The organism is Stieleria varia (assembly GCF_038443385.1).
In the GTDB taxonomy this organism is placed as follows: Bacteria; Planctomycetota; Planctomycetia; order Pirellulales; family Pirellulaceae; genus Stieleria; species Stieleria varia.
Map to the genome: position 1 here is coordinate 6,631,912 of NZ_CP151726.1, position 115,343 is coordinate 6,747,254.

39 protein-coding genes and 1 tRNA gene (2 of these 40 only partly in view) are annotated in these 115,343 nt (G+C 55.1%); 34 read left to right on the plus strand and 6 right to left on the minus strand.

The genetic code is table 11. The features are described 5' to 3' along the window. The 27 genes from Pla52nx_RS22360 to Pla52nx_RS22490 form a co-directional block, all read left to right on the plus strand. Positions 1–868 carry the end of a serine/threonine-protein kinase gene (locus Pla52nx_RS22360; protein WP_146522752.1) on the plus strand. It extends 1,715 nt beyond the left edge of the window, so 868 of the gene's 2,583 nt are visible here — the last part of the coding sequence; its start codon lies beyond the left edge, outside the window; it ends in the stop codon at positions 866–868. A 142-nt stretch (positions 869–1,010) separates the two neighbouring features. Next, on the plus strand, positions 1,011–27,809 hold the full coding sequence (locus tag Pla52nx_RS22365) for a LamG-like jellyroll fold domain-containing protein (protein ID WP_342190215.1): 26,799 nt from the start codon (positions 1,011–1,013) through the stop codon (positions 27,807–27,809). A 412-nt stretch (positions 27,810–28,221) separates the two neighbouring features. After that, entirely contained in the window at positions 28,222–58,644 is a 30,423-nt protein-coding gene (locus Pla52nx_RS22370) for a LamG-like jellyroll fold domain-containing protein (protein WP_342190216.1), read from the plus strand. Between the two features lie 90 nt (positions 58,645–58,734). After that, on the plus strand, positions 58,735–59,394 hold the full coding sequence (locus Pla52nx_RS22375; protein ID WP_146523387.1) for a PEP-CTERM sorting domain-containing protein: 660 nt from the start codon (positions 58,735–58,737) through the stop codon (positions 59,392–59,394). 230 nt (positions 59,395–59,624) lie between these two features. Continuing rightward, positions 59,625–59,698 (plus strand) — tRNA-Pro (locus Pla52nx_RS22380). Between the two features lie 993 nt (positions 59,699–60,691). Then, on the plus strand, positions 60,692–61,354 hold the full coding sequence (locus Pla52nx_RS22385) for a DUF4255 domain-containing protein (protein WP_146523388.1): 663 nt from the start codon (positions 60,692–60,694) through the stop codon (positions 61,352–61,354). Then, entirely contained in the window at positions 61,351–62,247 is an 897-nt protein-coding gene (locus Pla52nx_RS22390; RefSeq protein WP_146523389.1) for a hypothetical protein, read from the plus strand. The genes Pla52nx_RS22385 and Pla52nx_RS22390 overlap by 4 nt, the downstream gene beginning before the upstream one ends. A gap of 12 nt (positions 62,248–62,259) precedes the next feature. After that, positions 62,260–64,602: a phage tail sheath subtilisin-like domain-containing protein gene (locus tag Pla52nx_RS22395; RefSeq protein WP_146523390.1), complete on the plus strand. Its 2,343-nt coding sequence runs from the start codon at positions 62,260–62,262 to the stop codon at positions 64,600–64,602. A gap of 155 nt (positions 64,603–64,757) precedes the next feature. After that, entirely contained in the window at positions 64,758–65,228 is a 471-nt protein-coding gene (locus Pla52nx_RS22400) for a phage tail protein (RefSeq protein WP_146523391.1), read from the plus strand. Beyond that, positions 65,225–66,937 carry a phage tail sheath family protein gene (locus tag Pla52nx_RS22405; RefSeq protein ID WP_146523392.1) on the plus strand — a complete coding sequence of 571 codons (1,713 nt, stop codon included), beginning with the start codon at positions 65,225–65,227 and terminating at the stop codon, positions 66,935–66,937. The genes Pla52nx_RS22400 and Pla52nx_RS22405 overlap by 4 nt, the downstream gene beginning before the upstream one ends. After that, positions 66,934–67,419 carry a phage tail protein gene (locus Pla52nx_RS22410; protein WP_146523393.1) on the plus strand — a complete coding sequence of 162 codons (486 nt, stop codon included), beginning with the start codon at positions 66,934–66,936 and terminating at the stop codon, positions 67,417–67,419. Before Pla52nx_RS22405 ends, Pla52nx_RS22410 begins: the two co-directional genes overlap by 4 nt. A gap of 5 nt (positions 67,420–67,424) precedes the next feature. Next, on the plus strand, positions 67,425–67,610 hold the full coding sequence (locus Pla52nx_RS22415) for a putative phage tail protein (protein ID WP_146523394.1): 186 nt from the start codon (positions 67,425–67,427) through the stop codon (positions 67,608–67,610). After that, positions 67,610–68,275, plus strand: coding sequence for a CIS tube protein (locus Pla52nx_RS22420; protein WP_197455096.1), 666 nt, complete (start codon positions 67,610–67,612; stop codon positions 68,273–68,275). The genes Pla52nx_RS22415 and Pla52nx_RS22420 overlap by 1 nt, the downstream gene beginning before the upstream one ends. A 26-nt stretch (positions 68,276–68,301) precedes the next feature. Beyond that, positions 68,302–69,453 carry a phage late control D family protein gene (locus tag Pla52nx_RS22425; protein WP_146523396.1) on the plus strand — a complete coding sequence of 384 codons (1,152 nt, stop codon included), beginning with the start codon at positions 68,302–68,304 and terminating at the stop codon, positions 69,451–69,453. Continuing rightward, complete coding sequence (locus Pla52nx_RS22430; RefSeq protein ID WP_146523397.1) at positions 69,454–70,062, plus strand: phage baseplate assembly protein V; 609 nt, start codon at positions 69,454–69,456, stop codon at positions 70,060–70,062. It abuts the gene before it with no gap. 17 nt (positions 70,063–70,079) lie between these two features. Continuing rightward, complete coding sequence (locus Pla52nx_RS22435) at positions 70,080–70,481, plus strand: PAAR domain-containing protein (RefSeq protein ID WP_146523398.1); 402 nt, start codon at positions 70,080–70,082, stop codon at positions 70,479–70,481. Position 70,482: 1 nt separating this feature from the next. After that, positions 70,483–70,884 (plus strand): GPW/gp25 family protein, encoded by a 402-nt coding sequence (locus Pla52nx_RS22440; protein ID WP_146523399.1) that lies wholly within the window; start codon positions 70,483–70,485, stop codon positions 70,882–70,884. Then, a complete protein-coding gene (locus tag Pla52nx_RS22445; protein ID WP_146523400.1) occupies positions 70,884–73,190 on the plus strand; it encodes a baseplate J/gp47 family protein in 2,307 nt (768 codons plus the stop codon). The genes Pla52nx_RS22440 and Pla52nx_RS22445 overlap by 1 nt, the downstream gene beginning before the upstream one ends. Further along, a complete protein-coding gene (locus tag Pla52nx_RS22450; RefSeq protein WP_146523401.1) occupies positions 73,187–75,244 on the plus strand; it encodes a putative baseplate assembly protein in 2,058 nt (685 codons plus the stop codon). The genes Pla52nx_RS22445 and Pla52nx_RS22450 overlap by 4 nt, the downstream gene beginning before the upstream one ends. Then, entirely contained in the window at positions 75,241–77,442 is a 2,202-nt protein-coding gene (locus Pla52nx_RS22455) for a phage tail protein (protein WP_146523402.1), read from the plus strand. The genes Pla52nx_RS22450 and Pla52nx_RS22455 overlap by 4 nt, the downstream gene beginning before the upstream one ends. Before the next feature lie 4 nt (positions 77,443–77,446). Beyond that, positions 77,447–78,799, plus strand: coding sequence for a hypothetical protein (locus Pla52nx_RS22460; protein ID WP_146523403.1), 1,353 nt, complete (start codon positions 77,447–77,449; stop codon positions 78,797–78,799). Between the two features lie 37 nt (positions 78,800–78,836). Continuing rightward, on the plus strand, positions 78,837–81,716 hold the full coding sequence (locus Pla52nx_RS22465; RefSeq protein ID WP_146523404.1) for a hypothetical protein: 2,880 nt from the start codon (positions 78,837–78,839) through the stop codon (positions 81,714–81,716). Positions 81,717–81,739: 23 nt separating this feature from the next. Continuing rightward, positions 81,740–82,897 carry a hypothetical protein gene (locus Pla52nx_RS22470; protein WP_146523405.1) on the plus strand — a complete coding sequence of 386 codons (1,158 nt, stop codon included), beginning with the start codon at positions 81,740–81,742 and terminating at the stop codon, positions 82,895–82,897. Then, positions 82,894–83,553, plus strand: coding sequence for a hypothetical protein (locus tag Pla52nx_RS22475; RefSeq protein ID WP_146523406.1), 660 nt, complete (start codon positions 82,894–82,896; stop codon positions 83,551–83,553). Before Pla52nx_RS22470 ends, Pla52nx_RS22475 begins: the two co-directional genes overlap by 4 nt. Next, positions 83,541–85,607, plus strand: a complete 2,067-nt coding sequence (locus Pla52nx_RS22480) for a hypothetical protein (RefSeq protein ID WP_146523407.1) — start codon at positions 83,541–83,543, stop codon at positions 85,605–85,607. Before Pla52nx_RS22475 ends, Pla52nx_RS22480 begins: the two co-directional genes overlap by 13 nt. A 5-nt stretch (positions 85,608–85,612) precedes the next feature. Continuing rightward, on the plus strand, positions 85,613–87,760 hold the full coding sequence (locus Pla52nx_RS22485) for an ATP-binding protein (protein ID WP_146523408.1): 2,148 nt from the start codon (positions 85,613–85,615) through the stop codon (positions 87,758–87,760). Beyond that, positions 87,757–91,464 carry a hypothetical protein gene (locus Pla52nx_RS22490; protein ID WP_146523409.1) on the plus strand — a complete coding sequence of 1,236 codons (3,708 nt, stop codon included), beginning with the start codon at positions 87,757–87,759 and terminating at the stop codon, positions 91,462–91,464. Before Pla52nx_RS22485 ends, Pla52nx_RS22490 begins: the two co-directional genes overlap by 4 nt. Before the next feature lie 69 nt (positions 91,465–91,533). Here the strand turns inward: Pla52nx_RS22490 and Pla52nx_RS22495 are convergent, their stop codons facing one another. Further along, positions 91,534–92,697 carry a sigma 54-interacting transcriptional regulator gene (locus tag Pla52nx_RS22495; protein WP_146523410.1) on the minus strand — a complete coding sequence of 388 codons (1,164 nt, stop codon included), beginning with the start codon at positions 92,695–92,697 and terminating at the stop codon, positions 91,534–91,536. 389 nt (positions 92,698–93,086) lie between these two features. On the opposite strand from Pla52nx_RS22495, the gene Pla52nx_RS22500 reads away from it, so the two are divergent. After that, positions 93,087–93,218: a hypothetical protein gene (locus Pla52nx_RS22500; protein ID WP_261344283.1), complete on the plus strand. Its 132-nt coding sequence runs from the start codon at positions 93,087–93,089 to the stop codon at positions 93,216–93,218. Continuing rightward, positions 93,215–93,412, plus strand: coding sequence for a hypothetical protein (locus Pla52nx_RS22505; RefSeq protein ID WP_146523411.1), 198 nt, complete (start codon positions 93,215–93,217; stop codon positions 93,410–93,412). The genes Pla52nx_RS22500 and Pla52nx_RS22505 overlap by 4 nt, the downstream gene beginning before the upstream one ends. Positions 93,413–93,594: 182 nt before the next feature. On the opposite strand, the gene Pla52nx_RS22510 is transcribed toward Pla52nx_RS22505, so the two are convergent. The 3 genes from Pla52nx_RS22510 to Pla52nx_RS22520 form a co-directional block, all read right to left on the minus strand. Beyond that, the gene (locus tag Pla52nx_RS22510; RefSeq protein WP_261344284.1) at positions 93,595–93,720 is read right to left on the minus strand and encodes a hypothetical protein; all 126 of its coding nucleotides are present in this window, start codon (positions 93,718–93,720) and stop codon (positions 93,595–93,597) included. Positions 93,721–94,064: 344 nt separating this feature from the next. Beyond that, positions 94,065–94,547, minus strand: a complete 483-nt coding sequence (locus Pla52nx_RS22515) for an SMI1/KNR4 family protein (protein ID WP_146523412.1) — start codon at positions 94,545–94,547, stop codon at positions 94,065–94,067. Positions 94,548–94,806: 259 nt separating this feature from the next. Further along, positions 94,807–95,478, minus strand: coding sequence for a HEAT repeat domain-containing protein (locus Pla52nx_RS22520; protein ID WP_146523413.1), 672 nt, complete (start codon positions 95,476–95,478; stop codon positions 94,807–94,809). Positions 95,479–95,962: 484 nt separating this feature from the next. Here Pla52nx_RS22520 and Pla52nx_RS22525 point away from each other — a divergent pair, with 484 nt between their 5' ends. Further along, a complete protein-coding gene (locus tag Pla52nx_RS22525; protein WP_197455099.1) occupies positions 95,963–98,392 on the plus strand; it encodes a M66 family metalloprotease in 2,430 nt (809 codons plus the stop codon). A gap of 176 nt (positions 98,393–98,568) precedes the next feature. Here the strand turns inward: Pla52nx_RS22525 and Pla52nx_RS22530 are convergent, their stop codons facing one another. Continuing rightward, entirely contained in the window at positions 98,569–105,651 is a 7,083-nt protein-coding gene (locus tag Pla52nx_RS22530; RefSeq protein ID WP_146523415.1) for a CARDB domain-containing protein, read from the minus strand. Positions 105,652–106,017: 366 nt separating this feature from the next. Between Pla52nx_RS22530 and Pla52nx_RS22535 the strand changes: the two genes are divergently transcribed. The 4 genes from Pla52nx_RS22535 to Pla52nx_RS22550 all read left to right on the plus strand — a co-directional run bounded on the left by Pla52nx_RS22535 (position 106,018) and on the right by Pla52nx_RS22550 (position 114,011). Beyond that, positions 106,018–109,200 (plus strand): PSD1 and planctomycete cytochrome C domain-containing protein, encoded by a 3,183-nt coding sequence (locus Pla52nx_RS22535; RefSeq protein ID WP_146523416.1) that lies wholly within the window; start codon positions 106,018–106,020, stop codon positions 109,198–109,200. A 64-nt stretch (positions 109,201–109,264) separates the two neighbouring features. Then, on the plus strand, positions 109,265–110,716 hold the full coding sequence (locus Pla52nx_RS22540; protein WP_146523426.1) for a DUF1501 domain-containing protein: 1,452 nt from the start codon (positions 109,265–109,267) through the stop codon (positions 110,714–110,716). A 303-nt stretch (positions 110,717–111,019) separates the two neighbouring features. Beyond that, positions 111,020–112,615 carry a N,N-dimethylformamidase beta subunit family domain-containing protein gene (locus Pla52nx_RS22545; protein WP_197455100.1) on the plus strand — a complete coding sequence of 532 codons (1,596 nt, stop codon included), beginning with the start codon at positions 111,020–111,022 and terminating at the stop codon, positions 112,613–112,615. A 187-nt stretch (positions 112,616–112,802) separates the two neighbouring features. Further along, on the plus strand, positions 112,803–114,011 hold the full coding sequence (locus tag Pla52nx_RS22550; RefSeq protein ID WP_231742775.1) for a lactonase family protein: 1,209 nt from the start codon (positions 112,803–112,805) through the stop codon (positions 114,009–114,011). Positions 114,012–114,014: 3 nt separating this feature from the next. Here Pla52nx_RS22550 and Pla52nx_RS22555 read toward each other — a convergent pair whose 3' ends face one another. Beyond that, positions 114,015–115,343: the 3' portion of an exo-alpha-sialidase gene (locus tag Pla52nx_RS22555; RefSeq protein WP_146523418.1), read on the minus strand. The gene runs 855 nt beyond the window's last position; only the last 1,329 of its 2,184 coding nucleotides appear in the window; the start codon falls outside the window, past its right edge; the stop codon is at positions 114,015–114,017.

Consider the following 115,343-nt stretch of genomic DNA (forward strand, 5'->3'; position numbering starts at 1 on the left):
CAACAAGGACGAAGTGCCTCAAGACGACTTTCAGATTTTCTGCGTCAATTTTGGAAAACCAGTCGAGTTGACAACTGGAGACTGGGATCAGTTGAGGCAGCTCAAAGAATTGAACCATCTCGAGTTCTCTGACTTGGAGCTGACGGACGAATTGGTCACAGAGTTCAATCAGTTTCCGATGCTGAGTTTCTTGGCATTGCGCTATGACCAAAAGGAACCGTCTGGGCTAGAGAAGCTTCAACAACTCCCACGCCTTACGACGTTGAACATTGGAGGCCAACTCGTAGCTGACAGTCACGTCGCACTTCTCAAACCCCTGACAGGTATCGGTCGTCTGACCGTGTCAGGTCGCCAAGTCACCGATGCCGGCTTGGTCCACTTGAGCGAAATGAGACAGTTGCAGTTCGTCTCATTGATCTTCACCAAGGTCAATGGAACTGGATTGGAGCACCTGCAAAGTTTGCCCAAGCTTGATTCATTGCATTTGCCCTACACACAGGTCGACGACCGCGGCGCGGAGTTCTTTGCTGGAATGTCTGAGTTGCAATGGCTCAATCTCAGCTTTACCAGCGTTGGAGACAGAACGGTGGAACAACTATCACAGCTCCAGAAGCTTGAGAACTTAGAACTGGCTCAAACGAAAATCACATCTCACTCGCTGACGCTACTCGCAAAAATCGCCAGTTTGAGAAGCTTGGATTTGCAAGAGACTTTCATCAGCGACCGAGATGTGGAGCAGCTTGCGATGTTCACTCAGTTGACCACGCTGAAAGTGGGCAGTCTGCTCTCGGCGGAAGCGGTTCACGCTCTCCAAGAACGGCTTCCCAATTGCCAAATCGTTTCATCCATTCCGCTCGCTCAAAGTTGATTTGCCAATCAACCTACATCGCTCGATCCGTTCCACCGTCGCATCGCGTTTACACCCATCGCATTTGCGCAAGACATCCTAAAGAGCGACCTGCTCTCATCCAACCAAAACACCTCCAGCAGACAGTTCATCGAGATTCATCATGTCGCTCCATTCATGGCTTGCCTCCCGCCCGACGTCGACAAAACAAAGTCGCCGAAATCGCAACCGTTCGGCTGCCAAACGCAAGGCGTTGTTCGAGGAACTGGAAGACCGGCGGCTGTTGGCGGTGACACCGCTCAGCGCCCCCGAAGTGGCCGCGCTGCGGGATACGGTGTCAGCGATTGGTGGCTTCGGCGAGCGATTGGAAAGCTTCCAGCAGTTCGGTCAGGATTTCCCTTTGCTGGAAACTGGAATCGGCAATCTGGCTGACTTCGGCGGCATTTTCCAGCAATCGTTTGTCACCTCGATGAGCAGCTATCTGATCGGCACTAACCCGACCATCGAAGGGCTGGAAGGTTCGGTGAGTGGTGCCGTGCAGAATCTGGGTGCCGGAGAAAGCCTTACCGTTTCATCCAGCGCAGACGCAAATGCGCTCAGTTACACCGTCGATGGGACCATCAAGAAGAACGTAGGCGTTACGTTTGATCTTTCCGAGATCGTTCCTGCGACCGAGGCGCGAGTTCAGGACAAGCTGGAGGCTCGGATCGAATTCACATTGAACTTTGAAGTGACGTTTGGTATTGATCGGACCGCTCCGTCTGCGTCCGCCGGCGCATTTGTTCAGTTCGCAAACGGGCAAAACTCTGTATCGGCAACGATCAGCTACCCGAATGGTCCCGCCCCGTTGACCGGCAGCATCGGCATCCTGGGCATCACGTTGGAACCAACGGCGAATTCGCCGCTCAGCCTGTCGGCTTTGTTCGATACGACCGTCGATTCGATCAGCATCGCTCAGCTTTCTCAACCCATCCTGCCTGCCAGCGTTGTCCCAGCATCCGGCCCTCAGAATCAGTTTGATTTGGTCTTGAACGTGCAAACGGATTTGACTGGTGTGGATGATTCCGGCGCGAACGTTCGGATCTTTGACAACAACGTGTTCGATAGCACTGCGGCGGTGTCAACCGTTTCGGCTGCTGGGCTGACCCCGTTTCGGTCCATGTCTCCGATCAGTCTGTTGTCTTCTTTGGAACAAGTCGGGAATGTGCTTGGAGGTTTGGATGCGTTCGATACGGACGTTCCCTTTACCGATGGGTTGCAATTGAGCGATGTGATCAATGTCGGCGACGCGATTGGTGCAGAAGTCATCTCGGCTGCGACAGACCCTGACAATCCGGGCGAGCCTGCTTTCACCACGATCCAACAGTTGATCGAACTGGTCGGAGTCGAGGGTAGTGAAGAGTATGACCCGGTCAAGAATACTCTCGAGTTTGACGTCAAACTGGAACACCAGTTTGAGAGTTCAACTCATAAAGTGGACTTTGGAACAGGCCTTGGCGACCTGCATAGTTTTGACGTGGACCCCGACGGAAGTGAATTGACCGTTGAGGGTGTTGTCAATGCAGAGTTCACGCTTGGAATGAAACTGGTGCAGCCGGGCGCGAGCTTCGCGCTGTCCGATGCAACACCACTGAAAAGTCTGTTTGGAGGCAAAGGAGTTCCAACGGTTTCGGGAGATGACCTCCAAGTCACACTGAGAGACGGAACGCAACAAATCGTCGACTTGGATGCCTCGTCAACGATTGGCGATTTGAGGACACGTTTGGCGATTCCTGGAAAACTGAATGTCACGATCGACGTTGAGTCCGGTGGACTGAATCTCGTCGATTTGACGAATGGAACGGCAAACGACAGCCTAAAGATCGAGCCACTCAACGATTCGCTTGCGGCCATCTCCTTGAGTCTTAGCGGAGTGGGACGTTCCGGAATTTTCTTTCGTGCCGACGGCAGCTTGGACGAAGTCACGCATGGGATCAGGACGGGGCAGTTGCACGGCGAGAGTGTCACGGACAATGTGTATGTCGTGCCGCTGCAGGATGCAGCGATGTTCACAGCGACCGCGACGCTTGAAGCCGACTTTCGGGGATTGGCTAAGCTTGGGTTTATCGAGATCGATATTTCGGAAGCGACGGCGGTTGGCCAGCTCACCGCATCCTTCACGCCTCCCGATCCAGATGATTCAGACGGAGTGATCACGGGCAGCGAAATCATCGAGCTCGGCGGATCGACGTCGGGATCCGTCACGGCGCCGGCACCGATCTCGCTTGATCAATCCTACAACGGAGATCTCACCGTCGAGATCGGAAAATCAGACGGCAGTGTCGCAACCTTGTCGATCCCGGTCTCGGTCGCCGGGAACGCATCCACACCGGAAGCGATTCGCGCTGTCGTCAATCGATTGAACGGAGAACTTGCGACGCTGGCGGGCGGCACGCCGGAGGCAGGTTGGGTGCGTGTGGGCAGCGTTCTGAACAAACTGACCTTCACGCTGACGGATGATTCCGAAGCAACATCGTTGAAAGTATTGAAGGGAGCCGATGGTACCGCTTCGGCAAAGCTTGGCATGACCGACGATGCGGCAACCTTTATCCTCGGGCCCACGGTCTCTGGGTCCGCTCACTTTGACATGACCTTTGTGCCGATCACCAATCTTGGTGACCCCGCACTGCCGCCTGGCGAAGAGGAGCTTTCCTTTGACATAGCGGATTTGACACAGCCGGATTTCAGCTCTCCCGACGCGTGGACGATCGACACTTCGCAATTGGCTGACCTTGCCAACTTTGGAAATCTCAATCTCGCCTCCATTGTGGACGCACTCAAGGAAGCACAGGACTTCCTCGCTCGACTAGAAGATTTCGGTGATGCACCGTTCCTCAACGAACCCTTGCCGTTGTTGGGCGTGGATCTGAAGTCGATCCTGAACATGGCGACGGTATTCGGTGACATCTTGTTGCAACTGCAGGAAAGCCCTGCGGATGGTCTTGGCGAAATCGACGAGATCCTGGAGGACTTGTTCGGAATCCCTGAGAATTCCGCCGGTCAGGAAGGGTTACCTGATTTCCCCGTCTCCGCCTTTCCCGCGTTGAACCCGTCCGAACCGTTCGAGTTTGATGACAACGGCACGCCGCGTCTGGTCAACCTTTCGGATCCAGGCAGCTACGACGCAGAATGGTTCAGTGGAGACTATGAGGATTTGAATGAATTCCTGAGGTCCGAGCTGGTTCAAGGAGACGATCTGACGTCGGTGGAACTGACGTTGGACGAAGATTCGTTTGACAATACTGCGCTTCGCATCGATTTGATTCTCGGCGTCGGTGATACCAATGGGGACGAGCCGGGAATCGGTAATGGGATCGGGTTCAATGTCGATCCGCTTTCGGTGGAGGTCCCGATCAGCATCGATCTAGAAGACCTTGGGGTTGCGGGCCTGACAAGCTTTGTAGATACGGCCGCCGAAGCGACCGTCACGGCCGCCGGGCAAGGACGCATTCACTTGGCACTGGGCATCGACCTGCCGGAGGATGGAACGCCGAGACCTTTCTTGTACAGCGGTGCGACCAACGGAACGAGTCTGGATCTATTGGTCAAAGCGGCGTTGGAAGATTTTAATTTTGATGTCGCCATCGGACCGCTCGGTGCCGCCATCAATGACGGCACGATGGCGTTTGGTACCACGGAATTCACCGGTGAGTTTGATGCCCAAGTGAAAGTGGATCCCGATGCGGACCAAATCACCATCGAAGGGCATGAGTTTTCCGATGGTGACTTGGTGAGTTACAGGGTGCCCGATGGTGGCGAAGCCATTGGGGGTCTGACCAACGGACACTCCTATTTCGTGTCTGTTGTCGATGACGACACGATTCAACTGGCGACCAGCGCGGCCAATGCGTCCGAAGGCGTGGCGATCAACTTGGAACGTGGCAATGGCAGTGAAACGCATTCGCTGACATCATCGGGATTCGCGAGATTCAGTGTCGCCTTGGCTGACAACGACAACGACGGTCGTCACTTCTTTAGCGAATTCGTTCCGGGACAGGGTAAGGGAATCTCAAAGAGTGACTTTGAGTTTTCGGCTGTCGGGGGTGCCAGCTTCGACGGCGTACTTGATTTCCCAGGGCTTGATCTGCCCTCAGGTCTGGCAGACTTTCAGATCGGTGGCGTGCCACTGGCGCTGCCATTGGCATTCGGCTTTTCCCTCCCTGACGTCAACACTTTGACCGATGGGGTTTCCGCGGACGATTTCGAGGTATTCGTCGGAGACACGGACGGAGACGGAGAAGCCGATGCGGATGCGAAGGAAGTGCTCGAGGAAGTCAAGAAAATCCTCGCCGGCGATTTCAATCTGCTGTCGCTCGTCGGCGGTTGGGATGGCGTGTTCGATCTGTTGATCGACGCGATGGAAGGGGAAGTCTTTGGTTTGGAGTTGCCGTTCATCGGTGACAAGCTGAAAGATCAAGCGAATTTCCTCCGCAACATCAAAGACAGCGTATCGGGCAACTTGGAGGACAATGATGAGAACGAAGAGGACGGTACGTACGTCAATCCGTTTGATGATATTCGGCAGGACATCCTCGACGCCCTCGGCCCTAACGGGATCAACTTGCTCAAGGATCTCAGTGGCGACAATGCGGTCAGCATCGATGATGTCGTCATCGAACAGCTCAATCCTGGAATCGGATTCGAAATTCTGCTGGGCAGCACGCTGGCGGAGTTGGAGTTGCCGATAGATTTTGACATCGGAATTCCCGGATTAGGTTTGGACATTGATGCTGCGGTAACCGGTGCGCTCGGGTTTGAGTTCGGTCTGAAAATGGGCGTCGATCTGGACAACGGTTTCTATGTCGACACGAATGACACGTTCTTGGAAGTGTTTGTCGACGTGGGAGTTCCTGGGTTGTCGGCATCCGGGGAACTCGGCTTTTTGAGACTCGATGCAGCGGAGATCCTTTCACCGGCGGTCGCCGCAGTGGGACGTGACGCAGAAATCGCCTCCCAGCTCGAGATCAGTAGTGTTGCAACAGGCAGCGCGGCCAATTTTGACGTTCGATTCCGCCAGGACGATGAGGTTTCGCAAGGCTCTGAGTCGGGAACCTTTGATTTGGCGAGCCGCACGTTGACCCTGACGATCAACAGTGCGTTCACGACGGCGTTGGACGTCGTCGACTTGATCAACAACGACACGTTTCTGAGCACACATTTTTCGGCAACAGCGGGACCCGAGTTCGATCCTCGCGGCGATGACGTTCTCGATACGACGGACAACTCCATTGTGATCGACGGATTTGAGGACTACGAGTTTGTCAATGGAACCGAAGTCCGATACACGTCCAGTGGCGGGACGGAAATTGGCGGACTGGACGACGAAGAAACCTACTTCGTCATCGTCGTCGACGAAGCAGAAGGGATCATCCAACTGGCTGCGACGCTTGAGGACGCGACAGCAGAGACTCCCGTACCGATTGATTTGCTGCATCCCGGGACGGGTTCCTCTCATCGTCTGGATCTGGGAACCGGATTGGTCACGGCCAACCAACGCGCCGTCGGAGTGACCAACAGCTTTGCCGGTCGCTTCAACATCGACATTTTGGATCCGGATCAAGAAAATCCGGATGGACTGCTGACGTTGGGTGAAATCTTTAAGGTCAAGAGTTTCAAGGACGTTATCAGCATTGATGCGACCGCGATCGCCAACCTGAATCTGAGTTTGGCCGCGACCTTTGGTGAGGCGGCGGCATTCCCAAGCCTGTACACCGACTTGATCGTGGACTGGGATTTCAAACTTGGTGAGGATTTGCAGAAACCGAGCATCGAGCTGGCCAACATCGAATTGGGGCTGGGCGAGTTTTTTGGCGGTTTTGCCAACGATATCTTTGGCGAAGTCAACAAGGCGTTGGAACCCGTTCGTCCGATCATCAAATTCTTGAACGATCCCGTTCCGGTTGTTTCCGAGCTACGTGGCAGCGACGTCACGATGCTGGACTTGCTGCGTTTGCAGGGAGGGCCCGTGGAGCGAGCGGTCGTGTTCATCGAAGCGGTCACCAAACTCGATAATATCATCTCGAATCTGCCGGATCTGGGTGATGCGAGATTGCCACTCGGCGGCGCCGTCTTTGATCTCGAAACAGGAGAATTCACGACCAACGGCACGTTGGATGACATTCGTGCGGCGTTTTCATCGGCGGTCAGCGATGCGACGGAAGATGACGAAGACGCCATCGATCCAAGCGAGTTTTTGATGTCACCGCAGGACTTGGACGAGATGGGGGAAGACAAGATGAAACTTGGATTCCCGCTGCTCGATCCGTCCAACGTGATGAAGATTCTCAGTGGGGAAGTCGTCGATCTGTTCACCCTCGAACTGCCGACTCTGGAACTCGACGCCAGTATCAAAAAGTTTTTTCCACTGCCGCCAATGCCTGCGGTGGGTATCGAGCTCGGTGGTGCGGTACGCGCCTACGCCGATTTTGCGTTTGGTTTTGATACATCGGGAATCGAACAGTTCAAGCAAACAGGCAATTTCGCGAACATCTTGAACGGGTTCTTCATCTTCGATCACGAGTTCGCCGATGGCACGGGCGAGGACATCGACGAAGTCGTCTTGTCGGCGGAAATCACAGCCGCTGCGGCTCTCAATGCAGGAATCATCAAAGCCTCGGTTGGCGGAGGCTTGTACGCCACCATCAATTTCAATTTGCACGATAACAACGATGACGGAAAAGTCCGTCTCGTCGAACTGCTAGACAACACTCTGCTGGGTGCGTCGGACGGATTTGGTCCGATTCATATTTTCGATGTCAGCGGAAAACTCGACGCCAAGCTCTTCGCGGATATCACGGTCAATTTTGGCTTCGTCGATATCGACAAGAGTTTCACGCTGGTGGAAAAGACTCTGTTCGATTTCGCGTTTCCTAGACCAGCGGGGGAAGGTGTTCAGTTGGCCCAGTGCGGGACCACCAAGACAAACGACTGCGATGCGTCGACCGGAACCACGTTGGTGCTGAACATCGGAGATCTAGCGCCGCAGCGGAATTTCATTTACACGACTGACGTGGCGGAAGACTACCGGATCTACGCCGGCGCTGAGCCCGGCATGGTGATTGTAGAAGCGTTTGGACGATCGCAGATCTATACCGGCGTCAAACGAATCACGGGAAATGCGGGAATGGGAGACGACAAGATCTTTATCAGTGAAGATCTGATGATTCCAGTCCATATCACCGGAGGTCCCGGAAACGACACGCTAATCGGCGGCAGCGGCGATGATTTTCTTGATGGCGGTGAAGGCAACGACAAGGTGACGGGCGGTGCCGGCGATGACCGATTGTTCGGAGGCGACGGCATCGACATTCTGACAGGTGGCGTTGGTGATGACGAGTTGTCAGGCGGCAATGGCAACGATGACCTCAGTGGCGACGATGGAGACGACATCCTTCGTGGCGGCGCAGGTGAGGACAAGATCGAAGCCGGAGCAGGCGATGATGTTGCATTCGGCGATGCCGGATCGGACCTCATCTTTGGCGGTGGTGGCAGCGACGAACTGCACGGAGACGATGGCCAAGGTGGCGTCGACGACGCTGACAAGATCCAGGGTGGGGAAGGCGCGGACTCGATTTTCGGCGGTGGTGGTAACGACGAACTCATTGGCAATGACGGGAACGATGTGATTCGTGGCGGCACCGGCGACGACCTCATCCTCGGTGGTGTCGGCAATGACACGATCTTTGGAGACGACGGAAACGACCGACTCTTTGGTGAAAATAGTCGCGACATCATCTACGGCGGCGCCGGGGACGACTTGCTCGAAGGCGGCTTGGCCTCGGACGATTTGTATGGCGGATTGGGTGATGACCGGCTGTTTTACAATGTCTCTGATACCACCCAATCAGAAGAGGCAGGGCACTTGCTGGTCGGCGGTGGGGGAAATGACCTGATCTGGGCGTCACCGCTGGCGTTCGACAACACCATCTACGGAGACGGCGTCAACGATGAGACCGGCGTCGTGGTGCCCAATGCACCGACCGACGGCGACGACACGATTTACGGCGGTGCTCTTCGCGACACGGTTTATGCCGGTGGCGGGAACGACACGGTTTACACGTACGCGGGCGATGACTTCATTGATGCGGGGCGAGGAACCGACCGCGTCTACGCCGGTGACGACGACGATTTTCTTATCGGTGGATTCGGCAACGACCAACTGTTCGGAGAATCAGGCAACGATGTCGTTTGGGGCGGTTTGGCCGTTGAGACCGACCTTTCCAAGTACGTCCTCAACACGGAGCTTCCACCAGAGACGCAGCCAAACTTTGTGCTCCCGCCTCGATTTGCTGAGACAGAACTGAAATACCCCACGGGCTATGTTCCGCCGGTATTGGTGACTCCGGCATTTGTTGCCGGATTATCCATCGATGGAACCGCAGGTGACGGTCGCGATGTGATCGAAGGCGGTGACGGCATTGACATTCTGTTCGGAGGGGCTGATGCCGATGTGATCTTCGGCGGCGCCGGTTCTGATTACATCGATGCGGGGGCGGGACACGACATCAACATCGATGGTGGAGACGGCGACGACGTTGTGCGAGGAGGCGGCAATGACGACCTTCTGCACGGCGGTACGGGGATCGATCACGTCATGGGCGACGGCGGCGACGACAAACTGTTCGGCGACGCGGGCAATGGAATGAACAACGAAAATCAAGTCGGCCAGCGACTGTTTGGTGGCGACGGCGGCGACGAACTGTTTGCTTATGCCCCCAGCGCGACAGGGCAAGAGACTCTGATCGGGGATCAATTGTTTGGGGATGCCGATGGAGACACCTTGAACGGCAATCTGCGACAAGAGTTGTTCGTTGGCGGCGGCGGCGATGACCTGTTGCGTGGCGATTACTTGAAATTCATCAACGGTAACGGCTACGCGGTGAACACGTCTGCTGACACAACGGGCGGTGCCGATACGATGTACGGCGATGGCGGCCAAGACGCGATCTTCGGCGGTGGCGGGGACGATGAAATGTGGGGCGGCCCCGACGGCGACTATTTCGACGGCCAGAAGGGAGTCGACACCCAATATGGAGGTGGCGGGAACGATCGGTTCGTCGTTTCGGCGATGAAGCTGTCCCAAGATGGCAACGACATCATTGACGGACACTTCGGAAATTACGAGGAAGGCGACTCAGTTGACGATTCGACCGATGTGCTGATCATCAACGGATCCAATCTGAATGACACCATCGGCCTGAGTCAGTCCATCGTTGCGACGGGCCAACCGCGGTTGCGGATTGATTTTGAAGAGGGCTCCGCAGACAGCCGACCGATTTTCGTCGATTGGCTCGATGAAGATGGCAATCCACTCGTCGAACAATTCCAAGTCGCGGGACTTGGCGGCGATGACGTGATCGGATTTGCCGGTGTCCATCCGACCTTATTGCCGCTGTTTGCACCCGCGGAGTCCAAGCGATTGGATCTGTCCAAGCTCACTGCCCGCAGCAACGACTGGGCATCGACGTTGGAAGGCAACAGTGGCGACGACACACTTATCGGATCGATCGGTCGCGACCGGGCCGATGGGGGCGCCGGCAGCGACACCATCTTCGGTTTTGCAGGCGATGATCGGTTATTGGGTGATGGAGGCGACGGATTCAGCAACGACCAGGATCAAATCTATGCCGGACAAGGCAACGACGACCTGATCGGCGGCCAGGGACAAAACTCCCTGTATGCGTGGTCTCTCAATCCCGAGACGAGTGAGTTTGGCATCTTTGTGGATGCCAACGGAAACCTTGTCGACAACTCCGCTGGCGAGACACTGCGGAAAGAGAACACCGGTTTGAATCGAATGCTCGGCAACATTCGCGCCGACAGTTTGTACGGCGGAACAGTTCTGGACTTCATGTACGGTCGCGGCGGATCGGACACGCTGTACAGAGCTGATGGAACAACTTTTGAATCGCTCGGTGACGCGATCCGACGTGAAGAATGGAAAGAGTACGCCAAGGACACCGGACAGGTTTGGTACGTCGGCGGAACGAACGCAGACGATGAGATCTCGGTCAACTTTGTCACCGAACCGGGATTGCTTTCCGATCATCACTTGATCACTCGACTGACCGAAAACGACGGCAACTTCAGTTTCGATGCACAAGTGCGATTGGATTTCGCCGCAACCGATCGGGATGGGAATCCGATCTGGAGCCCTGACGATTTGCTGTTCGATTACAAGGCACTTCGCCAAGCACAGACCGACGCGGAGATTTCTGGTGTTGTGTCGGACGATACCAAAACTTACGAATCCAATTTGATCAACAACTTGTTGCCACCCGAAGGCGACTTCTTGGCAATCATCATCGATGCACTCGACGGCAACGACACCATCACCGTCGGCCCCACCGTGCAGAAATCGGTTTGGATCGACGCCGGCGATGGTGACGATGAAGTCACGATTCGTGGCGGCAGTTCAATCTTGGTCGATAGGGCCGAGACCGGAAAAACCAATGGGCGACTCGGTCGCAACGATGACGCGGTTCGTGCCTTTCCGCTGAACGTTTCCCCAACTGGAACACAATTCACTGGATTGACGATTGACAGTCCAAAGGACGTTGATTGGTTCTCGTTGAAGCTGCCCGCTGGCCAGGGAACAATTCAGATCCACACGGAATCGTCTGTCGACGAGGTGACTCTGCAGGTCTTTGGAGCAGATAAACGAGTCAATGCGGATTCGCCACTGTTGATCCAGAGCAGTGGTACTCAAACAGCAAAGGTTGATTTCTCCGCGATCGATGCTTCCGGCTTGTATTCAGGCGCAATTCTGGCAGACCAGCCTGTGGCTTACTATCGCTTTGAGGAAACTTCGGGCAGTGTCGCAGTAGATGCCAGCGGCAACGGCAACAATGGCACCTACGGGGGCGACATCCCCGTAGCCTTGGGGCAAACAAGTGCGTTCGCAACCATGGGCAAAGGGATTGCGTTAGAACAAGGCGGCGGATTTGCGGGAAATCAAGGGACGTTCGTCGATCTTCCGGCTCTGGGAACTTTTGATGCCGTCACATTTGAAACGTGGCTCAATACAACGGCTGATGTTGTCAATGCATACGCCAAGTCATTGTATGCCACCGACACGATTCAAACGGGAAATTTTCACTGGAGACTATTCAATGACGGCGCTCTGGAGCAAGCGGTTTACGGGGGAGCACCGCAGGAACTGCGATCTCCGATCGGGACTGTTTCGCAGAACCAATGGTATCACTTGGTGACGACCTACGATGCCGAGAGCGGCTTGGCGCAGATGTACGTTAACGGTGAGTTATTAGGAAGCGTTGCTCGCAATTCGTCTCCAGAAATCATTTTGGGTGCGGGCCGGATAGGTAGCTGGAACGACAGTGGGTTTTTCACTGGCAAACTCGATGAGTTCGCGATCTATGACCGAGTGCTAACTCCAGACTCAATCGCCGAGCACTTTGACGCCGCCACTAATGTGACTTACAGCATCGAAGTAAAGACGGACCAAACGCCCACGATCTATGGTCTTGAAGCAGATCTCGCCGGAGAATCGACCCGGGTCGATCTGGGATTACGCAGCGACGCGGTTCGTCGCGACATCATCTTGGGTGGCGATGGCAACGATAAATTGATGGGCGGTGCCGGAGAAGATTGGATTCTTGGCGGTCGCGGTGCCGACGTGATCAGCGGCGGCTTGGATCGTTTGGCCAGTGATATTTTGATCGGTGGTGAGGGCGACGACACCTTCCAAATCATCCCTGACTTTTTGCCGGTCGTGGGAAATCAACCGTCTACGGTCTTTGATCCGCTCGCGAAATCGTTTCGCCCGGCCGCCAGTGACGAGATCGACGGCGGCGCCGGCAACGACCGCATGCTGTACGTCGGTGGCGACTTGGATCGCCGAGGATTTGCGGTCCCTGACTTCGCCGCGATCCGATACGACATCTTCGCGCATCGTTACGAGTTCACCAGTCTGGTTTGGGACATCGGTCAGCAGGAGTTCATGGAAGATCCGGACAGCCCTGATCAGTACTTGCGTCAGTACCTGTTCTATCAAACGAACAACGTGGAACAAACGCAAATTGAGTTGCAGCGAGGCAATGACTCGTTCCATGCCGATCCAAGTTATCAGTTCCCCGGCAGCGTCGGCCCTGAGGAATGGGGAATCAAACTGGGCAACTTCCAACAGCGGGCCATCGAAGCAGGGCTGATCATCAATGGCGCTGATGGAGACGACGAACTTTTTGGTGGCGTCCTCGACGACACGATCAGTGGCGGTCCCGGAAATGACCTGATTCTTGGCTACCAGGGGAATGATGAACTGCTCGGTGGCGGCGGAGCGGATCGGATTTTTGGACTCAAAGATACGGCGATCGTGCCACTGACACCGCGTCTGCCAGACGGCGTCGTTGCGCAGCCGTCGTTCGGATTCTCAGAACAATACGAGTACACCCTCGTCGCACCCTTCTTTTCGTCACCGGAATCTCCCTCTCGGACTGGCATTGACCTTTACCAACCTGCGGTTGGTTCCTCCATCACGCAGGACGCATACGCATTGGCGGGCGACGCGACAGGAACATTGTCTGACTTGCGGCGAATCGGCGATTTCAATGGTGATGGCCTTGATGATTTCGTGGCTGTTGGCAGTGATTTCAGCTACGTTCTTTTCGGCCCAGTGGAAATAGATGATTTCGCCGCCGTTACAGACGAAGCAAGTATCATCGTGGACCATGCCGCACTCGGCGTACCCGGAAATACGTTCGGCGACGTCAATGGAGACGGCATTGCGGATCTCTGGTTTTGGCGTGTGGAGGATCAATCCACAACAGTGACTGTCGTCTTTGGCGGCACCCCAAGTCTGCCACGTGCGTGGGATGCCAGCTTCGTTGCGGGAACCCCCAATCCGAAAGATCCCACGGCGGCTGTTCTCAATGGCGCCAACAGCCGGACATTCAAAATCAGCGATGTTCATTTGATCAACGGCGTCGACGAGAATGATCGACTGACGTTGGATGTCCTTGACTACGACGGAGACGAATTCAGCGACTTGCTGATTGGATCAACTCAACCCAACCAGTCGGGTGAAATAGCAACCGACCCAACTCTTGCTTCGATTGCACTGCAGCAAGACAGCGTTGTGCACTTTGATCTTAGCGGAGTGTTCAATGGTGATGTGATTGCAAATGTGTCAACCAATCCATTGATCGGGATTGACTATAGCCAAGACGCCTTAGGAAACGGTTTCAGTCATTACTACTTGACGACGGTGTCACGCGCCAATGCAGGCATCAACATGCCCGATGACGGGTACTTCCCAGCCACCAATCAGCGTCCTGGAATCCAACTCGGATACAACAACGAAGACAATGGGAACAATGCCGTCTTGATGCGAGGAAACGCGGGAGCGGATCAATCTGTTACCTTCTCGGCGGAGGGCAGATTCAAAGAAGTCCATGTGCTGGCTACCTCTTCGAATGTTCCAACCGCAACGAGCGTGCTTGATGTGAAGCTCAACTATTCTAACGGGACATCGGTTCCTTTGTCCGCTGATGTACCCAACTGGTGGGGATCGAACATCATGCCTGACTCAGATCGCTATTACTTATACAGCGGCATGGACTATTTCTCTGGTGGCACATTTAACGACACCAATCAAATGGCGATTTATGGGCTTAGGTTTCCTGTAGATGCCACCTTGGAATTGCAATCGATCACCTTAACAAAACCGAGCAATGACCCTCAAGATTTGACGATCTTTGGTGCGACGGGCGTGTCACCTTTTGCTTCCTCACTGACGCATCTCACCACCGTTTCCAACGATGCGTTCTTTGTCCTCGACCCATCAGCAGGCAAGATTTGGAAAACGGACGGACGCGAAACTCCTATCGAATGGGCAGATTTGAACGCGATCGCGGACAACTATCTCGTGACGCCGATCACCTACAACTCCAGCGATGCTCAAATCGTCAGCAATAACAACAATCTATACGTTGCTTCGGGAAATGATTTGTTTGTCATTCCTGCGGACACTTCCACACCTCCGAGTCTGAGCCAATCCAATGCCTATAACCTGAGGGCCGATTTCATTCCAGCCAATGATCCAGAAGCGCATGTTGTCGAAGATGCTTGGTTTGTTCATGAACGATCGCTCTTTGTTTCTGATGGCGACGTCTATGTCAGCGTCCTCGCGAAGGATTCAAGCTTATCCGTCAATCGCATCAGCAAGACGTACCGATTTGATGAAAGCAATCCCTCGGTCGTCGGGGATACTGGTACGAATGCTGATCCTACCGCGAACGTTGACCCGATTGCCTTCACGTCATCGGACGGTACTTCGTATGTCTTCACCAATGCGTATGGCGAAGACGTGTACTCCGTTTCAGGAGCGGGAAATGCAACTTTCCTTCAGTACAAAGCACCCAATACACCCTTCACAAAGGTTCGATTGCCGGATCCCTGCCCAGAAGGGTTCATTTGCACCGCTGTTGAAAAGAAGTACACCGTGCCACGGGGGATCGGCAATGTCGCGCAAGTGGGCGACGATGTTTACTTCCAAGCACTTGTGCTGGGTGAATCAGGGCATTCACTATGGAAAGTCCGCTTAGGTGAAAGGGATGCGGTCCGAATCGCTAATCCTATACCTACCGAGTCAGGAATGAGCAATCTGGTCGGTTTCAACGGCAAACTCTATTTTTCTGCTACCAGCGGCTTAACCAAAAACGAGATGTGGCAATACGATCCGCTTGTTGCGGAAACGGCTCCGATCAATCAAAGGTTTAAACATATCGAGATCAATCCGTTTGAGAATTCATCCCCTGAGGACTTTATTGTCAACGGAGAACACCTCTACTTTACGGCAATTGGCGACAACACCGGAATTCGCCGACTAATGCGGTTTGACGGCACCCGGATTCAGTTGATGGACGACTCCGCGGTTTCGGCAGCCACTCGGGGCATCGTCGGCTACCAGAACGACTTGTTCTACGTCAACGCCACAGGCGAGCTCGTTCGGTTCAACTCACTGGGTTACTACGGTCACGTCATCGACGGATCTCAAGTGGCGAGCAATACGGTCCCGACCAGATCCGACGGCACGTTCGATGTGCGTCAGTCACTCGCTTCGCTCGCAATTGACGGTGTCTTGGATTCGGTGGCGACTCGCTATCTGAGGACCACAGCGCAAAGCGCAGGCGATGTTAACGGTGACGGTCTCGACGAAATCCTCGTGCCTCAATTAGCTTCTTCAGTCATTGTTCCGAACTCTCCGTCGGGATCTCGCAGTCTCAGTGTCAGTGAAACGAGCTCAGCTGAAATCTTCTCATTTGGGTCAATTTGGAAATACCTAGACGACGGTAGCGACCAGGGAACGTCATGGACTGCGAATGCATTCGACGATAGCGGTTGGGCCAGCGGGCTAGCGCAATTGGGCTACGGAGATGGGGACGAGACAACGGTGGTCGGCTACGGGCCAAATGCCAGCAGCAAGCATCCAACGACCTACTTTCGGTCCAGCTTCGATGTGTCAGATGCGTCGTCGGTGACAAAGCTTGAATTGTCTGTGATTCGAGATGATGGCGTGGCGGTCTATTTGAACGGTGTTGAGATCATGCGGGATGGTCTGGTACCAAGTTCTGTCTTTGATGACTACGCGACACAAACGACCGCTCTACTCGATGAATCAACTCCCATCACAAGGACGATTTTTCTCAACTCGCTGCCGGCCGGCACACTTCTTTCAGGGACGAATGTTCTTGCGGTCGAGATGCACCAGGCAGCTCCGAATGGTTCGGACCTTAGCTTTGACCTTCAACTCGTCGCAGGGATTCAGAATTCGGGTGCGGAGCTGGGGGATCTCAATAATGATGGCTACGACGACGTCGCAGTCCGAGTCGGGGACACGGTTAGCGTCTACTACGGTTCGCAGAATGGACTTTCTGCAACTCCCTCAGCGAGCTATCAATCGGCGGGCATCGACGCGCATTCGACGGTCACTGCCGGGGACTTTTATGGCGACGGAAAACCTGACCTGGTGATCAGTGTTGGCGGGGCTACATCTGGCGTGCTTCTTTTCAACGATGTTGCTGCTCAGGGTCCCACGTTGTCGCCTTCACTGGAGCTAAGAAGCAATGTAGGGGACACGACAGCACTAAACCTGGGCGTGACTCCCGCATATGATCTCAATCTCGACCGTATCGACGACCTCGTCATCGCCGCCCCGCAAGCCGAAGGCGCCACGTCTCTCAGCAGCGGGCGAATATACACAATTGATGGCACTCTTCGTCGCCTTGATTCGTTGCCAGAAAACGGGATCATCGGACTCGAGAATTACCCTGTTCCAGGAAGCGGATCGTTCACCGTGGATTTGGCTACCGGTCGGCCTTTCCAGTTCAGTGACGCTGGTGACCCCTATACGGTTTCCGCCGGCAGCGAGCAGTGGTTCCGTTTCAGCACTGTTGGGGATGGGCAGGCTGGCGATTTCATTCGGCTAGTCGATGAAAACGCTACGAATTCCTCCGTTCAGGAGGTCGCTGTCAACGCACCCAGAGCGATGGCTCAAGATTTAGACACCGCTACTTGGTTGCTAGAGTTTGATGCAGCGATTGAAAGCTCGACCTTCTTTCCGCATGTCAGCATTGAGGGGACGGGGGACGGGACCGTTGACTATTACCGTTTCACTGCAACAGCGGGCAGTCGGGCGTTATTTGATATTGATGGAAACAATTTTGATACCGAGTTGTTCCTATTTGATTCCAACGGCAACCTGCTCGCCGAGAACGACGACCGCAATTCGCCTCGCGAAGACACGGGTGATGGTGCAGGCAGCTACCGACTCGATCTTGATTCGTTCATCGAGTACAGGTTTCAAGAGACAGGTACCTTTTTCATTGGCGTTGCGGAATTCAATTCGAGCGTTTCAGGTGGCGAGATCACTGGGACAGACGCTCCTCTTGAATCCAATGATCAATACGTCCTGCACGTTTCTGTTCAGAATCATCCCACGGGTCCCGTTGGTGACCTGATTGATGCGCGTGGCGGGATCATCAAAAGAAATCAATCGCTGGTCGACTTGCGGAACTTGAGTGCGGGCGACTACTTCCTGCGCGTTCACACCAATCAAACGGTAGCAAGACCCTACACCATCGAATTCGATGCCCCCGTCGCTGGGAACTTTCATGGGTCGACATCGCTACCGGACCGCGACACGATTCGTGGCGGTGACGGCGATGACACACTGGTCGGAAACAACGATCTTGACCGCATCTTTGGCGGCAGTGGTTTCGACACGATCACGGGAGAAAGGATCGAGCTCCGTGACCTGAGCCTTGGCGATACACGCTCAGAAGCTGCCACCACTGAGTTGCATTCCATTGCCCGGCCAGTCCTCGATCCGATCATTGATTTCCCAAGGGCACAGCTTCCGCCAGCGACGGTATTCTCAGAAGACTTTGCGAGTGGGGCATGGAACCCTGCGAAATGGTCGAGTCAGACCGCGACGATCAACCTCGGTAGTGCGGAATTGAGGACGATCCCCAGCTTCACCTCTGATTTCTCACCTGTCCCTACCGAGGTTTCGCTGTTCGGAGATGCAGCCTTCAACGACACGTCAACCGGTGCACTCTATGAGTTGTTGCTCACCAATGGGAGTCCGTCGAAGCACGGTACCGCCATCCTGAACCTGAGCGACGCGGATGCCAGCCAAGGATTTAGCGCGAGCTTTGACATGGTGATTGGCGGCGGATCCGGCGGGGATGGGTTTTCGTTTGTCTATGGCGATGTCAGTCATTCAAACGTCGCTGAATCGTTTTCCGGGAACGGATTCAGTTTCTCGGCCCAAACTTACCAAAACCGATTTATTCTCAGAAACCAAGCTGGAGGGGGAACGGATGAGTTCATCGTCCCCTTCTCAAACTTTCCTGGACTCGCGGTCAGGGGAGTGACATTGCCGGTCAATATAGAAGTCTCTGGCGATGGCCATGCGATTGTCGTGTGGAATGGAACGCAAATATTCGATCAAGATTTGCCCAACTGGGACCCACAATCGAATCATCAATTTGCGGTCAGCGCAAGGTCGGGAGATGCAACCGACATTCATGCGGTTCGTGAGCTGACGATCGCGGCATCTGGGGGCATTCAAGACACCGTGGTTTCGGCCCCAATTGACCTATCGGGTTTCGATGGGGGCGAGCTTTCCTATCAGTTTCGGCGTGGAGGTGCTGCAGACCCGCCGGAGAGCAACGACCAACTGATCCTTGAATACCGAACCTTTCTTGGCGATTGGAAACCGTTGGACTCGGTCTCTGGTACCGACGTGGCGAGCAGTGACTTTGTCTCCAGATCGATGATGTTGCCAGAGGATGCCGTGGTCAGCAGTTTCCAACTTCGTTTTCGCACGGAGAGCCAGGCTGAAACTCCCGTCAAACTCTCAGCCGACCATTGGTCCGTCGACAATATCCTGGTCATCGGTCAACAGGATTCCATTTCGCCGCTCGCGTTCAGCATCGCCACCGCACTTGATCAGCCCGTCACCTCGGGAACACGCGGATCTCAAGTCTTACACGAACCATTCCATGCGAGCGATCTTGCCTCCATCACATCCTTGGATGCAAGTGGACGCGGCCTGACGTCACTGGACGGATTCGAGCATCTAAAACAACTCCGAGCCGTAGACCTGTCCAACAATCAGTTTGGCCAGACGGTTCAGGTTGATTTTTCGTCGATCGTCGAAGTCGACGTCATTCGGAACCGAGTCGGGACACTCAATGACCTGACCCAATACAGGTTGGACGATTCAACGACGCAATCAAACCTGATGACGGATACTTACGCCACCAATGCGCCTGGCAGCGTTACACCAAAAGCGCTCCCCGACGACGGGTTCTTTCCAGCAAATGCCCATCATCCCGATGTTCAAATCGTGATGAACAATGCCGATAACGGAAACAACGCTCGCTTGCTGGAGCAAAGTCCATCCAACCAAACGGTCAGTATTCCTGTCCCGTCTGGCGTCTACGATTCGATTCACGTTTTCGCGTTTTCGGTTTTCAATTCGACAACCATGCACGCAACGCTTCACTATGCGGATGGGTCGACTGAGTCGTTGTCCACGACCGTACCGGACTGGTTCAACGGGTCTCAAATCCAAGTACAGGGTGAGCAAAGTGGGGACGCGAAGCGTTATACATTGATCGGCGGGATGGACCGCTTCACAGCAACGGGGTACCACAATGCGGATCAGGCAAGCATTTTCGGATTCGAGTTTGCTGTCAGTGTCGATAAGGTCTTGGAGAGCATCACGATCACGAAGCCAGGCGGCGAAGCCAATTCGAATCTGGCTTTGTTCGGCGCGACAGGTGTATTGGATGTGAGTTTTAGTCCCTTGTCGACGAAGATAGAGACTCTGGATCTTCGGAATAATGCGGGCTTTCATGATGTTGATGTCTTGGCTGGTTTGGATTCTCTCAAACACTTGTTCCTTGAGGGAACGGCGGTGAACGCAGATCCTGCGGTCAATGCTTCGCTGGCGTCTTTACAGGGGCTTGAAACACTGACCTTGCCGGTGTCGGGACTCATTGCTGGGCAGAATCTTGTGACACCGGAGAATCAGGAAATCACGTTGCTTACCGCTACACCTGGAACGTGGTCGGTGACCGGTGGTGCCACGCCGGCCAGCGGCAGCGGTCCGATCGTGTTCACGCCAACCGGTACGGGAATGATGACGGTGACATTGGGAAGCGGCGTTTCGTTCCCCGTTTTTGTCCAAAACCTAGCACCCGAGATCACGGGCTTGCGAGAGACGATCAATCTTCAGGAGGGCCAAACGCAAACGACAATTGAGTTGTTGGCAGGCATCAATGATCTCCGTCCCGACGAAAGTCGGCAAATCACGATCACGGATCCCTTCGGTGTCGTTACTGACTTTACGACGGGCTCGCTTGTGATGGATGACGATGTTGTCACTTTAGATCCCACAGTCCTAGACGGAGCTTCGGATATCACGGTCGGTTTCTGGTTAAAGACAGATAGCGTTGCAGCTTTGCAGACGATCTTGACGGCGAGAGAAGACGCGGCGGCATTTTTCAGCGAATTGGAAATAGAGGTTTCACCCAGTTCCGTTCGAATCAAGACTCCGGCAATCTATGATTTGCCTGCTGGGGGCACAATCAATGACGGCGGCTGGCATCACTTTGCCATCGTGCGAAGTGCTCTCCAGAATCAAGTCTTGCTCTATGTTGATGGCGAACATCGAGCAACGGTGGACACGATCCCGCTGTCGCCACTTGCTGTGGGAGATTTGGTTGTGGGGCGACATCCGAGTGCTTTTCAGACGATCGATGCAGAGTTGGATGATTTTGCAATTTGGCGAAGAGCTCTGACGGCTGACCAGATCGCCGGAATCGCTGACATGCACAAAACTCTCGATGGCAATGATGCCGATTTAGCGGCCTATTTTCCGCTGAACGAGTTGGGAGGCGATATCGCATACGACCGTAGTGCCTATCGTCGTGACGCAGTGATAAGCTCAGTTGATTCGACGCCGATTGCATGGTCATCCGGTAGCGGGGTTACGCTCGTTGATACATTCACACCGGTCGATGAGGGCGACTACCGGTTGGTCGTCACCACTCGGGATTCATCGGGCCAATTTGACCGCGCCGAGTCCACGATTCACGTCGCCAATGTGGCACCGACGCCATACATTGATGTGGCGACGCCACTGGTTAACGCGAATCAAACCGTCACCGTCACCGCCAATTCTCTGGACCCCGGGCAAAATGACGTCATCACCCATGATTGGGAAGTGACCTCGAACACCGGGCAAACGTTTGCCGGGACCAGCGGCGGCACGTTTGAGTTTCGTCCTACCATCGCCGGACTCTACACGTTCACACTCACCGCGACCGATAATGACGGAGGCTCGTCCAGCGGAACCTTGGATGTTGAAGTTTTCCCGGCGGCGCCCGCGTTTGAAACAATCACCGGCGTGGAGGGAACCGCGATCACGGTGGACGCCAGCAGTGCTTCGCCACTGGCCCCGGGAGCGACGCGTGCGTACGCCTGGCAATTGAAAGAGGGGGCAAACGTGATTGATACCGGAACGCAGGAATCATTTTCCTTTGTTCCGCCCAACGACGGTTCCTATACCGTGTCACTGACCATGACCGACACGGTCGGGGGCATCGAGTATTCGGTGAGCGAAGAGACCACGTTCCAAATCAGCAACGCCGATCCGGTGATCGACTTTGGGGCCGCCACGTTTGCGACCGAAGGATCATTGGTCTCGCTCTCCGCAACGGTGACCGATCCGGGTACCGATGACACACTCGCATACGCCTGGGCCATCATTGACGGAAACGACGCACCGATCACGCCACAGGCACCCGCAGACAGTTCGACGATCAGTTTCATGACGGGCGACGACGGAGTCTACACGATCTCACTGACCGTGACCGATGGCGATGGCGGTGAGACAACGGCGATGACGACGGTAGTGGTCTCCAACGCGACTCCAAGTGTCAACGCTGGTATCAACCAGATGATTAATGAAGGAGTCGGCGACAACCTTGTCACATTTGCCGGTAGCTTCACCGATCCGGTCAACAGTTCCGACGGACCTTTCGCCTATGTCTGGGATTTTGGCGATGGGACGACGCAAGGAGGTACCTCGACCTCTAACGGAAACCTACCTCCGATCAACCATCAGTATGCAGACAGCGGAGAGTACACCGTCACCCTGACGGTGACCGACAAGGATGGCGGTGTCGGCGTCGACACGATGGTGGTGACCATCAACAACCTTGCTCCTCAAGCATTGGTGCTCAATCCACCGGCCACCGGTCTGGTGGCATTGCAGGACAAAGTCGTTACGTTCACGGGCACCGTCAAAGACTTGGACGTCGCCAACAACGGCGAGAAACTTCGCGGTCGCATCGACTTCGGCGACGGCGTGATTTTACCCGTGATTCTTGGAACACCCACGGTCGTCAATGGGATGGCCGAGTACACGTTCACTTCGCGGCATGTCTTTGCGAATCCCGGCATGCACGACGTCCAAATCGAAGTACGTGACGATGATGGCGGGGTCACACAGTCGTCCGTCGTGACGGTTTCGATCGAGGCCCCGCTGACGATCACGGCGAATGTTTCGCCGAATCCACGCAATACCGCCGTGGACAGCATCCTACTGACTGTCGGGGAACCGATTTCCAATTTTGAGATCGCAGACCTGACGCTCACCCGTAACGACGGGGCGAATCTGTTATCGGGCGGTCAAACACTGACCGACAACGGCAATGGCACTTGGACGCTCGGCGGGCTGACCGGTTTGACGAACGATGAGGGCAACTACAAGTTGCGACTCGATGCCGCCACATCGGGAATTGTCGATGCACAAGGACAGCCCTTGTCGAAAGACCTAGTGGTCCAGTGGACATTGGACAAGACGACGCCGACAGTTGCTGTGAACCCGCTGACGACGAGCGTGACGAGACCACAACTGACGGGAACGGTCGACGATCCGTCGGCGACGATCTCGGTCACCGTCAACGGAACGACGTATCCGGCGGCCAACGTTGGTGATGGCACCTGGAGTCTGGAGACGAACACGATCACGACGCTCGCGGAAGCCACCTACGAAGTTGCAGTCACGGCGACTGACGCTGCCGGCAATCAAGGTGTTGACGCAACCGCGAATGAACTGATCGTGACCTCGTCCCCGGTGACCGTGTCAATTGACGGTGGTGACAACCTCTTGATTCAATCGATTGCCGGTCTGAATGCCGATGATTCGCTGACCGTTCGTGTGGACGGGGCGAACGTTCGCGTCAGCGATTCCGATGCCACCCTGTTCGCCGGCAATGGAACGATTCAGGACGGACGAGATGTCCTGGCTCCACTGGCTAGCATCATTGGAACCAGCGGCATTGTGGTTAACACTTTGTCGGGCGCAGATTCCTTAACGGTTGATTTCGGCGGTGGAGCCTTCGGCAAATCGATCCAATTCACCGGTGGCGGTCCAACACAAGCAGTTGGCGATTCACTGATTCTGACCGGTGGCGTTTTTGACATTGCCAGGGTAAGTCACGCCAACAACACGATTGTGCTGGATCCCAGCGCAATCACCATCAATGATGAAACGACAATTGGATTTTCCGAAGTCGAAGTCGTTGATTTGCGAGTCACCGCAACTGATGTCGAACTGCTTTACGGAAACAGCGATGAGAACATCTACGTGGGTTCCGTCGGGGGCTCGCGAACGAGCGTGGATCACAACGTTTCTGGCCCGGTCGTGTCAACGAAATTCGAGAACCCCACGGGGACACTTTCTATCAACTCAGGGGCCGGCGACGATGTGATCGCCGTCAGCGACTTGACGGCAATGTTTCCTGGAAACGTCAGCATCGTCGGAGTGGGCGATAACAAGCAGGTAACGGTATCGTCAAAGGTTCATCTGGCATCCGATAAGAACATGTCAATGGATGTCACTGGAGAGATCCGTTTGAGCGGTGGCGCTTCGATTCGGACTTTGGGTTCCGGAAGCGTGAACTTGACGACGACGCGCAATATTTTCCTCGGTGATGGCAGCAGTGTGACGACGGTCAACGGCGACATCACGTTGTTTGCCCATCATGGCGGCGCCGCGACAGAGAATTTTGATGGCATCGTGGCTCGTGGCACGCATATTCGATCCATGGGCACCGGTGACATTTCGCTCACGGGCACAGCGGGCAACGTCGCCGTCGCAAACCATGATGGAATCCGAATGGACGGCAACTCGATTGTCGAAGCCAGTACGGGGACACTGACTTTGTTCGGCACGGGCAGCGGAACAGGAGCCGGTGTCAGATTGTCGGGATTAGTATCGGGGACGGCACAAGGTGGCGGCACCGGCACGATCCGGCTTGCCAACGATGAGACTCTTGTTGACGACGAACTCAACGGCAAAGTCCTGAGCATCGTCGGTGGGACGGGTGCTGGTCAGTCCAGGATCATCAGCGACTACGTTGACGCGACGGACACCGCCACCGTTTCGGTTCCTTGGACCATCGTTCCAGACAGCACGTCGATCTACGAGTTTGAACTTGGAGCCCAAGTCACCAGTTTTGCCAACGCGGCAATTGAAGTGTCATCGGTCGGACCCTTTGTCGTCGGAGCAGACAGTGTGATCGGTGGCGTGTCAGCGATCGGCCCGATCACTTTGTCGACTGATGCGATCCAATGGAGCGGCAACGTGAATGTTCAATCGAACGGTCCGCTTTCGATCTTGCCTAGGACACCGGGAACAAGCATCGGGATCGGCGGCGGCGTGGGAGCGTTCAACCTGGACGATGCGGAAATTGGTTTCCTGCACGATGGGTTCAGTGGCATCACCATCGGCAGTACCACTTCGGGTATTGTCGTGATCGACTCGGCAGTTTTCCGTGACCCTGTTCGGATTTCCGGTTCGGTGATCAACGACGGGGGTGGGCTGGACATTATCAACGTGGATGCGACGATCCCAACGACCACTTTGTCGGGGAATATTTCTCCAGGGCTGTCACCCGGTGTTCTGGGTGTCGGCGGCAATCTCGTCTTTGCAGATGACAGCACCGTCGCCCTCGAGATCGGCGGGACATCTCCGGGAATCGCGAATGACCAACATGATCAAGTGGATGTCGGCAGCGGTCACGTCACGATTGGAAACAACGTCACTCTCAATCCGGTTTCGTTCAATGGGTACACGCCTACGTTGGGCGACAGCCTGACGATCGTCAAACGGACTGGCGGAGTCGGACAGTTTACGGGCTTGCCTGAAGGCGCTGCGATCACCAACTTCCTTGGCAGCGGTCTATTCGCTGTCATCACCTATCAGGGCGGCGGCGGTCACGATGTGGTGCTCAGCGTCACGCAACCTGTTGCCGAAACATTCATCAGCATCGACGGCAGCGGGAATTTGGTCATCAGCGATATTGCGACTGACAATGCCGATCGACTGAAGATCCGACGAGACGGCACCAATCTGGTCATCACGGACGAGTCTGCCTCACCACTAATATTGGGAACCAACATCGTCGGTGCGACGGGAGACGGCACAAGCCTCATCTCGGTGCCGATGAGCTTGATCACTGGCGGCATCCACATCAATGTGGGAGCGACCAACCACAATTTGGCCGACCAAGTGGTCATCGATTATGCGTCGGGTGGGTTCTTTGTCGTTCCCGACGGAATCGACGTGGTGGGTGGCCCTGGCGTCGGTGACACGCTGAGGGTCACCGGCACGGGGAACACACAAGCGGTCTATTCGATGGCAATCACCCCCGTCGGACAAACACAACTGACGGTGACCGACGCTGAGGGTACCAACACCATCCGCTACAGCGGTTACGAAGACCTGACGTTTGATGCAATGCAAACGTTCGCGGCACAAGATGCCTTGATCATCGGTGGCGATTCCCTGACGATCGGGTCGACCAGCCCGGTGAACCTCTCCGCGTTGACATTGATAGACGGGGGCACGTTGACGGCTGGGCTGATCGCATTGGATTCTGGCGAAACGATTCGCGGCTCAGGCACCATCGCAGCTCGATTTGTTGGTGAAGCCGGATCGTTGATCGACGCAACTGGGACGCTGTCGATCGGCAACTCTGCGGCGGCGGATGGATTCATCACCCGCGGTGTATTGGATGTCAATGACAATGTCGTGACTCTCCTCGACGCCAATCAAGCCGTATTGGGCTCTCTGACAAGTCTCGGGGATGGGGGATTGGCCGGCACACTGTTGTCCAACAACGGATTCTTGATTGATGCGGGTAACAACCTGACCGGATTCGGAACCCTCGACTCACCTAACGACATCGCGTTGCAATCGATGATCAATGGTGACATCACGGGTGACAGCATGGCCAACCCGATCACGTTGCCAGGTTACTACAAAGGGATTGGAAATCTGGACAACTACCATTTGACGGGAACCTACAGTCCCGGCTTTAGTCCCGCGCAAGTCATCAATGGCAGCGCGGCATATGCGGCAACGGTCGACTTGATCTTTGAGTTAGGCGGAACCACTGCGGGCAGCAGCGGGTACGATCAAGTACGTCATACGGGATCGGTGTCGTTGGATGGAAATCTGGATATCGACTTGATCAACGGGTTCACGCCGACGGCGGGAGACCAATTCACGCTGATGACGGCCGATGCGGGCGTGACGGGAGCGTTTGACAACGTGGACTTCCCCCCGGCTCCTACGGGTACCGAGTGGCAACTCGTGATCGCCTCCAACGAAGTCCGATTGGAACTCAATGCTCTGGAAGCCGCGCCCCGTATCACCGAAGTGCGGATCGGATCGACTCTCTGGAATCAGAATTTCCGAAACGCCATCGATCCGCAGGGACAAGGATTCCTGGTGTCGACCGGAGCGGGGCAGTTGTCCGACGTGCCCTTCACCAACGCCAATCGGATCTTCATCGAGTTTGACCAACCGGTATTCAACTCGACCGGCGGGGATCTTCAGCCGAGCGATTTTCAGTTGATCGGCTCACCGACGTTGGGAATCAACTACCAGATCAACACGGTGGATTTTGATGAGACGACCAACACCGCGATCCTGACGCTTAATGATTTCCTGACGAGCGATAAGCTGTTGTTGCACATTGCCAATGGCGCGATCACCAACGAGGCCGGAGTCGCACTGGATGGCGAATGGACGACAGGAAACACCGGGGCGTCCGGCGATGGCGGTGTCAACGGTCGATTCGACTTCCGGTTCGACGTCTTGCCGGGCAACGTCAACGACGACCTGCTGACCAACACCACGGACCTTTCTGCGGTACGAAGTCTGGGGACTCAACTGGCCGGGATCACGCCTCAATTCAACCCGAGAGCGAACGTCAACGGTGACCTGTTGGTCAACACCACCGACCTGTCAGCCATCCGGGCGTTGGGGACTCGCTTCCTATTCAATCTGGCGGACCCGAACCTGCCGCCGGAGTGAGAGGAGGCACCGATGAAGACCTCTTCATTTCCATGAAGCGAAGTGATTAATCGATCAATTCGTTGTGAAGTCGGCAAGGTACACGCTACTTGGCTTGCCGGACAGCCCGAGGCGACATTCCCAAGTCTTCCTCAATCGCTTGTGCGGATTGGCTCTTAACTGCCATGCGTCAGAATGCAAGTGATTCCCCACAACCACGGGCTAAAAATTTTTTTGCGAACATGTTATGCGAATCGTTCAAGAATGTTGGTGATCGGCCGAAATTCCGTCCTTTTGAGGAGAAATTTTTTTGAGTGGCGCATGTGTGAATAGCTAATCGGAAGGAACCGTGCGCAATGCCAGGATGGTGAATACGCGACGCTGCCGAGGCAATCCTGGCGGTGAAACGATTTCCCACGCTCATGGATTCATCATGCGGTTGCTGCCCCGTCGTACCAAGAACCATTCTCATTCGACCAATCGAAAACAAGCTCTTCGCAAGAAATTAACACGGACGCTCGAACATCTTGAGCAGCGTCAGATGCTGGCCGCTGACCCTGGGATTAATCCGGTGGTCTTTGTCCCCGGATTTGCCGGTTCGTTTGCCGATGTGCTCGATGTAAACAACAACTTGATTTCTGAGCCTGAACTCACCAATCGGTTGAATGAGTGGTACGAAAACAGGGGTCTTCCTCCTAATAAGCTGGCCCTTGAGCCCAACGGACAGGTTTATCAGAGCATTGTAAAAACGCTCGAGAACGTTGGATATGTGAAAGATCAGACGCTATTTGTTGCCAACTGGGATTGGCGTCTGCCTGTGGCACAGGTCGATTCGACGCCAGACGGCACGGTCACGGTCTCTGCGACGGACCTGCTTGACGCAAAATATGAGACGGGACTGGACTATCTGGCTGACGCGATCAAGAAAGCGAAGGCGGCGAATTCGTCGGCGACTCACGTCGACATTGTGTCTCACAGCACGGGAGGCTTGGTCACACGAGCCTATTTGCAAAGCACGGCTTACGATGAAAACCACGCCGAGTTGCTTCCCGTCGCCAATTTTGTGATGGCGGGAGTGCCCAACCAAGGCGTCTCAGACCCTTGGAATCTGTCATTGGACGACTGGAGTTCGTCACCGGCATCGCGTGCCGCCGCGTTCTTGGTTGATCACGGTTGGGAATACATCCAAGCCAATCCCACCAACAAGATCAACGGTCCTGACTCTGGTTCCAGTGTGGACGACATCACTGCGGCCAGCGTGACCGACAAAGCCGACTTTGTTCAGCAGTACGTCGGCGCGCTTCGACATCTGTTGCCGACTTATCCGTCGATCGATCTGGATGGAGATGGAAAGCTCGATGTGATCGACGCCAACAATACGCCGGTGACCGGGCTGTTCAACGATTTGCTATTGGATCTCAACGGTGGAGTGGACCCAAATCAGTTCTTGATGAAAGCGGGCACAACATCAATCGTTTACAGCACAGAAGTGGACACCCGTGACCTGATCACCGAGCGGACGGGGCCGACTCACTTCCTGGAGGACGAAGTGCTGTCGTTCACCCAATTCATCGGTCGCAGCCCGACGACGGGTCAGACTTGGTACCAAGACAGCGAATCCGGTCATGCTGGTGACGGCACGGTCTCGACCTTCTCATCGGTCGACCCCTTTTTGAACGATCCGCGAACTGGTGCGAAGCTGAAATTGATCCCGATCACGGCTGCGGCCGCGGGCCAAACCGATCCAATCAACCACCCTGGACTGGTGAACAATGAGTACTCGCAATCGCTGATATTGGATCAAATCGGCGTGACGGGATACGACGGGCTGATCGAATCGAATTTGGCGATCAGCAAACTCGTCACTGCCCAGCGTGCTCTGGCCATGGGGATTTTCAATCCCGTTGACGCCTTTACCGAGGTTTCAGAAAGATTCAAGGAATTGCTCACCGAGGCGAAAGGCCGCGGATCCCTGGCATCCAACGTCGCTTATGCGGGACAGAAACTCGGCGACTACCTGCAAGTCGAACAGCTATGGCAAACCAAGGTGGTTGATCCGCTGACCAATTCGGTCAACAAGACTTTCAACGATGCGCTGACTGCCTTGGGTGCGAATGCGACGGACGTGTCGAGCGGTGATGAGAAAGCGATCAAGTTGTCGTTCACAGCGGCGGACCTTGCCGGTGGTGCGCCGACGACTTCGCACACGCTGAGTTTGGATGGCTACACGTTCACCGGAAATGCAGACTTCGATTTCACGGGTAATTTGACGTTCGACGTCACACTGGGTTACGACCAAGCACAGGGGTTCAATGTCGCCGAGGGATTGTTCATCAAAGATCTGAATCTGGTGTTCGGCGGCTCGGCAAACGCACCCGACTTGGATCTGGGGCTGACGATTGGCAGTTTGACCGCTTCAGTCGCAAACGGCTCATTCGCACTCGATGCCCAAGCGACGCTGTCTCTTCATGGCGCAGACGAAAACGGTAAAGTCACGTTTCGTGAAATTCAAAACGGACTTGCCAATGGCTTCGCCGGATTTGGCGACTTGGTATCGATCACGCCGGGTGGAAGCGTGGACCTGCAGCTGCCGTTGAACCTGACCAACAGCACGACGGATTTTGACCTAGCGCAATATGGAGCGCCGACCGTTTCGGTCGTTTCGGAGAACCTGTTCGAAGGAGCTCCTGATGTGTTGGTCGACATTGAATTGGGCGATGGCCTGCAAGATCAGATTCTATCGCTGCTTTCGTCGCTCGATTCTGCGGCATCGGAGATCGGCGACAATGACGCACTCAACCAGGAAATTCCGGGCATCGGCAAAAGCCTCAATGGGTTGTTCGACACCTCCGATGGCGCCGGCGACGGCAACGTCGGCGACTTGCTGAATCTCGAAGAAGCCGCGGCAAACTATTTTGCGACTTTTGATCAAACCAGTTTGAGTTACGCCGAGGAAAATGTTGGCAAGTTGCCGACCGTGATGGGCCTGCGGATTGCAATGGGCGAGTTTTTGCGCAGCGGTGGCAGCACCCAATTGGTCGGTCGCGGTGGCGATTCGCCGGTCCGAATCAGAGGCGGCGTGGACTTGGCGAACAACGAATTGTCATTCGACGTGAAGATTGCAGCGACGAACACAACTCCGATTGAGCTTGGCTTTGATGCATTGGGAGATGATTGGGCTAATATCGGACTTCAGTTGGATGCTGATGCGACCGTCGAGCTTGAAACTCAAGCGGACCTCGACGTGACGTTCGCCATCGGACTCTCTGACTCCGGCGTCAGCGGTTCTTTTACGTTGAACCAGTTTCGTCTCGGCACCAAGTTTGAGACGCCGAGTGCTGACTTTGGATTCTCACTGGGACCGATCTCCGGGACCATGACGGCCACGGGCGCATCAGCGAGCAATCCGTTGAAAGTCGAAGCGGGGGTCGATGTCGCAATCGCCGAGGGCGCCGCGCCGTTGAGCGAACGGATGACGATCACGCCGAGTGGATCGGTCGACATTGGGTTCGGGACAACGGTGCAGCAATTCGGAATCGCATTGCCTCGCATTGAAATCACAGACGCCAACCTGTTTGCATCACCCGCACCCGACATCAACGTCGACGTCAGCGAATTCGTCACCAATCTATCCGCCGAGAACATCATCAATGGCCTTTTCGAATTGGCCAGTTGGCTGGACGACGCGGTTCTAGATGGAGACTTGGGGTCGACCACAATTCCTTTGCTCAACAAGTCCGTCGGTGAATTGCTCTCCACGCCCGCAGAGCCACGTGAATTTGCCAAGCATGCAATCTTGAGCGTCAGCGCCGTCGAGACGCACCCCGAGAACAGCGAGTTGAAACGATTCACCGCAACACTCAATACGTTGGGCGTGGGCGCCGCTGCAATGGGGATTCAAATCGGCAGCACGATGCAATACCGCAGCAAGACCGGCGAAGACTTTAACGCAACGGTCGAAAGCCTTGATAGCGAACGTGTCACCATGCGTTACACATCGTCACGCAGCGACGGCATGGACGAACCCGATTTGGCGAATCCGTCACTCACGTTCACCACCGGCGGTTCGATCGGAGATCAGCTCAAGGCAGCTTTGGTGAACTTCAACGACGCGGAGGCCGCTGCGCCATCGATTGGGGTACTGCTCAATGCATTGAGCGGTCCACTTGGCATCGATTTGTCCAATGTGGCATACGACTCGGGTACGGAAACGTTAACGTTCACACCTAGCTTTTCACCAAAGCCGCTTGCCTACGAAGCGATGTTGGATTTCGGAGACGGCTTTGCGGGTTTGGAATTGGAAGCGTCTGGCAAGTTCATGGTCAGCGCGGCGCCAACGATTCGATTGCCACTGGGCATCCGATTTGGCAGCGGCGTGGCGGCGGGTGATCGCGTCTACGTCATAGACGATACCGATCCAGAGATTAGTGTGGCTCTGAGCGCAGACTTAGATAACCCTCGCGCCAGGGCAGCGTTCGGATTCTTAGGTGTGTCCGTGGAGGAAGACGCAACGATCACTAACAACAACGGCATCCAACTGTCGACCAATCTGACATTGAACATCGATGATCCAGGTGTAGGCCCCAATGCCGATGGCAAAGCAACCATCAGTGAGATCACTGGCGACCTATCCAACTCGTTCACTGCCGGATTCAGCGGCTCGGTGACGATCGATGGCTTGGTCGTTCAGCCAGATGTTGCCGGTGTTTCCATTCCCGGTGAGATATCCATCTACACCACCACGGATGGGACCACTCGAGGCGCCAATCAGTTCACCAACTTTGCGCAGTTGGCGGAAATGTTCCAGACAAGCGGTCGTGCCGCTGGCGGCACGGGGACATTCATATTCGATAATACGATTGGCAAGTTCGATGCGTTGACACCAGAAGACATCGTGACGATGTTCCTGGAACTGGGTGCGAACCTCAACACGATCGCCGACACGCTGGACATTCCCGATGGAATTCCGTTTGTCGATGAAGCCCTTTCGGGAATCGCTGACTTTGCCGCTGTCACTTCGGACTTTGCTCGACAGCTGTACTTTCATCCCAAAGTCATCGCTGCCGATTCGATTTCGGTTTTCAATGGCATTCTGAGTAGTGATGCGAGTTTTATCGTCAACATCGAAGGCAAAGATGCTGTGCTGGTCAGCGTGCCTGCATCGAACACCTTAGACAACTCATCAATCGACGACCTGATCGATGACATCAATGCAGCCATCAACGAGACGGAACTGGCTGGAGAACTCATCGTCCAGCGGCAAGCGCCGTTGCATGGGGCAGCGATCGTGAACGTCACACCAGAATCGCTCGCGGGAGACATCACCGAATACACGTTCCATCTTGATGCCGCGATGGATTTGTTTGATCTGGGTATCAAACCCGGTCATCAGCTTGAATATTTAGACATCGACGGATTCTATCGTGCGGCGATCGTCACGGAGATGACTGCCGACACGCTGGCCTTTGAGGTTCCCGACGCGGATGTCCCACCAGCGATCGGCGCTGACCGCAGCATCGCGTTGTTTGATCGCGACAATGCGAACAAACTGGGGCTGCGGACGACAGGCAGCGTTCAAGGCATCTCCCTGGGTGTCAGTACGGTTCAAGTCACGGCGGCGAACGACTTGCCATCGAAGTTGACAGAAGATCTGTCGCTGACGATCACGCTGAAAGAAGGCGTCGACCCGATTACGGTTGTGTTGACCGCCGCAGAGACGGCGTCAAGTTTACAACCCTCAGATCTGGTTGATTTGATCAATGCAAGATTCGCTGAAACGAATTTTGGAAGCGAAGGAACTCTCGACACATTCGTCAATGCAGTCTTGGTGGATTCGCAGTTACGAATGTCGGTCGTCAATTTTGGCGTTCAAGAAATCACTGTCAGTGGCGGCGAGGCACTCGGATTCTCAGCGGACCAGATTGCCGACGAAAATTCCGCGCGGACGGAGTTGGGACTAGCCGGTGGCCAGTTTGCGACGGCAGAGTTTCGTGCCAACACGATTCAAGATCTGATTCATGTGCTCGACGACCTGTTGAAACAAGCGATCAATGGAACGCCGATCGATGCGGCTTTGAGGTACGACAACAACGACACCTCAGCGGATACGAGCGATGACGCGATCACGTTCAAAATCTCGTTGGGAAAAGCATTCAGTGAAGAAATCAACCTCGATTTCAGCCAAGGCATGGATGTCGGATTTGCGGAATTAAACATCGCCGGCGCTGCCAATGCGACATTCTCTGCGGATGTGGGAATCGAACTGGCTGTCGGAATCGACCTGTCGGCCCCAGGCAGCGATCTGGACATCACTGGCAGTGAAAAGCTGAGTGAGCTGGACGGTGGCCGTGGAACGGTCCTGAAAGTCGGCGTAGTGGGGACTCCGATCGCTTCAAGTGGCAAGGTTGGTTCGGTAGAGTTGAATTTTCAGATCGAGCAGTTTGACAGTGGCGTCGCAAGCCCCCCCGTCGAAGTTTCGCTATCGCAAGCCGAAGGCGACGACAACACCAGTCTGATGGATCTGGCGACGGATTTGAATGAAAAGCTAAAGACCTTCTTTACCAATACACCGGGACTCAACTTGCCAGTTGACAACGGGATCTCTCCGGTCGAAGTTCAGGTGGACGATGGCAAGTTGGTTTTGATTGCCAATGACGTTTCGATCAACGGCCTCAAGATTTTGACCGGAACCAGCACTGCAATTGGGTTCACTGAGGACCAAGAGAGTGATCTGCCGGATCTGGTGATCCAGTTGCGCGATGGAACGAAGTTTGACGTCATTCTGGATCGGAGCAACACGATCAATGACGTGAAGACTGCGATCGAATCGGCTGCAGATTTGGCAACGGCTCAGGAGGATCAGTTGGTTGTCGACTATGTCGAGGGCGGTCAAATTCGACTGACAGACAACACGGGTGGGATAGCCAACGAACTATCCGTGAAAGCCTACAGCGACACGTTTGGCCCAAGCAGTGCCGGCTCGACACTCGGTATCTTGGCAATGGTTCCCGTTCGCGAGGATGACCCGGCAACATCCGTGGATGAATCGGCCGACAACAACAAACTGGTCGGCCAACCGCTGTTCGCCGGCAGCAAACTTGATCAGTTTTTCATCGACACAAGCGAAACCAAGATCTATGCAAACGCGGATATCGTTTCTAACGATATCGACTTGGTCGCTTCCTTCAGCCTGCTGGATTTGGGCATCAGGGGTGGAACAGCAAACTTCAATGTAGATGCGTCATTTCAATTGGAGGACGTCGGTACGGATAACAAGTTGCGATTCAGCGATTTTGCCTCGGATGCGTTCAGTGTTCCTACGCCCATGCTGGGCTATGGCGGCAATGTTATCTTGCCGATCGACGGTAGCTTGCTAGGTTTCCTACCTGACGAATTCAAACCGGGCCCAAATGGCGAGGCACCTGAAGAGCCACTTGAGATTCAAATTGGCGTCAGTGAGCAACCAGGATCTCGGAAACCAAAACTTGACTTCACGGTCACGAATCTAAAGAAAGCCCTGAGCGGATTCAAGAACCTGTCACTCGAAGACATGGCTAGGATCGTTCAACAAGTCGTCGAGATGCTGCGAAACAGCGACATCGATGGTTTGAATTCGCCGATCCCGGTGATCGACAAATCGCCCAATGACGTATTGAATATCGTCGATGGTTTGGCGGCGGCTGCCGAAGACATACTGGCGGGACCGGATGTCGAGACGCTGAAAACGCAGATTGCTGAATTGGAATTGCTGCTTGATCGGCTTGCCGGTACGCCCTCGCAAAACGCAGCGGTTGCCGATCTGGTTGCTGCCCTCAAAGCCAACGTGACATCGGATCATGTGCTGACGCTCAGCTACGACGCTGACGGAATCGGACCAACTGCTCCCGTCGTTAGTGCCGAGATTGCTCAGCAGTCCTCGGCGATGGAATTGAAAGACGCGTTGGTCGACGCGTACGGCGCCGGGGTGATCGAGAACGTCACGGGAAAACGTGGCGGGCCTTTCATCGTCACGTTCACCAGCACGGGGGAAGTCCAAGAGCTGGTCGGCCGTAGTCGTACTGGATTGAGCATCAATACGCGTACGTTGGAAAAAGAGAATACGGGTGACAAAACACAACAGGAACTGACATTCGTCACCACGGGCAAATTGGTCGCTTCGATCGTCGGATTGCGAAACGCCGTTAGAGCGATCGACGAGACGACCGGCGGCGAGCCGACCCCCGGTCGCGCCGATGCGTTGGCAAAGGTCAATGAGATCGATCAAAGCATTGCTTCGGCTGGCAACTTGGGCAACATCATCGGCGACGCGATCAAGAATCAGCTTGGCCTGACCGACGATGCGTTCACCTTGACGCTTGACTTCGTCGACGCCGATACGACAACGGACGGTTTTCAAGCCGCCGCCCGAGTGCGCATCAACATCGAAAAGTCGGTCACCGAAACGTTCAGCTTTGATTTTGATCTGCCTGATCTCGGTCCAGTCACCGTTGAAACCGGTGGCGATATCGAGTTCGAGGTCGGTGGCGAATTGAATCTCGATTTTGCGTTCCGCTTTGACACCTTCACTCCCTATTTGCTCGACACGACGTCATTTGATCTCAGTGCCAGCATCGACTCCAACGTCAATGCAACAGCAGGCATCGGAGGCATCCAAGGAGTCTTGTCGGGAAACCTGCAATTACGCGAATCCACGACGGAATCTCTGACGATATCGGGCGGATCGGTGTCTCTGACGGGAACCCCTTTGGACAACCTCGTGGTGGTCTATCACCCTGGCATGATAAAAGTGCTCAAACGCGGCAACGATGTCAGCGACCCCGGTGTGGATTACTCGATGACCACCGGAGCGACGCCGACGATTACGTTTCGGGCTGGCATCACCGGCGATGTCGAAGTTCAGTACGCGACTTCGTCAGCGAACGGCGGGGCCGGAATTGGCGTGGGTGTCAAGCCGTCCGCTGTGTCGTCAGGCAACACGATCGGGGGTGTGAAATTCACGGAACTGTCACCGAAAAACGACTTTGACTTTGCTCTCAACGGAATCGCATTTGCGTCACTAGACGCCAGTCTTGCTGGACAAACGATCGAGAATGCGATCACGGTTGTGGCGAGCGTCAATCATCCAGGTGCACCCGAGATTCGGTTTGACGGCATCCGCAACTATCTCAACGGTTTAACCGATCTGAGCCAACTGAGTCTGACGCAGATCATTTCCGGGGCGCGGTTGTTGTTGGGCACGCTCGAGTCGGGTCTGAAATCGGACTTGCTCGAACAAATGCCGTTGATCGGTGATTTGGACTCGTTGGACGGCAGTTTTGTGACGAAACTGCGTTCGATGATCGATTCGCTGGAATCGGTAATCAGTGGGCCGACAGACGAAATTGAGACACTCAAGAATAGCGTACAGCAAAGTATTTTCAGTTCACTCGGTCCCGATGGCGCGGGGATCATGTCGGCGCTGACCGACATCACGATCACCACACCGAGTTTGAACGGACCTGCCAGCGAACTGGAATTCCGAGTCGATCTGTCGATCGACGGCAGTGATTCGATCGACGTGCCGTTTGACTTTGGGCTCGATGCACTCGCGTTTGACTTCGCCGCCAACGGTGGATTGGAACTGGGACTTGATTACGCCTTCAATTTTGGATTCGGTGTCAATCTTGAGAAAGGATTCTTTTTCACGCTCAACGACAATGTCGTTTACGACGCGGGGACCGGAACGCGGCAATCGGGTGGATTGCCTGAGATCAACGTCACCGCCACGTTGGACCTGAAACCTGGCACCGAGTTAGAGGCTCGGTTGTTTTTCCTGGACATGATCGCAACAAACAATACCGCAGGGACAGTGGTAGGCAGCGACAACCGGACGGCAACGGGAACGGGATTCTCGGGCACTCTATTCTTGGACATCGTGGACCCCAACAACGACAATCAACTGACATTCAGTGAATTGCGAGCGACGTCGCCGAAGGATCTGCTGGTCGCGGGAATCTCGGTCGACGCCAATGCGGACCTGCACCTCAAGGCGAAAACAACGATTGGCGGGCTGCCGGAGATCGATGCCGACCTGACCATGAATTGGACGTTGGCTTACAGCACCTACGATCCCGATGGGTCCACGGGGCCGATGGAGCGTGTCGGTTTTGTGAACTCGACACCCGAAGTCGCCATTCGCGACGTCACGTTGGACGTCGGCAGCTTTCTGAACAGCGCGATTGCGCCGATGATCGAAGCCTTCGACGAATACGTCGGACCGATCGAGCCGCTGATCGATTTCTTGGCCGAGCCCATTCCGGGCTTGAACGATTTGTCCGAAGCCCTGGATGGACCCCAGATCACGTTCTTGACGCTTGGGATGTTGGGGGCCAGCAAAAGTCCGAAAACGATCAAGGCGGCACAAGCGGCTCAGAAAGTGGTCGGCCTGTTGCAAAACGTGTTCCAGTTGCGTGACACCATTCGCGCGGCATCGTCCGACGGCAACGGTATCAAGATCAACTTCGGAACGTATTGGATCGCCGGCGGTCAGAATGGTCCGGACATCGATCTGACAAATCCCCAAGCCGACGTGCGGGTCCCAGCCAACCTGCCACCGATTGACGCGGAGGCTCAAATTGCAGCGTCACCCAAACCCGGTGCCTCGAAAACAAAGTCACTGCTGAAAACGCTCAAGGGAGCGTCAAACAGCAAGGGGCTCGGCGGTTTGGGCATCAACATCCCCTTGCTTTCCAGCCCATCGAACATTTTCAAATTGTTCACCGGAGAGCAAACGACAATCATCGAATGGGACATTCCCAAATTGGACCTGAATGTTCCGTTCCAAATGAAGTTCGGACCCATTCCATTCCCACCTGTTCCGTTGTACGCGACGTTCGGCGCAAAGCTGAATGCGTTCGCGGATTTCTCTCTCGGATTTGACACACGTGGGATCGCGACGACCGGAAATTTCTTTGACGGATTCTATTTCGGAGATTTGGAAAACGTCAGCAGCGGCTTCGATATCGCCGAGTTCGGACTTGGTCTCGAGGCAACCGTCGGCGCGTCGCTCGACCTTGGATTCGCCGAAGCAGGAATACGTGGCGGGGTCGGAGCCAATCTAGACTTCAACTGGAACGACCTTGACGACGACGGCAAGATCTACTTGGACGAGTTGGTCGACCTCGTGTTGCTGCAACCATCGCCGGCACCGGCGGTGCCCGTCCCCGGCGCCTGTGTGTTCGACACCAGTGGCCGAATCAACGCGTTCGTCGAAGCCTACTATGACGTCCTGTTCTTTGGTTCGGGAACGGAGCGATTTGTCGACATCACCCTGTTTGAGTTCAATCACTCGTGTGCAGCACCGGGTGTGGCGGAACAATCCGCCGATGGCACGCTAACGTTGTTTGCCGGTGATCGTGCGAGTGACCGCAGCAGCATCTACGGTACGGACATCAACGAGCGATTCGAAGTCGACATGGTGGATGATCCGAACGCTCCAGGTGAGATGGTCACTCAAGTCACATTCCATTACACCAACAACAGTGGCCAACCAGACTCGACGATTCGAACGTACAAAGGCGTGACAAGTTTCGTGTTCTCCGGCGGATCCGGCGATGACTCATTGACACTCACCGAATCAGTCACGGCACCGGTGCGATTCATGGGCGGTGTCGGCAACGATAATTTTGTGGGCGGCAGCGGCGCCGATTTGATCGAGGGCGGTGCGGGCAATGACATCTTGTCCGGGGGCGGCGGCGGTGACAGGTACACGTTCGCGGACAGTTGGGGTGCCGACACGATCACCGACAACGGAGCCTCAGCAGGGGATGTGTTTGATTTTAGCGCCGTGACCGCAGCGATCAACGTGCAGTATGGCAGTGTCGTCTCCAGCGGATTGAACAAAGTCACCGGTGAAGGCGGTGTACCAGTTGCGGGCATCGAAGAAGTCCTTGCCGGTAGCAACAGGGAAGACAAGTTGACGGTTGCCCAAGTCGTTGGCGGCGCCGAAGAAAACATTTGGACACTCACTGGACAAAATAAAGGACGCGTCAATTCCTTCAAGTTCTCTGGGTTCGAACAATTAACGGGTGGTGATCAACGCGATCTGTTTGTGCTCCATCCGGGAACCGGCGTGACCGGAACCATCGATGGGGCGGGTGGCTCCGACACACTGGATTATTCGAACTACGGAAGCGACGTCACGGTCAATCGCCAAGCCCGTACCGCCAACGGCATCGCAAGCTTTAACAACATTGATGTGGTGATTGGAAACGGAGGCAACGACCTCCTGGTTGGTCGCAACATCGAATCCAATTGGACCCTCAGCGGCGTTGATCAAGGAACGATCGACGACAATGGAGATGGCGCTGCTGATTTTACATTCAGCCAATTTCCAAGTTTGACCGGCGGAACGGCAAGTGATCACTTCCGTGTCAGTGCGGGCGGGGAGCTGACTGGAAAACTATTGGGGACCAGCGTGCCCGGTGCCGTCGATTCGGATCACATCGATTTGTCTTCATTGAACGTGCCACTTGTCGCCCGGATTACCGGGGCGAACATCGGAACCGTTGAATCGTCCAGCGTCCTGGTGGACTTCTCGTCCATCGAAAGCGTCACAACAGGGTCAGACAATGACGTCTTTCTGATATCTCCTGGTTCGAGTTTGACTGGCGAAATCGATGGCCACGCGGGTGAGCGTGATCACTTGGATTACTCGGCATGGAGCACGGCGATTACTGTTTCTCTCGGCGAAACCAATCCAGCTGGTCTCAGCAATGGATTCGTCTACGGAATTGAGGACGTCACAGGCGGCAGCGCAGCCGACACGATCACCGGAAACAGCAGAGACAACCGTCTGATCGGACTCGGTGGCGCTGACACGCTACGAGGGATGGACGGTGACAATGTTTTGATTGGTGACCATGCAATCGTCACTCAGCAGAACCACGTCATTCAATCGATCCGGACCAACACCACGTATCGTGATAATGACAGCTTGTTCTCAGGCAACGGCAACAGCATCCTGTTGCCCGGCAGCGGAAACGATTCGGTCACGATCGCGGGTAGCGGAAACAATGTCGTGGCGGGTGATCAAGTGTTGGTCACACTTTCCGGCGGTCGCGTGGTTGCAATGCAGAGCATTCAGCCCGCCGATGGTGGGGACGACACATTCAATCTCGGTACTGGCAACGATATTCTGATCGCCGGCAATGGAGCGGATATCGTCACAGATGCGGGTGGACGGAATGTCATCATTGGTGACCGTGGAGTCGTCCAAATCGAAATTGTGCAAACGACCGACGGTGCGATTGGGCTGCCGACGATCGCGACGAGCGAATTCTCGGTTCGCAGCGGAATCGACAACATCACCACCGGCAGCGGCATAGATGCAATCATCGGCGGTGGCGAGAGCGACATCATCAATGCGGGTGACGGCAACAATCGCGTGCTTGGCGACGAGGGAACCATCAGCTTTACAAGCGGCGCCCCTGTGTCGTCGCTGCTTGCTCCATCAGTGATGGATGGAAACGATACGATCCGCACTGGTAGCGGACGCGACTTCGTGTTCGCGGGGAACGGAGACAACTACGTCGAGGCTGGCAAGGGCAACGACGACGTCATGGGCGGTAGCGGGATCGACAGAATCTTTGGTGACATCGATCCGCTCGGTCCGAATGCAGGCGCCGCCGGAATCGACGGGAACGATTGGTTGGTCGGAATGCTCGGCAACGATGCAATCGAAGGCGGCGGCGGCAACGACGTGATGTTCGGCGGCGTGGTTCCGCTCCTTTGGTCCCGAGCCAACTTTGACGACGAAACCGATTTTACGAACTTGCAAATCGTCGTTCAAGCCGAATTGGACTTCCCGACCGGATACACACCCATCCGGATCACCCCCGTCATTGTCAATGAGTTGTCCCTAGACGGAACCGCCGCAGACGGGCGTGACAAGCTGGGTGGTGGCGATGGAAACGACTGGATTTTTGGCGGTGCCGATGCGGATGAACTCCGCGGCGGTCCAGGGATGGATTATCTCGATGCGGGAGCCGGATTGGACTTGGTCGTCGAAGGCAACGAGGGCGACGACGTGATCCGCGGAGGCGAAGGCGGCGACGTGCTCAAAGGCGGCTCCGGGATTGACATCGTGCTTGGTGACGGTGGCGATGATGAACTGCGAGGCGAAGCCGGCGATGGCGATAATCAAGCCGGTCAGCGGTTGTTCGGTGGAGCAGGTCGTGACTCGCTGTACGCGTTCGCGCCCTCCACCGCCAGCACGGAATACACCAAAGTGGGAGATCAGATTTTTGGCGGCTCCGGCGGCGACTACATCTATGGCAACGCCCGCAAAGAACTGCTGAGTGGTGAAAGCGGCAATGAATACATTGTCGGCCTCGAAGGTGACGACATTCTGTTGGGCGGCAGCGGTGAAGATCAACTCTTTGGCGGTTACGGCAACGATGAAATTTGGGGCGGAGCCGGTACCGACTATATTGACGGACAAGCCGGAGCGGACAAGCAATACGGCGGCAGCGGTATCGACTTGTTCGTGCTGCCAACCACCATCATTGGAATGGATACGGATACGATCGACGGTCACTACGGCAACCAAGCCGCAGGTGACGTGGCGGATGATAACGCGACCGACATTTTGACGATCGACGGGACAACCGGTAACGACGTGATCTTGATTGGCGAACAGGGGGGGCAAGCATCCGTTTTATACAACGGCTTCTCGATTCCCATCACCATGCTGGATCCCCAAACCGGGAACTTGCTGGTCGAACAGTTCCGCATCGCCGGTCTGGCGGGCAACGACACCATCGGTTTTTATACCGAATTGGCGGTGAAGTCCGGTGCGATCTCCAAAGTTGACGGACTGAACACGATTGACCTGTCGTCGCTCTCTGATCGATCCAACGATTTCGTTGGTGTCTTTGACGGCAACAGCGGGCACGACATTCTGATTGGCTCCGACGGACGCGATCGACTTGATGGCGGCATCGGCAGCGACACCGTGTTCGGATTTGGCGGCAGCGACCGCTTGTGGGGCGACGGCGGCGGCGGACTGTCGACGGATGTCGACACGCTTTATGCCGGCCAAGGCGATGACGATCTGATCGGCGGCCAGGGCAAGAACAATTTGTATGCTTGGAGCTTCGATCCGACGCGAGCATTGACCCAGCTAGGATTCAACCGTGATCAAACCGCCGTCGCCGGCCAAACCATGACGGCGACGACGCAGATACCAAACGATGGCAAATTGCTGCTGGACGTCCTGTTTGATCTCTCCGTCGGTACGGGAACCCCCGTCCGCGTCTTCGTTCCGAGCCAATTCACATTGAACAACTGGACTCGAGCCGATTTGGTGAGTGATTTGCAAGCCGCGATCAATGCGGCCGGCATCAGCGGGGTCACGGTGGGTGTCGTAACGGGCGGCGTCGATGACGGAAAACTGACGCTGAGGCACGCCACGAACAGCTTGCGGATTGATCACAGCAGCTTTGGGGTCTACGTCGATGCGATGGGCAACCTGACCGTCGATGATTTTGACCTCAACGACAACGACCTTCTCGATCAAGACGAATCGTCACCCATCGGTCCCTATCGTCAAGCCTACATCCAAGAAGTCACCGGTCTGAACCGGATCCTCGGCAGTAATAACGACGACAACCTGTACGGCGGCACGACGATCGATTTCATGTACGGCAACGGCGGCAACGACACGCTGTACCGTGCCAACGGCACGACGTTTGAATCCGCAGATGGCGGGCAAACCGAAGGCGATGCCTGGAAAGAATACGCCAAAGAATCGGATCAAGTTTGGTATGTCGGCGGCAGCAACGCGGCCGACCAAATCAATATCGACTTTGTCACCGAGCCGGGCTTGCTGGCCGATCACCACTTGATCACCCGGCTGACCGAGAACAACGGCAACTTCAGTTTCAGCGCACAGGTCAAACTGGACTTTGGCGCCACCGACGGCCAAGGCAACGCGGTTTGGAGTGCCAACGATTTACAGTTCAGCCTGAATGAATTGAATGCCGCTGATGACGAATCACGCGGTGAAGAACTGGCCGCGATCGCAGCGTCACAGATCGTCGAATCCGATCTACTGGCAAGCATCCTGCCGCCCGAAGCCGACTTCCTGGTGATCTTGGTCGATGCCCTGGGCGGCAATGACCGAATCACGGTGGGCCCGACGGTGCAAAAAACCGTTTGGATCGACGCCGGTGCCGGCGACGATATCGTCGAAATCCTCAGCGGCAATGCGATCTTGGTCGATCGTGCCGAAAGTTCAACAGGAGCCACGGGTCTCGCCAGCCGCAATGACATTCCAAGACAAGCCTTCAACCTGTTCTCACCCAATGCGGCTGATGTCGACACAACCTTCAATGGCAAGACGATCGACAACGGATTGGTGACCTTCACGGGACTTTCGATCGATAGTCCCACCGACGAAGATTGGTACTCGTTCCGTTTGTCTGCTGATCCCGCAGCAACGAGTGCCATCGAACTATCGAGTGGTTCGCCGATCGACGGTTTGCTGATCGAAGTCTTCAACATTACCGACGTAGACCCTGCCACGGGGGTCCTGATCGATCTAGCCACCGCACTGCTGACCAGCACGACGACCGGCGACGCGTCGATCATCACGAACCTCAGTTCGCTTGCTGCGGACACTGAGTACTACGTCAAGGTCAGCAGTCCAAACGTCGTTCCCACGATTTACGACCTGCGATTCAATTTCGCTGGCACCGACCTGAGTAGTTTGACGCCGGAACAACTGGCCGAAAACGATGAATCGGTCAGCATGTCGCTGCGAGAAGACACTGATCGTCGCGACGTGATTTTGGGCGGCACCGGCAACGACATCCTTCGCGGTGGTGCGGGTGAAGACTGGATCTTTGGCGGGGCGGGCAACGACGTGTTGACCGGTGGCCAGGACCGCAACGCCAGCGATTTGTTGTTTGGTGGCCCCGGCGACGACACCTTCCAAATCATCCCAGACGCCTTGCCGCTGCTTGGTAATCAACCGGGAACCAACTTCGATCCGGCCACTCAGACTTTCATTCCAACCTACAGCGACCAGCTCATCGGTGGCGAGGGCAACGACCGCGTGTTGTACCTCGGCGGTGATGTCGATCGCCGCGGATTGGACGTGCCCGATTATGTTTCAATGCGGTACAACACCGGTCTGCATCGCTACGAATTCACCAGTTTTGTATGGGACATTGGTCTGCAAGCCTATCGCTTCGACGATGCCAACGAGAATGGCGAGCAAGATGCGGGCGAGAACTTCGAGCAGGAGTTCATGTTCTTCCAAACCCGCGACGTCGAATCGTTCACGATCGATACCCGGGCGGGCAACGACGTCGTGCGTCTGGATTCTGAATTTCAATTCTTGCCGTTGACCGGAGCCACTGGCAACCTGACCGCCGATGCCAGCAACGCTGGTTTGTACGAAGAATGGGGCATGGATCGCGGTGATGCGGAACAGGGAGCCGATCTACCAATCACAATCCTGGGCGGTACCGGCAATGACTTCCTGTTCGGTTCACCATCCAACGACACAATCATCGGCGGCCTGGGTGACGACCTGATCGTCGGCGGCTTGGGGGATGACACTCTCGATGGCGAAGGCGGTGAGGACACGATCTTCGGCAATCAGTTGGATGTGGGTGTGGCTTCCAATCCGTATCCGAATTTTCCACCGCAAGCTTCTCAACTTTTTGATCCTGAACTGCATCCCACCGTCTTGGCAACACCGCTTGCCAGTCAAGCCGTTGTCACCCGTACGGGCGTTGACCTGAATGCGGGTTCCGCAGTAGGCAACGTCAACGAGATCGCGTTCGGCCTGGAAGGATCGGCGAATGATAAGATTCAAGATCTCCGGTCTTATGGTGACGTCAACGGCGACGGTTTCGAAGACTTCATCGCCAGCGGGACAACGAAGAGTTACGTTTTACTGGGGCCAATTGAACTAAACGAGCAGGAAGACCTTGAGGCATACGCAGAGGTTGTAATCTACCACGAAACGCTTGGACGACCGTCCTCCAGCATTGGTGACATCAACGCCGATGGGCATCTGGACTTTGCCTTTTTAACCACCGATGCGGAAAACCTGATTGTACGTACGATTCTCGGCGACAGCATGCTTTCGGCACGCGACTGGGATGAGACTTTTTGGTCCACGACCAGCGGCTCCCGGAAACGCACCATCGAAATTCCACATGTATATCTGGGTACGGAAGACGGATTCAATCATATTGGATTGGACGTGTTGCCATTCTTTGGCGATTCTGAATCATCCGGAACACGCGAATACTCTGACATTCTGTTGCACGCAAATTCGACAGAAAAGGTTTTCGCGAATCTTGATGGAAGCTATATGACCGGTTTGTTCTATAGCGGTGAGTTGCTTTCCCAAAATACGACGGAAGCGATGGGCATCTACGATCGCAGCGGTGAAATCATTTACGAAGTGGCCGGCGAGACGTCGATTGCTGTCGTCAAGGACTTGGTTGAAGTGGGCACCACGACAGTCATGGTGAACGGATCCACGGTCGAGATCACTGCTGATGCGGATTCGGCGTTAGTTCAGTCAACGTCAGCGGCTCAAGGGGCATTGCGAATCGACGACCGTTTAAGTGTAAACGACTCCTTACGAGGCCTCGACACATTCATCGAGATTAACAATCGTCTCTTTCGCGTCATACCTGATCCAGAAATAACGGACGATGTTGCGAGGCTAGATGACGTCGTCGATCAGTTGAGGACGCAGATTCAAAACGACGCCGTGCTTGCGAACCGCATCCGCGTCGAGCGCGACCCCACCTCAACCAAACGTCTTCGCTTCGAGACTCTCACGCGTGGGACAGAGGACTTGACAGTTGAGGAAGTTGTCAGAGAAACGCCGCTAGGACTTACTTCCAGTGCTCAAGTGGGCAGCTTTGGCAATAACTCTAGTGCGTTCATAGTTGGCGTCAATCGTGTGGCTAAAGTACTTGATGGCACGCTTGACCTAAGATACATATTCTGCGTTACCACTCTACCTGGTTCGGAGCAACAATTCTGCAGTGGTGCCACAGCCCAAGAAATTAATCTTACACTTGGGAACTCGAGCCCCGAGGACGTCAAGAACCAGCTTGTAAGTATCTTCGACGCCATCGGTGGGGACTATAGCAACTCGGAGCTACACACCTTCCTAACCAGTGATAATCGGTTGGTGATTCAGCACGACAGCAAGTCCGTTCTAATCTCCCCTGGCCCCAGAGCGGTCCAAAACGCACCACTCCTGGGTGTTAGTTCCCAAACTGCGCAACCCGGTGAATCGGGTTTAGACACAGGAAACAATTTCCTCAAACCGAAACCACGTCCTTCGTCTGGGTCGGTTGTGTATCGCGTTGCGGCGCCGACTGCGAGCTCAGTCAATACGGATACACTCAATGTCCTCGGCGACCTTGGTACTGATGGTCTAGCTGATATCGGGTTCGTGAACACAAGTAGCGATCTGGAGATCTTCTACGGGTCATCAACAATTGACAGCGTCTTTCCCACGACAGCCAATTTAACGATCACTTCGCCGGGCGACATCGTTGGTGCAACGGCTGGCGACTATGACGGAGACGGTAATGCGGATCTGGTTGTGCAATATCAACCGATCCCGAATGGCCCGATTGAAGTTGCGATCTTCAATCACATTAGCTCGTTCACGGGATCGACGTTGGATATCCAGCAGGCGAGCGTTGTTCTGTCCAGTACAAACACGGCGGAAGAGTTCGGACGTCAATCCGCAACCCTCGATCTGAACGCGGATGGACTTGACGATCTGATCATCGGTGCTTCATTGGCTGATACTATCGTCGCTGGAGAACTCGTTCCCAATGGCGGTCGGCTCGATGTGATCTACGGAGCGACGTCCTTTGGCACCGTTGATCTTCCCGAAACCTTCGACATACTCGAAAACTTCAATGTCTCGGGAAGCGGTTCGTTTGTTGTCGATCGGGGAACGGGACTCCAAGAGGTCTTTGATAACGGCGGTGAGCCGTTCGTGTTCGGTTCCAACAGCGAGCGTTGGTTTCGCTTCACAACACTGGGCGACGGACGCCCGGGTGATTTGATTCGCTTGAACGGAAACGTCCAAGCTGATCTGGTGGATGAAACTGGAAGAGTTTTGAGGCAGAGACAGTCCGTTGTCGACCTGCGAACCTCCCAAGCCGGCACCTATTACTTACGCGTCTATGGTCAATCTGGCAGTCCGTTTCCCGCACTGATTGATTTCGATGCAGCGAACGCTGATGATGCGACACCGCTCATTTGGGAGAGTGGTCAGCCCGGATTTGAGTCGTCATTGTCGGGTGCGGAACTTATCACGGTCAGTGGGCAAGATAGTACTACGAAGGCGTACCGATTTAACGGTGTGGGCGGTGGCAGCTTCTCATCTCTGGATTCCCTCTCGCCGGATCCGGGCTTGAACAGCGCAACATGGGAAGTTCGATTTCGGCCAAGCGATTTGATCGGAAATGAAACCATTTTTGAGACCGGCGGCTCTGGTGTTGGATTGTCATTCAACATCGAGGAAGTCAGTGGCGGATTTCGTGTACTATTTGCTGTAAAACACCCGAGCAGTCGCGTTGAACTCCGTTCGCCCACAATCACATCGATTGATGACTTCATTCATGCAGTAGCTGTTTTCGACAATGACTTCAATACACTCCAGTTGTACGTTGATGGCCAACTGGTTGATCAGGTTGGCAATGCGTCGGGTTTGAGCGATTGGTCAGGAGGAGATGCTTCGGGAATTGCCAAGATTGGCGGGAGCACCCTGGGGGGGCTCGCGTCCGGATCGGGTTTTGGCCCTTTTGCCGGTGACATCGCGGCGATACGGACATACGACTTCGCTGATCGATCCATCGCGAATCCACCCTTCACGATCGAATTCGACGCCCCGATTCGTGGTCAGCAACAGATCATCGAGACCGACGCCAGTCCCGATCGTGACGTGATTCGCGGTGGTGACGGTGATGACATCTTGGTCGGTAATCATGGACTCGATCGCATCTTCGGTGGCAGTGGTGCCGACGTGTACACAGCCGAAGCGTTTGAAGTCCGCGATCGCGATTTGGCCGATGGAGCTAACTTGACCGTGCCTGGTCTGTCCGAATTGATCCATGGCAACACATTACCGCAGCTTGATCCGGTTGTAATCGATGCGGACGCGATTTTGCCGTTTGGCACCGTGGCGATGCAAGCGGCGTTGGCGAAGGCACTTGGGCAACCCGTGACAACCTCGACCTCGGGCTTGCCGCTGGTTCATCGTGACATCCACGCTAGTGAGCTGGCGCAGTTGACGCAACTGGATGCGGCAGCCGATGCAAACACGGCACCCGTTGTTCAATTTCGTCAATACAACAACGCCTCTGCTTTTCTGGACATTTCAACATCCGGCACGGCGCTTGGGCTTGGCGACGACGGTGAGGCAACTATCACGACAACCATCGGCAATTGGCTCTTCCCAGCCGGTCAGACAACCATTGGTAACAATGGCGTGATCACATCGGGATCGGAGGATATTAACCGAACCACCTCACCACTTCCGAACAGTGGGTGGAACAGCGCTTTAGCTGTGTTTTGGGACGACATCGATTCCGATACGGGAAACGTTTATTGGAAAGAACGATTGGTCGGGGGAATCAACACGCTGATCGTTCAATGGGATAATCGCCCACACTACGACAACATTGGCGCCGCTACATTCCAGCTTCAATTGTTTGAATCAGGACCTGTCGCCGCTAGATTCGTATACCAAGACGTCGATTTTGGCAATCAGAGTTTTGACTTTGGTGCAAGTGCGACCGTTGGCGTACAGATCGACTCTAAGTCCGCAGAAACAGTTTCGCGAGACACGGCTTCCATTGCCAACGGGGACGTGATCGACTTCGTCTACATTTCAAAAATCCATAATCTCAACCTCCTTGAGTTGACGCCAAACTTAAAGACACTCGATCTAAGTGGAAACCCAGTCGGTGACGATCAGTTGGTTCACATCGCTGGTTTAGAGGACTTACGTTACCTGGACTTGCGCGGTACGAACATCGATCCAACGTCTCAAGCGACGCGAGATTCGATCAGCGCTCTGCCCAACTTGAAAACGTTGTACATGCCTATCTCGGGAGGACTTTCTGACACAAATCTAGTAGTAGTTGAAGGCCAATCGATTGTCGTCAACGGAGTAACATTCAGCGCTGTTGACGATGGCTATCAATTGCTGGACGTCGCTGGGATCGAAGTTCCACTGTTTGTACAAAATGTCGATCCGGAGATCTCGGCTCCTGTAATCACGGGAGTTACCGAGGGACAATCAATATCAGTCGGCCCCAACACCGGCGGTGTGGTTAATCACACTCGCGAGATCCTGGTCAATGGCACCAGCATCGGCGACATCGTCGTGACCGATGCCGGAACCTTGGACGTTCCTGATCTGGTCACCGAAGTCACGATCACCGATCCGACTGGCAAGACCACCAGTCTGATTCATAACGCAATTGAGTTTAATGACCATGCGTTGGAACTATCTAATACGGTTCTGAATCAGGCGGCAGACATCACAACGACGTTCTGGTTGAAGACGACTAAGACCGGCGAACAATCGATTCTGTCTGGCGCAAATTCTGGTCCCAATCGTTCAGACGCTAACGAAATTATCGTTGTCTTGGCGAATGACACCACGTTGGAACTGTGGGTTTCGAACGGACGAAACGCTCATTGGACACTTCCCGAAAGTATTGCAGACGGTACATTCCGCCACTTTGCGCTCACCAGAAACACTGCTACGAAAGAGGCCGAACTGTTTCTCGATGGAAGCTCGTTGGGCAAGAAAACGATTCAGAATGTGTCGCGATTGACGATTCCGCCTGGAGGGTTGTTTATCGGCCAGGAACAGGATGTGCTTGGAGGCGGATTTGAATCGAGCCAAGCATTCGTTGGGACTCTTGACGATTTCACGATTTGGAATCGGGCCCTCGATGAAAGCGAAATCAGGGCAATTCGTGATGGCGAAATCAATACATCGGACAGCAACCTGCGACTCTATCTGCCGTTTGATGAAGGCGCCGGTGACGTGGCGGCCGATCGTGGCCCACTTGGGCTCGACGCCAGCCTTCTAAGCCCTTACCACTCGGACTTGGTTGCAGATTTGGGGCCGACCTCTTTCTTCGCTATGGACGCGATGCCAACAACAGGCCTTGCCTTAGGCGATCCTGCGCCAGGAACGCAACCGGGAAGCAAATCCACGGAGTTCTCGACTGGTTCTATTATCGAAGATCGAACGATCGGTGCTGGCGACTTCTCGATCGCAATGTGGGTCAACACCAACCAAGCTGCATCGTCCGCTAGCGAGAACTGGTACCAAGGTTTTGGTTTGGTTGATGGGGAGGTGTCAGGGATCGCGAACGATTTTGGCACCTCCGTGCTGGACGGAAGATTCGCGTTCGGTGTTGGCAATGCGGATACCACGACGCTTTCCTCCACGCAAATCAACGATGGTCAATGGCATTACGTCGTCGCGACTCGCGATTCCGGTTCCGGTTTGATGCGGATCTACGTCGACGGTGCGTTTGAGGGTTCAAACATCGGACGAACGGGCCCCCTAACCGCTCCACCAAGTCTGCGGATTGGTAAGCTTCAAACGAACGTCAATCAGTTTGAGGGTCGAATGGATGAAGTCGCGTTATTCGATCGCGCTTTGACCAGCGACGAGATCTCAAGGACATACCGCAACAGCATTCTGCCGCAACCGGTGCCGATTACTTGGACAAACGCAACACCGGAACTGTTTGATACATCGATCCCTGCTAATCGCTACTCCCTTAAGGACGACGGCACCTACACGCTGACCGTGACGGCGCGGGATGACGACGGTGGGTTAACAACCAGCGTCACGACGATCGATGTCGCTAACGTCGCACCGGTGATCACCGACTTGAATGCCAGCACCGGCCCGCTCGCAATCGGTGCCCCGATTCGCTTGGATGCTCGCGATGTCACCGATGCGGGAGAACTGGACAAACTTTTCTACTTGTGGGAAGTCACCAGCAACAACGGCGAGAGAATCCTGTCTGGCAGCAGAATCGAGTTTGATTTCACGCCAAGTTACGCAGGCGAGTACACCGTTTCATTGACGGTGACCGACAGCGACGGAGAATCTTCAATACCCGTTACGCAGACGTTCCAAATCGCGCCGATGGCGAAGATTTCGTCACCCTCGGGGATGATTGAAGGAAACGACCCGATCTGGCCTTGGAAAGCGGTCGCTGGTGATGTGGTGACTTTTTCGTCAGACCAATCCAGCCCGCTGGCTCCGGCAGGACTTTCGCGTGACGGGACAGCACCGACCCGATCGTACCGTTGGGAAATCAAACTTGGGGCAACCATGATTGCCGCTGGAGCCGGAGCGGATATCCAGTTCGTGCCTCTCCAGGTAGGCAACTACACGGCAACGCTTACCATTGACGATGAGTTCGCGGTCGGTGATGTTCCATCAAATAGCGAGACGATCCATTTTACCGTCGATCCGGCCACTGAAATCGAAATTGTTGGTCCCACCTCAGCAGCGGAAGGCGATGTGCTGACATTCAGCATCGCGAACTTGCTGTCGAGTCGAGATTCGCTTGGACGCGATGTGATCTGGTCTGCATCACCATCGTCCTACGAGATTGTGCCGACGGATAACCCTGAGGAGTTCAGCATTCGTGTGACTGCGGATGGTACCTACACGGTTTCGGTGAGCGTGTCTGATTCGCTACCTCTCCCTAGTGGGAATGTCAGCGACGGTCTCATTGCCCCCGTCCCAGTCGCATACTACTCGTTCAACGATGGAACCGCGAACGACAGTAGCGGAAACGCTGCACATGGAGCGTTGACCAACGGAGCAATTGTCGTCAACCATCCGCCACGCAACACCAACGTGTTGCAACTCGATGGAATTGACGACTGGGTTGATTTGCCCGACGGTGTGCTGAACGTGGATGAAGGAACGATCGCCGTTCGATTTCAAATGTTGGAAGTTCAACAGGGGGAAGTCGACATCATCGTGGGAAGTGAGCTTGCCGATCGATTCTTGATTGGTCGCGAGCTAGGCAAGGTCGTCGCCATCTTGGACGATGGGACGGGCGCAGTCGAAATCAAAGGCCCTCGGATCGAAATCGGCCGATGGTATCACGCTGCGGTTGTGTGGAACACGAATAATGAGGCGGAATTGTTTGTCGATGGCGTGAGCTACGGTACGGTCATCGCTGATCTTGGCGCTACGATCGGTGCTGGACTGAATCTTGGGAGCTTGTCCGAAGGCGACGGTCTGTTTGTCAATGAACTTATTGACGACGTCGTTCTGTACGATCGACCACTCTCGGCGGAGGAGATTCGCCAACTGTATGTGGCTCCCTACGTACGAAATGCGACTAACATCATGGTGACGGTCGAAAATGTGCGACCAACGATCGTGGTCGATAGCGTCGCGGGAACAGAAAATTCGCCTATTACACTTTCGGCAACTATCTCCGATCCAGGGCTTGATGACACGCACACGTTCACGGTGGACTGGTTCGAAACGCACGAGTACGCCTTGCAGTCATCATTGGATGACCGCTACGGCGGCCCGAGCCTGATTGGGGCCGGCGGCATTGTAGGTGCCAACGGCTATGCTTTCACTGCGGATCAGGGGCCAAGCCTCAGTGGAACGCTTGACAGCGAGACTTACACGCTCGAAATGGTGTTTGAGATTGATGATACGGCTGGTTATCGAAAACTGGTGGACTTCAAGGACAGGTTGACTCTCAACGGACTATACAACGTCAACGGGCAACTTGAGTTTTTCGGGACAGCGGGCAATCCAAATACGGGCGCAGTGGTCATCGTTCCCAATCAACGGCATACGTTGAGGGTCGAGCGCGACGGAAGCTCAAGTCAATTCGATGTCTATGTCGATGGGAACCTGCAAATTTCGTTTATCGACACGAACTTTACGACGCTCGATGGACCAAACGGTGTCGTTCATTTCCTCCGAGACGATCTGCCGACCGGCGAATCCGAGAATCACAGCGGCACACTCTTTCACGTCAGAACGGAGTCGTTTGTACGCGATTCCGGGATGGTGACTGTGCAACCTGCCGCCAGCGTCGTATTCGACGCGGCCAACGCTAATGACAGCACGCCAAACGTATGGGAGGGCGGACCGATCAATGCGACTCTCACTGGGGCGACGTTGGACACCAACGTGATCAGCAGTCGAGGGATCACCAGCGCGTACGTGTTCGACGGAACGGGCGGTGGCTCGACCGCAACGTTGCAGTCGCTTTCCGGGGATCCCAGTGATGATAGCGGAACTTGGGAGATTTGGTTCCGACCGAGTGATCTGGTTGGAAAAGAGACGCTTTTTGAAACGGGTGGAAATATCCGCGGCATGTCGATCAACATCGAGCAGGATGCAGGCGGATATCGTGTCCTGCTCGCGATTCAAGACGGCAGCTCAAATCATTTTGAGCTTCGGTCAGGCGTCATCACGACGACCACCGAGTTTGTCCAAGCCGTCGTCGTTTTTGATGACGAGGCCAAGACGCTGCAACTGTACGTCGATGGTCTTGCTGCGGGTTCGCCGGTCAATGTCGCGGGATTAGCTGACTGGGACGGTGGAGATCCAGCAGGGATCGGTCGAATTCAAGCAACCATGGGTGGTGGCACGGGGCTTTCTGGATTTGGGGCTTTTCAAGGTGAGATCGCATCGATTCGATTCTACGAGTCGAGCGAAATCAAATACGGTTTCACCTCGCAGCACACTTACCCACAAGACGGAAATTACAAGGCCAGAGTGACGGTGGTCGATGGTGACGGGGCGAGACGCATTACGGACGTCGATGTGCTTGTTGCAAACACGGCACCGGTAGGAAACGACGATAACGTCACTGAGAACGACCCTCTCTTCCAAGGCGACGAAGACTCGCAGTTGATGATGGATGTCAGTGATCTGCTGGCCAACGACACAGATCAGGGACTCGCGGATGTGTTGTCGCTGACGAGCTTCGATGTAGTCTCGGCCAGCGGTGCTTCGATATCCCTCGTTAACGGAATATTGAAGTACGATCCGACGGAAACGGTCAACATTCAGGTGTACTCTGGCGGCGAGGTAAAAACGGATACGTTCAGCTATGTCGTAACCGACGAGTTTGGCGATTCGAATACCGCAGTGGTGACCATCACGGTGACGGGAGTGAACGACGCTCCGATTGCCAAAGCGGACGTGAATGAAATCGGCGCAGACGCGGTGAATCCGGTGACTGGAAATGTGCTCGATGGCGACATGGACGTGGACCACGATGTGACGTTGCTCTCAGTGTCCACCCTCGATTCCGGTTCCGCTCAATACGGAACGCTGATGTGGAACTCGGACGGCAGCTACACGTACACATTGGACAACACGAACACGGACGTGCAGCGACTGGCAGCAGGTGACACTCTCGTCGAAACGTTCACCTACACGGTGACCGATCAAGATCTCACGGACACGTCGACGCTGACGATCACAATCAACGGTGTGGGTGACGCTCCTGTTCTGGCCGGAGATGTGAACCGTGTGTTGGCGTCGGAAATCCTGACGGTTGCTTCGAATGCGTATGACGATGCTGTGCTGGCTGATTCGCCGGTGGCCTACTGGCGATTGAATGAAACGACCGGGACAGTGGCAGCGAACGTGCTGTCGCCAAGTTCGCCAGATGGAACTTATGTCCGTGATGTCGATTTGGCACACGCGGGTTTGGTGCCTCTCGACTCTGGCACTTCTGTCGAATTCGAACAGTTTTCCAACCTCCGAATCATCGATGGAACAAACGTCAATTCGCCAGCAGGTGGAATCGCGGAAAACACGGTTGAGTTCTTGTTCAGCGCGCCCGACGTGAACTCGTTCGGATCCGTGCTCAGTCAATCGGGCGATATGAACGGTTTCTGGACCTACTTGTCCGGTGGAAACCTCCATTTCGTGACGATCATCAATGGCGTCGATTCGACCGTGTCGACTCCTGTAAGAAATGACACGACCTATCATGTGGTCGAGGTATTTGACAACGGAGCGATGACGCTCTATCTCAACGGCCAGGTCCAGGGAACTGCAACCGCGTCCGCGACCATCGTGCCGAATGAAACAGGCGATATCACAGCAGGAGGGTTCTCAAAGGTCCAGGTAGACGAGATTGCGATCTACAGCACGGCACTCTCGCAGGTCAAAGTAACGAGGCACTTCCTGGCAACTGGATTGCTCGGCAATGACCGTGATGTCGATGCCGGCGATACGCGCCATGTCGTGTCGGTGACCGTTGGTGAAACCACGGTTCCGGTTGGCACGGAAATTCAGACTGCCAAAGGCGCTTTGGTCACCGTCAATGCCGATGGTAGCTATCGATTCAATCCCAACGGCGCGTTCGATTACTTGGCGGCCGGCGAATCGGAAACGGATTCCTTTGAGTATACGGTCGTTGACTCGGACGGATTGATCGACGACGCGACGGTGGAGGTCACCGTTGAAGGCGAAAACAACAATCCCACCGACATCACGTTCAGCAGCGCGAGTGTCTTGGACAATGCAGCGGTGGGAACGCTGGTCGGCCGTTTTGGAACGGTGGATATTGACGCGACCGACTCGCACGTCTTGACGCTGACCGGTGATGCGGGCGGACTGTTCACGCTCGATGGAAACGCCTTGCGAGTCAATGGATCGATCATCGATACGACGTCGCACTCGGTGACGGTCCAAAGCGACGACCAGAACGGCGGCGTGATTTCGGAAACCTTTGCGATCAATGTCGTCGACTTTGACGCGGTCGCCAACGTACAGATCGATCTGAGTCAGCCGACCTTTTCGACCTACGACTACATCACCATTCGACGGGATGGCGCATTTGTCAAAATTGATGGACGAGTGACGGAGCAGGGATTACCGACGGAGTTACTTTCTCAACAAGCGGATCAGACTCAGTCGATCATGATCTTTGGCCGCGACGATGTCGATGAAACCGTTGTACTGGACTACGCCTCGGGTGGATTCCTTGCCGTGCCGGGCGGTATCGAATTCCGATCCGGTGCGAACGGAACCGACCGGTTTGCTGTGTTGGGCAACGCACAGGAAACCGAAGCGACTTACTTGTCTAGCAATTCGGCACTTGGCGATGCGTCGGTGAGAATGGTGAACGGATTTGAGCGGTCCAGCATTCGCTTTTCTGGCGTCGAGACACTGGAGCTGTCCGACTTTGAGCAAATCGGATTCAACGGGCCGCTGAACGTGGGTAACGACACGCTGATCGTTTCGAGCCCCAACCCAATCAACCTGCCAACGCTCACTGAAATCGCCGGCGGTTTGATTGATGCCGACGGAGTTCTGGCGATCGGCAATGCCGAATTCCTCAACGGTCACGGAACTGTGAACGGCAGGATTTTGGCCGAGTCGGGTTCCAGCATCACCGCGGACGGCAACCTAGTGCTAGGCGACCTCAATTCAACCGGCGGGTTCAACTCGGCGGGTGAAATCCATGTGGGCGATCACATGATCACTCTCTTGGATGCCGACCGAGCAGTGCTTGGATCATTGACCGAGCTTGGCCATGGTGTGAATCCGGGAACTCTGTTTGCAAATAACGGATTCCTAATTCCCTCCGGTAGCAGCGTGGAAGGATACGGAACGCTTGGGTCACCTAACGACATTGCGATGCTGTCACTGCTGAGAGGAAACGTCACGGGGCGAAGCATGGTTGAACAGATCACATTGCCCGGCTACATCGGCGGGAATGGTGGCACCAACAATGTTCAGTTCACAGGGACTCACAGCCCTGGACTTAGTCCCGCCATCGCTGTCAACGGCAGTGTGTCCTACGGTGACAACGTCGACTTGATCATGGAACTCGGTGGAACCACGCCGGGCAGCAGCGGACACGATCAATTGATCTTCACGGGATCGGTCGTGCTGGACGGAGACTTGGAGATTGATTTGATCAGCGGCTTTGAGCCAGCGATTGGCGATTCGTTCTTGCTGATGACGGCCGATGCGGGCGTGACGGGAGCGTTTGACAACGTGGACTACCCCTCGGCTCCTACGGGTACCGAGTGGCAACTCGTGATCGCCTCCAACGAAGTCCGATTGGAACTCAATGCTCTGGAAGCCGCGCCCCGTATCACAGAAGTGCGGATCGGATCGACTCTCTGGAATCAGAATTTCCGAAACGCCATCGATCCGCAGGGACAAGGATTCCTGGTGTCGACCGGAGCGGGGCAGTTGTCCGACGTGCCCTTCACCAACGCCAATCGGATCTTCATCGAGTTTGACCAACCGGTATTCAACTCGACCGGCGGGGATCTTCAGCCGAGCGATTTTCAGTTGATCGGCTCACCGACGTTGGGAATCAACTACCAGATCAACACGGTGGATTTTGATGAGACGACCAACACCGCGATCCTGACGCTTAATGATTTCCTGACGAGCGATAAGCTGTTGTTGCACATTGCCAATGGCGCGATCACCAACGAGGCCGGAGTCGCACTGGATGGCGAATGGACGACAGGAAACACCGGGGCGTCCGGCGATGGCGGTGTCAACGGTCGATTCGACTTCCGGTTCGACGTCTTGCCGGGCAACGTCAACGACGACCTGCTGACCAACACCACGGACCTTTCTGCGGTACGAAGTCTGGGGACTCAACTGGCCGGGATCACGCCTCAATTCAACCCGAGAGCGAACGTCAACGGTGACCTGTTGGTCAACACCACCGACCTGTCAGCCATCCGGGCGTTGGGGACTCGCTTCCTATTCAATCTGGCGGACCCGAACCTGCCGCCGGAGTGAGAATACGATCAAAATCGGTTGTATTGGCTGTCATGAATCGATTCATTTAACTATGCTACTGACGCAACTCCAAAGACTGGACTCCACACCATGTACAAATACCCACTAGCACTGATTGCAGTGCCGCTGCTGGCATTCTTGTCTGCATCTCAAGCGAACGCGGCCATCACGTTTCGATTCAGTGAATCGACACCGGGTAGCGATACCGTTGTCGCTGGTATCGGGGGGCGGGTCACGATCGGTCTCTATGCGACCAGCGATGAGCTTGATGTCCAGTCGATTGATTCGTTCGATTTGTATATCGACATGCTGGGTGACGGGAACGTCGCGGATCCCGTGGTGACGGGGTTTGTGTTCGCAAATCCTGCGGTGACGGCTGGGGCAATTTTTAGCAACTCCACAGTGAATCCCGCAAATGCCTTCACGATTCCAGTCGCCAATGCGGATTTGCAGGTGAGTGCGGACCGGGAGTTGTTTAATTTTACTGCGACGCCGACGAAGCTGTTTGACTTGAATATTGATGTGGCGTCAACAGTCGCCGCAGGCAACTATTCGATCGCTTTCCGTGACGACAGTGGTGCTTTGGCGGCGGTGAACAACACAGGCAACAATCTGTTGTTCACGCAACCTGCCCAGATTCAGTTTCTTGGCGGCACGATCAGCGTTGTCTCGGCTGTACCAGAGCCGACCAGTTTCTCGCTGCTGGCATTGACCGGAGTCGTCTGCTTGATTCGACGACGAAGAAAGTGAAGTGAAAAGAAAGGCAAAGAGCCATACCCTCAAAGCACGGTCAAAGCGATGCGTGCTGATAGCAGACAGCCCATAGTTGGGGGATGGACTGATCTTTCTCGGGAGGCGGTTTTGATGGGGGGGGAAGGAGACTGGCATCTTTTCAAATGGATTCAGGCCGCTTAAACTGCGTTTTGGCGTCAAAGCGAAAGCCCCTGCGGTGCTTTCGCAGATGACCAAACACCCAAAATCGGGGCGTGGCTCAGCCTGGTAGAGCGCTACGTTCGGGACGTAGAGGTCGCACGTTCAAATCGTGTCGCCCCGATTTGCAAGTCCTTTCTTGATAAGGACTTGCGGGATTTCTGTGTGATACGATTTCGTGATCGAATTCGGTGAAACGCGCCGAGATACAACGCGAGATACAACGCGAGATACAAAGGGTATTGCTGGTCGAAATTCTTCGCTAAGTTCAGTCAGCATCTTGTTAGCCTCGTCAGCACTGATCGCTTTGCCACTCTTACCTTCGCCGACTCCGTCCCGGCTGTGATCCTCTACTTGCGAGCGGTTGGCAACCCTCGAATGTCACAGCCAATGTTGGTCACTCAACCTCCGGTGGCCAGCCATCTCCTGCAAGTAAGGCCTCCAAAAGGCGCCGATATACGTCGTCTACAGGGAGACTCGTTCGCGACTTCTACAGGCTGCGTCCCGAACGGTGCGAGATGAGTCTAACGCCTGCCAGCGGCAGTTTTGCGGGAAGCCCCGCTGGGGCCTCGTGCCCAAACCACGATGGGATGGTGGATACGACAGCTACGGTCATGGAACGATTCTTCTTGTCGCTCAAACATGAGTGGACGAAGTTCGAACGTTTGCCGATATCCGAGAAGCCAGGATGAGCGTGTTTTGCTTATCGAGACCTTTTGCAACTCAACACGAATTCATCAGACGCTCGGGTGCAAAACACCCGACCAATTCGAGGCAGAACACACCGCCAACCTCGCTGTGTGAATCGGATTTCAGGTGTTCGCCAGTCGTGGGCTATCGCAGGGGCGACTCGGACAAATTTGTCCTAGCCTAGCCACGACAGCTTCATGCCCCATCTTCTTTCTATGCCTCTGTTTGCATCCTGGCAACTGCACCGTGAATGGGAATATCGATAGGACATTTTTGTCCGACAGTCTTGATTCTTGCAACCCGACGGTTTGGCGATTGTTTCTCGCGTAAGTGCACAGATATCTGTGCATTTTTGCTTTTCTGTAGGAAAGGAATGCCACTTGCAAGTTGATTGCGACGTCCTGGACTTTCAACTCTCGATCAACTCATGCCAGATTTCAATGTCATTGCGAATGTATCAGCGACGATGGTTGCTGTTTTGAACAAGGCGTTGGTCGCTGTTGATCCGTTGGGTACCGGAGTCACGGCACCTATTGCTGTGCTCCACGATTTGCATACGCCTCCAACGCCACCCGCAGAGGAATCCGGCGTGTTGGCAGTAACACTCGTCGAGGCTCGTGAAGATGCAACCGCTCGGAATCGACCTCGTGTTCGCAGTATCGACCGAGCGGACAGCGGGAGAGTCAACATTTCCAAACCTCCCATCGCGTTGCAACTTCGATACTTGCTGACGCCATGGAGTCGCGATCTTGGTGCAACCAGCAGTGGTGAAGAGCGAGAGTTGGAGCATCGAATGTTGGGTCGGATCGCTCAAGTGCTCTACGACGGTGCCATCGTATCCGGGGCGGAGCTGCAGGGGCCGGGAGACGAACCCGATGGCAATGGTCTTGCCGGATCCATTGAGGCTTTGAAGGTCACACTCACACCTCTGACATTTGAAGAACAAACGCGGTTCTGGCATGCGGTACAGCAAAAATATCGTGTCTCGCTGACCTATGACATCCGCGTGGTCAATCTTGATCCGGAGAAATCGGAAAGTGTCTCGCGCGTCTCCAGTCGTGAAGTTCGATACGGAATGGTGACGCAATGACAGGGATCCAATTCGCTCCCATCCGAGATGAACGAAGCTTGCTGTACAGTCCGCTCGCGATACGACTGCTCGACACCTTCACCTTGCAGCCACCGATCGGACGTACTTCCCTGATTCTGCAGCGAAAGACCGCTGGGGGTCAGTGGCAGGACACAGACGCTATCGCGCTGCGTACCGCGGACGACGTCTACTCGTACCCCGGTTTGGGACGCACCGCAAACATTGATCGATCGCCGGATCGTTGCCGTGTACGGATTGATACGGACTACTACGAGCCCTATGTGCCCGTTGATCTCGAGGAGTTTGATGTCCATCCCTACAACGATCAAAATCCTCTGGAAACGAGCCAGTACGCTCAACGGGTGCGAAAGATCATACTGCAGCCCAACGCCCGGTATCCCTATGAAAGTCATGTTCCGCTAATGCGGGGGCAACTACGGCATGATTTCCTAGACGGTCCTCTCATCGCTCACGCAGCGATCGAACATCAGGGTATCAAGGTGTTCTCGGACAATGGGGGCGAATTCACGCTTCCCATTCGGTTTCCCGCTCAGGACACATTCACCGTCGCACCGAGCCAACCGAACGAGATCAAAGTTCAGAATGCTCGCGGCTACTTCAAGGCGTTGCTGTCCATCGACGGAGAAGTCGTCTCTCTGTATCGAGTCATTGAAATCATCTGGCATTCGGCAACCAGCGACGTTGCCACGCTGACGCTCGAGCCTGAATTGGGCAACGATTTGCCGTCGGGTTTGAGTGCGGGTCAAGCCGTTTCGGTGCGAACGTTCGCCGTGCACATCGAAACACCAACCGTCCCAGAGTTCGTCTTCGACGCTCGCGCACAGAGCGGGGTGCAGAAGATTCAAACGATCGTGATCCCATCGACTCCATAGTGAGGTGCAATCATGCCGCAGTATTTCAGTCCTGGCGTTTATGTCGAAGAAGTGGATTCCGGCCCACGTCCGATCCAGGGAGTGAGTACTTCCGTCGCCGGGATGGTGGGCGTGACGCAACGTGGCCCCACAAGCGGCAAGCCCGTCCTGGTGACAAGCTTCAATGAATTCATGTCAACCTTTGGTGGCTTTTTGGATACGCCCGACGAGGCAACCATTTCCAGCGGAGGATGGGATGATCCGACAGGCGAAGGTGGATACTGGTGGAGATTCCCGCATGCGGTCAAGGGATTCTTTGACAATGGCGGTCAACAGCTTTATGTCAAACGTGTTTTTGCCAAACCACAAAGTTCTGGCAAGGGAGCGCAGGCTTCGAGCGGAACGTTGACCAAAGGAGTCGCAATCGATTTGGTTCGCGATTGCAAAAAAGGCGCGCTCGAAATCAAACTTGCACATTTGATCGGTGTGGAAGTCGGTAAAGAGTTCGCCATCACGATGCAGGGTTCGACGGTCGCCGTGCCAGATGAGGCCGGAAACGCTAAGTTTGTCGTCCAAGCTTATGACCCCTCCACCAACACGGTGAGATTCGAAAACGGAAAGGGTGTGGGCCAAAGCCTTTCGGTCAAAGACGGGTATTCTGCCGAAATAGAGACAATACAACAGGTTGCTGCGAATCCGACACTGCAGTTCACCGCCAAAGCGTTGGGCGCTTGGGGCGACCAAATGCACGTCCGTGTGCAGCCGATGGTCGCTGCGACGCTGAGCTTACAATTTAGCGACACCGAAGATGCGAATCCTGTTTCCACAACGTTGGCAGCGGATGTCACCGAGCCGGTCGCACCGGCAACGACTTGGACCATCGAAACGGTGGACGACCTCAACGATAAAGATGTGGTAGTGATTCAAGGAAAGCGATTCACTCTGACAATGGTTGACGCAGCCAACCATAAGAAATTTACGGTTGAGAACGGCGAAAAGTGGAACAAGGGGACGGCTGTTCGAAAAATTCGCAAAGCCAACAAGGCGGATGCAGCCACGGGTTCCACGACGATCAAAGTGGCGTCTTCGGATCGACTCTACAAAGGCGCCATTGTTGAACTTGACAATCTGAAAAAGAAAGAAAGGTTCGTCGTCGAAGCGGCCAAAGAGGGTATCGTCACACTCAGTTCCGCTACCGAGGAGCAATACCTGGAAGGCGATTATGTTCGGTTGATTGAAGCAACGGTCCAGATTCAATCGCGAGTTGGTGACACCATTTTAGCGGAAGAAGAGTTTTCGAGCCTGCGTCTGACCAAAGAGACCGATACGAACTCGATCGTCTACAGGATTAAGGACAGGTCGGCGTTGGTTTCGGTCAAAAATCTTGGCTCGCCCGAAGTCACGGACATTGCCAATTTCCCCATCGCGACGAACGGTAGAACGCAACCATTGAAGGAAGGGAAAGACAATTTCCAAGATTTGAAAGTCGAAGATTTTGTCGGCGAGGATGGTGGCAGCGGCAAGCGTAGCGGAATTCAAGCGTTGGAGGACATCGACGACATCAGTCTGGTCGTCGTTCCCGGCATTTGGTCGCCGGTCGTTCGAGCCGCGACGATTCAACATTGCGAGATGATGAAGTATCGCTTTGCCATTCTTGATCCTCCACCGCGTCTTTCCATTGAAGGTGTCCGTGCCTATCGGACACCGATCGACACACGGTATGCGGCTCTTTATTACCCGTGGATACGACTGCGGGATCCGAGTACATCAACGAACATTGAGGTTCCTCCGTCAGGCCATCTCGCCGGATTGTACGCTCGTGTGGACACCGAACGCGGCGTGCACAAAGCGCCCGCCAATGAGATTCTAAACGGGATTCTGCCAGCCAATCCGGTCACCGGTGTGGGCGGGCTGTTGCAAGACGTGACCAAACGCGAACAGGACCTTTTGAATCCGGAAGGCATCAACGCTCTGCGGTTCTTTCCCGGGCGTGGGCAACGTGTTTGGGGTGCGAGAACGGTTTCCTCCGACAGCAACTTCAAGTACGTCAACGTCCGGCGAATCTTTAACTTCATCGAGCGTTCGATTGATGAAGGAACACAGTTTGTCGTGTTCGAGCCGAATGATTCTCAATTGTGGTCGCGTGTGCGACAAACCATCAACAATTTCCTGAACACGCAGTGGCGGTCCGGAATGCTCGAAGGACGCACGGCCGAGGAAGCCTATTACGTGGCCTGCGACAGGGGCGTCACCATGCAACAAGATGACATCGAGAACGGCAGACTGATTTGTGAAGTCGGGATCGCACCGGTGTTCCCCGCCGAGTTCGTCATTTTTCGCATTCAGAAATTCACCGCCGACAGCAAGCTGGCATGACGGCGTGTTGATCCCATCAGCCGCAACGCGTGAGATGGCGAGTGACGCCTATCGCCCAAGGCCCTGTCGCTGCCGGCGAACTTCCCAACGTCAACACCAACGAAATCAAAAGACTGCTGAACCCGCAACCATCCACCCCTCGAGGAGACCGAAACATGGCACCTGTGAAAAGAGCCGATCCCTACGGCGCCTATAACTTTGAGATTTCCGTGATCGGCGTGGCGGCCGATGGCAAAGCCGTTAGCGGATCGTTTACCGAAGCGTCAGGCTTGGAAGTCGCGATGGACCCGATCGAGTATCGCAACGGCAGCGAGGACATCACGGTACGTAAGATCCCGGGCTTGAAGAAGTTCACCAACATCACGTTGAAAAAGGGAATCAGTGGCGATCTGGAGTTTTGGCAATGGATCGTCAAAGGCATGAACGGAACCGTTCAGCGTGTGGAGGGGTCCATCACGTTGCTCAACGAGGCCAAGGACCCGGTGATGCAGTGGAAGTTCAAACGCGGTTGGCCGTGTAAGTTCACCGGACCGGGGCTGAATGCTAAGAACAACGAGATCGCGATCGAGACCGTTGAGATCTGTCATGAAGGTTTGGCCGTAGACGGGGATGGACAACAGGGATGATCTCGACACCCGAATTGCCCGGTTTGCGGTTTCAAACTATCGGAGAGCAGCCAGCGCCCTCGCCGCTTCGTTCCGATGTCGCTGGCTTTATCGGTCGCACTCGTCGCGGCCCGGTCGGCCACGCGGTACGTGTGCAAGGGCTGCGGGATTACGAAAGTCTCTTTGGCGGTTTGGACCGCGACAAACCATTTCCCTATTCGATTCGAGGCTATTTTGAAAACGGCGGACAGATCGCCCACGTGGTGAGAGTCGCTCCCGACGACGTTCGCTACGCGTGTGTCACATGGGTGATTGGAACGCAAGATGAAGAGGGAAAATGGGATCAAGACTTTCCCACCGCAGGGCGCTTTCGCGCAGCGAAATATCTGATCCATGCGTCCAGTCCGGGGAGTTGGGCGGCGGGGTTGCAGGTCACAATCAATTATGACGTCAACGGCCCCGGGGGAAAGCCAACTCTATCACTGACCATTGTGTGCCCGGGTGAAAGATCGGAGCGGATTGACGGACTTCATCCCGGAGAAACTCAACCGGGAAAGACTTTGGAAGATCAAATCGCGAGTCGATCCCAATTGATCCGAATCGAGCCCCGCGGGGAGGCGAAGGACTCGTTGACGGACAGCAAAGGCCGGCCGCTTGTTGATGAAAAGGGTGTCATCCGGTTGGATGCTGACGGCAATCAGAGAATTCCATTGCCCGTCCCGCCCGGCCCTCTGTCACGGGTTTGGGATCTGACGTTGTCGCTGTCCGATTCTGACGGCAAGAAGCCGCTGCCGGAAGAAGACGTTGCATCGCAATACAACAGGGCGATCGTCTCGTTGGGAGATCAAACGGAAGTCGCCTTGCTGGCGACACCATCGATTTACCATGACATCACGGATCCGATAGCGCTGCAATGGGTTCTGCAAACCATCGTCCGTGATGCGTCGGAAAAACAAGATCGCTTTGTTTTGATTGACCCGCCGCCACCACACGGTGAGTCGGGCGTCGAGTCGATGGCGTCGGGCGAACTGCTAGATTACGTGAATCAGCTCCGAGCAATCATTCCAAATCCGATCCACCGCCGGGCTGCTGCAGTCTACCATCCGTGGTTGCGAGTCAATGACCCTCTGGGCGACGCTGCAGAACCCCAGAAAACGATTCCGCCGTCCGGTCATGTCGCCGGCGTGATGTCACGTGTCGATCGCGAACGAGGGGCGCATTACACGCCGGCAAATGTTTCCGTCCTGGCGGCCGTCGACGTCGAAACACAACTGGAACGCAACGCTGGCGGCCCGTTGAACGAAGCGGGTGTCAATCTCATCCGCTGCGTGCCGGGCAAGGGGTTGATGGTTTGGGGCGGACGAACCTTGGATCTGTCGCGTCAGGGACGTTTTGTCGCGCATCGTCGTTTCATCCATCGTTTGATTCGTGCCATCCGCCGAGTCGCCGAGCCAGTCGTGTTTGACATCAACGGCCCAGAACTGTGGCTGATTCTGGTTCGTGCACTGTCCAGTGTGTTGCTGGAAGCATTTCGCGGCGGGGCCTTACACGGAGATCGGCCCGAAGAGGCATTTTGCGTTCGCTGTGATGACCAGACCAGTCCGATGACTGAGCGGGAATTGGGGCGAGTCTTTTGCGAGATCGACTTGGCTCTCACCGCGCCGATGGAATTCATCACGATTCGTGTTTCAGTTAGCCGCCAAGGGCAGGTGGAGGTGTACGACGCATGAGTGATCCATTCACCGGGTATCGGTTTTTCGTCACACTCGACGCCACCGATGTTTACCTGCCGCCGGAGCAAGCGGCCACCGTTCCGATCTTGACGAAAGCCGGCTTTCAGGAAGTCGGCGGTTTGGGCGGACAACTCGAGGTCATGGCGTATGGCGAAGGCGGCGTGAACGACTGTACGCATCAGTTGCCCGTCCGTCACAGTTGGAGCCGGATCACGCTGAAGCGTGGCGTTACAACCGACATGAGCATGTGGCTCTGGTACCAGGCAGGGCTCTATCAGTCGCTGGGGGCACGACGAGACGGTGCCATCACCTTGCTGGCGGAAAACGGAACACCGGCAATGCAATGGCTTTTTCGAGGCGGGCTGGCGGTCAAGTGGGATGGACCGACATTCAATGCCGCTCAAAGCGCGGTCGCCATCGAAAGCATGGAGATTGCGCACGAAGGCATCCTGCAAGTTCCTCTCACCACATCAAGATAAAAGCGATGATCACGATCCACAATTTAGAAGTTCGATTTGACGTCGAGGGTGATGACGATCGCCAAGCGTTCGCAAAGCTGTTCAACGAATTCATCAACAAATGGTCAAACTTGGCGGAATCGCAGCGGCAGCGAGAAATAGAAGCCGCGCGTGAACGCTCCTTGAGCGAACAGACTTACGGAGCACATTGATGGTCACTCCACTGGACTCCATGCGTCAGGGCTTGACGAAAGCCTACCTGCAGATCGAACAGCCACGGCTGCCGGATAGCCAAGCGTTGATCCCCGTCCATTTTAATCCCACCGAATATCAACTCCAAAAGCAAAACAGCTTTGCGGACATCAACATTCCAGGATTGGAAACACCTCCGATTCAGTTCGTGCGTGGCTCCGGGGAGAAACTCACCACCGAGTTATTGGTGGACACCTCCGATACCTTGCAAGACGTGCGTGAAAAGTACGTGTACAAGTTACGCGGGCTGATGAACATCCAGGGGGACCTGCACGCACCGCCGATTGTCCGACTGGTTTGGGACAAAGACGTCTTTCGAGGCGTGCTGGAGAGTCTGAACGTCACCTACCTGATGTTTCGCCCAGACGGCATCCCCTTGCGTGCCAAATTGGCCATCGCACTGAAAGAGTACCGCACGGTTGAGGAGCAGATCAAAGAACGGCCACGCAACTCGCCCGACGTTCAAAAAATTTACACCGTTGTCCGCGGAGACACGATCAGCAGTGTCGCCTTCAAGCTTTTTCGCGATGGCTCAATGTGGCGTGCGATCGCCAGCGCCAATCAGATCCGTGACCCACGTCGGCTGTCTCCCGGCATGGTTCTGACGATTCCCAAAATCAATTAACCACACAGATCGAGTTAGCTACCGGAATGAATGTGTCCTTGCCTGCGACGTCGCTTTTGGAACCCGGTGTACCGAGCGTCGATTTCTATGCGCCCAGATTCCGCGTTTCAATTGCCGGGCGGGCGTTGGATCCCGAAACGCTCAGCGACGTGTTGCAGGTCAAGGTGACGATGCAGAAAGACGGTTTGACCAGTTTCAGCATGACGTTGAACAACTGGGACGAGACCGTGACCGACTTTCCCAAATTCAAGTACAGCGACAGCGATACATTCAACATCGGTACGGAATTGCGTATCGAAATGGGTTACGCCGATCAACTGGTGCCAATGTTGCAGGGGCAAATCAACTCTCTGACGCCAAAGTTCCCCGAATCTGGAGCACCCAGCGTCGAAGTAAGTGGCACCGATACATTCATCCGCATGCGAGGCAGTAAGCCCAAAGATGGTGATCAGTTGATCTTTGTCAATCAGGCCGATTGGCAGATCGCCCAATACATCGCGGACAAGAACGGGATTCCCATCGAAGTGACCAAGGAGGGACCGACACACGAACGAGTCGTCCAACCCAAAGACCAATCCGACGCAGAGTTTTTACTGGAACTTGCAAAGCGAAATGAATTCGATTTGTTCATGAAGCCCGAGTCCGGCACGATCCACTTTGTCAAACCGACCGATGGACGTGACGGCCGCCCCATCGTCGTCTACGACTTCGCTTGGGGACGGAACTTGATTGAATTCAATCCCAAACTGAGCGCGACAGATCAAGTCAGTTCCGTCACCGTGCGAGGTTGGGATCCGCAAACGAAACAATCCATTGTCTACACCGCGACGGCTCAGGACTTGCCACAAACCGGCGGCGGCGGGGACAGCGGACCGCAGGCGGCAAACAAGGTCTCTGCACGCGGCAAAGAAGATGTGATCGTCAACTCCGCCGTGATCAGCGTTGAGGAGGCAAGACGGCTGGCAGTCAGTCAGCTCGTCCAACGTGCCTACAAGTTCAAGACCGGATCGGGACGGATCATTGGTCAACCAAAAATGAGGCCAGGGGATAACGTGCAATTGTCCGGATTGGGCAAACGTTTTAGCGGCTCCTATCAAATCACCAAGGTCGAGCACTCGATCGGAGGCTCAGGATACACCACCTCTTTCGACGTCGAGTCACTACGGGAGATGGAGTGAATGAGTGCCTTGACCGCAACACAGAACAACGGAACCAAACGATGCTACTACGGAGTGGCCGAAGCGATCGTCGCTGATGTGAATGATCCCGCAAAGGAAGGCCGCGTGAAGGTTCGCCTGCCGTGGTTCGATGAGCACACTACCAGCGAGTGGTGCCGTGTGAGTCAGTTCTATGCCGGGCCAGGAGCCAGCGGAGCTTTCTTTACGCCGGAGCTCAACAGTGAGGTGATCGTTTCCTTCATCCACGGCGACATGCGTCAGCCCATCGTTTTAGGGTGCCTCTACAACGGCGTGGACAAGCCTGCGACGCATCGTGACGAGAACAAAGATGAAAAACAAATCCTGACCAAAGGTGGCCATCGCATCACACTCGTCGACACAGCAGGCGAAGAGCAAATCGTCATCGTCGACAAAAGTGGATCGCACACAATCGAAATCAGCACCAAGGACAACAGCATCACGGTCAAATCCGACGGCGGAAAGCTGACCCTGGCGGCAAAAGACATCGAAATCAAAGCCGACAGCAGCTTGAAAATCGATGCGGCGAAGATCGAGACCACCGCATCCGGGGACATGACGCTCAAAGGCAGCACCATCAATCTGAACTGAAAACAAAGCAAACGCTCATGGGACAACCAGCCGCAAAACAAAACGACACGATCACGGCAACCGACACGCACATCGTGATGGTTCCCTCTGCCAGTGGAGCGGTACCGACACCACTGCCGCATCCGTTTCTTGGCGTGATCAACGACCAACTGAGCTCAAACGTCAACATCATGGGATTGCCTGCGGCAACTGTCGATAGCACGGCGGAGAATCAACCGCCGCACATCCCGACGCCTCCGGGGACTTCGTTTCAAACGACGCCCAAGGACAAAGGCACGATCAAACAGGGCAGCCAATCGGTGTTGATCAATGGTAAGGGTGCTGCTCGCAACGGTGATGTGGCCGAGACATGCAACGATCCTGCCGATGCGCCTGTGGGTACCGTTGTTGCCGTGGGTAACGTGATGATTGGAGATTGAGATGAACCGCGAATTTGTTGGCAGAGGGTGGAAATTTCCCATTCTGCCTGGACCGTCTGGACGGCTGGAATACACCGCAGGTGACGAAAACGTCGAACACTCCTTGCGTGTGCTCTTGCTGACATCGTTGGGTGAACGCGTGATGCGATTCAATTTTGGCAGTCGAGCGTCGGAATTGGTTTTCGCGCCGGGCGGTCAGCGTCATCTTCGGTTGCTGGAGACCACGGTCCGAGAGGCCGTTCGTGATTGGGAACCTCGCATCGATTTGCTCGACGTTTCGGTCGAAGCAGATTTGGAGGAGCCCGAGCGCGTCAATGTTTCCCTCTCCTACCAAATTCGTGCCAGCAACACGCGATCGAATCTTGTGTTTCCGTTCTATCTGGACATGGTGGAGGTTGTTTGATGCCCCTGGAGCCGGTCTCACTGGATGACCTGACGTGGTCCGATCTGACCACGGCGGCCCGTAATCGGATCGCCGGCGTCAGCAACGGCGAATGGACGCTTCACGCTCCCGTTGATCCGGGCATCACTTTGTTGGAGTTGTTCGCTGCGCAGTTGGAGCAACGACTGTATTGGATGGATCAGCCGTCTGATACGACTCGCATCGCATTGCTGTCGTTGTTGGGAGTTCGGCCAAAGCTGGTCCGTGTTGCCGGAACCGTGTTCTGTTTGCGTGGTACCAGCGATGCAACGTCGTCGTTGGTCGCCGGAGCGGTCATCGAACAGAAAGACGAGAAACCGCCCCTACGTTTCACACTTGCAACCCAACAGGAAACGCAACTGCTGCCGATCGAGTGGGACGTCGAGCCTCAAACTGTCAACGCCCGACGGAGACTTTCGCGGAAACAAAGTAGGGGCAGCAAATGGGAAATCGATATACGGCTGAGCGTCGGTGGGCACGATCGATCCACTGAGTTGAGAACCGGACAAATCCCGTGTTTGCTGCCGCCCAACCGCAACCAGGGCAATCATGAACCGTCCCACAGCAACCCGCCGAGTGGCCAACCTTGTGAGTCGCGAATCGCGTTTCCGCTGAAGCGACTCCCCAACGCTCAGGGTGCCATCTCGCTGTTATTTGATCTCGATACGCCAGCATCAATTCTGCCGCAGTGGCTGGCCGAATCATCGATGAGTCATCCGGATGAAATGGTGATCGTCGAAGCGCCGGCCCGGCTTTCCTGGCACTATGGTGTCGTGCAATCGGAAGACCCGTTTCAGCAACCTTGCTCACTCAGTTCATTCATCAATGTCGACGACGGCACCAACGGCTTGCGCAGATCGGGCGTCGTTCGTTTAGAAGCGTCTGCAGAGTTCAGTTCCCAGGTGAATCTGGATACTGCCAGTGATATCCGAAGTTGGCTCGTAATCGTGCTCCGCGCCATGGACGCATCGTACGTCCTCACTCCGCGTGTCCGACGAATCTTGCCCAATGCGGTGATTGGCCACCATCGAGCTCATTGCGTTTTTTCCCCGGGCGGTGCATCCCAAACAATGGGTCCGAGCATCGAAGAACAGATCAAGAAATGGCGTCGTCTACCGGGTAATCGATTGGAGTTGCCACTGGGGGAGAATGAGTTTCCGATACCGGCTAGCGTGAAGTTTTCACTGAGCGAACAGACAGCCCGTCAACTAGATCCTCAGCAATGGATTCCCACCGACAGTTTTTCTCATCATGGTCCGCAAGACAGATGTTTTGTCGTTGATCGTGAGCGTCGGACTTTACGATTTGGAGACGGTTTGAATGGGCGACTGCCAATTCCGACAGACAAACAGGGTCTATCGTCCTTGTTCCAATTGAGCTTGGCTGTAGGCGGCGGAAGGGCTGGAAATGTTCCCGCTTGGCTCGAATGGCGATTGTCCAAAGAGGACACCTTGGATGGCGAGATCGTCAATGTAGTGGCTGCGCAAGGCGGTGATGAAGCGGAAACGCCAAGCGAGACGGCACGCAGATCCAGATCGGAGTTGCGTCGCGTCTATCGGGCTGTCACCCGAGAAGACATCGAAAAGCTTGCGATCCAAACGTCTGGAGCCGGGATAAAACGCGCCCATGCCGTGGCCGGTCTTCATCCCGAACATCGTTCGATACCTACTCCCGGCGCGGTAACCGTCTTCATCGTTCCCGATCTCCCGTCATCGGTGCGACACATGGATCAACGTGCATGCTGTGACGATTTGATCGCCTTGCATCCTGATCCGGGCGCGCTTGCGGCCGTTTCAAGACGATTGAACGCAGCGAGGCTGGTGACGCAGGAAATCTTTGTCGTCCCACCCATCTACGAATCCATTGAACTATCAATCGTGATCACGGGGACGCCGGTCGACGCCAACTCGGTCCGCTTGTCGATCACACAAACGCTCAACGACTATTTGCACCCGTTGTACGGTGGCCCCGATGGCGACGGATGGCCGTTTGGAAATCCGTTGCGTCCGTCGGAGTTGGTCCGTGTCATCAATGACAACACCAATCCCGAGTTGCAAGTCAGAGAGGTCGGGATTCGAAAAACCGCTGCTTCACAATCGATAGCCCAAGCATGCCCGGATGACGCCACATCCTCATGTCATTGCGGCGCCGACTACTCTGGAAACAGCGAGCCGCCACGATCTGAAACATGCGGTGATGTCGAGATCAAGGCACATGCACTTGTAGCCCTGCGGGGATTGCAAATCACATTTGTTCCGGCACGCGTTCAAACCGGAGGACTGTCATGAGTCATCCGTGGTGGGGAAAGGAAGTGCACGGCGTCGACGTTTCGGCAAACCGTCGCAAACTGTCAGCGGGCCAATTCGCCGTCCAACGTCCACTGCTGCACACGGAATCAGCCTCGGAAATTGCGGCTGAATTGCGTCGACGCAGACCGAACTACACGCCAGAATGGATTGATCCTGCCGACGGTGATGCGGGCGGGGCTTTGGTGGAGCTATTCGCCACGCAATTGGCGACCGTGGCCCGTCGATTGAATCGTCTGCCTGACAAGGCACTTGTAGAGATTCTTGATTTAGCCGGTATCCAGCCCGCAACCGAACGACCATCCTCCGCATTGGTGCAGTTCAACGTGGCGCCGGCGGCCAGCGAATCGATCCTGTTGCCCAAGGGTTTTCAAGTGGGCGCGCGGCCCGCTACGGGCAGCGGGGACTTGGTTGTTTTTGAGACGCAAACCAACCAATTCGTCGCCCCCACCGCGATCAAAAAACTGATTGCCGCTGAGCAGTCCTCCCAACGTGACATCACGGCTGCGAACGAAGATGTGACGGCCAGTTTTGCTCCCCTGGGACAAGATCCTCAGGTAGGCGACTTCATGTTGCTCGGACTCGCAGTGCCGCAAAATCAAAAACTCAAGGAGTCGTTGTCCTTTGGTATTCGCGTTGCCGCTGTTCCCGGAAATCCACCGCCTGTCTCCGCCGGCGGTGTGGCTCCGCTGCCGTTGCCGGTCTCACCGGTCCTGCGCTGGGAAGCGTTGGTCAAATCGCAGTTTGTGCAGATGGAAGTGGTCGGCGACGAAACCTCCAACCTTTGGCGATCCGGCATCGTTACCCTACGTCTGCCGCCCGGATTCACGCCACGGCCGTACCTCGGTGATGAAACCCTGTTTTGGTTACGCCTACGGCTGATTCATGGCAGTTTTGAAAAGCCACCCCAACTCTCCTTCATTCGCGTCAACATGGCACGCGTTCAAGCGGTACGTACGATCGGACAGGAGGTGCTCAAGCCGATTGACGACCCGACGTCCAATCGAATGCAGCTCAAGAACACACCCGTGCTTGCCAAGTCGTTGGTATTGGAGGTGGACCAGTCGGTTTTGTCCGACGACGACGACTCGAACCAACGTCCAGCGGCTAGCAGATGGAAAGAAGTGGACGAACTGTTCTCCTATGGCCCAACCGATCAAGTGTTTACCCTTGATTCGTCAACCGGAATCGTCACGTTTGGTGATGGCAAACACGGTTCCACCGTACCCGCGGGATTTCGAAACGTGCGAGCCGCCGAGTACAAGGTCTGCAGTGGTGCAGAAAGCGCAGTCGGCAGTGATGAAATCACCACGCTTCTGAAATCCGCGCCGTTCGTGACGGGCGTCACCAATCCACTGCCTGCCAGCGGCGGCGTGGGTGGCGAGAGCGAACTGGATGTCATTCGACGAGGACCCGAGACCATACGGTCTCGCCATCGTTCGGTGACGATCGCCGACTACGCCATCATGGCTCGGTTTGCACCTGGAGCCGACATTCGCAAGGCCCATGCACTCTCTGGCTATCACCCTCAGTTTCCCGGTCAGCCGATCCCCGGAGTGGTCGGAATTTTGGTCGTTCCACAGGTGGAGGAGGAAGGTCCACCCGTGCCGGATGAACAAGCGTTGCGGGCGGTAAGCCAATTTTTGACTGCCAATGTTGCTCCCATCGGTGTCGAAGTGGTGGCGGCGGCGCCCACCTATCGCTTCATCCGAGCCGAGGTTGGTTTTATCGCCGACCGTGGAGGCAATCTCGGTGAAATCATGCAACAGATCAGTGACGAGTTGGACCGCTATCTGCATCCTTTGACGGGTGGAAACGACGCCGAAGGATGGCCGTTTGGCGGAACCCTGTTCTATGCCGAGTTGCTGCAACGACTGCTGAATCGTATTGACAGGATTCGTGCGATTCCCCGCTTGAGATTGATCGTAAACGGCGTTCCGCAAAAACGCTGTGGAGACATCGCACTGACGCAGACAGAACTGCTTTGGCCGCTCAGCCATCAAGTCATTCCCATGGAATCGGAGGAAACACCGTGAGTTGCACGAGTATTCCGGTTCGCTTTCGTCTGCTCGACGCCAACATCGGCTGGGATCCCTTTTCGATGATCCGCAAAGATGGTGAGGCGTTGCAAGAGATCTCAGAGGAAGATGTCTTCTTGGGGTTGGACGATCCCCACGGACTCCGTCTGAACAATAGGAGCGAACCGCAGATTCGTAGCGAGATCCTGTCTCCATACATGCCACCCGCTTGGCTCGCGTCTGGCTGCCGACCATGCGAATGGTTATTGAGTGGGGATCATTGCTCCGTCATACAACCTAAAGGCATCTTACTTCATCGGGATCCCTGTCGTTCCGGATGGACAGATTTGCAGTCGCGGTTGGCGGACGGACGGTCGCTTCATCACCCCGTGGCGATTGCGATTGCCCGTCGACGAGTTGCCGTAGTCAACCAGGATATCGATGGCCACTATCGTATCTTGATTTGGTCCATACCTGATGGCCGACTTGCAGGTTCGGCCGACATCCAAGCGGGAGACACGCCTCATGCGATTGTGTTGACTTCATGGCGCGAGTTGCTGGTCTCGGTGGAGCGTGAGGGTTCGGTAAATCAATGGCTTCTCCGTTACGACTGGGTCGGCAGACCACGAGGCGAATTCATCGTTGCGGGCGAAGACAGCGAAGGTCAACATCGCAATGCCAAGCTGCCGCTAAGACGGCTTCGGACTGCCAAAGACGGAACATTGTGGGCCGCGGAAGGACACGATTTGGGACCGTTTCATTTGTGGCGTCTCTCTCCGTCGGCAGAGACGGCCGCTCGCAGTTGTGGGCAGCGAGTCGATTTCGACATCGCCCCGATCACAAACTCGGATTTCTATCATCAGGCCGAGAACAGACTCGATGCCGGGATGACCAGGACACGGCTGATTTCTCTCGGCCCGGATCACTTCTGTCTCGATGAATCGACGACAGCGGGACGCGAAACGCGGAGGTGTTATGGACGGGACGGTCAACCGCTGGAATCTTCTCCTCCAAGCAAAACGCCGCCAAGTGCGAGTGCTCCCAACGGTGTACTTGAAACGCAAGCGATCGACAGCTTCATTCCGCGTTGCCAGTGGCATCGCATTCGGATCGATGCGGACGTTCCAGCCAACACATCGTACGAGATCCAAGTTGCCACCAGTGAATTTTGCTATCTGAACGACAAGGACGGAAATCCAGATGAATCGGCGTTGTTTCGTCCGCACCAGTGGGATTGGCAGCCGCCCGAGCGCAATGCCAGTGATCTGTTGATCGACCAACCGCCCGGTCGATATCTCTTCGTCCGGATCAAGCTGACAGGAACGCAAGAGGCGACTCCGGCGCTTCGCAGAGTACGGATCGATTTTCCTCGCGTTACCAGTCTCGATCAGTTGCCTGCGGTCTATCGAGACGATGCTGAGGCTGAGGACTTTACAGAGCGTTTCCTATCGCTGTTTGACGCTGCGACGGAAGACCTGGACCAAGCGATCGAGCGTTTCCCCGCCATGCTGGATCCGGACGGCGTGCCCGAGGAGGTACTTGCTTGGCAGGCAGCACTATTGGGCATCGTCTTTGACTCGGATTGGAACCCACAACTGCGACGAAAACTGATTGCAGCGGCGCCCGAGCTGTATCGCAAGCGTGGTACCGTCGCCGGATTGCAGCAAGCGATCGAGTTGATATTCGGTTTGCAGGCAGGACAAGTCGTGATCGACGAACACGCGTTGCATCGCGTCTGGGGAGTCGTCAACGAAAACTCACGGCTGGGCGCATTTCGGCTGTTTGGAAAGAGTCAGTCGCGGTTTCGCGTCGGACGTTCTTCCTTGGGCACGGCTCCATTGCGAAGTTTCGGAAATCCCGATCACGATCCGGTGCGAGTCGACGCCCACCGATTCACCGTGTTCGTGCCTCCATGCTCGGCATTGAACGATCTGGGTGTTGAACGCTTGAACCAACTGATCGAGCATCAAAAGCCGGCCCACACTCAACATCAACTGCGCATCGGGGGCGAAGGATTCATCCTCGGTCATCGGTCGGTGATCGGCATCGACTCGCAACTCTTGTCGCCCCCGCCGGTCGTCTTGCGACAGCCAGTCGACCAAAGTCAGGCGGCCCGCCTCGGTGCAGTCGTCCTGCACCCGGGGCCGAATCGCCCCACCAGTCCGATGCACATCGGTGTGACATCGGCAATCGGAGTCCACACTCAACTGGAATAATACCATGTCGGAAACCAAACAGGATTTGATCAACCCATGCGACGTAACGATCTGCGATCAGTTTCCCGAACTAAAGCGACTCAATTACTGTCACGGGCAGATGCTCGGTGCACAGGACTTTGTCGATGAGCAGAGCTATTATCTCAACAAGATCGCCTTGTTGACACGGTGTCTGCATGGCTACGGCGTCGTCTGCGGGCTGACCGTGAGCGTTTACGAAAACGGCACGGACAACAAACAGCGGGGCGAAGGTGATGCAACCCAGGATTCACAGCTTCGTTTGAAAGTGGATTGTGGCGTGGCAGTCGACCCGAGGGGACGAGAACTCGTCGTCCGGGAACCGGTCGATCGCAGTTTGAGGTCTTATCTGTCCGATCGCGATCTACAGATTTTCGAAGAAAAACGTGACGGTGAATTCAGGTTGTGGGTCACCCTCCAATACAACGCTCATCTGGACGGCAAGCAGGAGCTGCCCCGATCTGGCTGCTGCGGCGACGAGGTAAGGACCATCAAAAACCGCTGGCACGAGCAACCATGCGTGCGTTTGACATTCGATGGTCCGCCCGGTCAGACATGTGACCCTTGTTGTCAGCCTATCAAACCAACATTGGAGGACCCCTCGTGCAAGATCGAAAACCGAATTTGGTTGGCAGAACTGACTTTCAAAGGTGCCCCCAGTCCGATCCATCTTTCCGCCGACAATCGAGTTCGCCGTCCGATCACAACTTATCTGCCCACACGAATCCAAGACGTCAACTGGATTCACACGGGCGTCTACGAGGAAGACCTTGCCGAGTGTCTCTTGCAAGATGGCTTGGTTTTGACATTCACCGCGCCAATTGATGAACAATCCATCAAGAACCACAACGTGCGCTTCACGGACTCCGAGGAAACCGGCGAGATTCTCACCAATGACCTTGTGGAAGTCTGGTTGTGCGATGAGCACCGCGTCGGCCATGCATCCATGCAAGTCCTGCAGTCTCAGATCGAGATCCTTTCTCCGACCAAAATCAGAATCAAGGTCAAACCGACTCGACTGACGCCACCGCAACGCGTGCTGATCACCTTTCGAGCTGATTTTGTACTCGACACGTGCTGCCGCCCCATCGATGGCAACCACGTGGGCGGTTTTGTTCCTTTCTCAGGCTGGGAACACGGCGAACAGACACACCCGGAGCAGTATCGCTGGGCGATCACCGAACACAAACGACGCTTTCGATTGCCGGAATCGTGCAAAGGCTGGAGTCAGCACTCTCGCCCATCATCGGGCAACGGCGTCCCGGGCGGCGACTTTCACAGCTGGTTCTACGTGGTTTCACGCGGATGCATGAAGCAATACGAAGCAAAAGCTGAGTAGAACCTGCCCAACCCACAACAACGAGGTGTAGACCACGATGATAACCGCATCACAGAAAATGTCGTCTCATCGGTGCTCCTGTTCGGGGGCATCGGATTGTCAGTGCGATGACTGTCAATGCAATGTTTGCAAAACCACGAGCGACTCAGGCTTCTCACGTCCGAACTTCTTCGCCGGACAACTGCTGACCGACGAAGATCTCCGCGACATGCTCAGCTATGTCGTAGAGAAAAACCGACTACACAATCGCCATTTCATGGGCGAAGGTGTGGTGTGCGGGCTGGAGGTGCATCATCACCCCTGCCCTGACAAGCAACGGAAAGTGATTGTTGCACCGGGTCACGCTTTGGACTGCTGTGGGAATGACATTGTCGTCCATTGTCCAGCAGAACTCGACATCCTGAACATGGTGCGGCGACTTCGAACCAAAGTACGGGGCGGCCACGATTGCGGCGACCCTTGCGCCCAACCCGCTGTTCTGTTCCGCATCAACAATGTGGCTTTGGCAACAGACCTGGACGATCACGTCATTTCCGAACCAATCAGATCCACGTTTGCGGAGAACAACTATGGACTGCCCCAGGACGCAACTGTCGTTGTTTTGGAGAGATCGAGGAAGTGGCGAGTCGGGGGCGCGATCCATTTCACAATCGAAAAAGGATCCAATTCACTGAACGTGTATTTCAGTGGTGACGATGACACCCAGGTCTTTCACCTCTACCTACGATATCGAGAGTGCGAGTTTGACCTGACATCACCTTATCAAGTTGCCGACTGTGACGCTGTCTGTAAACCAGCTCGCATTCGAGAAAGCTACGAGTTTGAATTGGCGTGTCCCGAGTCCGCAGCGACTGAACAAACGCTGCAGCAGCGATTGAATCAATTCAACGTCGACGTTCCCGATCAGGCTGCCATTCAAGGTGAAACGCTCCACGGTCTACGGATGCTGGAAACGACAGAGCAGGTCCTGGTTCAGTTCGACAAGCTCGTTGCACAATTGACAGATGCCAGTGACGGAGAAGCGAATCGCAACGCACTCTTTACTGCAATCAGGGACATCTCGGCCCCCAATCTGCCCACGACGAGCACACCGACGGTTGAGGAGCAAATCGCTGCCGCAGACACCATCCACGTGTTCGTCACGCTGTCCTCTCGCGCGTTTCATCCTGACGTCCATGGCGCGCTGGTCGCCGAGCCCGGAACTCCTACACTCACACACATCAGCAACCAGATCGACCAAATCATCCTGGACTTGGCAATGATCCAGACCGTCACTCCGGATCCAGACATGGAACCCGTGGACACCAAAGTGATTCAGTTGCTCCATGATCGAGCGGAGGTATTGAAGGCTGCGATCAGCGATGCCAGCGAAATCACCGTCGATACATTTGATGACAAGGCACAGATGGTTGGTGAACTGGCGACCAAAGTGCTTGTCGAACAGTCCGTCCTACGCCTGGATCGTATCAACGCAAAACTGAAAACGCTCATCAAGCTAGGTAGCGTTGTTGTCGATCGCGAGTTGTTGCACCTGATTGGCGGCGTGAATCTTCGTGTTTTCGCGACGGATATGACTGAGCAATTGAAAACGCTCTCAGCGATGAAGATCGTCAAATCTCAAGCGTCCATCGTCAGTCGTGCTGTTGCGGAAATTGCAAAATCACGCCTATGCGAGTTTGTATTGCCACCTTGTCCTCCTTGTGATGATGTTCGAGTCTTGATTGCCAAAGTCACCGTTCAAGGGTGCGATGTGGTCGACATTTGCAACATCGTTCGCAAGTTTGTGATCACCGGTCCATCGCTGCGATACTGGTTTGACGATTTCGGGATCCTGAACGATGTTCGTGCTAGTTGCTGTGCTTCACCTCAGGACATCCTGAGAGCAAAACAGGCAGAGCAAGAGCGCCGGGAACAACAGAGCCAGGGTTGGAGACAGAGAGCGGCCGATCCAAAGTTCAGTTTCAGCCTGACAGACAGAGTCAACAATCCCAGCAAATGGAATCGGCTGAATGCGAAGATTGACAGGCTCGCTCAAACAGCAGTGGAGCCGACCGGTTTTGAGCTGCTGAAAGAAAAAGAAATCGGAGCAAAACCCGATCCGATCGCCGTCAGTGCCGCTATCTCCAAGTTGGCCGGTCGCCCCTCTGCTGATGTCCAAAACATTCTCGATCGATCCCGTGGAGTCACCGCGGCTGAACTCGAACGAAAGCTACGACCCGAGATTGATAGCGCGGTTTCACAAAGCGGCGATGCGGTGCAGAAAGCGGAGGATGCGAGTCGCACTGCGGCGAGATTTGCCAGTGACGTTACTGACCTAAAAAATGAGGTCGTGCCGGCTGGCGTCAGCCGTCTGGATGCGATCGATGAGCAGTTCAACTCAACCGGCAGAGTCGGCTTGCTTGAAGAAGAGGTCTTTCCTGGAGGTGGCGCGAGTCGAATCGCTGAGCACGCAACTCGAATCAAAACGGTCGAAGATGAGGTCGGACCAGAAGCGGCGAGCCGCATTGATAAGATCGAAGAAGAGGTCTTTCCCGGAGGTGGTGCGAGTCGAATTGCCGAGCACGAAACTCGAATCAAAACCGTCGAAGACGAGGTCGGACCAGAAGCGGCCAGTCGCATAGATAAGATCGAAGACGAGGTCTTTCCTGGTGGTGGTGCGAGTCGAATTGCCGAGCACGAAACTCGGATCAAGGCCGTCGAAGATGAAGTCGGACCAGAAGCGGCCAGTCGCATAGATAAGATTGAGGATGAGGTCTTTCCCGGTGGAGGTGCCAGTCAGATTGCCGCGAACAAAGCGAGCATCAGCACAGAAAAGGGGCGTGTCACGACCCTCAGAAATGATTTCACCGATTTGAAAAACCATTATCGTGAGCATCAGGCCGCAGAGCATCCGCCGAAGGATCATGGATCACCCTAACGATGAATCAGGAGATATAAACCATGACAATTGCAATTGAGCGTCCTGTTTACGTTGATGGTCAGGTCCTTGGAGCAAGTGACCTTCAGCAATCGCTCGACTATGTACGGGATGAGAACGCACGACATGAGCGTTACCTTCATTCATGGGGAATCGCCGAGGGCTTGGATGTCCTCTCCCAGGGAGACGACTATGTCCTTCAACCAGGGTTTGCAATCGATTCCAGTGGCGCACCCATTGTCGTTTCGGAAGCCGTTGTACTTGAACGTCAGCAAATCAAGGAAGAAGCATTGCTGTCAGGCGGCGACAATGGTTTCTTTCCAATGTTCATCGTGCGTGCCGAAGCGGAAAGCGATGGCGGACAGATGATGGGGCGGCGACCCGGCGCAGCGGCGACTCGGAGATCCGAGTCGTTTGCCGTCCGGTTTCGTCGCATCGCAACGGGTTGGGATGAGAACCAAACGAGTCCCCCCGTTGCAGAAGGTCCGGAGGATGCCGACGAGAGCAATCGCGTCGTTCTGATCGGATTCGTTCATTGGAGCGACGCGGACGGAGGCAACGTGATTGGCTTTCAGCGGCGCTACGAAAGTTTTGTTCCGCGGTATGCGGGCGTTCGCGCAGACGAAGTCCTAGCACGCGGAGGACTGTTGACGCTTCGTACTCGCAGAACCGGCCAGTCGGATGCACCGATGGTCGTTGTCGACGATCACAACAAACAGAAATCCTTTGTGCTGGGCTTGGACGACGGGACGGGAAGGGTCAACGAGGTTTTCTCCATTGATTCCAAGGGCAATGTCATCGCCAAAGGTGACATCAAAGCGGAAGGTTCGTTGACCGGCACGATCGAGAGTGGCGATACAAGAATCGAGTCGGGCTTGGTGATCGATGGAATGACGTTGCCACTGCCCATGGGAATCACTGAGGAAAAAGTTCAAGACGGCAACGTCGCCTTGCACATCACCGTCACCCCGCACATTGATGCTGAAACCAGTCCCGAACCCAGCAATCAGCTTTTCCAACCCATCGTCACAAAGTGCTTCGTCGACGCCGACAGAATTGTTCATTGCACGATCCGCTGGTTCAAAATCGGCGGAAACGAGTCGGACATCGTCAACGTCGCGGGAACTGTATCGTACCTGGTCATCGCCGCAGTCACTGCACCAGCAGAGGCCTCCTCATGAAAGCAAACGCCTCTTTTATCTATTTAAAAGCGACGAAACATCTGGTCGCCACATTCACTCGAAACGGTGCTGCCGGCGACAAATTCTCCGATGATGCACTGCTGAAATTGCTCGCCAATGACTTGCGCCTTCGGCAAGTGCAACAGATCGGACTCACCTTTTCTTCCTCGCCGTCCAGTCACTCATCCGATATCCCGTTTCACGTGCCGGCGGAGGATCTGACAGTGCTGAATAAGGTCATTGATGATCCCTACCAAGAAGGAGCGATCACACGGCCTCTGAAATTTCAGGTCGAGGATGAGCAGCTCAAGCAAGTCCTCAACTCAGGACCTGATATCGCTCTTAAGTATTCGATGATTGATTACACCGTAAAAAGCGATGGCGTGTCCGTAACGCTCAAACCCAAAGCGGGAACATCGCTCGGTGACAAATCCATCCGAGTTTGGGTGCTGATGCGTTTGGGACCTGAGGGAGTCTTTGACGCGCGAACCGGCGAAGTTCCGGGATCAACGACGATTAATGAAATCAAGACGGGCAATATACCCTTCGCATCGATACCTGCCGGCAAAACGCATCGGATCCTGTTGATGATACAGGGGTTGCATCCGATCTGGAACGAATTCACCGGAACAGTGACAAGCACATGGATGACATAGAGATTCATCAATGTCGATTGCGGGTGACGCGTCGCGGCGGGTGGGGCTGGTGGGCCAGTCGTCGCGATCTGGTGGAGTCGGCGGTAAATGTTCTGCCGGAGCTGATCGCACGACGAATCGCTCTGATCATAGATGTTCAGGGCGACCTGGAGATCACCGACACGTTGCGAATCAACATCACGTGCTCACGATCGCAGTGGTTGCGGACACTGCAGCAATCATCAACAGGATGCGTCGAAGATGTTGTCTTGGAGCACCTATGGGAAAGGATCGACTCGGCGATTCGACAATCGGTACTCCCCGAGATTGATTTCGTTTCCTCAAACACACACGACCACTCGGCCCCCACGCAGCATCCAATCATCGCAGAGCAAAGTCATCGCGATGAGATTTCCGACCTCACGCCACGATCATCCAAGCAACGTTTTCTGGCTGGCCTGGCATTATTGCAATTGCTGATTCGCTGGCGATTGACCGAAGACAGATTATGGAGGATTCTGCCTCACGTATCTGAGACCACCCTGCAGGCATGGGATGCGAAAATGGCGACGCTGATGCAAGTGCCAGCAGAGGTGCTGGCAGGTGTCGACGCAGGATTATCGAGTCACGACGCGGCGTCGCCGTGGCAAGTCATTGAGCGGCTTGCCCACTCGCTTCCACCGAGCCTCGACGATCGAGCGACTTCGCTTCGCTTTCGAATCGCAGCGGTGATAGAAGCCATACTGCAAACGGGATCGTCGCCCGGAGAAGAACAAGTTCGCGAGGCTTTGAATCACTGGTTTCCCATTGCCCAGGATGCGCCGCCCGTCGGAGCCATTCGCGGTGGGGGACCGAAAAAGATTCCCGATACGGACAATCATGGCGACAAAGAATCGTCCTCACCGATTCTAGAGCACGACGAAAACGAATCGCGTTCCTCGAAAACCGGCACTCCGGAACCCGATCAGAGCACTACCAACCAAGTGAACAGGGTAGAATCCATCAGTGGTTCATGGAATCGCTCCCCCAAGATCCAGGAGCCCCTGCACGATCGAGAGGTTTATATCGCCTCGGCACTCCCGTTCTTGTTGTTGCGTCCTTTGTCTGACCTCGGCTATCTCGACGCATTGCGTGCGTCGTTGGAAGCCGCAGAACTTGAGCAATTCTCGTCGGCGTTCGCCGCCGCACTTGCATACAAAGTACTTGACCCTCCCGATCGAGGCTGGCGACGCAGCCCGGCGGCTCGCACAGCAGCGTTGACCTTCGCGGGACTTGATGATGTTGTTCCCGACGATGCCATCTACGACTTGGCGTCGCAGGCAGGGCGATTCGTTTCGGCATTGAATGCGGTATTGACTCAAGCGGTATTGGCTGGTCGCGAATCCGACCAACCGTTGCTTCTGACTCGTGCTCAGCCTCACCGTACCGGTGGATACTTCCTCGCTGATGTCGGGGGCATGTTTCCGATCACGGTGCAAACCGAGTTACAGGAGACACTTGAATTGCTTGATCATCAGGAATCGATGTTGCTGCTCGTCGAGTCGTCCGCAGCGGATCCGCGACTCTTGGCGGAGTTGAATCGACGCGGTTTGCGATTCATCATCGACGCGCCTCCGGCCCGTGGCGAAACATGGCGAGCCGTAAAGCATCGAAATGGCGGACGTTGGTGGACGAACGATGTCGTCACGTCGTCAGCAAGGTTGTCTCGTCAAGCGAAAAAGCTGCCTGATGCAGCTCATGCCGCGGAGGAATATTTCGATGCGTTCGCATCCTCGCGATTGGCCATTCCCAATTCCCATGAGCGATTGTTGGAGAACTCGCTGACACAGGCCGCCGGTGTGGCTTTGGCTCAGATCGCATGGGACCTTTGGCAGCAGCGTGAAGCAACCGATCCACTACTGACCTTGCAACGATTCGCCGACTTCGATGCTAACGTTCAATTCACGGATACCGAAGTTCGTGTGCGATTGCCATTGGGACGCCGATGGATGGATTTATCCGAGAACGGTCTCTTGCAAGACGTCATCGACGTGCCATGGCTGGACGATCGCACCGTTACCTTCAGTAAGGGATAGCCACAATGAATGGTAGTGAGTTGGCTATTGCTCACCTGTTGCTCAAACTACGTCCCATCAACCGTGCGCTGAGGGCCGCCGTCACCGTTCAAGCAAACAGAGCAGCGAATCTGGATCGCCCTGATTTAAAGCATCTGTGCATTACCGATGTACATGTCGCCGCGTTGCTGAGCGAAGTCGATTGTTTTGCGCAGGAGTCGGACAACACCGAGCTACCGCTGTCGGAGTTCAACGGGCAGGAACGACAGTTGGAACTACAGATACGCAAACAAGCTTCGGCTCGAAAGCTGCCGTTGCCCTTGGATGTTTTGCGAGATTCGCTCCATCTGACGGCATTCGAGATCGACACCCTCCTGACGTGTGCTGCGTCGGAACTGCATCCAGGTTACGAGCGGATTTTCGGCTACATCCTGGACGATATGAACCGACGATTTCCGTGTATTGAGCTGCTGGCTAGTCTCAATGCGTCCGGCAGGTCGGAGCGGTTGGCGCGACGAAGTGTCCTAGGGTCTGCAGGCCGATTGCGCCGGACCGGTATGCTGCAACCTTTGGACGAGAGCACCACGAATGTCCGCACTCAGCTTCGCTTGGCAGAGGGCGTACTCGACTTCTTGCTCGGTTGCAGCGCAACGGTTTCGGGAATCTGGCGGGATATCGATGAAGTTGAACTGGTTGGAGTTAACGACTCGGTGGACGAGGGCGACCCGCGGATTGAACGCATCGGTACGGCACTGGCTGATGGTGCGATCGGTATTGTGGGCCTCTGGGGGCCAGAGGATGCCGGGTTGGAGTCCGTCGCGCGAAGCGTCGCCCGAGCGGCGCACAAATCGCTCAGACGGTTTCGTATTTCTGCCGACACACCGGAGTCGATGCCTCGGCAAGTTCATAACGCGGTGCAAACCGCTGCGTTGTGCGATGCCATCCTTTTGGTCGAAACCGACCTGCTGCGCAACGTCGAATGTCGCGTCGGTGCTGAGACGCTGATTTCAGTCTTGGCTCGCTGCGATGTTCCCGCGTTGCTGAGTGGTGGTCAGCCTTGGCGTCCAACGGAGCTGTTGGCCAATCGCACCTATGTGGAGCTACCAATGCTGAACACGTCTGACCACAAGACCCGTGAACAGATTTGGAGCCGAACGATCCCTGAAATGGAGGCTGATCGAACTCGCGAACTGGCCAGCCGTTTTCGCATGACGGATCGAGAGATTCGAGCCGTCGGACGTATGGCGCGCGCACAAGCGGGAATCGAGTCCAACGGCAAACCGGCGTCCGTCGACAGCCAACTGGCGATCGCCTGCTCCGCCGTTGCCCAAAAAACAAGAGGTAGATTCTTGGGTGTGGTGAATCCAAAACGGGGACCAGAGGATCTGATCTTGACGCCGGAGTTGCATCGGCAAGTGCTTGAAATCGCGGACTTTTCACGTGTCATGCCTTTGGTCGCCGAAACCTGGGGCTTTGGACGGCTCGCAACCGGTGGAGTGGGGATGAAGTGTCTGTTCACGGGTGACCCAGGCACTGGCAAAACATTGGCGGCTGAAGTCATCGCTCGGCAAACGGGCACACCCTTGTTGAAAGTGAACATTGCGGAAGTCGTCTCGAAATGGGTGGGGGAGACAGAGAAAAACCTCGACGGTGCATTCAAGGAAGCGATCTCAAGCCACGCTGTGCTGTTTTTTGACGAAGCGGACGCATTGTTTGGCAAGCGAGGCGACGTGCGGACCGGCGTTGACCGCTACGCCAATTTGGAAGTCAGTCATTTGCTGCAACGTCTAGAGGAGCATGACGGACTCGTGATCTTGGCGAGCAACCTCAAAGACAACATCGACTCCGCTTTTATCCGTCGGTTTCATGTCATGTTGCATTTCCCGCGACCTGGGGAAACGGAACGCCGCCGTATCTGGGAAATTGCTTTCCCCGAGCAAGCACCCTTGGACGCCGGTGTCGATCTCTCCAGCCTTTCGAGGCTTGATATGACGGGAGCCGGAATCGTGGGTGCGGCGCGAACGGCAGCCCTGCTTGCGGCACAAAACCAGGCCAGCCGCATTACGATGTCGCACATTGTGCGTGCCATCGCCCGACAGTTTCGACGCGAGGCACGCGTCCTCTCAACCAGAGAGCTTGGCCGGTACGCGGACCTGTTGCAGGAACGGACATGAGCACGCTGACCGTGAAACGCGATCAAAACCCCGCGTCACAGTTGGACGTGGTGCCGCTCTCCACCACGCCGAAGATTCCATCGCACCCTCGTTCAACGCCTCAAGACGCAACTACGCAAGTACATTCGCAGTTTGGAAATGCGGCGATTGCACGGGCTCTTTCCAGCGGTGGGGCTCTTTCCAGCGGTGGGGCTCTTTCCAGCGGTGGGGCCGCCGATTCGCTGTTCAGAGAGACTGGGATGAGCCAGTCAATTTTTGGCAACTCACTGTATGGCAACTCACTGTCAGGCAACTCACTGTCAGGCAACTCACTGTCAGGCCGGCAAGCTCCCGCAAACGATGTCCCCTCGACAACACCATCGCCGGCGTCGAACTCTGTTTTCACGAGAACGAATGAAGTTGCCAGCCAAGCTGCGCCGCGAGAAAACATCGCGACGGCTCCAAGAGACTCCTCCCAAGCAACAGATAAACCAGCAGCCGCTGCAGCCGTCCCAGCCAAACCAGTAGACGCGGGCAAGCAAGAGTCTGAGAGTGGTGGGACCACCGATGACAAACCAGATTCATTGAGCCCTCAAGAGGCAATCGCTCCGGTGACTCGTGCCGTGCGGAATCGTGCAGCAAACACTCGCGCGCACCGCCCGGCCTCGACAGCCGTGAGTTCGGCGCAGGCTGCCGCCAGAAGTCCCAGAACCGAGCAGTCACGCTCGGCCGCAACCGCGACGGTTGCCAATCTCGATGCGGCTGGGCAGGAAGCCGGCCAAGTACGTCGAAACGAATTCAAAGAAAAACTGAAGGCGGCGATCAAACAGGCGACACCAGAACCGAAGACGGAGGCCGATGCCGAACGGGTCATGCAGACCGGTGCAGCAGACGCGAACCACGCCATGCGTGGTGTTTTGACCACGCAACGGGAGACCGCCGTGGGTCCGATGCAATCGGCCGTCAACTCGGAGGTCTCACCGGCATCTCAAGCAGCTCCAGCTGCGGTACCGCTGCAACCTGAATCCGTGGGGCCTGCACCGCCGCCGGTATCCGCCGCTGCGATGGTTCCCACCTCGCTGCCATCGGAACGTCTGGACTATTCCTCCGATCGAGGATCCAGCGACCAATTGATGGCAGAGAACGGCGTATCGCAGGAGCAGTTGGAGCAAGGAAACGATCCCGCCTTTGGTCCTGTTCTGACCGCACGCGTAACGGCCGAACAACACGAGGCGACCACCGACACACGCTATCGTCGGTCGGAATCCGCCGTTCAGAATTCGGCATTGGGTACCGCCAGAGAAGCACTCGGGGGAGGGCTGGCTGGCGTTCACGCAACGCGTTCAGCACATATCGGTCAGGTGGTCGGACAACAAATCGGAACCACGGTCCAAGACGCAGCCGAACGCCAGCGCGTTACCAATCAAATCAATGCGATCAAAAATCAAACCAAAGCAGATGTCGTTGCGATCCTGACTGAAATGGAGTCCGCGGCGACGAAGAAGTTTGAGGCAGGTCTTAAGAAAGCCGAGGAGGCGTACAACGATGCCTTTGAGGAGGCCAAGGGCGGCGTGGGAACTTGGCTGACGACGTGGGGCAGTGACTGGGAACGCCACATTGAAAAGTCACTTGCCACCGCCCGGAGCAGGTATCTCGCGGTGGTCGATACGGCAATCGACGAAGTGGCCGACTACGTCGACAACAAGTTGACCCAAGCGAAACAACGCGTCGCGGACGGGCGGACGCAAGTCGAAACCTACGTCAGTGGGCTGGACGAAAGCGTGAAAAGATTTGGCGAGAACGCGTTGCAATCCGTGAGCGGTGATTTTGACGCCATGGAATCCGAAATCGATCAGCGCAGCGACGGGTTGATCAATCAATTGACCAATCAATACAAAGCTTCCTACGAACGCATGTCGGCGATGGAGGAACAGCTTCGCGCGGAAAACAAGTCGCTCTGGCAGCGGGTGTACGACGCGACGGTGGGGCTGGTCAAGAAGATCATCGAATTCAAGAACATGCTGCTTGGTGTTTTGGGCCGAGCCGCCGATGTGATCGTCGACATCATCGCCCATCCGATCCGATTTCTCGGAAACCTGGTGGCCGGTGTGATGCAAGGTCTGCAGAACTTTGTTGCCAAAATCGATGTGCATTTAAAGAAAGGATTCATGGACTGGATCTTCGGTGCCCTCGGAGGCGCCGGGATTCAGTTGCCTGAATCATTCGATCTACAGGGCATCATCAGTATCATTTTGCAAATACTGGGTCTGACCTATGCGAATTTCCGCGCCCGAGCGGTGGCCATCGTCGGCGAAGATGTCGTCGCTGCGATAGAGAAAACCGCAGAGGTCTTCAAAGTCCTGATCACCGACGGCGTGGCCGGTTTGTGGAGGTTCATCAAGGAGCAACTGGCGAACCTGAAGTCCATGGTGATCGATGGCATCATGGATTTCATCAAAGAGCGGGTGATCATGGCTGGAATCACCTGGATCATCGGACTGCTCAATCCGGCGTCCGCGTTCTTCAAAGCCTGCAAGGCGATTTATGACATCGTCATGTTCTTTGTCAATCGCGGCAGCCAAATCCTCGCACTGGTCAATGCGATTGTCGATTCCATGGCCTCAATCGCCAAAGGCGCCATCGGCGTTGCAGCGGAATTCGTCGAGAACGCCCTGGCCAAGGCGATTCCAGTCGCGATCGGGTTCTTGGCCGGACTGCTTGGCTTGGGCGACCCCTCCAAACCGGTCCGTGAACTGATCGACAAAGCACAAACACCGGTGAACAAAGCGATCGATTGGGTCATCAACTTAGCCGTCAAAGGGGTTAAGGCGGTGGGTGGATTTGTCGCTGGGCTGTTTGATGGAAAGGATGTTCAATCGCCCATTGATTCAGAAGCGGATGATCCTGAACATGATGCAAAAGTAGCGGCTGGAAAAGAAGCAATTGATCGATCCGAGAGAGGGTATCTCAATGACGGAAAGATCTCTCATGAAAACGCGCAGCGAGTGGCGACAGAGGTACGACGAAGTCATCCAGTGTTCAAGTCATTAATCGTTGTCGACGGAGGTGAAAAGTGGAACTATGAATTTGTTGCAAGTCCGACGGAAACCTACGAAGGCTTGGAAAAAATTGACTCTGATTCTCCGGATCAAAATCGACAACCGACGATTGAATCCCACGGCACTTCGGTTACTGCTATTGATCCCGCTGCTGACGCAGGCAGCAACATTGCCGGAACTGCGGTATGGAATGAGGGAAATGGCTACGTGACATTGGCGATTTACCCCCTCGACGTTCGCATTAACGGAGAAAAAGCAACCGATGAAAATCGCATGCGAGGATTCAACATCCTAGTTCCCTTGATACGCACGCTTGAGGTAGAACTCCATCGTGCCTCCGAGGGTGTTTTAAGTGGACTTCAATACATCCCTTCCGAGGCTAGTAGAAGAAAATTGGAGCAAGAGGCCGCAGCATACAAGATCAATGGAATCGAAGGTATTTGGGGAGGAGACTCAACGAATCTTAAAGAATTCAATGCGGCCTATGCAAACCCTGGAGTGACACTGGAAGACGCAGCACGGGCAACGTGGACTGGTAGACAAGTCGCGAAGTTATATCAGTTTACAAATGTCGCGATAACAGATGTCGATCCCACTCCAAATGACCCAAATACTGATGAACGACGATCTCTCGGATTCAAAAAAGTCTGGTGTGTTTTTAACTAAAGAATGAGTCAACGAGAACGGCATACGCTCGGTTTAATTTGCGTGTCCACTGCAGCGTTAGTAAGGCCATTATCGGGGCTTATTGGGTCCAGCACTGCTCGGTTCCATTGCTTCGTCGCTGCCGCCTTTGAACTCCTCCGCGTCGATACTGTGCTTTCGCATCAGTTCAAAGAAAGCTCGACGATTCTTTCCCGCCAGCTTTGCCGATTGGCAAATGTTGCCCTGCGAGCGTCTCAACATCTCGCGAATATAATCCACTTCAAATCGATCGACGACCCTCTCCTTGGCTTCCTGAAACGACAAACAGTACAGGTTCATCGATTGCTCAGACGTTTCTCGCCGATCTCCATCCTGACGCTGCATGATGGGCAAGTCATCGGCTTGCACCTCGATCGCGTCGGGATGCTGACACACCAAACCGCGAACGAGATTCTCCAATTGACGAATGTTTCCCGGCCAAGGATAGGCGGCAAGCAGTCTTCGTGCCGCCGATGTGAACTGCAATCGATCCGGCCGGCAATACTCTCGTGAATACTTTTCGACAAATCGATCCGTCAAAAGTTCGACGTCCTCTGGACGTTCCCTCAATGGCATGATGGTCATCAGGTTGGCGTTCAAGCGGTAGTACAAATCTTGACGCAACACACCGTCGCGGATCGAATTGTCCGGGTGCACATTGGTCGCACTGACCACTCGTATGTTCGCTCGTCTCAACTTGACTTCACCGAGCAGGCGATACTCTTTCTCCTGTAACAACCGAAGTAACTTCACTTGCCCCGATCTCGGCAACTCATGAACTTCATCAAGAAACAATGTACCGCCGCTGGCTGCAGCTACCAATCCTTCTGATTTACTCTTGGAATCAGTGAATGCGCCAGCGGTTCGGCCGAACATCTCGCTCTCAAACAGAGCTTCGGGGATCGCACCGCAGTTGACAGCAACAAACGGGCCGCAACGACGCGAGCTGCATTCATGGACAAATCGAGCGTATAGCTCTTTCCCAACGCCGGTTTCGCCAAACAAAAATACTTCGGCGTCGAACCTCGCAGCACGTTGTAAATCGTGAAGCAGTTTCCGTTGCAAACCACTGTGGCCTACTATGCCAAGCCGCTCTGCATGAGAACCGCACGAATCTAGCGATTCCGAAACGGGAGGCGGCTCAGCGCCGGTGCGTGGCCCCAAACTTGAATCGCACTCTCTGTCGGTATCCCTCGATCGTGCAAACGCCCGCATCTGATGCCCCCCAAGCAATGAAACCGCTACCCCCAGGGTTTAGGTTAGTTGGCAGCGATGTTCGACGCAAGAAGATCGGTCAAACTTCCAACCTTTGCATCAGTACTCCGTCTTCATGATTTGTGGAAAGCCGAGAGTGACAAACGTACAGCTCGGCAACTAGGTTTGTTTACCAAGAAATATTCAAACAACATCGCGAGTTGGGTCTTCATGAAAACGCAGAAAGGTTGAATCCGCGGTCCCTCACCGTAAGCGGACGTAGGATTCATCTTGACGGTCGGTTCACTTTGGCGGGTTTTGCCCCGCCTTTACGGAATACAACATGGCGAAAAGGCCCGATCCTGCCCGTTGAAATTCTCCCGAACGAATCAATCGACGACGAACTGCCCATGAGAGTTCGGTTGACCGTCGATGCCGTCATCGAAATCCCAGCACAGCGAATCGACATCCTGCGGGCCGTCATCGAGAAAACTCAGACAAGCGAATCACTCTCACTTCCCCCGCAGGAACACGTGCCATGATCGCATTGCTAACCAACACTGACATCGTCCTATTTTCCCCAGTCCGCCGACGTGCGAAAAAGCTTCCGTGGACTGGCCGGTATCGTCCAAGATCCGACAGTCGATACGAGTTGCAGGGCGAGATCGCTCGTGTTTTGGTTCAGCGTGAACTGGAGTCGAAACTGATCGTTGCTCTTCGCAAAAGCAAGTTTTGAAAACAGGAAAGACTTGGAATACTTGGGGGCCAGCCCAAACCTCCGGGATTGTGCGTATTGAGCCAAAATCGAAGGGAAGGATGCGCTGGCAGCGTGAACTGTCAACGCAGCCCCTCGACTTTGGACCTGACGCGGCGATCGGGTTGCTTACCAGCATTGCCCTATTCTCCGGCCAAGCTTGATCACCGTACTTCGCTGCACACAGCAAGGCAATCATCTGTCTTGGCCTTGCGACAGGGCTTGGCGAAAGCCGCCTTGCGGATGTCAAAGAGCATCCGTTGCCATTGATAAATTTGAGTTAGCTTCATCTGTTCAAGCTGTTTCAATTGTCGCCGATCTGGCTGTTCAAATTTTAAGACAGAGCGTGCTATTGGATCCTCCCGATTGGACATCACCTGGGAGCAAGGCGACGCTACCAAAAGACAGAATTGATCCTCTCGATTGAAGTGCAAATCTGAAGCCAAACTGCTTTGGTTGTTACCCTGCAATACCCTTGTTAATACTCTTATTGGGGTGCATAGTGAGGACCTGTGTCTTGGTCCCGCAGAAGCACACCGTTCCCTGAAAGACTCACCAGCAGAAAATCATCTGAGGTACAAGCACGTGCCATCTCATGAGAAAGTAATCGAATGCAATCGTTACCGATCACAGATCATACGGATGCTTGCCCAGAACACCAATCGGCGAGAAATGTTGCCAGACCGTCTGCCAAGAACTTGTCCGGCGTTTGATCTGGATACCACGCAAAGACTTCTGCGTCGTCTGGACAATCCGCGGCCACGGGTAACCCAAACTGTATGCCATCCGTACCAGCACCGGAGAAGTAGCAGTACCGCATCGGATCTCGCTCTGGGAATGTTTGGCGAACAAACACGTTTGCATCGATCATCTGTTCGGCCGAGTAGACGACGATACTTGACTCGATCCAATCACCACTCTCAAGCTGAAGCTCTTCGGCCACACCGTTGCTTTGTAGCAGCAGGGACCGTAAGGATCTCGGTAAGCAATGACCGAGTACGAATTCCAGGTGATCGATTTCACTTTCGGACGAGCCTCCACGAAACGCTGGTCGAGTTCGAAGTTCGACAGACATTCGCGACTTGTACGCATTGATGATCAGGATCTGCCAATCCATTGAGTTTTCGTGGGAAGAATGTTGTTTGGGAATGATGACTGATAGCGTCTCCTGCCGTACCAGTTCCTGTCCAATCAGACGTAATCGCCAGAGGCATTCTTGCCGATCCCCAGAGGTGCGGAAAGCCGTCGAGAGGTTGAAGCGGACGCTTGTGATTCATGCAAAACGTCAACCACCTCGAGCCTCTATGGCAATGGAGTATAGCCAAACTAAAAACAGATTCTTACCTTTTCGCCAACGTGGCGTCCTCGTCTCCACCTCAGGGCTTGGATGCACGCTGGATGATCTCTCGTATCGCCTCACGCACATATCCTTCCGGCTCTTCTTCGAGCGCAGCCTTTAGGTCTTGAAGTACTCGATCGACGACATCCGGGAAGTTACCGATTGCGATCGCGACAGATCGCCGAACTTCGGGGTTGGAATCTCGCAAATACGGGTACAAAGCATCCAAACGTTCGTAGATTCCTTTTCGTATTGCCGCGCCAATGCGACGTCCCTCGTCCATTTCCGCGTCGAGTGACCGATTGCTTTTCCTCAGTATCTCACGCCATTTCTCTGCCTCATGTGGGTTCGTTTCACAAGATTTGAAGGGAGGGGCACCATCGGCAATTTCCGCCAAGAGAATGGCAACTGCGGGCCTATCGGGAGTGGCTTCGGATTCCAAGAGATCGAACAGGATGGGGACAGCCGCAGCCGTCGCGGAATAAACAGTCCCTTGGTGCCAAATGCGTTGGAACAATGCCTCGATGGCGTATCCACGGTGAATGGACTCCGTTGCAGTCAATGCTCGAATCAAAGACGGAACCGATGTAGCCGGACCGTAGGCGTCGTGAACCGTCGTCCATTGCACCAAGTCCAGCCCGCTGAGCGCAGGATGTGGCGGAACCGAAGCGGGTGATTGATAAAGAGCCACCAATTCATCGAACGTCATTGACGGACTTTCTAGTTAAAACTGACGATCCGTCGTGCCGTTTTGACCAACGTCAGGACTCCATACAGGGCGGGCTCGTTGGTCGATCGTTCAACAGATCAGCGCCGTGACGACGCGATGGATATTTCGTATCATCGAAGCCTAGGCCGTTGCATTGGAGCGTTCAAGCCGATTCAGTTGCATGCAGGACGCAACGCGACGAAATCGCCCAGGTAGGGGAACGTGTCCCGATAAGTGCCCGCGGCTAGCGCCGTCGGCTCACGTTTGATAAATAGTGCCTAGGATTGGCCTCGACGCTCCGGTTGGAGTTTTTGCCGTCTGTACGTTCCCTTGAGTTCAAAAATAGAAAATGACACTTCTTTCTCAGAACTTCCGATGCGGATTGGCTGATTGGGTACGATCCTGCTGCAGCTCTCTTTTCCTACTGCCGCGACCTTTCGCGGCTCGGCTCGCTCTACTGAGCTTCAACTTACTGTGCTTCAGCTTGCTGTGTTTCATCGACACGACCGTGGCGGAGGATCTCAAGCCTCCGTACTGGGATCAGGCGATTGATTTCACTGGCAACCACGAAATTCGCTCCAACCTGGTTGGTTCGTTGAAGGGGGAGGTGGCTTTCATCCAAAACACTCTGGTGGGTCCTCAGCGTGGTGAGGAGCAACGTCCGTTGCTAGTGACCGATCGAGCGGCGTATCTGTTGTTCTTTCCGATCGATCCTTCGGCCGACCGGTATCAGGTGTTGCTCCGTCAGCGTGACGGAAAAGGGTTGTCACTGGAGCTTCAGACACCCTGGATGGAACCTCGAAACGACTCCGGCAACTCCGATGGACGGGCACCTGTGGTCTATAGCAAACGTGCGTGGACGGCGGTGGTTCCATGGACGTTCATGCATTTCGGATTGGAGTTGATCGTGCGGGACGATGCCGGGGCGGAAGGACATCTCCCTGCTGAAGGTTTTCAGTTCGGCCCTCCGATCGAGTTGGTCACGCAGCATGTGGAACTTGGGATGTTGCTGCCACCGTCGCAGGTGCAAGTCAACAAGTGGTGTCATCCAGACGAGAATCTCTCACCCGAGTTGGCGCTGGACTATTTTCAAATGGTGCCGGTTGCCAAGTTCACCGCGGCTCAGTACCTGCCGATTCACTTTCCCAAAGTCGTGATGCCAAACGGCAACGTGTATACCGAGCAAAGTACTTTCGAGGGAGCGGGGGTCTACAAAGGAGACATGCGGCAAGACATTGCCAAAGGAATGGTTTCAACAGGCATCAACTATGCCAACATCGGGATCCCTTCATCAGCCGGCGGGACAGAAAAGCAGCCGAGACCGTTTCGACAAACGACCGTGCACACGAGTGCGGGTGTTTACACCGAACTCGATGAGAATGGAAAAACGCAAGCCGTCACTGTGCGACACGGACTCAGCGGTGGCGGTGGCCAGCTGACTTTGATGAGCACCACGGGCAACGAGTTCTCGCACGAATATGGCCACGACCATGGATTGCCTCACTATCCGGGAGGGCCAGAACTGAGTTCTCATTCCCGAAACGGCGCGTGGGGATTCAACGTGTTCAAGAATCGATTGATCGGCAACCTTTTCTGGAACGGCAAACGCCCCGACGGTGAATTCCCCTATGAATTCGGCTCCGACGCGATGGCCGGTGGCCAACCAATGGGCAAGGTCAGCGTATTCACTCTGCACACTCCATTTTCACTGAACATGATTCAACAAAAGGTGGGTGATGAATCCGGCGTGCTGGATTTGACCAGTCCGACGGGCTACCGCAAGTGGGACGCGAAGCAACAAGAGATGGTGGTCTGGGAGGTCGGCTCGCCGAAGCCTGATCAAGTCGGCGTGCCGGTGGTGACGCTGGTGGGAGTTTACGATCCGATTCAACCCAGCAACATGCCCTCGTTCATCTATCCTGCACTCTACGGCAACTGGGGAAATGTCTTTTCACCCGAAACGATTCGGAACTCGGATCCTGCACTGGTGCAATCACGTTGCGTGTTGGAGGTAACCGATGCCAACGGCAGGGAGTACCGTTTTCCGCTCAATGATGAGCGATATGACCCGAAGGTCATGAATCAATTTCACGTCAACTTGCCTGCCTCGACTCGATTTATTCGAGCCAAGCTGGTGGTACAGACCGATCAACGAATGGAACTGGATTCCCGAGAGCTTGCCGAACCCCACGGCGTGCTGTCAGAACCAGTCGTTGTCGGACGCGAGCATGGGTTTACTGCGGCCGCTTTGCGATTGCGAGAAATGGACTCCGTTTTGATCCCAGGCGGGTATCCTGATCGCCAGCAGTTGCACGAAGCGATGGAGGACTACTACGGCGAGATCACGGACTACAAAGCCGGAATCGAGTTTGAGGTTGGAAATGTCTATCGACGAGAGGACGGAAGTTACTACCAAGTGGGACCGCCTGATTCTGGAGACACGAAACTCCGCTTCCGAAAACTCGGTGACTCCAACAAGTATCTCAGTAACAAACGCCTGAAACTTGGCACCCAGAGCAAGGACTACGCCAAAGACGTGATGAAGGGAACGAGCGGTGTCTACTACTACGTTCCCGTAGACCACGATCGGGTGATGCAGTCCGATGCGTCCAGTCCAGAATCCGCAACCTGGTACGCGAAGGGAGATCACACAAAGATCACTGTCAATGCAGCGGATTCCCAAGGCGGCAGGCAACCCATCGTTTTGCGTGGTCAAATCAATGATTCGCACGTCATCAGCCGCGGGGCTCCGGTGACGGAATCGAGCCGAGTACGTTTCAATTACTATCCGGAAGACAATCCCGGTGTTCCGGCAGGAAAGTATCAAGTGCAATTTTCGGCGTACGCACAAGGATGGCACTCCAAACGCTTGATCGAATCATTTCGAGTCGTCGGACTCATCGACGTGAAGTAGTTTGATCAACGATTCGAAGATACCCGGGTGATGCCCCTTACCATACGGCGAAAGCGACGGCAGAGACTACTTGAATTGACAGTCGATACCAAACTTGGAATCACAAGCGAGACGGTCGTTCAAGCGGACGCGGCAGATGACTCTGGATTAGGCGATGTCGCGAGTGATAAATACCCTTAGGCTAGAATCCACTCCGAAACAGCTCTTTGATCCAGCATCAATTTGTCTATTGCGAGTTCGTCGTATCGTTCTTCTTCGCGAAATGAATTCGCTTCGTTTTCAGGATCAAGGGCGGCGGATGCTCTCCAACCCTGGACAACTTGATCGATAGTTGCCACGTCAGAGGGAATTCCATCGACTTCTGCCAGGACTTCGAGATGCCCATCATCCTTGCGTACTTTGTCGCGATGCTGCTCGTCAGAACGCGTCAAACGGAAGGGAAGCAATGCCTGACGAGCAACGACGGGGGATTTCGATCGGTCCAGCAACGCAGTGGGAGGTAACGGCGTGATTGCTTCAGAGAAACCAGTTGCCGGCAGTGCTTCGAATTCATTGTTTTCTCTGTATTCCAACCACAACTGATTGATGATCACCAATGCATCCAGTGCACTGATTCGTCCATCACCATTGGGGTCGAAAAATGGTGTTGGAGTCGGCGGCACAGGCAACCGACGTATGCCGCCGGTACGCAACTCGTTGATGATCTCCAGAGCGTCCAAGGCGGTGTGAGTTCCGTTGGCTCCCACGTCAAACGGATCATCAGGGTTGGTCCATGAATCGTAGGGGTTGAGCGAAATGATTTCCCGGTTGTCAAATCCTTCCATAAGCTCCCCAACAACATTCGTCGCATCGACCACCAAGTACGCGGTCACAACTCCGCCAAGCGTATCTCTGGCATCGGCGATGGTGAAATTGAATGGGGAAGATTCATTTGGAGCAAGAGACCCGATCGCCACCTCGTGCAGTACGGTGCCGACGTGGGGATCATCAGCCATCAAACGCACGACGGTTTCGGCACCAGTCGGTGATACACCGTTGGAAATGATTTCCGCGGAGATGACTAGATCGCTACCCACCAAATTCGCCGTCAAGTGCTGCGGTTGCAAATTTGGTAGATAGTGATCTGCTGACGCGGTATTGTTAGATTCGTCTTTCTCTAAAACATCATCACGAACGTCGACGGCAATTTCAAAGTTGACCGCCGCTGAGGGATCTACCAATTCGTTCAACGAAAAGGAAACCTGCATGGACTCTCCCGGAGTCAAAGCGGGAATCATCAAGGGCGATTCCGGTCGTGGCACCGCATCGATATTCAATTGCACCTGCATAGGATCGCTGGCAAGATCGCCGGTATTGGTCACCACGGAATTCACCAGCAACACGCCCGGCGTGGAGGTGTCGAAAGAGATCGGACCGATCGTCAGATCAGGGCCGACTGGCGACGAGGAAAGTACCAAACCAGAGGTTGTCAGAATGGGCGTGCCGCCGTTTGGACCTTCGCCTTCGGCACCGCCCGTATCAGTCGTGATCGTTCGTGACAGATTCAAGACATTGAACTCACCATTTTGTGCGAACGGCAACAGCCACCAGGGCAGTTCATCCGCCGGGGTTTCCATTCGCTGGGGCATGCCCCAGGTTCCATCGGTATCTTGGATCGCGTACCCCACGCCGACACCGTCAGCAAAAGACTCGACCCAAGCAACGATCACGCGTCCCGATTCGTCCAGCGTCATGACGGGATCGGAAAGGCCGGGCGACTGAACAACCAACGTGGGCGATCCGATTTGGCCGTTCTCAAATGTCGTGAAATGAATCTCGTCCGCGGTGTCTTCAGGGTCCATTCCCGTCGAGACCTGCTGATTCAGCCACACCAGTCCGGCGGCCTCACCACCGGACAACGCAATGACTTGAGGTGAAACCGCGTGTGGCTGAGAGGTCAACACGGTGGTGGTCGACCATGCACCGCTTTGGCGAATTGACAAAGGCAACCCGGCCGGTTTGCTTGCCGAGACGTCTTCCCAAACGACCAACGCCTCAATGTTATTGCCCAAATCCGCATGTACGGCATGGGGGACACTGGCGACTTGAGCTGATGAAGCAACTGTCTCTGCATTTGCCCACGATACTCCATCAAAACTCAATTGCTCGATCGAGCTGTCAACAGCGATCTCATCGTCCGCAAACAACGACGTATTCCCGTCCGCGTCATTCAAATACGTCAACACCAATCCGTTTGACGTCTGCGTCAAATCTGGCAGATAGTCCATTCCGACATCCGCGGTCACCAATGCTGGGGCACTCCAACTCTGCGTCGACAGGTTGAAAACAGAATAGTACAAATCCATCGAATCCAACAACGCGTAGGGATCGGGCGTTACGGTATCAGACACTGCCGCGCCGACGTGATTCCAGACCGCCACGGGAGTTCCATCGGGCATCAATCCGACCGTTGGTTGTACATCCAATAGGCTGTCGTCAGTGATCGCGATGGGTGATTGCCAAACACCGTTGACTTGTCGAGCGGCCATGATTTCCAATCGACCTTCGACCGGTTTCATGGGGTCTTCGTCCACCCACACCAACGTCTTGGCTCCATCATTTGCAACCGCCAATGAGGGTGCGGCAAACCGGTAACGAATATCGGGCATGCCGTCGACATCCAAGGTTGCAAAGTGAGCCCCCGCGGTGCTGTCGGCCAACGTTAATGTTGGCGTCAGCCCTTCGCCTGCCACCGACGCCGCAGCGCCCTGGGCTCCGGCATTGCAACCGGCCAGATGAAATGGCGGGTCCGGAAAGTTGAACTCGTACTCGGCCTTGGCGATCAACACGTGGACTTCCGCGGTCAACGCGAACTGCAAGGTCAACTCGTCCAGCAAGCAAGGATCAGCGGGCACGTTGAAGTTTGCATTGATATTTCCTCCGACACCTCCTTCCGCATACGCCAGACCTTCGAATCCCGCTGAGATCTTGATGGCAGCGCCGACGCCGATCCCGAAACCGGCGGGCTCCCAATCCAAAGTCCCATCAGCCTGTTCGATGACCGACAGCGTTGCACTGAGCGCTCCGTTCAGCTCTCCGTGTGCACTCAAGAAACTCACCGGCGGCGGCAGCGGAACCTTGGGCGACTCCACATCGCCTTCGAGACTGACCGTGGTGGACGCGCTGATCAGTTTTAACGTCCCATCGCTGGGCTTTGCCGTCCCGCTGATCTCCACATCGACCTCCGGGAAAACTTGGCGACCAGCAATCATCCCCGACCAAGGTCCCTTGCCCGTCAAAGACGCGATCCCGTCGCTTCGGAAATCCAAGTCCACTTCGTACGATCCGATTTCCGGCCCAAGGCTGCCGGCACCAAGCGTCACGGTCACGGGCAATTCAAAGAATCCGTCGGTAACAAAACCGGGGAACCCGAACCCCGCATGATACTTGGCAACTTTGTCGTAAGGACCGTTGCCGACATCTTCCACCGTCACCAGCACATCGCCAATCCATTCCGGATTCTCAATTTGCGTGTAGTCCAGCGGAAACACCGTCGGGGGCAACGCTGAGAACGACGTTGCGGTCAGTGTGACCCGCGACGTCCCGGGCGTGAGATCTTCGCCGAGATCAAAACTGAAATCAAAGGGAGGGCTACTGGCACCCAGGATCAGAACGCTTTCGCTTTTCGAGCCTGCCTCGAGTCGCAGCTCGCGAGAGACCGAAGAACCTAAATCGGTTCCCGGCAGATTGCCGTTCCAATCCACCGATTCGACTCGAATCTCATTTTCCAAGTTGACCCCGGCGAGAAACACGCCGGACTTGTATTCACGCTTCACATCGGCGGCATCGATCCTGGGTCGGATGTCGACCGACACGGATTGCGACTGAGTGTTGTTCTCTACGTCATCGACCAACTCGGATACCGTGTTGTTTGGATCCAGCGTGACGGTCAATCCGAGACTACGTTGACCTTGAGCATCCAACAACAATTGCGTGACATTCCATTGAATGTCGACCATGACATCATTGGGTTGTCCTGTGGCGGCGGGCAAAGTGACAAACTGATCCAAGTCGAACGGCTCGATCGTGTTACCATCTTGGTCACGGATCTGTAACAAAACGTTTTCCGCATCACGCCCTCCTTCGTTGCGGACGATGATCGTGTCTCGAAAGATGAACTCGCCATTCTCGAACGAAAACTTGTCCAACGTAACATCTAGTCCATCGACAACCAGTTCCGGTGCGGTTGCCGAAGGAGAAAACTCACTCGTATTGCCATCGGGATCTGTCGCCGTCATTGCAAAGAAACTCGCCCGCTGTCCATTTCTCGTTGCGTTGGGTTGAGGTGCTGCCACATCGACGAAAAAGTCGGCGATGCCGCTCGCGCCGACTTGCACCTCGACCGTTTCTAGCAGGATTCGCCCTTCACCAGCATCCTCTTGAATGAAATTGCTGAACACCTGCACGGTGTAGGTCTGACTGGGAGTCGTCGCTAATTGCGCCGTCAAACGGACGGTTTGTTTGTCCGACGAAGTTTGCAGTTGGTCAATCGTCGGATAATTTTGTAATCCGTTGGGGCCAACGTCGGTATCGGGCAAGCCAATCGCGGGGATGTCGTTGTCCGTTACGCCGGCGGCACCCAAATCGATCCCTTGACCGCCGTTGGCAAAGATCGAGTTGCTGAGAATGCGATTCCCCGTCGCATCGTCGCCCATGATTCGTACGCCGTCGAATCCATTGATCGCAATTCGGTTCGCTGCCAGGGCTTGAGGTATTGTTGCTGTCGATGGGATGGCAACATCGGGTCGACCGCCAATCCAGTTGTCACTGGCATCAATGATCTCGATCCCGTTCTCAAGATTTCCCAAGACACGCACATTCTCGTTGACTTGGCCTGACGAGGATGTCCCGATGCCGTTGCCCAAGATTTGATTGCCAGTCGCCGTACCTTCGATTCGAATTCCATTGTTGAAATTATCTGAGATGACATTGGCTCCGCGAGGAAATGCGCCGGACACCAAGGCGGTATAAGGTCCGATACGGTTGTCGCTCGCGTCGATGATACGGACTCCATCACCTCGATTGCCAAGTTGTTCATCACCGATGACACCAACGCCGATCAAGTTGCCGATGGCGACGTTTTCGGTTGCGATCGATCCTTCGATTCGCAAGCCATCACCTTGATTTCCAGAAATCAAGTTCCCGTAAACATCGGTGTCGATCGCCTTTCCGATCAAATTCGCCGGTGCATGTTGAATCAGAATCCCGGCACCGCCATTGGGCAATTTCGCATTACCGGCTTGGTTGAGTCCAATCGTGTTGCCATAGATTTCGTTCTCGCGTGCTTCCCCGCCAAACACGATCACGCCGTCCATGCCATTGCCGGAAATCAAGTTGCGTGATCCAGGCAGCTCTCCACCCAAACGAGTCCCCGAAACATTGCCATCCAAGTGAACGCCGCGAAAAGTATTGCCGATCGCGGCGGTTCCATCGGCGCCCGTTCCGATCCGGTTTCCTTCGATCACCGTTCCGGTTACCGGTGGCAACGCATTGCTCCCCAGGACGGTGACGCCATCTCCACCATTGCCCGAAATCAGATTTGCCTGGTCGGCTTGATCGCCGCCGATTTGAGTTCCGCTGGCATCAGAGATCAGAATGCCATCGCCGGCGTTCGGCAATGCTGCCGTCCCCGAGGCATTGGTACCGATTCGATTGCCCTGGACGATGGTTCCCTGGGCATTACCGTTGGCGATAAAAATCCCATGACCGGGTATCCCTTCGGCGGGGATCGCGACTGATCCGCTGATGACGTTCCCGAGAATCAATTGCGACTGATCGCTGACCGGACCGCCAATGATCGTGCCGGGAGCATCATTGATCAGAATCCCTGTGTTGTTGCCGATCGCAGCATCTCCATCGACGTTAGTGCCGATCCGATTACCGACGATGCGATTCCCAGATGCCGTGTTGCCAGCGATCACGACGCCGGTTTTGTTTCCGGAAATGGTGTTTCCCACCGGCCCGCCGATGAGATTGTCCGCCGCGAACGTGACATCGATTCCGGTGCCGTTGGAAAGGGGGGCCTCAAAGGCGCCGATTCCGATCAGATTGCCGTCGATGATGTTTTCGCGTGGCCCGTTGTAGATGCGAATCCCGTACTCACCGTTGCCTGCGATGACATTGCCCGCGCCAGGATCCAAACCGCCGATCACATTCATGATCGGTGGACGATCCGGCCGTCCTTGCGGATCGATGTCGATACCAATGAGCTGTCCTGACATGGCACCGGAGCCATCCACTGTGGTGCCGATGAAGTTGCCCTGAATGGTGTTCTCTGATGCACCTTGCGACAATTGAATTCCGATGGCACTGCTGGAGATGACGTTCCCTTGGCCGCTTTCAGAACCTCCGATCAGATTGCCGGTGATCTCGACCAAACGAATTCCGGCTTGTGTGTTCGGTAACGGCGTGTCATCTGGCAAGATACCGATAAAATTCCCAAGGACAGAATTCCCCGCGTTGGGAATCGGTGTGTTCAAATCGTTGCTGCCGATTGCGACTCCCACGCGAAATCCGCCGATCACGTTTCCCGCACCCGGAGCGGAACCACCGATCCGATTGGCCAGTCCGCTGATGCTGATACCTTCCGCATTGGGATTGCTGTCGGACATGGACGTCTCAGGATTGAATCCGACATAGCTCCCTTCCAAGACGTTGTTGCTGCCCGTGATCTCTAAACCACCGGCGAGTACGACGACTGTCTCATCCACCTCCACTCCACCGATCTGGTTCTGACTTCCGTTGACGGTCAACGTTTCAAAAATGGATTGTTGGATCGTGTTGTTATTCGTCCCGATGCGTAATTCATCTTGAACGAACACTCCCTTGATCATCGCACCGTCACCAAAGACATTCACGGGCCCTTGAATGATCACCCGCCCGGATGTCTGCGTCGTGCCATCCAGGATGACGTTGGCTGCGATCCCCAACCCACCAGGAATTTCGGGAAAGAACTCGCTGTCACCGGGGATCGCAAACTCAATGGTGTCACCACCGCCTCGCGACGCCGTCTGCTGGAGCGCTGCGCGCAATGTGCAAATCCCACTCGGTGGCGTAGGTGGATCCGTCCCAGGATGATTCGCGGTATCGCATATCCCATCGTCCAGATAACTGTCGCCTTCATCGGCTGTGGAGTTCACCGTGTAGGTTGCCAGCAGGCGTCTCTTCTCCAGAACCTCCAGTCGCAATCGACAGTGAGGATAACGACGTCGGCGAATCATTGCCGGACTCCCAAATGCGAGATCAGTTTCTTCGTTGCGAATCACACTGAGAAAGCAACAATCGTTTATCGTCGCACAACACGAGTGCAGAATCCACCGATTCAGAGATACGATGACGCAAAGAATGCGATTTTCAATTTAAGATTCAAATCCGCCTCGTCCGCCGAGCATGTCGTTTTCGCACACACTGTAGTCTTGAACACTACTCGTGAGGCATTCATCACGCCTCATTTCTGTTGACGGTAGTCCTCAAGAAAGCACCTTGGTGAAAGTGTATCTTCACCAAGGCGTTCGACGCGACGGCGATTGTGGACCATAATGGGGCCCCATCCTTCCAAATTCCCGCCTGCTCGATTTGTGACCAAAATGCCGCTAATTGCGACTCGTCTGCTGGTTCTCGCCTCGATCTGCCTGACCACCTGGGTTTCAACCTGCGTTCAGGCTCGTGAAATTTCTTTCAACCGAGACATCCGACCGATCCTTTCGGAGAATTGTTTTGTTTGTCATGGGCCAGACAAAGAACAAGTGGCAGCGGGCTTGCGATTGGATATGAGAGACTCAGCGGTGACGGAAGCCGATTCGGGAGAGATCCCGATCGTGCCGGGCGACGCTGCCGAAAGTGAAGTGATGTTGCGACTGACAAGCGATGATGCTGACGTCCGTATGCCGCCGGCCGAATCGGGCAAGCAGTTGACGGCCGAGCAAGTGGAGTTGGTGAGGCAGTGGATCGATGAAGGCGCACCCTACGATCAGCACTGGGCATTCGTTGCTCCCGTCCGTCCTGACGTACCGGACACCAGAAACGAGCAAGCTCTCAATCCGATCGATCATTTCATCTTCGATCGACTCGCTCGTGAACATCTTGCCCCGTCCAAGCCCGCCGAACGGACGACGTTGTTACGCCGCGTGACATTGGACTTGACGGGCTTGCCACCCACGCCGTCGGAGATTTCATCTTTCCTGGCCGATCAGTCGCCCGATGCCTATGAGAAAGTCGTCGACCGCCTGCTGGCTTCGCCACACTACGGCGAACGGATGACGCTGCCGTGGCTCGATCATGCACGGTACGCCGATAGCAATGGCTACCAAAGTGATGGCAGTCGCGACATGTGGGCGTGGCGCGACTGGGTGATCGATGCCTTCAATCGAAACCTGCCGTTTGATCAGTTCACCATCGAGCAGCTAGCTGGCGACATGCTGCCCAACGCGACCAAAAAACAAATCATTGCGACGGGATTCAATCGCAACAATCGTTTGAACGGCGAAGGAGGGCGGATTGTCGACGAGTGGTTTGTGGAGACGGTGATCGACCGCGTCGAAACGACTGGACTGACGTGGTTGGGCTTGACCTTCAATTGCTGTCGATGCCACGACCACAAGTACGACCCGATCTCGCAACGCGAGTTCTATCAGATGTTCGCATATTTCAACTCCGTGGATGAATCGGGAGTGCTGGCTCCCAACGGAAAGAATGGAGACAACACGCCACCGGTTTTGGAGCTACCGACCGAAGAACAGACGCAGGAATTGATTCGGTTGGACCAAGTGATCCAATCCGCCCAGCAACGTGTGAAAGACGAACGACGCAACTTGCCAGCCGCAATCGCTGCATGGGAATCCGAGTTGCGAGATTCCACCGAGGATGCACGTCAAGTCTGGGAGATGACTTCCCCGAGCGTTGTGAAGTCACTTGGCGGCGCCTCGATGAAACGCCAGGAGGACGGTAGCTATCTCGCCGGGGGAACCAATCCAGCCAGTGACACTTATGAAATCGAGGTTCCACTGGACACAGGAAAGTTGTCGGCACTGATGATCGAAGTCTTGCCAGATCCGTCGCTACCGACCAAGAGTTTGGGGCGTGCTTTCAATGGCAACTTTGTCTTGACGCGTGTGGATGCCACCGTAACTGCCCCGTCGCTCTCCGATCCGATGGAACTGATTCTGGCGAAAGCCGCTGCGGATTTTGAGCAAGACGGTTGGCTGGCGGACACCGTTCAGCGAAGAACATCGACCAGCGAATCGGAAGACATCGGGAGCAAGCCGAAAAAGGGCTGGGCACCCGAGGGCAACAAGCCAGAGAATCGCGTGCCACGCCGCATCATGTTTGTTGCGGACCGTCAAGTTGAGATCCTAGACGATGCGTTGCTGAAAGTTGTGCTGCGACACGAGTCTCCCTACGGGCAGCACAACATCGGCCGCTTTCGCCTGTTCACATCCAGTTTGCCGACCGAACAGATTGCGTTGGAGACCGACGCAATTCCATCAGAAATCGCAGCAGTACTGGCCGTGCCGAAGGACCAACGCGACAAGAAACAGACAAAGCAACTCGAAGCATACTTTGTCGAGCACGTTCCCAATGGTTTACGCGTTGCTGAGCAAGTACTAGAGACCGCAAAGAAAGAGCGAACTGCCGCCGATAAGTTAGTCGCCTCGACGATGGTCATGAAAGAAGGGCCGCCGCGTGATGCCTTCATCTTAGAACGTGGAGAGTACGATAGGCCGAAAAAGAAGGTCGAGCGAAGCGTGCCTGCGGTGTTGCCGGATTTACCCAATGGCGTGGCGAACGATAGGCTCGGACTCGCAAAGTGGATTGTCGATCCGTCCAACCCGTTGACCGCCCGCGTGTGGGTGAACCGACAGTGGGAGCAGTTCTTTGGCGTTGGCATCGTCAAAACGTCCGAGAACTTTGGCGCTCAAGCAGAGTATCCGGTCCATCCTGAGTTGCTGGACTGGCTGGCTGTCGAGTTCATGTCGCCGACGGTGATGCCTGACGTAGCGGGGGCGCCCGCGCAGCCATGGGACATGAAAGCTTTTCGCAAGATGCTGGTGATGAGTGCAACGTATCGGCAATCGTCTCATGTCACACCCCAGTTGATGGCTCGAGATCCCGAAAACCGATTGCTTGCTCGTGGTCCTCGATTCCGATTGTCTGGAGAATTGATCCGGGACTCGGCCCTGGCATCCAGCGGTTTGTTGGTGTCAAAGATTGGTGGTCCCAGTGCGCGACCCTATATGCCGGCCGGTGTCTGGGACGAAACGAGCAAGTATGGGAATTTGCGGAACTACAAGCACGATCAGGGTGACGGCTTGTATCGTCGGACGATGTACACGATCTGGAAGCGTACCGCCGCACCTCCGTCGATGCTGATCTTTGACGCACCGAACCGCGAAGTCTGTACGATCAAACGATCGAGAACCAACACGCCGTTGCAGGCGCTTTCTTTGTTAAACGAAGTAACGTTTGTGGAGGCGTCTCGGGGACTGGCGGCGCGGATGATCAGAGAGGCTGGCGAGTCAGCCGAGGAGCGGATCGCCCACGGTTTTCAACTGGCGATCGGCCGGCAACCGGTTGGGCAGGAAATGGACATCCTGCGAAGCGGATTGGAAAGCGATCTCAAGCGTTTCACCGAAGACACCGAAGCGGCAAAACAATTGATTGCGATCGGTGAATCGAGTATCGGCCGTGATATCGATCCCTCCGTCATGGCCGCGTACACGATGACCGCAAACGTCATTCTGAATCTGGACGAATTTGTGACACGTGAATGAGTTCCATCAATTGCCCAACTGCCAGAGCATCACCGAACCGATCGACACACAGAAATACCTCAACATGATCCATCTCCACCGCATCCAAGACACTTTGAACCGTCGCATTTTTTTGCGTGGCGGCGCGGCCGCTGCTAGCGCCATCGCAATGTCTTCGCTCTTGCAGAACGACGGGTTCGCGGCGAGTGACAGTTCACTTGGCCTGCCCGGATTTCCAAACTTTGCTCCGAAGGCGAAAAGGCTGATCTATCTGTTTCAGTCTGGGGCACCATCGCAGATGGACTTGTTCGACCCCAAGCCGGGCATGAAAGCTCATCACGGCGAGGATTTGCCAGAATCCATCCGCCAAGGGCAACGACTGACGACGATGACGTCGGGACAAAAGAAGTTCCCCGTTGCGCCATCGATCTTCCAATTTGCGCAGCACGGTGAAAGCGGGATGGCGTTCAGTGAGCTGATGCCAAACATGGCCAAGCATGCCGACAAATGGTGCATGATTCGCTCTATGCACACCGAGGCGATCAACCATGACCCGGCGATCACTTTTTGTCAGACGGGGAATCAATTGGCTGGTCGGCCAAGCATTGGTTCTTGGCTGAGCTACGGCCTGGGTAGCGAGAACCAAGACTTGCCTGCCTACATCGTGTTGACTTCGTTTGGCAGTGGCCGGCCTGATGACCAGCCGTTGTACGATCGTTTGTGGGGCGCGGGCTTCCTGCCCTCCAAGCACCAAGGCGTGAAATTTCGCAACCAAGGCGATGCCGTGTTGTATCTGTCCGATCCGCCCGGCGTGTCACGAGAGACGCGACGCAGCACGTTGGATCGATTGGCGGCACTGAATCAGCAGCATCGACAAGTCGTCGGTGACCCAGAGATCGACACTCGAATCGCTCAGTACGAGATGGCATTTCGAATGCAATCCAGCGTCCCGGATTTGCTCAACACGAGTGACGAGCCCCAGCATGTTCTGGATAGTTACGGTTCCGATGTCACACGAGCCGGCAGCTATGCATCGAATTGCTTGTTGGCTCGCCGATTGATCGAACGTGACGTCCGCTGTGTGCAGTTGTTCCACATGGGCTGGGACCATCATGGCGGATTGCCCAAGGCACTGCGAGGACAGTGCAACGACACCGACCAAGCCACCGCGGCGTTGCTCAGCGACTTGCAGGCACGTGGTTTACTCGAGGACACGTTGATCGTGTGGGGTGGCGAGTTCGGTCGGACGATCTACTCACAAGGCTCTTTGACGGAAACAAATTATGGTCGCGACCATCATCCACGCTGCTTCACCGTATTGATGGCGGGTGCCGGAGTCGCAGGCGGGGTGACGATCGGCGAAACCGATGACTATTGCTACAACATCGTTTCCGATCCCGTCCATGTACACGACTTGAACGCCACGATCATGCACTTGATGGGCGTCAACCACGAGCGATTGACGTACAAGTACCAAGGTCGAGATTTTCGCCTGACCGACATCCACGGCAACGTCGTCAAAGCCGCGTTGGCCTAGTAGCGAGCGATCAATTTCCGGTGTAGTGGACGAGATTACGAGTCCTGACGCACGGTCACCTCCCTCAGCTGCGGAGACTACTGATTCAGTGAGCCGCAAGACGCCGGACAGTCTGCGCATATCAGCCGCCACGCGATAGCGTCCGGTTCTTGCACCTATACTCAGGAACCGGACGCTATCGCGTTGCGGCTGATGAATAGTCCAGCGCTAGCCGCGGGCAACAAACTACAACCCGAATTGAATGATGCATTAAACTCAGGCCTTGCAATCCGCCCTAATGCCCTTTCCAAAACAGACGAAGACGTGCCACGCAAACCCCTCAAACCATTTCCGACTTGGCTGCGGTTGAAACTGTGCGTTGTTGTTGTCACGACGCTGTTTCTAACGACAATGATCGAAACGGGGGCTCACGCTGGGGAGCCTGCGGCCGCCGACGCGAACATCGTGCAGCGTGAGAATGCGAGGCAAGGCTCTACGGATTGGCAACTGACGCGTGTTCGACTTGACCGCAGCGATGGATGCCGCTCACCAGCGATCGAAGGCTACTGTTCGAAACAAAGTGTGGCGGCGGGTGAAACATTGCAGATCATGGTTTCAACCGATCCAGCAGAATCTTTCCAGATCGAAATCTTTCGGACCGGCTACTACGGTGGTCGGGGCGCCAGGCTGATGACAACACTCGGTCCTTTCGCCGGCAAGGCTCAACCCGTGCCCAAACCGGATGAGCGCACCATGCACGAGTGTCAATGGGAACCCTCCACGGAGCTAACGATCCCAGACGACTGGCCGAGCGGTGTCTATCTGGGGCGACTGACGACGCTGCCGCCGGCAGCGGAACGTCCCTATTGGCAAAGCTATGTGATCTTCATCGTGCGAGACGCCCGACCGGCGGACATCTTGTTTCAGTGCAGTGACAACACATGGCAGGCGTACAACGGTTGGCCGTACAAGTCATCGGTGTACACTCATCCCAAGGGAAACCAAGGTCCGTGGGCCGATGTCAGTTTTGATCGGCCGTATGGTCGCGAAGCTCAGTATACAAGCGTCGTCAATGATCCGCTTTCGGTGGGAAGCGGCGGTTACCTGACGTTCGAGTTTCCGATGGTGTATTGGTTGGAACAGCAAGGGTACGACGTGAGCTATTGCTCCAACAGCGATCTATTGACTCCTGAACGCGGGCAACAGTGCAAGGCTTTCTTGAGCGTCGGACACGACGAGTACTGGGACATACGGCAGTACAACAGCGTGGTCGCCATGCGTGATGCCGGAGTCAACCTGATGTTCTTTTCCGGCAACTCGGTTTGCTGGGTCACGCCATTGACATCCGCAGCCGACGGGCGCCCCAATCGCATCATGTTTCGTGGCGGTCCGTACGGTGGGGATTACAAGTGGGCTCAGCAACGTGAACAACAGCACGGACCGTTTCCGCATCGTGGTCCCGACGAAGGCTATCTGATGGGGGCACGCAATTCGAGTCCTGTCAACGGCGGCGGCGATTGGATTTGCACGAAGCCTGACCACTGGGTTTTTGAAGGGACGGGAATGAAACAGGGCGACCGCATTCCCGGACTGATTGGCTGGGAATACCACGGCGACCCGCCATCGGACCTGCCGGGACTGGAAATCGTGGGTCAAGGCACGGCGTGGCAGGGTGGAACGAACCCGTCACCCTGGACCGCCACCATCTATCCCGGCCCCAAAGACAACTTTGTGTTCAACGCGGCAACCATTTTTTGGTCACAAGGCCTGAGCATGCCACCCGGTCATACTTTGCCATGGTCCCACTGGAGTCGTCCGCACGGCCCAGATTCACGAGTCCAACAAATCACACGCAACCTGCTCAGTCGAGCCGGATGTCGGCAAGGGGAATCAACACCTGTGGATCGGGCGGAGAACTAGGACAACGTTGCGGATTGGTTTGGTGTACCGTATGAAGCACACTGGCGCCCACGACTTCAGGGCGAACGAAAGCAGTGCGGTTCCCCCAAAACCAAATGACGCGTTTCGTTTTCTTTGCTGAGAAATGATTCTTACTATGGCTGTACCTGATCGATCTCGAGTTTCGTTTGTTGGCTCGTTGGCTGCGATGACTTTCGCGACAATGATTTGTGGGCAGGCGTTGCAGGCTCAGCCGAACGAAAACGGTCCGCTGATGGCGTATGTCGGTACGTTCAGCTCGCCACTTGGTGATGTCCTGCCGACGCAAGTCGACTTGCCGCCGGGAAATGGTCGTGGCATCCATCTGTTCGAAGTCGACCGGGAAACCGGTGCGATGACACCCGCTGGTGTTCACGAAATGGGAACGAGTCCGAGTTGTTTGGTGTTGAATTCGGACGGGACTCGATTGTATTCCAGTAACGAAACGGACCGTGTCGGCGAAAACGGCAAGGAAGGATCCGTAAGTGCCTTTTCTGTCGACGCATCCAGCGGTCAACTGACACTGTTGAATACGGTTTCCTCTGGTGGCGATGGACCGACCTACGTCAGCATCCATCCCGGCAAGAAATTCTTGTTCGTCGCCAACTATTTCGGTGGCTCCATCGCCGTGCTACCGATCTTGCCCGATGGTCGACTTGGCACTGCAACCGACATCAAGAACGACGACGGCGAGATCGGTCCCACGCGAGCGACGCATGCTCCCCCAGGCAGTTTTGCCTTCAGCGGTCATGATCGGACGCATGCACATATGATTCAAAGCGATCCATCCGGGCGATTTGTTTTGCACGTGGACCTTGGTCTGGACAAATTGTTTGTTTGGAAATTTGACGAACGAACCGGCAAGTTGACCGCGAATGATCCTCCCGCCTTTTCGCTGCCACCTGGCGATGGTCCGCGTCATTTTCATTTCCACCCCAACGGTCGCTGGCTGTATTCGATCCAAGAAGAAGGTTCGACCGTCGTGCTGTTCGACTATGACGAGGCGACCGGGCACTTGACGGAGCGTCAGACGATTTCGTCTTTGCCCTCCGGGTTCGCCGGGAGCAACTTCTGTTCGGAGATTTTGGTTTCCAAGGACGGAAAGTATGTCTACGCAGGGAATCGTTTGCATGACAGCATCGGGATCTTTTCTGTCGGCGAGGATGGCACGCTGACTCAAGTGGGTAACGAATGGACGCGAGGAAACTACCCCAGAAGTTTCAACTTCGATCCAACGAGCCAATTTCTGTACAGCTGCAACCAACGAGCCGACAACATCACGGTATTTCGGGTGAATCAATCAACAGGTCTGCTCGATTTCACCGGCCACTACACGCCCGTTGGAAATCCATCGAGTATCGTTTTTCTGAATCGGTAGTCTTTACTCGATCAACAGTGCGGAAAGCACTTGAGCGTAAACTCGATGACCAAAATCGTTTGGGTGATTGACGCCGTTTCCGGTGATGTCCGCATCCTGCTTTCGTTTCAAAAACTCACTCCAAACGCTCGTCAAGTCGGCCAGGGCGATGCCCGGCCCGCACAGGGCGGCGAGTTCATCCCGGTATTCTGAAAACACGGTGTGGTTCAGACGAGTCCAATCCGGATTGCCCCGCATGGTGGCGATCAAGATGAACTCGGTGTCCGGTTTGGCTTCTCGGATCTGAGTGATCATGGTGGCCGTATTACGACCGTACTCCTTCGCGGATCGGCCCGCGGAATCGTTCATGCCGAAGGCCAGAATGACGAGGTCCGGCTGATGTCCCGCCACTTGGTCGGTCATCGAGATTCCCCACGGAGTCGACATGCCGCCGACGGACAAGTTGGTTAGCAACACGTCGGTCTTGTAGTGAGTTTGCAAGTGTTCTTTGAGCAAATCTTGATAGGCCGGTTGAAAGGGCGCGCCACCGCCCCAGCCGGATGCGTTGCAACCGGTCGAAATGCTGTCCCCCAGCAAAACAATTGAAAGCTGCTGGTGATCACGCAGTTTTTGCAAAGTGATCGGAAGCGCGGTTTCATCAAACACCGGCATTGCAACGGGCCATTCGTCATCAGCTTTTCTGTAGGTGACGGAGGTTTGCATTCGGTGATACTCCAGTTTTGCACCGAACAGGATTTCGCCGTTGCCGTCGCGATGTGTCAACTGAAATCGCTGTGAGTTTGCGGGACGCCGCAATGCCTTCGATGGCGTCGTGACCACGCGTGATCCGGCAGGGATCACAATCTTGTTCGTCCCGCGAACGAACTGATAGTCAACGCCTGCTGTGTAGGTAATGTCACCGGATGAACTTTGCACGGAGATGATTTCATCGATCGGAAATAGCACTGAAGCATACGATTCGTCAGCTGATTCATCTTGCAGGAATAGAACGGATTCCTGATCCACAACTTCACTTTTCCAAAACGGCCGCAGCGGCACAAGCGGTTGTTCTTGTTCAAGGATCGAATCGATGGGAATCCGCGTGATTTGGGTTTCTGCCAATCCGTTGTTCGTCGTTCGGTCGCCGGCACAATGCCCCAACAGAATGGCATCAGCCGTGAACTCGATGGCGGTGTAGCAATACCATCCATTGGGGTTGTCGTAGAGCGTGAGCGAGGAACTCCAGGTTTTGCCATCGTCTTTGCTCAAGGCCAGGGACAATGGCGTCCGTTTGCCGCGTTGTTCGTTGCCGATGTTTGCATGATCATTCCAAACGCAAAGAAGAGTGTCGCT

Excerpts from the sequence above, each read along its gene's own strand:
- Pla52nx_RS22365 (WP_342190215.1), top strand. The coding sequence starts at position 1,011 with ATGTCGCTCCATTCATGGCTTGCCTCCCGCCCGACGTCGACAAAACAA.
- Pla52nx_RS22370 (WP_342190216.1), top strand. The coding sequence starts at position 28,222 with ATGCGGTTGCTGCCCCGTCGTACCAAGAACCATTCTCATTCGACCAAT.
- Pla52nx_RS22375 (WP_146523387.1), top strand. The coding sequence starts at position 58,735 with ATGTACAAATACCCACTAGCACTGATTGCAGTGCCGCTGCTGGCATTC.
- Pla52nx_RS22385 (WP_146523388.1), top strand. The coding sequence starts at position 60,692 with ATGCCAGATTTCAATGTCATTGCGAATGTATCAGCGACGATGGTTGCT.
- Pla52nx_RS22390 (WP_146523389.1), top strand. The coding sequence starts at position 61,351 with ATGACAGGGATCCAATTCGCTCCCATCCGAGATGAACGAAGCTTGCTG.
- Pla52nx_RS22395 (WP_146523390.1), top strand. The coding sequence starts at position 62,260 with ATGCCGCAGTATTTCAGTCCTGGCGTTTATGTCGAAGAAGTGGATTCC.
- Pla52nx_RS22400 (WP_146523391.1), top strand. The coding sequence starts at position 64,758 with ATGGCACCTGTGAAAAGAGCCGATCCCTACGGCGCCTATAACTTTGAG.
- Pla52nx_RS22405 (WP_146523392.1), top strand. The coding sequence starts at position 65,225 with ATGATCTCGACACCCGAATTGCCCGGTTTGCGGTTTCAAACTATCGGA.
- Pla52nx_RS22410 (WP_146523393.1), top strand. The coding sequence starts at position 66,934 with ATGAGTGATCCATTCACCGGGTATCGGTTTTTCGTCACACTCGACGCC.
- Pla52nx_RS22415 (WP_146523394.1), top strand. The coding sequence starts at position 67,425 with ATGATCACGATCCACAATTTAGAAGTTCGATTTGACGTCGAGGGTGAT.
- Pla52nx_RS22420 (WP_197455096.1), top strand. The coding sequence starts at position 67,610 with ATGGTCACTCCACTGGACTCCATGCGTCAGGGCTTGACGAAAGCCTAC.
- Pla52nx_RS22425 (WP_146523396.1), top strand. The coding sequence starts at position 68,302 with ATGAATGTGTCCTTGCCTGCGACGTCGCTTTTGGAACCCGGTGTACCG.
- Pla52nx_RS22430 (WP_146523397.1), top strand. The coding sequence starts at position 69,454 with ATGAGTGCCTTGACCGCAACACAGAACAACGGAACCAAACGATGCTAC.
- Pla52nx_RS22435 (WP_146523398.1), top strand. The coding sequence starts at position 70,080 with ATGGGACAACCAGCCGCAAAACAAAACGACACGATCACGGCAACCGAC.
- Pla52nx_RS22440 (WP_146523399.1), top strand. The coding sequence starts at position 70,483 with ATGAACCGCGAATTTGTTGGCAGAGGGTGGAAATTTCCCATTCTGCCT.
- Pla52nx_RS22445 (WP_146523400.1), top strand. The coding sequence starts at position 70,884 with ATGCCCCTGGAGCCGGTCTCACTGGATGACCTGACGTGGTCCGATCTG.
- Pla52nx_RS22450 (WP_146523401.1), top strand. The coding sequence starts at position 73,187 with ATGAGTCATCCGTGGTGGGGAAAGGAAGTGCACGGCGTCGACGTTTCG.
- Pla52nx_RS22460 (WP_146523403.1), top strand. The coding sequence starts at position 77,447 with ATGTCGGAAACCAAACAGGATTTGATCAACCCATGCGACGTAACGATC.
- Pla52nx_RS22465 (WP_146523404.1), top strand. The coding sequence starts at position 78,837 with ATGATAACCGCATCACAGAAAATGTCGTCTCATCGGTGCTCCTGTTCG.
- Pla52nx_RS22470 (WP_146523405.1), top strand. The coding sequence starts at position 81,740 with ATGACAATTGCAATTGAGCGTCCTGTTTACGTTGATGGTCAGGTCCTT.
- Pla52nx_RS22475 (WP_146523406.1), top strand. The coding sequence starts at position 82,894 with ATGAAAGCAAACGCCTCTTTTATCTATTTAAAAGCGACGAAACATCTG.
- Pla52nx_RS22480 (WP_146523407.1), top strand. The coding sequence starts at position 83,541 with ATGGATGACATAGAGATTCATCAATGTCGATTGCGGGTGACGCGTCGC.
- Pla52nx_RS22485 (WP_146523408.1), top strand. The coding sequence starts at position 85,613 with ATGAATGGTAGTGAGTTGGCTATTGCTCACCTGTTGCTCAAACTACGT.
- Pla52nx_RS22490 (WP_146523409.1), top strand. The coding sequence starts at position 87,757 with ATGAGCACGCTGACCGTGAAACGCGATCAAAACCCCGCGTCACAGTTG.
- Pla52nx_RS22495 (WP_146523410.1), bottom strand. The coding sequence starts at position 92,697 with ATGCGGGCGTTTGCACGATCGAGGGATACCGACAGAGAGTGCGATTCA.
- Pla52nx_RS22500 (WP_261344283.1), top strand. The coding sequence starts at position 93,087 with ATGAGAGTTCGGTTGACCGTCGATGCCGTCATCGAAATCCCAGCACAG.
- Pla52nx_RS22505 (WP_146523411.1), top strand. The coding sequence starts at position 93,215 with ATGATCGCATTGCTAACCAACACTGACATCGTCCTATTTTCCCCAGTC.
- Pla52nx_RS22510 (WP_261344284.1), bottom strand. The coding sequence starts at position 93,720 with ATGAAGCTAACTCAAATTTATCAATGGCAACGGATGCTCTTTGACATC.
- Pla52nx_RS22515 (WP_146523412.1), bottom strand. The coding sequence starts at position 94,547 with ATGGATTGGCAGATCCTGATCATCAATGCGTACAAGTCGCGAATGTCT.
- Pla52nx_RS22520 (WP_146523413.1), bottom strand. The coding sequence starts at position 95,478 with ATGACGTTCGATGAATTGGTGGCTCTTTATCAATCACCCGCTTCGGTT.
- Pla52nx_RS22530 (WP_146523415.1), bottom strand. The coding sequence starts at position 105,651 with ATGATTCGCCGACGTCGTTATCCTCACTGTCGATTGCGACTGGAGGTT.
- Pla52nx_RS22535 (WP_146523416.1), top strand. The coding sequence starts at position 106,018 with ATGCCGCTAATTGCGACTCGTCTGCTGGTTCTCGCCTCGATCTGCCTG.
- Pla52nx_RS22540 (WP_146523426.1), top strand. The coding sequence starts at position 109,265 with ATGATCCATCTCCACCGCATCCAAGACACTTTGAACCGTCGCATTTTT.
- Pla52nx_RS22550 (WP_231742775.1), top strand. The coding sequence starts at position 112,803 with ATGACTTTCGCGACAATGATTTGTGGGCAGGCGTTGCAGGCTCAGCCG.